This window comes from Azospirillum sp. TSO22-1, from assembly GCF_003116015.1.
Taxonomy (GTDB): Bacteria; Pseudomonadota; Alphaproteobacteria; order Azospirillales; family Azospirillaceae; genus Azospirillum.
In genome coordinates, this window is record NZ_LGQZ01000085.1 from 1 (window position 1) to 81259 (window position 81259).

An 81259-nucleotide genomic window follows, 5' to 3' on the forward strand; every position below is an offset into this window, starting at 1 on the left:
TCCAGCGCAACGAGACCGAGCTGGTCATCATCGTCACCCCCTACATCGTGCGGCCGGTGAACAACCCCGCCCAGCTCGCGGCACCGACCGACGGCGTCTCGCCCCCCCGGTTCTTCGACCGCGTCTTCTTCGGCAAGCTGACGCAGCCCGGCCCCGGCACCCCGGCACCGGCACGGCCCGAGCTCGTCGGGCCGGCCGGCTTCATCATGCGGTGAGGCCCGACGGCACGAAGCGGGGCCGTCACTGCTCCAGGCGCAGCAGGGTGAGCTGGGCGCCGATCTGGTTGAAGATCGAGGCGAGCTGGTCGGGGGCCGGGCTGTCCCAGTAGAAGTTCGGCTGCGAAGCGCAGCCGCGGTACAGGTCGCGGGTGGCCGTGTTGGTCTGGCCGATGGTGATCGTGTACATGGTGATCCCGGCGTCCTTCATCGTCTGGCACAGGCGCGACATGCGGGTGTTCAGCATGGTGGTCGCCTGGCTGAAGGTCGTCGTGCCCAGCCGGCCGTCGCCGATCCGGCCGTAGGCGGTGTAGTCGCCGGTCGGCTGCTTGCCGTAGTCGAACCACTCGTTGTTGCCGTCGGTGACCAGGACGACGGCCTTGCGCATCTCCGCCAACCGGTAGTCGAGCGGCATCCCGGCCGGCGTCGGGTCGCCCCACAGGCCGCGCCAGCGCGGCGACAGCGTGAACCAGCCCGCCTGCAGGCCGAGGTTCGCCATGGTGCCGCCGCGGTTGACCGCGCGCAGCCCGGCGATCTTGTCGAGCACCGTCTGCTTTACGTTGGTCAGCGGCAGCACCGGAAAGCCGCAGCCCAGATTGGGGCCGGTGCGGTCGTTGTCGTTGGTGTAGGCGCCGCTGTCGCTGACCGGCGGCCACGGGTTGTCGCCACCGTCGGCGTACTTGCCGAGCGAGGAGGGGTAGAGGAACGCCTTGAACTTCGCGACGGCGGGCGGCGCGTCGTCCTCGTCGTAGGGGCTCGGCCGCGCCTCGACGCAGCCGCGCCAGGTGGACGGCGAGTACTGCGCGGCACCGGGCGAGTCGGCGGTGAGCCAGCCGGTGCGCGTCGGCCCCAGGTTGACCTCCGCCGTGTAGGGAACGACGGAGACCCAGAGGTTCGTCCGGCTCGCCTTCGTGCCGTAGAGGATCTCCACCAGCGACGAGGCGGCGCCGCGCAGCTTGCCGATGCGGTCGTCGGTGGCCATGGAGCCGGTGGTGTCCAGCACCAGGGCCAGCTCCAGGCCGATGCCCTGGGCGCGGCGGGCGCGGTTCTCGACCGCGATCTGCATGGTGTCGATGCCGAACACCCCCATGAAGGCGGTGGGCAGCGCGGCCGAGCCCTTCACGGTGACCGTCTCGCGGTCGGGGCTGACCTGCACCGTCGGGTCGGGCACGCTGGCGCCCATATAGCCGTTGGGCAGGTTGGCGCGGAAATACATCTTGGCGTCGCCCTGCACGTCGGCGGTGTCGATGACCCGCCCGGCGGCCAGCGCCGCCGCGTCGATGGCCGCGCTGAGGCGGGAGCGCACCATGTAGCCGCGCGCCGCATCCACCGACAGCCCGGCCAGCCCCATCACCGGGACCGCCAGCAGCGCCACGAACACCGGCACGTTGCCGCGCCGTCCGCGCGGCGCCCTGCGGCGGAAGGCCGTGAGAAGATCAGCAGGGGTCAAGGGTGGTCAGCGCTCCCAGGCGCGGCCGGAAGACGGCGCTGGAATAGGCCGTCACGGTGGGGTTGCCGGTGCCCGTCCAGCCGCCGCTGAGCAGGTAGGGCTGGAAGGTGAAGAACACCTCGACGAACAGCGTGTCGTCGCCCGGCCGCAGCGAGAATCCGGTGGGAAGCTGCACGGCAGCCGTCCCGGTGCCGAGCCGGCTGTTGATCGGCGCGATGCCGGCGTAGGCCTGCCACGCGATGCGCGGGCCGCTGCCCTTGTCGGCGACGCTGGTGACGATCAGCCCGCCGGCCGCGGCCGGCACCGTCGTGGCGCCGCCGCCGGCGACGCTGACGGCGCCGTCGGCGGGTTCGGGGAAGAACAGCGGCTTGGCGATTTCCTTGGCGGCGAGGAACAGCACGCCGACCTCGTTGCCCTTCGACACCGCCATGCAGCCGCGCAGGCCGTCGAACTGCGAGCCGATGTTCGCCACGTCGGCGGCGAGCCGCTGCAGCCGGTTGGCCGTGGCCACATAGCCGGCGACGTCGATGATTCCGAACAGCGCCGCCAGCAGCGCCGGGACCGCCGCCGCGAGTTCCAGCGCCGCGACGCCGCGGCGGTCGCGCAGGACACGGAGCGGGGCACGGGCGGCATGGGCAAGGGCGGGCATGGCTGCGCTCATCACTTCGCGAAGGGTTCGTTGCGCACGACGATGCGCGCCTCGTAGGACACGGCGGGGAACAGGCCGCTCAGCGGCGTGTCGGCGTAGCTCAGGCGGTAGACGGCGACCTGCTCGCTGGCACCGGCGCCGGAGCGGCCGCGGTCGGCGTCCCAGACGCCGTTGCCGTTGACGTCGGTGAACGGCTCGCCCTTGTCCCAGCGGCCGTTGCCGTTCAGGTCGGTGAAGGGCTCGGGCTTGCCGACGTCGCCGGGCGAGTCGTAGGCCAGCACGCGGACGTCCACCTTCGTCGCGTCCACGTAGGGCATCACCGACTGCCGCACGACGGCGGCCAGCTGCGCCTCTCGCGTCGTGCCGGCGGGCGGTGCCGCGCCGGTGATGCCGACGCGCGACGCCTCGCGCGCCGCGAAGTCCAGGCTGGCCTGGATCGCCAGCCGCAGCCCGTACTCGAAGAACGCCACCGCCGTGAGGATGAGGACGGGGGCCAGCAGCCCGAACTCCAGCGCCGTGCTGCCGCGCCGGCCGGCGAGCGCCCGGCGGATCATCATCGGAATCATGGCAGCGCCCCCGCCTGCACGCCCGGCATCATGTGCAGCGCATCCAGCACCGCCGGGCCGCCGACCACGATGAACACGCAGGGCAGGATGAACAGGATCATCGGCAGGGTGATGAACACCGGCAGTCTGGCGGCCCGCGCCTCGAACCGCACCATGCGCTCGGCGCGCAGCTCGGCGGAGATGACGCGCAACGCCTGGCTCAGCGGCGTGCCGTAGCGGATCGCCTGGGCCAGCATGCCGGTGAAGCTGCGCACGCCCTCCAGCGGCAGCCGCTCGGCCATGTTGGACAGCGCCTGGGCGCGGTCGGGCAGCACGCGCATCTCGGCCGCCAGCTTGGCGAGCTCCTGGCCCAGCTCCGGGTGGGCGTGGCCGATCTCGCGCGCCACGCGGGCGACCGCCACGTCGAAGCCGAGGCCCGCCTCGCCGCAGATGACCAGCAGGTCGAGCGCGTCGGGCATGCCGCGGTCGATGGCCTCCAGCCGGCGCTTGCGCCGCCGCGCCACCAGCAGGTCCGGGCCGCGCCAGCCGGCCAGCGCCGCCGCGGTGTAGACGCCCAGCGCCGCCACCAGGCCCGGCGGCACCGCCCGGCCGTGCAGCCACAGGTGCGCCAGACCGAGGCCGAGGACCGCCAGCAGCGACTTCAGCCCGACGAAGCCGGCCAGCGCCCGCGGGTGGCCGAGGCCGGCGGCGGCCAGCATCAGCGCCATGCGCGCCGCCTCGTCGCGGCCGACCAGCACGCTGGCGGCCACCGCCTCGCCCAGGCGCGCCAGCACGCCGGACAGGCTGCCGCCGCGCGCCGCCGGCGCCGCGTCGATGCGGCCGCGGGCGCGATCGATGCGGGCGCCGAAGCGGCGGCGGTCGCCGGCCAGGACGAAACCGGCCAGCGACAGCGCGAAGATCAGGCCGGCACCGGCCAGCACCAGCAGCACGGCCTGCGGGCCAAGGGTGGACAGCGCGCTCATGCGAGGATCTTCCGGATCATGGCCTGCATGGTCAGCAGGCCGAGGCCGAGGCTGAACGCCGCCAGACCCAGCAGCATCTTGCCGTCCGGCGTGGTGAACAGCCGCATCACGTAGGCCGGGCTCAGCACGTACAGGCTGCCCATGGCGACGAACGGCAGGGCGGCCAGCACCCAGACGGAGGTGCGCGCCTCCGCCGACAGCGCGTAGCCGCGCTGGCGCAGCGCGCGCCGCTTGCGGATGACGTCGGCGAGCTGGCCCAGCGTCTCCGCCAGATCGCCGCCGGTCTCGCGCTGGAGCACCACGGCCACCACGAAGAAGCGGTATTCCGGCAGGCCGCTGCGTTCGGCCAGCCGCCACAGCGCGGCCTCCAGGTCGACGCCGACCGCCACCTCGTCGGCGACGCGGCGGAACTCCGGCCCGGTGGGGGCGGGCATGGAATCGGCCAGCGCCCGCATGGATTCCGCCACCGGGATGCCCGAGCGGATCGCCCGCACCACCAGCCCGACGGCGTCGGGCAGCTGGTCGAGCAGCCGCGCCACCGTCCGCCGCTGCGCCCACGTGAAGCGCCAGCGCGCCGCCCCCAGCGCCGCCGCCCCGGCGGCCAGCAGGCCGAGCGGCAGCGGCAGCCCGGCGAACACGGCGGTGACCCACAGGGCCGCGGCGGCGGCGGCGACCGCCAGCGCGGCGGCGATCCAGCAAGCGCCTCCACCGGTGTCCACCAGCGGACCGTCGATGCCCAGCGCCCGCTCCAGCAGGCCGCGCAGGCTGCGGCGCTTGGCGGTGCGACGCAGCGTGATGTCCCCGACCGAAGTCTGCGCGGCGTCCGCGGACCCGCGCAGGCCGTGCAGCGCGGCGATCCGCCGGTCGAGCGCCGCGCGCCGCCGCTGCCCCACGATCGTGCCGACGGCGGCGCCCAGCGTGCCGGTCGCGAGCGCGGCGAACAGGAGCTGGAGGAGCAGGCGGCTGTCCATGGCCCCTCACGCCTCCGCCATGTCGAGCGCGGCGAGGTATTCGGCGCCCAGGCCGTACTGCTCGATCTGGTCCATGAATCCCGGGCGGATGCCGGTGGCGCGGTACGCCCCGTGCAGGAGGCCGTCCGGCCCGGCGGCCTTGCCCTCGAAGCGGAAGAGGTCCTGCGTGACGACGGTCTCGCCCTCCAGCCCCAGGATCTCCGACACCTGGGTGACGCGGCGCACGCCGTCGCGCATGCGCTGCACCTGGATGACCACGTCGACGGCGCTGGCGACCTGCTGGCGGATGGCGCGCGTCGGCAGGCCGACGTTGCCCATCAGCACCATGTTCTCGATGCGCGACAGCGCGTCGCGCGTGCTGTTCGCGTGGATCGTCGACATGGATCCGGGGTGGCCGGTGTTCATGGCCTGCAGCATGTCGAACGCCTCCGCCCCGCGCGTCTCGCCGACGATGATGCGGTCGGGACGCAGGCGCAGGCAGGTCTTGATCAGCGCGCGCACGGTGATCTCGCCGCTGCCCTCCAGGTTGGGCGGGCGCGTCTCCAGCCGCACCACGTGCGGCTGCTGCAATTGCAGCTCGGCCGCGTCCTCGACGGTGATGATGCGCTCGCCCGGGTCGATGTGCCGCGACAGCGCGTTGAGCAGCGTCGTCTTGCCCGAGCCGGTGCCGCCCGAGATGATGATGTTCAGCCGGGCGCGGGCGAACACCTCGAAGGCGCGGGCCATGGCCGGCGACAGGCTCCGGAAGCCGGCCAGCGTGTCCAGGTCGATCCAGCGGCGCGAGAATTTGCGGATGGCGATGGTGGTGCCGTCCAGCGCCAGCGGCGGGACCACGATGTTGACGCGGCTGCCGTCGGGCAGGCGGGCATCGACGATGGGGCTCGACTCGTCCACCCGGCGGCCGATGCCGGTGGCGATGCGCTGGGCGACGTTCAGCACGTGCTGGCGGTCGCGGAAGCGCACCGGCGACAGCAGCAGGCGCCCGCGCTGCTCGATGTAGACCCGCTCCGGCCCGTTCACCATGATGTCGGTGATGCTGTCGTCGGCCAGCAGCGGCTCCAGCGGGCCGAGGCCCAGCATGTCGTGCACCAGCTCGGTGGCGAGCTGCGCCTGCTCGTGGCCGTTGAGCTGGATGCGCCGCTCGGTGGCGATCTCGTCCACCAGACGGACGATCAGCGGCTGCAGCGCCTCCCGTTCCATCTGCGCGACCGAGGCCGGGTCGATGCGGGCCATCGCCTCGACGCGCACCTCCTCGATGGCCGGCCGGCGGCCGGGCGCCCATTCGTGCACGGCGACGCGGGCGGGGGCCACGGCGGGGACCGCCACGGGGCGGTGGGGCATCGCGGGCGGCGGCGCCTCGGCCGCCTCGCTCATCCGGCGTCCGAACACCGCGCTCATGCCGCGGCCCCCCGGCGGCCGAGCAGCCGCCGCACCAGCCCCGGCCGGGTGGCGGCGCGGCCGGTGACCGCCTGCGCCAGCCCCGCCACCGAGGCGCGGAAGGCGCGGCAGTCCTGCACCGCGATGCGGCCCAGCGCGGCGGCCTGCGCCAGCGGCTTCGGCTGCCACGCCACCGCGTGGTCGGGGACGCCGCCCAGCGCCTTGCGCAGGTCGGCGGCGGCCAGCTCGCCCGGCGCACCCTTGCGGTTCAGGACGGTCAGCGTCTTGTGGCCGATGCCGTCGAAGGCGGCGCGCAGGCGCACCACGTCGCGGGCTGCCGCCAGGCTGCCGTCGCAGACCAGCAGGCGCAGCCCGGCCCGGTCGATCACCGCGCGCCCCGACGGCGCCAGCGCCCGCGGCACGTCCACCACCACATAGTGGTAGCGGCGCTGCAGCTTCTCGATCAGCCCCAGCAGCGCGTCGGTGCGCGTCTCGACGCGCTCGCTCATCGGCTCCTCGCAGGCCAGCACGTCCAGCCGCTCCGACGCGGCGTGCAGCGCGCGCGACAGGAACACCTCGTCCACCCGCTCCGGGCTCTCCAGCGCCTCGCGCAGGCCGCGGCCGGGCGGCAGGTTGAGCAGGAAGGCCGCCGTGCCGGCGTGCACGTCCAGGTCGACCAGCGCCACCCGGCGCCGCTCGACGTCCGCCAGGTACGAGGCGAGGTTGACCGCCAGCGTCGTGGTGCCGACGCCGCCGCGCGCGCCGAACACCGCGATCAGGTTGCCGCGCCGGCCCGGCGCCGCTGCGGCCGGCGCCGCCTCGCCCATGATCGCCGCGGCGACCAGATCGGCCTTCAGCGGCTTGAACAGGTACTCCGCCACGCCGAGCTGCTTCAGCTGGCGGTACAGGCCGATGTCGTTGGCCTCGCCGATGGCGATAACGCGCACGTTCGGCTCGCACACCGCCGCGAGGTTCTCCAGGGCGGAGACCGGCAGCTCGATGCCGCCGATATCCACCAGCAGCACATCCGGCGAGCGCTCCTTCTGCAGGTCGCGGGTGGCGGTGCGGACGTCGCCGCGGCGCACCTCGACGCTGCCCGCCCAGTCCTCGGCCGCCCGGCGCACCGCCGCGTCGGACGCGGCGTCGCCGAGATAGGCGTACAGGCGCAGCGGGCGGGACATGGACGCCGCCGGATCGGCCTTCGACATCGTCGTCTCCATGGCGTCAGCCCCCCGTATGGCTCCCGGTGTGAATGGTGCGCTGCGACCCGCGGACGATCAGCATGCCGGTGCCGTCGCGCGACGGCTCGGGCTTGGCGGCGCGGCGGGCACCCAGCGCGGGCGACACCTCCTCGGCCCAGGTGGAGGACACGTCGGCCTCGGGCGGCTGAACGGCCTCCGTCGCGCCGAGGCTGCGCAGCACCAGCGACAGCCGGCCGAGGCCGGAGGCGACGGCGATGGCCTCCGCCTGCTTGGCGGTCACCTCCAACGACACGGTGCGCGGCACCGCCGGGGCGCCGGTGTTGCGGTCGACCGCCGCGTCGCCCAGGTGCTGGTCGATGGACAGCACGCGCAGGTCGCGCAGCAGCGTCTCGCCCACCGCGCCGCGGCCGGGGGCGGCGCTGTCCTTGTCGAAGGTCTGGGCGAGGATCAGGTCCACCCGGTCGCCGGGAGAGATCAGGCCGCTCGCCGCGCTGACCGCGTCCACCGCCACGGCGACGGCGCGCTTTCCCGGCGTCAGCACCGCGGCCAGGAAGCCGCGCTCGTTCGGCAGGACCAGCTGGCCGAGCACCAGCGGCTCGCCCGCCACGAAGGGCCGGCGGTTGACGGCGCCGACCGCCTCGGCGGTCGTCCGGCCGCGCTCGATATAGCCTTCCGGCACGCCCTTGAGCGGCCAGTCCTCCCAGCGCACGTCCTCGGGCCGCAGCAGCGTGCCGGTCGGCAGCGCCCGCGCCGCGACCAGGATGGCGGAACGCGCCGGGACCGCCGGCTCGGCCACCGCCACCGGCACCGGCTCGCCGGAGGGGAGGTTGAGCACCACCACGCCCACCGCCCCCAACGACATCACCATGAGCAGAAGGAAGAGCACACGCAGAAGCATGTTCCACCCCGTCAAGAGGGTTGCGCCAGCAGCGTCAAGGCGGCCGTGGCGATGGCGACGCCGTAGGGCAGGCCGGCACCGCGCCGGATGCGCCGCCGCTCCGCCGCCAGCACCACCGCGCAGCGGTGCCGCCAGCGCCCGGTTGCCTTGCCCGGCATGGGGCAGCGTTGCGCAGGGAGACGGCGCAGCACGGCGCGCGCCATCAGGTAGCCGGCCGCCAGCACCCCGCCGGCGAGCGCCGTCAGCAGAAGAAGGTCCGGCGTGCGCCCGGCGCCCAGCAGAACGGCGCTGGCCGCCGCCAGCTTGATGTCGCCGCCGCCCAGCGCGCCGCCGGCGACGACCGCCAGGCCGATGAACACCGCCAGCCCGGCGCCGAGGGCGCCCCACGGCAGCCCCGGCCCCGCCAGGAGGGCGACACCGACGCCCACCGCCAGCAGGGCGACGGGCGCCCGGTCGGGAATGATGCGCGCGGCGACGTCGCAGAACGCCGCGCCGAGATAGACGGGGGTGACGGCCATCAGGATCGCGTCGGCGGGTGTCATGGAGAGCCCTCCCTTGCCGCGGTCCCTCGGCCGTCCCGTCCTAATTGATGCCGGCGGCGGTGCTGGTCAGCTTGCCGCTGATCCCGCTGACGACGCTTTCCAGGCTGGCGCCCATGTTGGCCATCGCGGTGATGATCGCCACCGCCGCCAGGGCCGCCACCAGACCGTATTCCAGCGCCGTCACGCCGCGCCGGTCCGACAGGGCGCGCACCAGGCGCATGAAGCTGCGGGTCTTCATGTCGTCCGCCTCGTCGGGTTCTTTAAAAGAGGGTCGTGGGAAGGGCCGCCGCCCTACTTGATGCTGCCGGCGGTGGTGGTGAGCTTGGTGTTGATGGCCGTGAACGTGCTGGTCAGGCCGCCGCTGAAGCTGTTCATCGCCGTGATGATCGCCACCGCGGCCAGCGCCGCCACGAGGCCGTACTCCAGAGCGGTGACGCCGCGCCGGTCGGACAGGGCGCGGACCACCGAACGGAGACCCGGAACGCGCGCCGCGTGGGCAAAGAGCATCGTCTTCATGTCCATCCGCCTCTTCGTTTGCGATGAAGGAAAATCCCGTCGGGATCGCCCCGGACCCTTCGGCTTAATGTGCCGCCGTGCTCCCGATACGCAAAAGATGAGCAAAATGCCTGGAAGTGGCAAACTGGCGGACGGATATCCCCTAAGGAGGTGGTGGATAGTAACCCTTCACGGACGCCGCCGTTGCACGGCCAACCAACTGGAATTCCCTGGCCTTTGCACTGGAGGGCCGTTCGTCCGGCCCCGTCGGGACGTTCGGAGTCTTTGAGATTACGCCGGAATGAGGGGCGGTCCCGCCCGAAGGATTCTACGACGCGTCCGCCGGCCACAGCACCGTGCAACGCTGTTTCGGGGACCGCAGCGTGGCGCAGACGCGCGCCGCCTCCTCGCGGCTGGGGAAGGCCACCCGCAGGTGCACCAGCGTCTTGCCGTCCGAGGCCCGGGCGCGGGTCACGAGGAGCGGTTCGCGCCCGGCGAGGAGCGCCCCGTGCTTCCGGGTCAGCGAGCCCCACTCCTGGCGGGCGAGCGCCTCGCTGGCGTAGGCGTCGAGGTCGATGCGCACCTTGCCCGCGGCGGGCGCCTGGGCGGTCGAAGATTGGGCGGTCGAAGGTTGGGCAGCCGCGGCGCGCGCGGGAAGCAGCGGCAGCGGCGCGCGCGCCGGCACGGCAGGGGCTGGCGCGGGAAGTGCCGAAGCGTGTTCCGCGACTGGGCGCGGCCACGCCGCGCCGCCGGAGCGCGCCTGCCGGTAGTAGACGAGGTTGCGCTGCACCGCCGGCTCGTCCAGGTCCAGGCGGCCCATGCGCGCCGCGTCCTCGTCCCGGCCGGCGAGACCGTAGGCCATGGCGAGATTCTGCCGCTCCACGGCGCCGGCGCGCACCGACCGGGCCAGCGGTTCGAGGATGCGGATCGCCTCGTCGGTGGCGCCCGAGAGCATCAGCGAGAACGCGAGGTTGTTCAGCGTCATCGTGTCACCGGGGGTCAGCGCCAGCGCGGCGCGGAACTGCTCCTGTGCGCCGGGGTGGTCGCCCGTCATGGCCCTGGTGATGCCCAGGCCGTTGAGCGCGGCGACGTCCTTGGGGTCGGCGGCGAGCACGGCGGCGTAGTGGCGCGCGGCCTCCTGCGGCTGGTCCAGCGCGACCAGCGCCCAGGCGTAACCGCGCAGGGCGGCGGGGTTGTCCGGGTCGCGCGCCAATGCCTGCCGCCAGGAATCCAGCGCCTCGCGCGCGCTGCCCATATCCGTCAGCACAGCGCCGAGACCGAGCAGCGGCTCCACCCGCTTGTCGCTGGCGGCGTGCGCCCTCCGGTACAGGGTGGAGGCGGTGGTGAGGTCGCCCTGCGCACGCGTCGATTCGGCCAGGCGCATCAGCGCGTCGTAGCTGGCCGCGTTGGCGGCGCCGGTCTCCGTCACGTCGCGCAGGGTCTGGCACCCGCCGAGCACCAGCACGGACAGCGCCGCCAACAGAGCGGCTCGGAGAGGGCGGCGATGGGATCGGCCGCCGGGGTGCGTCGCGCGCATGCCGGACCGCTTGGGAAACTGGGCCTGGAGCCAGTCTCCCGGGGTCGGGGTTAAGGAAGCATAAACTCTACTGTGCGGTGAGCTGGTCCCCGCTTCCGGTGCCGATTGGCACGCTATGGCACGGTGCCCAGATCCGTTGCCAACGCGTCCAGCCAGGAGCGGACACGTGCGGCGTTGACCCCGAAATCGGAGTGGCCGTACAGCGAGCGGCTGTAGATGGCGACCGTCGAGCGGTCTGCCGCCACGGCGACCGGGCGGATGGTCACGAGGTCCGGAAAGCGCAGCCAGCGCGTCCGCACCTCCACGTCGATCTGCCCCTCGTCGTCGCGCAGCCGGCGCGCGTCCACCCGGTCGAGCAGATGATCCCAGGCGCGGCGCTGCCCGGCGACGGAGACCGCGAAGACCGGGCTCTCGGCGTCGGCCCGGCGGCACAGGTCGTGCGGGCACACGAGGTAGCGGTTCGGCCGGTTGGATGGCTCCAACGTCTCGAAGGCGACCGCTCCGCGCTCACCCGGCCCGAGCAGGGTGGCCCACACCGCATCGCGGCCGACGGCAAGCGCCAGCCCGCCATAGACGAGCAGCGGAAGCAGGAGCACGACGACGGCAACACGGACGGCCTTCATGACGGGGAGGATAGCCACCGTCCGCGGCACGCGCGAGCCTCCTCCTTCGGGGGCGGGCGGCGGCGTGTGACCTGGCTCCCGTGCGGGACCATGGCGTCGGCTTACGATGCGGCGCGCACGGCGGACAGATCCCCCGGCTTGCGCAGCATCTTGTCGACCTCACCGGCATGCATCTCCTCGGCATGGACCATCTGCCGGGCGTATTCCTCCAGCATCACGGAGCGCCCTTCCACGAGCGCCAGAAGATCCTTGTAGAGAAGCAGCGCGGCCCCTTCCGCTTCCAGCGACTCCCGCAGGATCGTGCCGATGTCGTGCTGATGGCTGTCGAGAAGCCGCCCGATCGCGAGGGACGGATAGGCGCCCAAATGGGTGATCATTTCTCCCGCCTGCTGGGCATGGGTCAGCGCCTCCGCCGCCTGTCCACGCAGCCACGACACAATGGGAATGCGGTTGTATCCGAACACCAGAAACGAATAGTGGGTGTAACGCACGACACCCGCCAATTCGGCCTCCAGGATACGGTTCAGCGTCTCGACGACCTTGTCCTTGTCAATGTCGGACATCGCATTTTCTCCCTCTTGGCTCCGAGAAACGACAATGCGGCTGATTCGTCTTCTTTAGGCCGCTGCAATGGGTGCAGCGCGCACGTCAAGCGGTTCAGCGGAATGCCCTGGGGCCGGGCGCGAGGCCGGTGTGTTCCAGCCGCACCGATGCTCATCGTCATGGAATCTGGGGCGCGAAGGCCAAGGCGACATCCCAGGCTATCCATCTTGGCTCGCATCGTGGGCTCCAGGGCGATGGCCCGCAGGTCAGGCGACCGGCTTCGGTTTGCCGGGCCCGAGCCGCGTCACCGGTTTGTCCGCCCTCTCGCACGCGAAGCCGTCCGCCTGCAGAACCAGGAGCGCCTCATCGAAGTCCTCCCACGGTGTGACGGAGATCTCCGTGACCGACTCCTGGCGCGGCTCGAACTGTTGCTCGTGCAGCGCCCTGGCGGCCTGCGTGCAGTCCTCGGCGGAGCGGAAGCGAATCACCGGCACGGTCAACTCAGACATTGTGTTCCTTTCCAACGGTTCTTTCCGCGGCCGACAGCGCTTCCCGGTATCGGCGCAGCGACCATAGGCCGGCCATACGCGTCCCACCAGCAGGGCGCCGTACAGCACGCGGAGCGTAGGCTGTGCAGAGTTGAAGGGCTTGCCAAGGCGACCACCCTGCACGACGATCGGCAGCCATGATGACGTTCACGCTCTCTGATGCCCTTCGGATCGGCGAGATCCTGTTCCAGGCTTCCCGGACCGAGATCATGCCTCGGTTTGGTGCGTTGGTCGCCGGACAGGCGCGCGAAAAGTCGTCGCGGTTCGACGTCGTCACGGACGCGGACGAGGCGGCCGAGCGCGCCATCTCCACCGCACTCGAGACCGCCTACCCCGGGGCCGTCGTCGTCGGAGAGGAAGCCACCGCCTGCAACCCTACGCTGCTCGATGCCATCGGCACCGCCGACCTGGCGTTCGTGCTCGACCCGCTCGACGGCACCAAGAACTTCGCGTCCGGGCTGCCGCTGTTCGGGGCCATGGTCGCGGCGACGGTGCGGGGGGAGGTGGTGCTCGCCGCTATCCACGATCCGGTGTGCGGCAACACCGCCTTTGCGCTCAGGGGCGAGGGGGCGTGGATCCAGGCCGAGGGAGACGCGCGGGCCGACCTGTCGGTCGCGGCCGCGGTGCCGGTCCGGGACATGCACGCGATCATCGGAACGAACTTCCTGCCGGAGCCCCTGCGCACCACCGTCAACGGCAACCTTTCGCGGTTGGGCATGAGCGCGTGGCTGCGGTGCGCCGCGCACGAGTACCGGATGGCCGCGGCGGGACACTGCGACGTGCTGTTCTACAACAAGCTGATGCCTTGGGATCACGCTGCGGGCTGGCTGCTCCACCGCGAGGCGGGCGGCTACAGCGCCCACTTCGACGGCACCGCCTATCTCCCGTCGCATCGCACCGGCGGCCTCATCTGCGCCCCGGATGAAGCAAGCTGGCGGCTCGTCAGGGAGGCCCTGCTGGAGCCGCGCGAGCCTCCTCAATCATGAGCGAGGGCCGTACGCCCGCCCGGCATGATCACGCCGCCCCCAGCATCTCGTGCGTGCGGGTGCGCGCCAGCACCTTGTCCACCTTGGGCGGCACGTTGACGAGGCGCATGCGGCGGCCGGTGGCGGCGATGCGTTCGCCCAGCACCAGCAGCATGCCCAGGCCGTTCGAGTCAAGGAAGTGCAGCTCCTGCAGGTCCAGCACCACGTCGCCGGTGCCGTGTGCGTTCACCGCCTCGAACAGCGGGCGGAAGGTGCTGTAGCTGTTGTAGGTGAGCATCCCACTCAAAGCGCACAGCACGCGTCCCGATTCGTGCTGGACCCTGGCGCCGAACGTCCGGTCGGTGAGCATGGTTCCCCCTCCCTGTTGCCCCGCTGCAAAACCTAGCAGCGAAATGTTTCCGGCGTTTGTTCAGAGTGTAACCAAACTTGTTCAGACGCCAAACCAAAAAATGCAACACGGACAGAATGCGTCCGTATCACACGGCAAGCCGTGCGCCCCTCCCGCTCAATGCGTTGCATTGAGCGGGAGGGTTTGGCCGAAGGCGTTTGGCAATGATCGCCAAACGCCTTCGGCATCACAGGTCCGAGCGCCGCAGGATGTAGTCCAGCCCGCCCACGCGGAACCAGCGGTAGCCGTAGGCTTCCAGCACCAGACAGGCGCGGCCGTCCTCGCCGACGTCGGCGTGGTCCTCGCTCAACAGGTTGGTCAGACGAGGCGACCCGCCGGTCGGGCCGGGGTCGAGAGCCACCTCGCACGGCTTGTCCTTCAGGTTGTGGACGACCAGCACGGCGTTGTTGCGCCAGTCGTAGCGCAACGCCAGCACGCCGGGGTCGCCGGCGTCGATGACGGCGAAGCGTCCCCAGCCGATCTCCGGGCACTCCTTGCGCATGCGGATGATGCGCTCCATCCAGTTCAGCAGCGACTCGGGGTTGCGGCGTTGGATGGCGGCGTTGATGCGCTCGAACCCGTAGGGGCCGCCGCTGATCACCGGCACCTCGGGCGTCTTCGCCTTGGTGAAGCCGCCGTTCGGCTCGGTGGACCATTGCATGGGGGTGCGGGCGCACTCGCGCTCGGGCAGCGACAAATCGTCGCCCATGCCGATCTCGTCGCCGTAGCGCAGCACCGGCGTGCCCGGCAACGTGAACAGCAGGCTGTAGGCCAGCTCCATCCGCCGCCGGTCGCCGTCCAGCATCGGCGCGAGGCGCCGGCGGATGCCGCGGTCGTAGAGCTGCATGCAGGGGTCGGGGCCGAAGGCGGCGAACACCGTCCGGCGCTGCTTCTCGGTCAGGCGGCCGAGGTCCAGTTCGTCGTGGTTGCGCAGGAACAGGCCCCACTGGGCGGTCGCCGGCCGCGGCTCGGTGGCGTTCAGCGCCTTGGCCAGCGGCCGGGTGTCGGCGCTGGCCAGCGCGTAGAACAGCGTCTGGTTGACCTGGAAGTTGAAGCACATGTGCATGCGGTCGCCGTCGTCGCCGAAGTACTTCAGGTCGTCCTGCGGCAGGATGTTGGCCTCGGCCAGCAGCACGGCGTCGCCCTGGCGCCACTGCACGAACTCGCGGAACGAGCGCAGCATGTCGAAGTGCTCGACGGGCCTGTCCACCTCCGGCCCCTTGCCGGAGATGATGAAGGGCACCGCGTCCATGCGGAACCCGGCCACCCCCAGCTCGATCCAGAAGCCCATGATCTTCAGAATCTCGGCGTGCACCTCGGGATGCGAGGTGTTTAGGTCGGGCTGGAACTCGTAGAAACGGTGGAAATAATAGGCCTTGGCGAGCTTGTCGTGGGTCCAGGTGGTCTTCTGCACGCCGGGGAAGACCATGCCGGTCCCGGCGTTGGCCGGCTTCCTGTCGGACCAGACGTACCAGTCGCGATGGCGGGACTTGGGGTCGCGCCGCGCCTCCTGGAACCACGGGTGCTGGTCGGAGGTGTGGTTGACCACCAGGTCGATGATGACACGGATGCCGCGCGACTTGGCGGCGTGCGTGAATTCGACGAAGTCGCCCAGCGTGCCGTAGCGCGGATCGACGTTGTAGTAGTCGCTGACGTCGTAGCCGTGGTCGCGCCCCGGCGAGGGCTGGAACGGCATCAGCCAGATCGCCGTGATCCCCAGCCCGTGCAGGTAGTCGAGCCGGCGCATCAACCCCTTGAAGTCCCCCACCCCGTCGCCGTCGGCGTCCATGAAGGTGCTGAGGTTCAAGCAGTAGACCACCGCGTTCTTGTACCAGAGGTCGTTGATCATGGCGCCCCATCCCCGGTTCGACCCTGCTGGAACGGGTCCGGCCCGGGGTGGGTCCGCGCCGGAGCGCGGATCAGCCTTTTTGCATATTCCCATAATCCGTCCATGGGCATGCCTGGGCCGCAAATTGTCCAGTTAAGCAATCGACTCGAATCGTTTATGGTGCGCCGCCCCTCGACCGGGGCGGTTTTATGACCCTTCCGTTGCACGAGTGTGATCATGGCCTTTTCGTTGAAGCTCCGCGGCCGTCTGACGGCCATGGCGTCGGTCGCCCTGGTGGGCATGGTCGTCATCGCCGCCGTGGCGCTGACCAGCCTGCACACCGAGCTGATGAACGACCGCCAGATGAAGACGCGCGACCTGGTGGACGCCGCCTCCAGCCTGGCGCTGCGCTACCAGGAACTGGCCCAGAAAGGCGTCCTGCCGGCCGATGAGGCGAAGAAGGCGGCGCTGGAGGCGATCGGCACGCTGCGCTACGAGGGCAACAACTATTTCTGGGTCAACGACCTGAACGGCGTGCTGCTGATGCACCCGGCCGGGCTGAAGGACCGCGTCGGGCAGACCGTCATGGACGTGCGCGACCCCACCGGCTTCTCGATCTTCCAAGGCTTCATCGAGGTGGCGCGGCGCGACGGCGCCGGCTTCTTCCCCTATTCCTGGCCGAAGGCGAAGGGCGAGGCGCCGTCGCCGAAGATCTCCTACGTCAAGCGCATCGCCGGCTGGGACTGGGTGGTCGGCACCGGCATCTACGTGGACGACGTGGACGCGGTGTTCCGCCAGAAGGTGGTCGAGCAGGCGTCGATCTTCGCCGTCGTGCTGGCCGTCGTGCTGCTGGCGGCGTGGTGGGTGAGCCGCTCCATCGCCACCCCGATCGCCGCCATGCGCGGCACCATGCTGGCGCTCTCCGAGGGCCGCACCGACCTGGAGGTGCCGGCCGTGGACCGCGCCGACGAGATCGGCGACATGGCGCGCACCGTCCAGGTGTTCCGTGAGAACGTCATCCGCATCGAGCGCATGCGCACCGAGCACGAGGAGCACGAGCGCCGCGCCATCGAGGAGCGCAAGCGCGCCATGCTCGCCATGGCCGACAGCATGGAGCAGCGCGTCAAGGGCATGGTGCTGACCATCGGCAAGGTGATCGAGCGCCTGCAGGGCTCGGCCAACGCCATGTCGTCGAACGCCCAGCAGACCAGCGCCCAGAGCAGCGCCGTGGCGGCGGCCAGCCATCAGGCCTCGGCCAACGTGCAGACCGTGGCGGCGGCCACCGAGGAGCTGAACGCCGCCAGCCTGGAGATCGGCCGGCAGGTCGAGCGCGCCTCCTCCGTCGCCCAGCTGGCGTCGGAGCAGGCGGCGCGGACCGACGGCGTGGTGCAGGGCCTGTCCGACGCCGCCGGCAAGATCGGGCAGGTGGTCGACCTGATCCGCGACATCGCCGGCCAGACCAACCTGCTGGCGTTGAACGCGACCATCGAGGCCGCCCGCGCCGGCGAGGCCGGCAAGGGCTTCGCCGTGGTGGCGCACGAGGTGAAGGGCCTGTCGACGCAGACCGCCCGCTCCACCGATGAGATCGCGGCGCAGATCGCCGTGGTGCAGGCGGAGACCGATCAGGCCGTCGCCGCCATCCGCGAGATCGCCCGCACGGTCGGCGAGGTGCACGAGACCTCCTCCTCCATCGCCGCGGCGATCCACGAGCAGCACGCCGCCATCGGCGAGATCAGCCGCAACGTGGCGCAGGCGGCGCACGGCACGGACGAGATCAACCTGCACATCACCGACGTCTCGCGCGCCGCCGACGGCACGCTGGGCGCCTCGCAGGCGGTGGCCGACGCGGCGGACGAGCTGGTCCACCAGTCGGAAGCGCTGGAGCACCACGTCGAGGACTTCCTGCGCGAGATCCGCGAGTCCAACCGGCTGGCGGCGTAAGGCCGCAGCCCCCTCCGTTCGGAAGCCTTGGTGGCGCCGGCGGTTGCTGTATGCTGATGGGCGAACCAGCAGGGAGGACAACGTGCGCTATCACGTCATGGCCGGCGGCACGATGGGCGTCATCAGCCTGAAGCGGGACACCCTGGACGGCGCCATCAAGAAGGCCGGCGAACTCCGCCAGAGCCACGAGTACGAGGACGTCCGGATCATCGACACCGAGAGCGGCGCGGTGGTCGAGGAACCCAAGCCGACCGTGCAGTAGGCACGGCGTTCCACGGCCCCCACCCTATCCCTCCCCCGCTGGGCGGGGGAGGGAACTTCGCCATACCGGGAATGCAGGCAAGGGTACCCCCTCTCCCGCCCAGCTTTCGCGCAAGCTTCGCTTGCGCTGACGCGGTAGGCGGATCCTTCGGATCCGCCGAGAGCGGGGGAGGGCCGGGGTGGGGGCAAAAACCTCGCCATGCTTGTGGCCCGGCTCACATCCGCCCAGGCCTGCCCCCGCTAGTCTCCTGTCATCGACAACACGCCGGACGCGAGAGAGCGCCGGCCCCCTCAGACAGGAGACCGACACCATGATCCGCACTTCGCTCCTCGCCGGCTTCGCCTCGCTCGCGCTGTTCGCCGCTCCCGCCATGGCGCAGAACGTGTCGAACATCTCGAACACTGCCGCCGGCGTCGGCAACGTCGCGGTGCAGGGCGTCACCACCATGCAGCGCGGCGGCGGACTGTTGGGCGGCCCGAACGTCGCGAACGTCTCCAACACGGCGGCCGGCATCGGCAACACCGCGTCGCAGGGCGTCTTCGTCGGCCAGCGCTCAGGCGGGCTGTTCCCCGGCGGCTCGATGGCGAACGTCTCCAACACCGCGGCGGGCATCGGCAACCAGGCGTCGCAGGCGGCGACGGTGCTCCAGCGCTCCGGCGGCCGGGCGCCCTTCGGCGGCCCGAACTTCGCCAACGTGTCGAACCTCTCGGCCGGCATCGGCAACTTCGCCGGCCAGGGCGCCCTCGTCCGCCAGCGCTGACCGTTCACCCGCCCCCCCGAACCAAACCCCGGGCCCCGGCCGGAGCGATCCGGCCGGGGTTTCCGCGTCAATCCGGAAAGCCGGCCAGCGCGCGCACCTCGGCCGGCGCGCAGCCGGCCTCGCGGAGCGAGCGCAGCGTCTGCGCCCGGTCGCGCTTGGCGAGGCGCTCGCCGCGGTCGTTGGTCAGCAGACCGTGGTGGTGCCATTCCGGCACGTGCAGCCCGAGCAGCGCCTGCAGCAGCCGGTGCAGGTGGGTGGCGAAGAACAGGTCCTCGCCGCGGGTCACCAGCGTGACGCCCTGCAGGTCGTCGTCCACGGTGACGCTGAGGTGATAGCTGGTCGGCGTGTCCTTGCGGGCCAGCACCACGTCGCCGAGGATCTCCGGAGTCGCCTCCTGCCAGCCGCGGCCGCGGTCGAACCAGCGCGGAGGCCCCACCCGCCGCACCGCCGCCGCGACGTCGAGCCGCCACGCGTACGCCTCCCCCGCCGCCATGCGGGCGGCGCGTTCGGACTCGGCAAGATGGCGGCAGGTGCCGGGGTAGAGCGGACCGTCCGGCCCGTGCGGCGCGTGGCCGGCGCGGGCGATCTCCGCCGCGATGTCCCTGCGGGTGCAGAAGCACGGGTAGACGACGCCCAGCGCCTGCAGGCGCCCGAGCGCCGCGCGGTAATCGTCGAGGTGATTGGATTGCCGGCGCACCGGCGTTTCCCAGGCGAGGCCCAGCCACGCCAGGTCCTCCATCAGGTCCCGCTCGAACTCGGGACGGCAGCGCTGCGGGTCGATGTCCTCGATGCGCAGGAGGAAGCGGCCTTTTGCCGCAGTGGCCGCGCGCCAGCCGAACAGCGCCGAATGCGCGTGGCCCAGGTGCAGGTGCCCGGTCGGGCTGGGGGCGAAGCGGGTGACGGTCGTCATGCCGCTTCTATAGCCGAACCGACGCCCCTCCCACAAACGGCCCCCTCACAAATGGGAGAAAGCGCCTGTTCAGATGTAGGGGTTGTCGCGGATCGGCTCGACCGGGATATCCTCGCCCTCGAGGTACAGGGCGAGCCGGCGGCGCAGTTCGCGATCGAAGGCCTCGATGCGCTGCTGACGCGCCTTCTCTTCGCGTTCCTGGCGCTTCGCGGCAAGGCTGATGATCTGTGCAGTCATGGTGGCCCCCGTGGTCGTTGCCGCGACTGTGCCCGACCATGGTTAACGACCAGTAACCAAGCCGGCGGCTTTCGGCCGTCTTGGCTGTGGGCACCCCATTTGTCACACCCCTCCCCCTTTTTCTGGGGCGCCGCCGGGCACCGAAGGCGTGTCGGAAGCGTTACGGGGGTGTGAAGATTGTGCGGTGCGGTGGCGGTCGGCGACACGAGATGTTGAGATTATCCGCCGTATCGCTTATGTATCTGGTGCGCTCGGGGTCAGAGGCCGTGCGAGACGGTATGAGACGAGGGAGTGGCCATTGGCTCCACCACCCGATCACTGTCCGGCTCTGGTGCTGAACGCGGACTTCCGCCCGCTCAGCTACTTCCCCCTGTCGCTCTGGTCGTGGCAGGAGGCGGTGAAGGCGGTCTTCCTCGACCGCGTCAACGTGATTTCCCAGTATGACCGGATCGTTCACTCCCCGCGCTTCGAGATCCGCCTGCCCAGCGTCATCTCGCTGAAGGAGTACATCCCGGCGACCCGCCGGCCGGCGTTCACCCGCTTCAACGTGTTCCTGCGCGACCGCTTCAGCTGCCAGTACTGCGGCAAGCCGTTCCCGACGCAGGAGCTGACCTTCGACCACGTCATCCCGCGCTCGCGCGGCGGGCGGACGACGTGGGAGAACGTCGTCACATCCTGTTCGGCGTGCAATCTGGTGAAAGGCAACCGGCTGCCGCACCATTGCGGCATGATCCCGCTCAGTCCGCCGTTCCAGCCGACGGCCTACGAGCTGCAAGAGAACGGACGCGCCTTCCCGCCAAACTTCCTGCACGAGAGTTGGCGGGATTTTCTTTACTGGGACACCGAACTGGACCCGGTGTGACGGGGGTCAGACCCGCTCCGCGACCCAGATCGCCGCACGAGTGCAGACCCGGATCGTGCCGGACAGCAGCGGGTACGCGGGCGCCTGCTCCGCACCGTTGGCGAGGCCGATGTCGCGGTGTTCCAGCTCCTCGGCCTGGAACTTGAGGATCTTCTCCTCCAGATCCGACTCGGCGGGGCCGAGGTGGTCGAGCTGGGCGGCGTAGTGGCCGTCGATGACCTCCTCCACCGCCACCGTGCAGGCCATCGCCGCGCGGTCTCCGATCAGCGCCGTCACCGCGCCGAGCAGCCAGCCGCCGACGTGCCACAGCGGCTGCAGCGCCGTCGGGCGGACGCGGCGGGCCACCAGCTGCTCCTCGAAGTAGCGCAGGTGTTCGCGCTCCTGGGCGGCCATGTGACGCAGCGTGCGGCCGTGCGGCCCCTTGCCCATGACGGCGAGCTGGCCCTCGTAGATGCGCTTGGCGCCGTACTCGCCGGCGTGGTCGACGCGGATGATGCGGGCGAGGCGTTCCTGCGGGCGCGGATCGCCGGGCAACGCGCCGCGCGCCGGCTTGCGGGGGGCGGAAGCGGCGGCTGGAAGGGTCATGCGGCGGCTTCCGTGCGGCCGGCGGCGCGGTAGGCCAGGCGCGCCGAAAGGAAGGCGAAGGCGGACAGCGCCAGTGAGACGACCACGTTGTAGCCGGCCATGGTGATGCCGAACAATTCCCACTGGATCTCGTCGCAGCGCACGACGGGCGCCTTCATGACCTGGGCGCGCAGGTCCTCCAGCGTCAGCGCCGCGCCGCCCGTTGCGCCGCAGGCCGAGGTGCCGGCCCACCAATGGTGTTCGACCCCGACGTGGTAGGTGGCGATGCCGGCGTTGGCGAGCAGCGCCAGCCCGCTGGCCACCAGCAGCGCGTCGCCCAGGCCGCGCCAGCGCGGGAAGGCCAGCGTGATGATGCCGAAGCCGAGCACGGCGGCGTAGGGCACGCGCTGGTAGAGGCACAGGATGCACGGCTGGTAGCCGAACCCGTATTGGAAGACGAACGCGGCGCCGAGCACTCCGGCGCTGGCGAGCGCCAGCAGGACGGCCGGCAGGCGGGGATCGATGAGGGTCGGGCGATGCAGCATGGCGCCTTCGATATAGCGCGGCGCGGCGCGTTGCGCCAGTTGCCGCGCGCGTGCTTCCGCGCATCCTTTGCGATTGACCGGGGCGGGCGGGTCTGTATGATCGCCGCACCATTCATCCCGTGCCCCAGTGGCGAAATGGTAGACGCGGCAGACTCAAAATCTGTTGCCGGCAACGGCGTGCTGGTTCGAGTCCGGCCTGGGGCACCATCTCTACCAAGGCTTTTTGCGCCTGAGGGGACGTGCAGCGGCGATGTATGCCGCTGCGTCCCCTCCTATTCCCCTCTGGGAACCCTTGGGTGGCGGAAGACCGGGCCGCCGGCAGGGCGAGGCAAGAGAGCATAGCGGCATCGGCGGCGGCATCTCCGCAGACTCATCGCATGACGGTGCGGCGTCCTGCCCTCTCGAACCGGCTGCACCGCTGTCAGCTCCGAAATCCTCTCTTACCTCTATCTAAGCCCCTGTTGGGGCAAGCATCAGCCGCACCATCCTTACAAGGGGGCAAATCCCGCCGAAACCAACTTTCCCTTACACGTCCTCAGATTCAAACGATACCAGCCGCGTCACACCCTGCGGCTGCTTACATTTTCGTCCCTTTACACGCCTCCGGGTTTCCCCGCCCAGCCCCTTCCCTGACTATGCCACCGTCCGCTCGCCCCGTTATCTGCATTCTACATCGACGATCACAGGAAACCGTCTTCCCTTCCGCTCCCGATCCGGCCACATTCGCGCCACGTGCTGGATCTGCTGGGGAATGGACGTGGTTGAGACGGTTGAGGTTGGGGTGACGGATCTCGATGGTCCGGCGGACGCGGAGGCCGACGCCCTTCTGGACCTGTTCGCGGTCGGCATACACGCTGTCCTCCCTGATCTGGACGGCGGCCTTGCTGGCTTCGCGAGCCGGTTGGCCCGTGCTGGGGTGGTGCGACCTGTCAGTAGGGCGCCGGGTGCCGCACGCACTTCCGTGCGCCTCGACGTGCGCTTCACCGTGCCGGACCTCCCGGACGGCGGCAAGATGGAGCTGAAGGGGCAGCTTTGCCTCACAGTGGGAGACCGCAGCATCATCGTGACCCCCGCCAGCGTCCTCCGGGGGAACGCCCTCCGCTCTCTGCGGGAGCGGCTCACGGATGTCGGACCGAAGGGCCTGGATGGAAACGACAACGTGGTGGGCGCGCGCGAGGGTGACCGGGGACGGCTGCTGCGCCTCCAGCTCCGGGACGTTGAACTGGCGTTCGACGCCTTCTTGGCCGCGTTGCGGTCGGCGGCGCTGATGCCGGGAGACGCCCCCCTGTCGTGCGAGCTCCGGCTGTGGTCATGCGAGATCTGCCGGGATATCACCGAGTCTGACGCACCCAGCTTGGTGGCCTCGCTGCGCAACATGCGCCCCCCAGACGCCGCGGTCTTCCGGTCCCGCTTCTTTGTCACGTCCACGGCGGAGGAGATCGTTGGCAACCTCCCCGCGGTGACCTGGAATGAGGGGCACAGGCGGGGAAAGGTGGAGTCCAAGATCTACGCCAAGAGGGCGGACCTTCTCCGCCTGGAGGTAAAGGCCCTCGACCGAGCCGCCGTCAAGCGCCTCCTAGGCAGGTCCGATGACGCACAGATCGTAACGCCGCTCAGCGGGAGGACAATTGCCGCCCTGCTCGCGCGGGTCGCGGAAGCCGCACAGGATCGTCTAGACGTCATGTGGGAGTTCAGGCAGTACGCAACTACCGTCCAAGAGGACCGCGTGCATTTCCTCGGCAGCCTCGCGCCGTTGCTTCGCGTCATCAACCCGCCCACCGGGCGCGGCGGACGCCCGATCAGCGATGAGACGCGCACACTCGCCTACCGTGCCATCGAGACCCTCATACAGCTTGGCAGCTTTAGCGCCGTCAGCGTGCGGCGGGATAACCCGGTGCGGCAGGCTCTCGATGAGATGGCGGACGACGCCGAAGGCGGCCTTGTTACCCGCGGCGGACGGCATGGCTCCATCTACGTCGTCCGCCCCGAGTACGCAAAGGCGCGCGAAGCTGCTGCCGTGATGTTGGCACCCTCACCAAACGCCACCGGGGTGACCGCGCCAGCGCACCGCGATGAGGGAGCGACGAGTGAGGATATAGAGGAACAGGAAAGGGGACACTCGCTCTGAGCGCCCCCTTGCTTCAATGTCGCTGCGGCGGCACCGCTTCCGGCGCCGCCCCGCCTGCTCACAGGCCCTCAACCTCGCCAGCCGCCTCACCAGCATTCATTTCGTCCGCGGTCAGCACGGCGAACCCGTCCCTGAAGCGGATGCCCTTATAGAACGGCGCACCGTCCACCATGTGGCGCGTCACGCGGTAGCGCGCCTTCAGCAGGTCGGCCACCTTGCGCATGTGTGACGCGCTACTCCAGTCGGTCGTGTCCAGCCCGAGCCGGCGGCCGGCGGCCCGAAGCGCCGCCTGGAGCTCACGTGACGTGATACGCTCGTCCGACGCCGCCTCCACCCACAAGCGCGCCACCTGCGCCGCGGGGTCCGGCCCGTGTTGCATCTGCACCACCTGCTCCTCGTGGTCGTCGGGCAGCGTGAAGGCGCCGTCCCGGTGCATCGCGCGAGCCTCTTCGACGAGGAGGTTAATGATGCCGGGGGCCTCTTCCCAGACGCGCTCCAGGAAATCGGGGTCCACCTCCTCGCGGCCGAGGCTCTCCGCGAACGTGACCACAATGAACCGGCGCTCCAGCGAGTCGTTCGTCTCCGACAGCTTCGGCAGCTCGTTGCAGCCGAACACGTGCGCCGCCTGCGGCGTGAACGTGAACGGCTTCCCATAGATCTGGCGCGCGACGACCGGCTCACGCGATGCGATCTGCTTGAACACCGCGCCTGAGATCGCGCGGCCGGCGGACGACAACTCTGTGACAGTGTTGAGGCGAACGCCGCAGAGCATCGCCCGCTGATACTCCTGCGACCACTGCTCGGGCGGCACGGACGCCCTGGCATGCGCCGGCACGAAGCGCGACATCAACTCGATGAGGGTGGACTTGCCAGAGCGCGGCGGGCCGTACAGGACCATGACCGTGCGCACGCGATCACGCGCGGGCATGCTCCCGAACAGGATGCAGGCCATGAATTGGAGCACCACCCGCACCTTTCGCCCGTCTCCGCCCAGCAACCGTCGCAGGCCCGACAGAAACGTTGGCGCTCGCGCGTCGGGATCATAGCGCACATCGAGCAGGAAGCGGGCTTTGTTCTCTGGCGCGTGGGGGAGCAGTTCGACGTTCCCAAGCACCGCATTCTGACGCAGGAACCCGTTGCCGAGGTTGATGCCGGCGGGCGCGTCAGCAAAGTAGTCCTCGCGCGCGCAAGCGGCACAGATGCGATTGGCCACCTCCTTTCGGTCTCGCTCGCTCTGGACGCAAGGCATGCCGACGAAAGCACCCAGAATATCGGCCTTCAACTCGTCATAAGTGTGTGCCTCATAATACGGAGCCCCAGCGTTACCGTGTACGTAAGAGTAGAAGCGCCCTTCCGTCCAGAGCACAATGTGATAAATCGCACTCAATAGCTTCAGGAAGGCCGCGGTAACGTCATCAGCCGAGTTCAAGCATCCATATTCTGGGTGATAGTTGAGAGCATCATTTTCCACAGCTTTTATCACGTCCACCGGGAGCTCCGTCGCAGACTTGATCGCGTTCCGGAGCATGGCCCGCTCCCCACCGGACAGCTTGGCCTCCACCGCCTTCCTGATCACGACAATCGTGCCAGGGAAATCGCCCTTCCCCAAATTCGACGCGATCTCCAAAAGCCCCGCGTAATCAGACCGCTCCGGCCCTGCACTTCGCTCCACCACATCCGTCGATGTAACGGAGACGTTGCCGGCCCCTTGGCCAGCTTCCTGCAGAACGGCCTGCCCCGTCTCGTTCTCGATGTCGATTGCCGGTGTCAACACACTACCTCCTGACCCAGCCCTACAGGACCACAGGGGAAACACGGTCCCGCTGCGGTCGCTGGCCGGTTTATGCTCCGCGAAGCGGGGTTGCGCTTCGCGGTGGCGTGGATAAGGCTGTTATGTGCCCTGACCACATAGCAGTCTGTGGCTTTTCCGTAGCGCTTTCACATTTGCATCATTCTTTTTCAGCCTTCGCCAAATCAACATGAACCCGACACACTCCGCCATTTCCCATGGATAAGAGGACGCCGGACGCTGCCGTCAGTTGGAATCATCCCCGCCGCCAGAAGTAGGAAAAGGTTGAGCTTCCACTAAAACAAAGGCGCCACTCATAGAGAGCGGCGCCTTGCGTACACGAGAACATGATCTTGATATTTAGCGTGATTCCCGCATGTCATGATAATGGCCGAAAGCAGCATTCCTGACACGCCGAACGGCTTCATCTTCTGATACGTCGAAGATGTAAGCTGCCAAGCTGACCATGTCAGTACCTGCCGCACCACAGTCGGCATCTCCCCACTTGCCGGTCCTCAGATCAATCCTGAGTGAGCCAAAGCGCTGGTGGGGCGCCCGCGGATTGGACACAACGAACACATCGTCCAAAAAACATCCACCGGGCAGCCAGTCCAAAAGAAAATCCTCAGCTTTTGCCAGCGCGCAAACGTTATCGTACAGACGATCGGATTCCGGGTTGCGCTTACGCCCGCGTCCCTGGCCTGGATAAGGGCGCGATCTATCGGTCGAGTCGTAATAGCGCCTTCCGGGAGACGATGCGTTGCGGTTGAATGGAGGGTTGTCGTAGGGCATAGTCAGTGGGCCTCGCGTGGCAAAACACGACGTGATCCGTCGCAAGGCACAAATTGGACTCATGCTTTTTAATTGTCAAGCCGGTATTTCCAATGAAAAGCATTTTGACGCACGCTGGACCTGGGATGGGGTGAGAATGAGGCGGATGGAAGGGTTGGCGCTTTGGAACGGGCGGAAACTTGATCAGGCACGGGTGGCTACCCTGCTAGGGGCGGCATGGGGGGAAGGCTGGCGGCAACGTCTGGAGATCCAGCTTGGCGCTACGCAATCAGACCTCGAAGAATGGCTGACATCCGATAAAATTCCGCCCATTGCAGGCGCTGCGATTGCTCAAGCGGTCAGCAATGCCGTTTTGGCCATGCTTCCGGCATGGCGAGTGGCCGAAGGCACGGCTGGTTATGAAATCTGGAGTTCAGGTCCGGGCCTTCTTGAAAAGCTCGCGGATCAGGTCAACTCGCTCCCGATCGCCAACGCCATGGCCGCTGTACCAGCGTTGATCATGGCGGCACGACACGCCCTTGAACTCCTCTCTAACGATGAAGCGCTGAACGAGGCGACCCCAGCCCGTCATCGGGTTCAAGTTGAATTGGACGTGGCCTTGGCCCTGACTGGAGAGGCGGTGACGACGTCGAGGCGGCCGGCCACGATTCCGCCCGCGAGCGTTTCAGTGCGCACTTCAGCAGTTCAGATCTCGCCGCTGGATGAGCTGATCCAAGAGATCCGCGCGGCGAAGGCACCCGACAAGATGGTCCCCGAGATTGACCCGAACGGCCCGCGCGAGAAAGCCGACGTGGTTGTCGTGATGCAGTCGCCATCGCACGCCGAACTCCAGGCTGGCACCGTCTCCTTCTCATCGGGCGGGCCCGCCGTGCGCATGGTGAAGCGACTGCTGACCGAGGCGGGATTGGATCCAACGCACTGTCTCGTCTGGAACATCGTTCCGTGGTTTCCGTTCAGTGAAGCCGACATTGATGAAGGTCGCCGCTGGCTGAGGCGGCTGCTGGATGCCCTGGAGCATCCACGAGCGGTGGTTTTCATGGGGCGCCACGCCAGACGGGCAATGGACGACTTCCACGACCGCCCCAACCTCATACGCATCAAGACCGCGCTGCCTGTGAACAATCCACGGCTGTACCCTTCCGTCAGGGAGGATCTGGAGCTTGTAGCGCAGACTCTGCGCCAGAAAGACTCAGAGGGCGACACTTACTGAGCCCCATCTTCTGTCGCAGCCGGACGACGCACGAACAGTCGGCGCTTCTTGTCGAACACAGCTGAAGTCGGGGCGGCCATCGGCTGCTGCCGTGCTTGCACCGTATTCTGAAACAATTTGGCTGCGATGAACGCCTCTACATCAACCCGGCGGTAGCGTACCATCCGCGTGCCGAGCTTGACAAACACCGGCCCGGTGCCCTGCCTCCGCCAAGCCTCCAGGGTAGCCGGCGCAACCCCCAGCAAGATCGCCGCCGATTCGGGCGTCAGTAGGCCCTCCATCGTCCCGCCGCTCGTCGTGCTCGCCGCCGTCACGGCAGCATCCGTCATGTCGGTCATCGACGTTCTCCTCTGTATTGGAAAAAGAAAGGGGAGAGGCGCCGGGCTCAGGGCCCGGCCGCCTCGATAAGTTGCCCGACAACGAGCCGCCCCGCAGCCTCCGACGCCCTCGCCAGCGTGTTGCCAGCCAAGTGCGCGTACCGCTGCGTCATCACCGGGGTGGAGTGGTTCAGGAGTTGCTGCACGACGAACAGGCTCTCGCCCGCGTTCACCAGCAGGCTGGCGTAGGTGTGCCGCAGGTCGTGCACACGGACGCCGCTCAGGCCCGCCCTCTGGCAGGCCCGCGCCCAGGTGTGCCGCACGGAACGGCGATGGGTGCCGGGCTTGTCACCGGGGAAGAGGTGCGGGTTGCCCTCCTCGCGCGGCAAGCTCTCCAACAGCGCCAACGCCGGGCCGCTCAGCGGCTTGAACTGCACGCGCCCGGACTTCGGGCGCGGCAGCCGCCACAGCCGTCCGCCCAGGTCCACCTCATCCCAGCGCGCCCGCGCCGCCTCGCCAAAGCGCGCGCCTGTCAGCAGGAGCAGCATCAGCAGTGCGGCGCCGATGCGGTCCCTCTCCTCGCCCAGCATGCGGACCAGCGCCTGGATCTGCTCCGGGGTGAGGTACGTGTGCCTCTGGTTGTTCTCCTTGAGCAGCTTGACGCCGAGCGTCGGCGAACGCTCGACTTCGCCCCACAGCACAGCCTTGGAGAACATGGTCTTCATCAGCGCCAAGTGACGGTTGGCCGTGGCCGGGGTGAGCCCCTCGGCCACGACGCCGTCGTGGATGCGCGTGATGTCGGACGCCGTCACGTCCGCCAGCAGCTTGCGCCCGATCGCCGGCAGGATGCGCTTGTTCAGCAGCTTCTCGTCCTCGCGCCAGGAGCGCTTGCGCGCCCGCTGGTGCTCCATGAAGCGCACGGAGAACTCAGCGACCGTGAGCGCCTGACGGGCAGTGTCGCGCTCGGCGGCCGGGTCCTCACCGGCGGCGACCCGACCGCGCAGTTCCAGGGCCTTCTTACGGGCCTGATCGAGGGTCACATCCTGACCGTGCCGGCCGATCTTGACCATCCGGGTCTGCCCGGCGCGGTTCTTGAACTTGCAGTAGAAGGTGATGAGGCCCGTGCTGCGAACCTCGGCGACGAAGCCGGGCAAACGGGCGTCGTGGAGGACGAGCTTGGCCTTGCCGTCCGGCAGCGGCGGCGGCTCGGCCAGGATCTTGTTGGTGATCTGAAGTCTCAAGCGGACCTCCGCGGGTGTGGATATGGGGCCGCGGAGTGCGCCGCAGCCCCGATGGGTTGTTCGGGCCGCAGCGGGCTTTGAACGGCGAAAGCGGACGTCAGCCGCCCTTGTTGACCACCACGTGGACGTGCACCTCCACGGGCGGGCTCCGCTGGGCGTCGGCGATCGCGACGGGCATCGGCGGGACGGAATGGGACGGTGCGCGACGCCCATCGACGACGGCGCGGACCAACTCGACGGCGATGGGCGCGAGCAGCGGGTTGAGGTTCAGCATGCGCGGCCCTCGCGCACCAGGGGCAGGGCACGGGACTTCAACTTCATGACGTCTCCTGTTCGGTTGATGACGGTGAAGGGTGGTGGTCAGCACCGTTGAGGCGCATCAGCGCGTTCGGCTTCGGCGCGTGCCGCCTCGCAGCGGATTGCTTCGGCGAGATGGACGCGTAGGTGCACGAGGTGCCGGTCCTCCGGCAGCCTCGCCGTCGCGTCGGCGCACGCCTGCTCGCAGATGAGCAGGGCCTGCTCCACGGTGATGCCTTCAGAGCGGCCGGCAGGGTCGCGGCAGAGATCGAAGGCGTTATCGCCTGCCCACGCCCCGGCGAGCCGGTAAGGCCATTCCGGTGTCGGTTCGGCCTCTTCCAGGCCGAATCGGTCGTGACGCGGCATGGCGGCGCGGCGGGCAAGTTCCTCCTCGATGCAGCGGCGCACCGACCCCTCCATGCGGTCGGCGAGCGAGCGTGGGCGCCGCACCGCTTCCTCGGCGGCACGCCGGGCAACCACGTCGAGGAGATCGAGGAGGGTGAACCCCTCGGGCCCGGTGGCCTCGTCGAAGCGGACCAAGAAGGCGGCGCCGTCGCCGTAGATGTCGGCCATCACCGATGACCAGGGCAAGAGAGAGCCGGCCGGCAGGTCGGTGTCGGTGAACAGCAGGAAGCGCCCGTCGCTGGCGCGGCGCTCCGCGACAATGGCGGCATCGTCGATGTCGATCATGTCTCGTGACCTCCATAAAGGCGAAGGGCCGTCCTGCAGCAGCAGGACGGCCCTGGATCACGCACATGAGATCTTCGCGAAGGTGCTCCAGCTTACGGTCAATGCCTTTCACTCCTCTTCCGTTTGCGGTCTTGGACAGGGCAATGCATCCTCAATCCCTAGTTCGGTTCATTCCTGCGCCCCGCAAATTGCGCATTGCCTACGCGGCCTAACACGGCTGCGCGTATCAAACCGCTGCAATACATTTAAACATCAGCCTGATCTTGATGGGCCCGCCGCGTCGGTTAGGCGAAAGCGCCAATCACTCTACCAAATTGCTAGCCAAAGCCTTTACCGATCAGGTGCCCAGTGAGGGTTGTCGCCACATCATAATCCCTGGTTGCCACGGCTTCATCCAGGCTATACCATCCCATCCGCCCCTAGCCCAATCCACTCCAATTTGGCTCACAGTATCAATGACATACGACTTTTCGCGCTTTTCCCCACAGTCATTCGAGCGGTTTGCACAGTCCCTTGCTGCCGCCGAATTTGGTGGTCGCCTACAGATCTTCGGCGCGGGTCGCGACGGCGCCCGCGAAGCAACTTACGAAGGGCGCGTCCTAGTGGAGGATGGACGCGAGTGGAACGGATATGTGGTTGTCCAAGCTAAATATTTAGCAGACTCGACGACGCCAGCAGCGGACGCAACTTGGCTCATTTCACAAATTGACGATGAAATGGCGAAGTACGAAGATGCTAAGCGTGCGCTACGTCGTCCAGAATATTACCTACTGGTTACAAACGCCAAGTTAAGTGCATCCGCTGCTGACGCAACAGGTAAAGGGGCTGGCGGGATCGATAAGGTTGAAGCTCAACTTAAAACCTGGTCCGCCAAACTTGGCATAAAGGGCGCGCATGTTTGGCACGCTGATTCATTGAGGATATTTCTTAACAACCACTCGGAATTGCGGACATATTTTAGCTTCTGGGTTCAGCCCGGAGACGTGCTTTCTGCACACCTGAAGCTCTTAGCTCAGCCCACGTTCGACGAAGTAATGCCGCGCGCAATTCGCAAGCAACTGCGCCGTGGGCGCGATATTAAGACCAAAGATGCAGGCCAAGCTACTGGGAAATCTCTGCACATCGAGGACGTATTTGTAGATCTTCCATTAACAGATGATGTTTGGTTTTCCAATATTGATTTTGAGAACTTGGACATTACCTTTCACGAGGTGAGCACCGCCGATATAGTCGTTGAGGTTTCCTATAATGACCTAGAGGACTTCAGCGATGATGAATACGTTGACGATTCTGATTTCGAGCAAACGCAGACCAGCAATGTAACTGCACTTGTTTTTGAACATTGCGCGGACAGACTTGACCCATGGCAAACCGCAGATGGCAGCGATGATACACTATTTAAGGGCCGCATAGTGCTCCTGGGCGGACCGGGCCAAGGAAAATCAACTATCGGCCAATTCATCGCGCAACTCTGCCGTGCTCGACTCCTTGAGCAAATTGATGGTCCTGCTAACACATCTGAAATTCGGCAGATCGTTTCCAAGGTAATCAAGCGCGCAAGTGAGGAAGGAGTTTCAATTGGAGGTCCGGCGCGTTTCCCTTTCCAGGTTGAACTCCCTAGCTTTGCTGACAAACTCAGTGATTCAGTATCGGCTGGAAAAGAGTTGAGCATAATTGAACATTTATCTTCACAGATGAGCGACGCCGGGGAGGCGCCTGTTTCAGTATCGTTGTTGCGCCAATGGTTGGCTGCAACACCAACAATTATAATTCTTGACGGGTTAGACGAAGTCCCACAGAGCGGAAATCGCACAGCTGTTATAACAGCAATAAATGACCTTGTAGATACAATCCAAGATATACGCGCAGACGCTCTTCTGCTCGTCACCAGCCGGCCACAAGGCTATGATCACGAACTCAGTCCAAGGTTCTGGTCCCATTGGAAAATGAAGGAGCTGGATACTACAAGCGCAATGCGATTTGCAGAACGGTTAGCTCACGTACTAATATCAGACGATATCAGGCAGATGGAGGTGCTAGACAGCTTACGCTCAGCTGCAGCCGATCCGACAACCTCTCCTTTAATGATTAGCCCACTTCAAGTTGGATTGCTGTTTGCGCTCGTGGAAACGCGGAACAATATTCCGAAGGACAAATGGACGCTTTTCGAGAGGCATTACGAGATCCTTCGTGATCGTGAAATCGCAAAGGGCGGATCGAACGGAAGGCTCATTGGTACATATAAGGCCGATATCGACCGCATCCATTTTGACGCAGGATACTTACTCCATGTGCGCGCCGAAGAGCCTGCTAATGCAAATGCTTTCCTGACACCCGAGGAATTTGCAGAACTCGTCAGAAGCCAGCTTGGTCGCAGTGGTCATGAGGACGTTACGGGTGCACTCGAGCGCGAAATTGTTTGGTTGGCAACCACGCGCCTCGTATTTTTGAGGTGCCATGTAGAAAAGCAGATTGGCTTTGACGTGCGCTCTCTGCAAGAATTCATGGCAGCAGCCCGGATAATGTCAAGCCCAGAGGAGCGCATCCGGGCTAGGCTCAAAGAAGTTGCCGGCAGAACGCACTGGCTTCATGTTTTCAAAATAGCATGCAGCAAGATATATTCTTCAGCTAGCTTGCTTGATTTCCACGGGGAGATATTGGGGATCCTCGACGCCCTCGATGCGGGTGACCGTGATGCTGATGATGCGCTGGTGCACAGCGGCGCAATGTTGGCAATGCAGATTCTTGCTGAGGGCATAGCTAGTTCGGCCCCCGCTCAGCGCCGGCTACTGGCGGCCAGAGCGATGCGCTTGCTTGACGTTAACCTCCCAAGTACAGCTCAGCAACTCGCTGATGTTATTGACGCTGGGGTAACTGGAGCCGTAGAGCCCCAACTGCTGTTGGCACTGAGTGGCGGAGGGCATCCCGCAGTAGTGGCGATGAAAGTACTTCTTCACCTTAGTCACTCATCAGACACATTGGTGCGCAAATGGGCAATCTCTATCCTTGACCGTGCTTTGACATTTAGCAATAGCGAATTTCTAACCGCAATTGATGATCCACGACTGCTACCGACCGCCCCGACACTTTCGCGTCACTTTATTGAGGCACAATGGCGCGCGGCGCCGGATGCACTGTGGCGGTGGAGTTCATTGCTTCGCCTTCGAAGCAAAGGAGACTCGCATTCCATTCTTCGTGACGACGAGAATGGCTATGCGATCTGCATCGTATCTACCTCTGATGGACGGCCTACCGATCTCACTCTGCGCTTTCGGTCGCTAAATGCAATGCTACACTTTGATCAACCGCCCGTTGGCGCACACCCTGCTTGGCCTTTCCTCAGAGCTGCAAGAGAATTCACAAACAATCCGAGCCAGGAGACTTTGGCCAATGCAATAGCTATTGCCGCAGATCCGGCAGTAAATGACGCCGTGCGGAACGTACCTCTGCCTTGGCCTATAGCAAATCTTATTCGTGGCGCGCTTCCGGAGGATATAATACGCCGCGCCGTGGAGGTGAGAGTCGGAAAGCATGGGGACGTAGAAGCTTGGCAAGCAGCTGAACGGCGGTGGGTCACACAAGGCATAACTGCGGATGAACTAAACAATCTGAACAAGGATGGAATTGCCGCTGACATCGCCGTCTTTGGAGCGCCACCAACTGGCTCAATAAGAAAGGGGAGAAGCGGCGAAGCGGCGCTACCGGCCCTCCTTGAGCTGCGGCACTTATCTGATGGAAGCACTTCGCTCGATAGGTTCATCCTTGCCTGTATGGTTTGGGGAACTACCGCAGCAAAGCACCGTGATGAGGTGATTTTGTTTCTAGAATCCGCAGTCGCATCGAAACGAATTCCATCAAGTGAAATTCTCTCTCGAATTCTATCTCTTCCACCAAATTTTCTGGACGACACGCGCATATCACATCTAATTCGGTCGCTTGCTTCCAACGCCGATCATACCGTTACAGCTCGCGCCGCTTCTTCGAGGGCGCTGATAACTATTTTCAACCTAGATCCATCCGCTAGATCTCTTTTACCGCTTCTGGCCTTGTCGGTAGGAAAGGCCTTTGGCCCTAACACACAGCAACTTTCAAGGTTGGATGAAAGCGCGTTCAATACAACTCCATCAGATACTCCTTCTATCCGAGCGGCAACAATTGCTCTGGCAATGTGGACTGGCCAGTGGGACACTTCTCGCATCGACGACGCTGTTGAAGCTTTTACCCACTCGGAGGCCCGCTTTTCTGCCGTGTCCTTCGTAGAAGCTCTAGCCCAAAAAGGAGAGCGCGAATTCACGAGCCGGCTTGGCGCAGCCATCGGCCGAAAGTTGCTTTCCGCGCAAGGCGCAAGGTCTCCAGATGTATATCGGCTCATTCGGAAAAACGTTGAAGTGCAGCGTTCCGGATTGAGCAAAGCCGAGGTGGCAGACCATCTGAAACTCCCACGGAGGATAGGCACATAGGCGAGCCTCTGGTGTGATAATTCAGAACGGATGCTACAACTGATGGCAGAGTGAGAGGTTCGGCAACCGAGGTACAGCCGATCCTCTCGTTGAATCTGTGCAACCTCCCCGCCCAGTCCTCCCCGCCTCCAGATGGGACCGACTGGCACGTGCCGGTCACATCGGGGTATCGCCGTCGAGCTGGTCCGCGCCGTCGTCGATGGGCGTCGCGCACCGTCCCATCCTGTCCTGCCAGTGCCCGTCGCGATCGTCAACGCCCAGCGGAGCCCGCCCGTGGAGGTGCACGTCCACGTGGTGGTCAACAGGGGCGGCTGACGCCCGCTTTCACGGTGCCCGCTTCACACAGGTGCTCGAATCCCCCCAACTATTGACCGCTAACGTCACCGGCTTTCAGATAGACGACAAGGGTAACTTGCGACGATGAAGGGTTCCCGCCACTCCTTCCAGAACTGGTCGTAGTATCTGATCTTCTTGATATCCGCGATGGCACCGGACACGGTGACCTGCTGTCCCTGGCTGAGGCGCGATGCCGAAGCAAGATCGATGTAGCAGACGACGCGGGCCTTCTCGCCCCACATCAGGGCGTTGAAGTTGCGTCCACCATCAAGCGGCCCGATGAGCACGCCAGCAAAGCGCTCCCCCCGATCGTTGGCTTCGACGTTGATCTCCGCCACCCTCCCCGGCAGCGCAAAGCCCGCCCCACTCCCATAAAGCGCCAGCGCGCGGGCTTGATTGCTGGCAACCAATTGGCCCAGTTCCTCCAGCGTCGTCGGCTGCGCCACGGCCGCTTGAGGAGCGCCGATGTCGATGGGATCGTTGGTCATCACGAGGCCAGGATCGACCCCGGTCTTCCCGTTCGCCCATTTGACCGTCAACCCCTTCTCCGCCGAGAAGGCAGACGGTGACTTGAGAACGCCATCCACCGTCACCTTGGTCTTCTGCGTGATGAGGACATCGACATCGCGCATGAAGTACATCGGGGCGTCTTCACCGTCATCCAGCACCTTCACGACGCCCTTCGCGTCGGCGCGGTCGAGGCAGTAGATGCCCCCGACGCCGGCCGGACACGCGACGAGCGTGCCGCTCAACGACACCGTCTGCTCTGCCAACGCCGGGCTGCCCCCGATGGCGCCGATCACAGCGATGGCCTGCATGGCGCATCGCGAGACCTTCGTTACAGCCGTTTCGTACATATCGACCTCCTTGAAGCATGACGAAGGCCGTCCCGCGGCAGCGGGACGGCCCTGTTCACGCACATGACATCCTCGCCGGGGCGGCCTGGCTTGCGGCGACATCCCCGGCGCAGGCAGCCTCGCACGATCAGACCTCCACCTCGGCGGACTCGATGAGCTTGATGCAGACGTCGAAGCAGTCATCGACGTGCTGGTTGCCCACGTACTTCATCGCACCGAAGCCGATCGCCGCAGACACCGCGTTGCCGACGATGGGAACGAACTTGGCGGCCTGCTTGACGGCGACCCGCCCGGCGACACCCTTGAGGACCTGAAGGACGAGTTGCTTCGTCACAACCTTTCCGGCCAAGCCCATGCCGGTCTTCTTGATCATGGCGTAGACGACGGCTTTGAGCGACGGCGGCAAGCCGTCGATCTGCTCGGGCGACAGCTCGAACCGGCGGTTGATCTCTGGGATCATCTCCAAGAGGATGGCAACGTCGGCGATGGCGTCGGGGCCGGGCACCGGGATGGCTGAAGCGCCACCGGAAACCAAGGCGCGCTTGGTGACCATCTCCTTGCACTCGTCCCTGACGCGCTCCGCGTCTCTACGGGTCTTCAGCATTCTTCGTCCATGTCGTGGGGCAAGGGGGCGGGCTCATGCCCGTAGAGCGAATCGAGGCGCCGGGCACGCCTCACTTGCCGCAGGGGTTCGTCTGCATCCGGGTGAACCAGGGCCGCACAGCCGCCTCCTGCTCGGGCGTAGCCCGCTGCCCCTTGGTCAGGGCGGTCAACTTCTCCCCATATGGCTTCGCCGCCAAGTTCGCCTGCTCCTCGCGGCGCTGGGCATCGGCCAAGCGGTCTTTGATGGTGGTGATTTGCTCATAAGCGCCTTGGCCCGTCGCGCTTGCTCGTTGCACGTCGTCCATGGCCTTGAACTTGTCGGCCTGGGCTTTCTTGGCCTCGCAGGCGTGGGGCAGTATGCCCTTGATGGCGGCGATCATGTCGTCGCTCGTTTTATCGGCACGGGCGCCAGCCGGCAGGGCGAGCAGCGCCACCACCAGGGCAGCAAATCCTCTCTTGAGCACGATGTTCCTCCTCTCGCGGATGTGGCCGATGGCCGGCCTCCGCCTGCCACGCCCCCTTGGACGCCGGCTGGGCGGTGCCGATGCGCTGGTCGAAGCGAATCCGCGCGCTTGCACTTGACCGGCCGCTCTCAACCCCATATTGCGCCTTTCAGCCTTAACACGCAACTACGGCTCATGGTCGGAGACCGTCTCCCGCACTGACAATGCGGGCCGAGCCATGGACTTGAAGATTCACATAGGGGCGCGGGTGAAGGCGGCGCGGCAGCGCAAGGGCATCACCCAGGAGCAGCTCGCCGAGGCAGTCGATAAGGCGGTCGAGACGATCTCCAACATCGAGCGCGGCGCGATGCTGACCGGCATCGACACCCTCCAGCGCATCGCCGCCGCGCTGGACGCGCCCATGACCTACTTCTTCGAGGGAGCCGGGGACGAACGGCCGATCAGTCGCGCCCGCCTGGAAGCCGAATTGCGGCTTCAGGCGATCGGCCAGCACTTGCCGGCCAAAGACCTGCACCTTGCCATTGCCCTGCTTGAGACGCTGGAGAGCTACCGGGAAGAAACGAAGTAGAGGGGCAGCATCCGGGCGCTTTCGCGCTGGATCCCCGCTATAGCGCTATGTCTTGATCAGCATGCGCATCAGCATGGAACTGGGGTCTCGTACGGATACACACTATGGCCTCCTCCATCTCTCGTCCCCGCTGTCCGGGTTAGGCCGGCTGATGGGGACGGAGATCGCCCTTGAACAAGCATACCTCGGTTGCTACATAAGCCAATGAACAACGAGCTCGGGCAAAAAGCCAAGCAAGTTGCTAAGAGCAGCAATCGTGGCGTGGCTGGTACTGCACCCCGTAAATCCCACCGTAACGGTAACGTTGAACGTGGAGGTTCACATGGAAGCAGCAAACAACATCAGTCACGTCTCCAAGGGGGTTGCTAATGAAGAACGGTCGGAGCAACGCAATGAGCGTTCAGAAACAATCGCCAAGGAACGTGGGGAAGCACGCGGTGCCATGGGACCGGGAAGGTAGTGCCAGCTACGTCGCGAGTAAGTGATAGCAGAACAGCTTGGTGGCCGAGGAACACCGCAAGGAGGGTTCGACTCCCTCCTCCCATACCAATTTGAAACGCCCGGTGTAAGCGCCGGGCGTTTTCATATCAATTAGCCTGCATACTTTTAGTTTTCCGCAGGATCGCCCACAGCCCCCACTAGCAACTCCGCTTCGGAATGGTCACTTTCTACCACGACGCCGTCCAACAACGCCGCATGTTCCTTCCGCAGATAGCGCATCGCGTGCTCATCGTTGGCGGTAAAATTTAACTTTTCCTGGATAAACTGGTATCGTGCCTTGCACTCCTCGATGAGTTGTCTCCAGGTCTTTACGTATATCTTCGCAGTCGGCGTATCCCGCACCAACCCCCGGCCCGTTGAGTCCTTCTTTACCTCATACGCTCCGTAGCTATCGAGCTTGTCCGAGATCACCCAAAAATGCCACACGATGCCGTCGCGCATAGCAAACCGACCATCGCTCTCAATGGAACTGGCATATTTCGTTATTTGCGTGATCTCGTCCGCACCAACGTCTACGCCCGGACGCTTCAATTCGACGACAAGGTGCTCGACCTCATCCGCCCGATGGCGCCGCAGAAGTCTGGAAAGCATCAGATCGACGATGCCGGTGGACTGGTCGATATGCTTGACCGGCACGTCGATGACAATGTCGTCGTCGAGATGCTTCTTGTGCGCCCGCAGAACCGCCGTTAGGTCGCGGTCGTCGGTTGAGACCATGAACTCTTCGCCGAAGATCCAGGGGTTTATAGCCAAGATCCGGTGGAGTTGTCTGCGTTCTTTGATGCGGCCGTGCTTCTCATACTCGTAGACGATCTGATAAAGGCCACGCAGGAATTTGAGGCGATCCGTGACTATTTTTGCGGCGCCGATGATCGAGGAGAGGGTAGTTTCTTCCAACAGCTTCGAAAGATCATCCTGCTCTCGCTTAGGCAACTCAATTACCTTCGAGAGGAGATCTCGGAGATGATTGGGGCCGGTCTCGATGGCGTGCCGCAGCAATTCTAGCTGGAGTGCCTTCGCCACCTTGGGGGCGGCGGTTAGCTCGGTATACGCAGTATGGATCTTGACCGCGACGATCTCGAAGACTTTCCGCTCGGCCTCCTCGATAGTGGTCTTCGGTGCATCCTCGTACGGATAGATCTTTGCCGCCTTCCATTCCTGGATAAGACGAGCCGCCTCTTTCTTGTCCTCGCCCTCGTAATGCTCCTTGATGGTATCTTTGGATACATGGATGATCAGTTCGGCAAGTGGATCAAGATCGGTCAGGGCAAGCCTATTCTCCTGCTCCAATTGGTCTAGGTATGGAGAGGTGAGGTACGCCGAGAAGGAGTGCTTCTTGAGCTGAAATTTGGTGGATACCTGCTGTACGGCGAAGCCGCGGGCGTCGCAGATAAAGAGGCTGCGGCGGTCAACATGCCGCCACTCCAGCACACGAAGTTCACTCTCGGGCGCACGCTCTCCGCTTGGCAGCATGACATCCGGAACTCGAAGCTTAAACTGCTTCTGAATGGCGTTTGTAACTTCAAGCTGCTTCTCAGCGAACACCACCTTCACATCGGGATAGTCCGCCAAGTAGATGGCTAGCAGCTCGGTCAACTCCTGTGCCGATTCGTTTCCCTCAAGGTTCTTGAACTGCTTGTGCGGATCGCGAATTTGCACAATACAACCGGTTGCCGTGTGCTTGGACGGCTGGGCGTCGGAGATGCGCACCTGAGAAGGATCGGTACTGAGGATCTCGACGGTGAATTCGGAGATGCCGTTCCCATCCTCAAAGAAGAGCTTCCACGTCACGGACCGGCCGATCGACAGGGACTTGTAGCGTCCCTGCCCCTGGTTGCCGTGCAGTACCCGCTGGTGCTTTTTCGTCCGAGCCCCTGGCCGCTTCCATGAGCCGCCCAGCTTGCCGAAATACTCCTGTGCCTCAGTTGGCGTCATGCCGAGGCCGTTGTCCTCAACGATGATGCCTTTGAGCCCCATCTGATCGCGGTCGAAGTATACAACAACCTCCTCCGCGTCGGCGTCCAGACTATTCCAGACCAACTCGCCGATCGCGCTCAGCGGCCGGGCGCGCGCGATTCGCATGAACGTGTCAGCCTGCGCGACGACTTTGATATGAGCTGTGGCCACGACCTTCTCCGCCCCCCAAGCGATGCCGATTTAAGCGGGCTGCGAGAGTGTCTGAGCTCTGCGCGGTTGTCAATTTTGCTATGGTTGTCGTTCAACACGATCACCACAGGTTTAATGCACACATCATAAGTTGAGGCGCTTGATTCTCTGGATGAATCCTACACTCCTGCCCTGCCTACCCCTTCGGCCTGATTCGCGCCATTTACGAGATCGCGCCGAACAACGAGCAGCTCACCTCGGCAGTTCGCCGGCCTGTCGAGAGGTGCGCCTCCTCCCCTCCGCATCCTCCCCTGTGCCCGCCGGCATCAACGGGACCGTGCGGGTCACAGCGGTGCAGCGCCGAAGCGCCGCATGATGTGAGCGGGCCTCCGCCGGCATGTTCTGCCTTCGTTCCCAGGACTCAAAATCTGTTGGCCGCAAGGTCGTGCTGGTTCGAGTCCGGCCTGGGGCACCACTCTCCTTCTGCAGCTGCCGCGCTCATTCCGGCGCGGGCCGCTCCTTCCCATCCGCCAGACCCTGGGCGATTTCCGCCAGGATCTCGTAAGAACGCAGCCGCGCCCCATGGTCGTGGATGGCCGCGGCCACCATCAGCTCATCGACTCCGGTCAGCGCCAGGAAATCCTCCAGCCCGCGGCGCACCGTGTCCGGCGCGCCGACGAACGAGCAGGCCAGCATGCCCTGCACGCGCACCTTCTCCAGCGGCGACCAGTACGACTCGATGCCGTCGATGGGCGGCGGCAGTTGGCCGCGCGTGCCACGGAACATGTTGGTGAACGCCTGCTGCGCCGAGGTGAAGAGGCGGCGCGCCTCCGCGTCGGTGTCGGCGGCGATGACGTTGACGCCCGCCATCGCGTAGGGCCGCTGCAATTGCTGCGACGGCGTGAAGGAGGAACGGTAGAGCGGCAGCGCCTGCATCAGGGCGTCGGGCGCGAAGTGCGACGCGAACGCGTAGGGCAGCCCCAGCGCGGCGGCCAGCTGGGCGCCGAACAGGCTGGAGCCGAGGATCCACAGGGGCACGTTCAGGCCCGCCCCCGGCACCGCCTGCACCCGCTGGCCCGGCTGCAAGGGGCCGAGCAGGGCCTGCAGTTCCAGCACGTCCTGCGGGAAGTGCTCGGCGACCTCCGGATCCCGGCGCAACGCCCGCAGCGTCGTCTGGTCGGTGCCCGGCGCCCGCCCCAGGCCCAGGTCGATGCGTCCCGGAAACAGCGATTCCAGGGTGCCGAACTGCTCCGCGATGACCAGCGGCGCGTGGTTCGGCAGCATGATGCCGCCGGCGCCGACTCGGATGCTGCGCGTGCCGGCCGCCACGTGGCCGATGACGACGGACGTGGCGGCGCTGGCGATGCCGACCATGTTGTGGTGCTCGGCCAGCCAGTAGCGGTGATAGCCCCAGCGCTCGGCGTGCTGCGCCAGGTCGAGCGTGTTGCGCAGGGCATCGGCCGGCGTCGCGCCGAGCGGCACCGGGGCGAGGTCGAGGATGGAGATCGGCGGCATGCGGAGTTCTCACCACCTGAGGAGTCGGGGTTGGCGTCCGCCATCACTTAGGCCCGCCCGCCCGCTTCGCCAACCGGGCGGCGGGGAGCGCTGGGTTGCGTCGGTTGCCCCTTGAAGGGCGCGCGCGAACCGGACACCTTCTTCATCCTCGACCACCCGAAGAGGTACCCATGGACACCGCGACCGACGGCCGGCCGACCCAACTGGCGGCGAACACGTGCTTCGGCGGCTGGCACAAGCGGTTCCGCCACCGCTCGGCGGCGCTCGGCTGCGACATGGTGTTCGCCGTCTACCTGCCGCCGCAGGTGGAGGCGGGCAAACGGGTGCCGGTGCTCTATTGGCTGTCGGGCCTCACCTGCACCGACGAGAACTTCATGCAGAAGGCCGGCGCCATGCGCACGGCCGCCGAACTCGGAATCGCCATCGTGGCGCCCGACACCAGCCCGCGCGGCCCCGACGTGCCCGGCGATCCGGACGGCGCATGGGACTTCGGGCTGGGCGCCGGCTTCTACGTCAACGCGACGCAGGAGCCGTGGGCAACGCACTACCGCATGCACGACTACGTGGTGTGGGAACTGCCGGAGCTGGTCGAGACCATGCTGCCCACCACCGGCCGGCGGGCGATCTCCGGCCACTCCATGGGCGGGCACGGCGCGCTGGTCTGCGCGCTGCGCAACCCCGGCCGCTACCGCTCGGTCTCGGCCTTCGCGCCGATCGTCAACCCGGCGGCCGTGCCCTGGGGCGAGAAGGCCTTCGGCCGCTTCTTCGGGCCGGACCGGTCGCGGTGGCTGGAGTGGGACAGCTGCGCCCTGATCGCCCGCGCGCAGGAGCGCCTGCCGCTGCTGGTGGACCAGGGCGACGCCGACAGCTTCCTGGACACGCAGCTGAAGCCCGACGCCCTGCGCCAAGCCGCCGAAGCGGCCGGGCATCCGCTGACGCTGCGGATGCAGCCGGGTTACGACCACAGCTACTTCTTCATCTCCAGCTTCATCGACGACCACCTGCGCCACCACGCGGCGGCGCTCGGCTGACGCCGGCGCCATCGGGCGGATCCGACGTCCACCGCCGGGCCGATCGGGCCGCTATTGCGGGGTAGATCGCGACACGCGCCCTACGGTCGGACGCCCCCCTCTGCTTTGCGGCGCGATGGACTTAGGAACCTCTACTCGGGCAGCCTAGACAGATCGACGCCGCCGTCTGTACCGATGCCGCGCTTTGCCACGGAAGCGACGGGCGCGCTCTCCCGATGAGCGCTGCTGGCGGCGAAAATCCGCATGGTATGACTTGGGGCATCCCATCACGAACGCTGGAGCCGCCTCATGGTGAACGCGAGCCTGCGCGGAGTGTCCCTGCCCGAAGCGGAACGGGCCCTCGCCAGCGTCTGGTGCCGCGTCGAGGAATACGGCGTGGACGCGCCGCGGCTGCGCTTCGGCTTCCGGCGCGACGGCAGCGTCACCATCCGCTTCTCCTTCTCCGATCCGGCGGCCGCCCATCTGGTGCTGAACGGGCTCGGCGCCCGAACGCCGAGAGCCCCGGCGGCGCGGGGCCACCGGGGCTGAGGGGCGGTGCCCGCGGGACGGCGCTTTTCGCCGCCCCGGCGGATACCAGTCGTCAGCGCCGTCGTCAGTGAGTGTAGACGCTGTCCACGTGCAGCGGATCCACGACCAGCGTGTGCGTGGCGTCCACCGCCGCCAACTCGAACGACGCGGCCGAGGCGGTGGCCGTGGTCGTCGCCGCCGCGGTCGGGGCGGACTGCGCGACCAGATGGTCGTAGACGTCGAGCTGGGCTGCGGCGGCAGCGGCGGCCGGCGCCGGGAAGTAGGACTTGTCGGCGTTCACCACCAGCGTGCCGTCCCACCACATGCCCGACTGGCCGGCAACCACGTCCTGCCCGTCCAGCGCGTACTTGTCGTAGGTCACGATCGACGCCGTCGGCGCCACCGCCTTGCCGTTGATGGTGATCTGGTTGACGATCAGGTTGCGGTCCTGGCCGTTGATCGTGGCGTCGTTGTCGAACTGCACCTGCACCTTGTGCGCCTGGTCGGTGGTGACGCTGGAGGCGAAGGTGAAGTCCTTGGCCGTGGCGCCGGCAGTGCCCTCGCCCACCTTCTGGCCGTCGATCAGCAGGTTGAAGTGGGCGTTGACGCCGTCCGCCGCGGTGCCCTGCGCGTTCACCGTGATGGTCGAATCGGTGGCGGCCGGGACGGCAGCGGCCTTGGCGGCCGGGAAGTAGCTGGCCGGCAGGTTGGCCACCAGCGTGCCGTTCCACCACATGCCCTGCTGGCCGGCGACCACGTCCCTGCCGTCCAGCGCCCCCTTGTCGTAGGTGACCATGCTGCTGGTCGGGCCGAACGACTGGCCGTTCACCGTGAACTTGTTGACGTACAGGTCGCGGGAGCCGGAGTCGTTGTCGTACTGCACCTGCACCTTGTGGCCGACGCCCAGCGTGGCGGTGGTGGTGAAGGCGTAGTCCTTGGCGGTGGAGCTGGTCGTGGCCTCGCCGATCTTCACGCCGTCGACCAGCACGTTGAAGTGCGCGTTCGCGCCCTTGGTCGTGGAGCCGTTCGCGTTGATCACGATGCTGGAGGTGGTGGGCGTCGGCGTGGGGGTCGGGGTCGGCGTGGGGGTCGGGGTGGGAGTCGGCGTGGGAGTCGGCGTGGTGGTGGTCGCGTGGTACTCGTAGGCGCCGATGTCCACCGCACCCTCGCGGGCGGTGCCGCTCAGGTCGTAGGTCGGCGCGCTGGTCGAGGTGCCCGCGTTGATCGCCGGCGAGCCGGCCGCCAGATGGTAGTCGCCGCCGCCGGTGGCGACGTAGTTCACGAACTTCGGATCGGCGCTGATCGTGCCGGTGGCCGTGCCGTTCTTCAGGATCCAGTTGGTGCCGTTGCCGTACACCAGATTGTTGGAATAGGTGTTGTGCGTGCCGACCTCGCCGTAGGTCTCCAGACCCTTGGTGTTGGCGTACAGGATGTTGTTGGACACCTGCGTGTAGTCGTTCGGCCCGCTGGTCTTGTAGTGGTCGCCGGCGCCGATCATGATGCCCGCGCCGTTCGCCTCGAAGATCGTGTTGTTGACGATCTTCAGGTTGGTCGCGTCGTGCCAGGTGGTCACGCCGTCGCCGACGATCTGGTAGACGAGGTTGCCCTTCACCTCGCCGCTGGTCGCCATGTAGACGCCGTGGATCAGGCTGCTGCTCTGGTTGGCCATCCCGATGTTGTAGACGGTGTTGTTGAGCATCTTGATGTTCGAGCCACCGTAGTAGCCGTCGCCCATGATGCCGGCGCCGCCCTGGCCGGTGTTGGCGGCGCTCCAGGCGGTGGAGTCGCGCACGATGTCGTGCACCTTCATGTTCTGCACCACCGAGTTGGAGCCGGTGGTGTAGACGCCGAACAGCCAGCGGGTGCCGGCGGTCTGGCCGGAGCCGTCGATCTCGAAGCCGTCGATGGTGACGTTGGAGCCGCGGTTGTCCCAGGCCTCGATGCGGCCGTTGCTGGAACCGGGGACGATCTTGGCGCCCCACTTCACGTCGGAGACGTAGGTCACGCCGCTCGTCGTCGTCTGGAAGCCGCCCTGGTAGGTGCCGGGCGCGACGTGCACGGTGGAGCCGGACGAGGCGGCCTGCGAGGCCTTCAGAATGGTGCGGAAGGGCGAAGCCTGGGTGCCGGCGTTGCTGTCGGAACCGGTCGTCGAGACGTAGAAATCAGCCATAGCTCAAGTGTTCCTTTGCTGAAAGGGGCTCGCGGCGGACGCAAGGCCCCGATCGGGAGCGCAAGGGCATCCCGATGAGAGCGCCCTCTCGGGCGCATCCGGTTGTGGGTATGGAGGGCGGGTGCCCCGGTCCCGGCTGCTTCGCTCCGGGATCCCCGGCCGGCGCGTCAGGGCTGCGTCAGGGCAGCCGGCCGACGGGCGGCGGGGACAGTATGATCAGGCGAGTCCAGATCCGGTGCGCATGGCCGGCATCTCCATGGTGTTGGTCCCACGGGAACCGCGGATCGTTGCTGCGGCTCCGTTCGTGGTACGACCATAGTCCGAGGGCATGGGGCGAAAGTCGGACAAATTAGAGAGACATTTTAGGTAACTTGTCGCAATCTCGCCGCGCGTTGCGGCGGCGCCACACTCACCTGGCCCGAAGGCCTATGACGACGGGCAGGAGGCGGGGGTCAGGAGGCGGGGGTCAGGAGGCGGGAACGCGCGTGCGCGTGTTCGGCGGTACGCGCACGCTCTAGCTCGATGCGGGTGCGTGCGGCGACACGCATCAGGCGGTCGGTGGCGTCGATCAGCTGGTCGTAGCTGTCCGGCGAGCTTTCCGTAAGAAAGGAATCGAACACCGCGAGAAAAGACGCGATCTCGCTGCTGACCCGCCGGCGCAGATCCGGGTCGATGCCGGCCGCGGCGGGCGGTTCGGCGCGGGCCGGCGTCTCGGTGGGGCGGCCTTCCGGCCGCGGCGCGCGGCCCGGCGGCGGAGCGGCGGGCACCGGCCGATCGTCGTCGGCTGCGGCGGCCGGGCGGTTCACGATGTAGCGGATGGCTGGGCCGGTGCAGCCATAGTCACGGGCGATGCTCGCCAGCGACTCCCCACCCGCGTAGCGGGCGCGGATCGCCGGCCATTCCTGGTGGGGGATCTTCCCCTTTTCCCGTAGATTTGCCATGTTCGCGAGCCCAGGGCGGATGCAGCCTTCGCCGGGGCGGCGGCCACCCCGGATCCGTCCGCGCCCTTTTCCTCAGATAACATGGAACCTCTTATTATTCCACGCTTTCTTGCCCCGCTCCGGCTCAGCCGGCGGCGACGGCCTCGTGGAGACCTTCGTAGGTCAGCTGCTGCACGGCGCCGGGGCCGAGGTTGAACAGCGCGTCGAGGACGCTCAGGCCGGACACGAATCCGCCCTGGTGCTGCGGGTAAGGGCGCGGCTTGTACGCGCGCACGCACAGGTCAAGCCCGGCCGCCGCGAACTTCTCCGGGTGCTGGTAGTTCTGCCCACCGGCGCCGGAGACGTAGGTGTCGCCGCCCACCGCCTTGACCAGCTCGATCAGCCGGTCGTCGCTGGACTGCGACACGCCGAAGGCGCTGGACAGCTCGAACCGGCAGGACAGGCCGAGATAGCCGGCGATCAGCGTCACCGCATTCATGTTGAACGGTGCGAGCCCCTCGGTCGGAAAACCGTAGATCGCCTCCACCAGTTCCATCACGGGGGCGAAGAACGGCGCCTTGCGGTAGGTGTGGAACAGCGTCGCCTGATGCTTGCGGCGCCAGTCCTCGTCGGCGAAGCGGACGTCCTTGATGAGCTGCCGCTCCTCCCGCCGGATCGGCGCCGACAGCCAGGCGCCGTCGGGCGGGGCGTGGACCCGGCTGCGGTGGACGTAACTGCGCCCCTGCGGCAGTTGCACGTCGTCGAGGAAGATGAAGACGTCCGCGCTGGCCAGCTTCGCGAAATAGCCGAGCCACGGGATGTAGTTCGGCTGGTGCGCAGCAACTTTCATGGCTGGACGATGCTCCCCTGTGGATCCCCTGCGGATCGTCGTAATCAGATGCGGAACCGCCGCTCCTCCCCCCCGAGCAGGGCGGCGAACACCTTGGGAAAGTTCCGGGTCATGTAGCGGCGCAGCTGGTCGGTGCGCCGGTCGCTGAGGCGTTGCCAGAACTCGGCGACGGACTCCACCTCGCACCACCATTCAGGATGCAGGAGGAGTTGCAGGTGCGGCCGGCCCTCGTCCAGCCACCCCATCAGGGTGTCGTGGAAGGCGAGGCTGCGGCGCGAGTCCGACAGGTAGGAACCGGCGTCGAAGATGCGGTCGTCGTAGGCGTTGACGAAGGCGCCGTACCGGCGCCCCAGCACCTCAGGCGAGGGCCGGTGGAAGCTGACGGCGCGATCCATCGGCACGATGCGGCGGGTCACCCAGTCGAAGGTGTCGGCGATCGCCCGCTCGTCGGCGCCGATCAGCAGCTCGTCGATGTGCAGGCCGACGCAGTGCCCCATGGCGCGCAGGCGGGCGACGATGTCCAGCGTTTCCGGGACGAAGAAGGAATAGGTCTCGGCGTTGAGCTGGAAGAAGAAGTTCCCGCGCACGCCGTGCTCGTGCTCGATCTCGCCCAGGCGCAGCGCCATCGGCGTGGAGATGTCGACGTCGTGCCGAAGGTAGAACACCCGCCCGCCGGCCATCCCGAACGGCTCATCGATGCGGGCGAAGCCATAGCCGCGCTCCAGCGCCCGGGTCAGGATGACGCGGAAGGTCGGTTCGCCGAACCGCGGCCGCACGCCGGCATCCGCCAGCCCGCCCATCAGTGCCGCGGCGGGCGAAAACGCGTGGCTCTCGTTCATGTCCTTCATCGCACCCCCGTCTTATCGAAAAATGCGGGCCACACGAACGGCGCCAGCGCGTTCGACTGAACCTATTATCCACGGCAGGCTCGGACAAGAAGAGAAAAAGATGGATATCAAAATGCACGCCCCCACACCATAAGAAAGGCGGGATCAAGCGAAGGCGAGGGAGGCGGCGGGCCCGCAGCCCGGCTCCTCGCCTGGGCAGGGCCCAAAGACATCGGCTATATCATTGAAAATTATTAGTTATTCTTGGGGAGACGGTCCTGTTGCAGCGTCGACGGGGGCGGAGGAAGGACGCATTACCAAAGCAGAGTACCACGTCCACCACCTTCCTTCGCGGCGGGAATGTTGAGAAGATCGCCCCAAATTAAGAAAACATAACACCAGCCGCAGCTGGCCGGCGAGGATCGCCCCTAACGCCGGACCGGCGCGATAGCGCGCGGCTGGTGCCACTGTGGTCTGACGCCAAAGGAGGCCATGACGTGTCGTTCAGCGTGTCCCTCACTCGGCACGCGCCGGGGGCCAAGCCCGGCGCGACGGGTGTGTCGTGCTACCTCAACGAAATCCCCTCCTTCGCCGGCGCCGAGCTGTCGCGGCTGTACGGCCACATCCATTCTTCGCCGGCGTTCTTCGAGACGTCGCGGCCGACGGACAACGTCAGCACCTATGTCGCCCACGCCGACGGCGAGATCTCCGCCGTTCTCGTCTTCCGCCTTGCGGACGGCGTGGCGGACGTGCTGAACGAGTTCATCGTCATCGACGCGCAGGAGGTGTGCCGGTTCGCCGACTGCATCTTCGCCACGTTTCCCGCGACGCGGGCGATCCGCTTCCAGGCCGTGCAGACCGACGCGTCGGCGCTGCCCTACCCGGTCCAGCTCCACAATTCCAAGGAGAACTGGATCATCACGCTGCCGGCCAGCGCCGCCGCGTACACGGCGGGCCTGGGCAAGGCGACGCGCGGGAAGATCAAGCGCTGCACCAGGAAGGTCGCCCGCGACCTGCCCACCTACGGCTACGAGTTCCGCGAGCGCGAGGCCATCCGCGAGGAGGATGTCCGCGAGCTGATCCGGCTCAACCAGGCGCGCATCGCCTCGAAGGGAAAGCTGTTCGGCATCGACGAGGCGGAGACCCGGCGCATCCTGCGCATGGCCCGGCGCTGCGGCGTGATGAACCTGACACGCGTGGACGGCCGGCTGTGCGCCGGCATGATCACCTACCACATCGGCGAGGACTTCCTGACCGAGGTGATCGCGCACGACCCGGCCTACAACGACTACAGCCTCGGCCAGCTCTGCTACCACACCACCGTCTGCGAGAGCATCGCGCGCGGCGCCAGGCGCTTCCACCTGGGCGGCGGGCGCGAAGAGTACAAGGCGCGGATGCTCGGCGTGCGGCAGGACGTGGACCGGCTGGTCATCCACCGCTCGGCCACGCACATGGCGCTGAACGCGCCGCTGGTGGTCCGCACCGCCGCCGCCGGCCGGGCGCGCCGGGCGAAGGTGTGGATGCTGACCAACCCGGACAGCCGGATCACGCGCGCCGTCCTCACCACTCTCACCATCCTCGCCGGCCTCCGGCGTCCGCAGGGGCGCTGAGATCCGCTCACGCGCCGGCACCGCCACGAACCGGAGCCAAGAACCGGGGCCACGAACCAGGGGAACCTGCATGAACCACCACATCGGGACTTCACCGGACGGCCTGCCGCTGGCGTGCGTCATGGGCAGCATGGACCTCCTGCGGCCGCTCGCCCTGGCCGGCTACCCCTGCGCGGCGCTCGGCCGTACGGACAGCCCGACGCTCGCGTCCCGGTACGCCCGGACCACGCTCTCCTGGGATGCCGCCACCGAGCCCGAGGCGCTGGTCGACAAGCTGGTGGCCTTCGGCCTGCGGCAGGACCAGCCGCCGGTGCTGTTCTATGAGGAGGATTCAAAGCTCCTCATGATCTCCCGCTACCGCAGCCATCTGGCGCGGGCGTTCCGCTTCGTGGTCGCGGACGCCGGGCTGGTCGAGGACCTGGTGGACAAGTCGCGCTTCCGCCTGCTGGCCGAGCGCCTGAACCTGCCGGTGCCGAAGACCCGCCTGCTGCGCCCCGCGGCCATGGACGAGGCGCCGGACCTCGACCTGAGCTTTCCCATCATCATCAAGCCAACCCGCCGCACCCGGGCGTGGCTGGCGTTGGGCGAGGCCGGCAAGGCGCACCAGGTCGACAGCCCGGCCGGGCTGCGCGCGCTGTGGCCCCACCTCGCCTCCGGCGGGCAGGACCTGCTGGCGCAGGAGATGATCCCCGGCCCGGAATCCTGCATCGAGAGCTACCACGTGTTCGTTGACCGCTGGGGGGACATCGCCGGCGAGTTCACCGGCCGCAAGATCCGCACCTATCCCGAGGCCTACGGCCACACCACGGCGCTGACCATCACCGACGAGGCGGACGTGACGGCGCTCGGCCGCGACCTGACGCGCCGGCTCGACCTGCGCGGCGTCGCCAAGTTCGACTTCAAGCGCGCGCCGGACGGTTCGCTGCACCTGCTGGAGGTCAACCCGCGCTTCAACCTCTGGCATCTGGCCGGCGCGCTGGCCGGGGTCAACCTGCCGGCGCTGGTCTACGCCGACCTGCTCGGCTTGCCGCGCCCGGTGACGCGGCGCGCGCGGGCCGGCGTGGAGTGGTGCCACATGGTGAACGACTTCGCCGCGATCCGCGCCTCCGGCACGCCGCTGGCGGCCTGGGCGCTGTGGGCGCTGCGCTGCGACGGCAAGTCGGCGATGGCCTGGGACGACCCGATGCCGGTGCTGCGCGGCGCCTGGCGGCTGTTCGCCGCACGGCGGACGGCGGCGCGCGGCACGACGGCGACCCCCGCGCGGGGGTGACGCAACAAGGCCCCTCCCCCCTCGTGGGGAAGGGGCTTCTCAACACAGCGAAACGGCTGTGACGGCAGATGCGCCAAGCCCCTCCACGCCACCGGCGTGGGGGTTTTGGCGTTTGCCGGGCGCATAACGAAAAATGGGAATCAACGACATGAAATTTGCCCTGAAGGCACTTGCCCATTACGCTGAGAGCGTACGGGCGAACGGGTTGCGCGGCACGCTGGAGAACGCCGCGGCCCTGATGGATGATCTGCGTTTCGACCGCATCCACGGCACCGAGACGGCGCAGGACGTATCGCTCGATGCGCTGGCGGTCCGCGGCCGCAACAAGCACCTGGGCATCGGGTACACGCCGACGCGGGTGCGCGCGTTCCACAAGCTGATGGCGCACCTCAAGCCGCCCTTGGGCGGCGTGTTCGTCGATTTCGGCTGCGGCAAGGGCCGCATCCTGTGCGCCGCCGCGGCCTACCCGTTCCGCCGCATCGTCGGCATCGAATTCGCGCCGGAACTCGCCGCCATCTGCCGGACCAACGTCACCGTCTACAGCCGGTCCGCCAATCCATCGGCCGACATCGTCATCATCGAAGGCGACGCCGCCGAGTACCGCTTCACCGGCGACGAGGAGGTGATCTTCCTGTTCAACCCGTTCCGCCCGGCGGTGATGGCGGTGGTGCTGGGCAACCTGCACCGCTCGTTGCGCGTGCGCCACCGCGTCGTCCAGCTGATCGTCTCCAACCCCGCCGGGCTGGCGCCGGTGCTGGCAAAGGACGCGCTCCTTCGGAAGACCGACGAATACGCCTACGGCAGCTCACGGTTCTTCATCTATTCGAACGCCCCATCATGAAAAGAAAAGGCCCTCTCCCGCAGGAGAAGGGCCTTTGCCAGGGATGGAGCCCTATTCCCGCAGGACGGCCAACACCTGATCGCAGGCGTACTCGGCCTCCTCGTCGGTGATCTCGCCGCAGATCGGCAGGCTGAGAATGCGCGCGGCCGCCCGTTCCGCATTCGGCAGCGCCTCGCCGCCCAGGTAACGGAAGGCCGGCTGCCGGTGCAGCGGGCACGGGTAATGCACGCCGGTCTCGACACCCAGCGCCGCCAGCGCCGCGGCGGTCTTCTGCTGGTCGTCCACCTCGATGACGTAGAGGTGGTAGACGGACTCCGCCCCCTCCGGCGCCTCGATCACCTTGACGCCGGCCGGCTTCAGCCGGCTGTCGTAGTAGGCGGCGACGCGCCGGCGACGCTCGGTCCAGCCGCGCAGATGCGGCAGCTTCACCGACAGCAGCGCCGCCTGCAACCCATCCAGGCGCTGGTTGTAGCCGACGATGTCGTGCTCGTACTTCGACAGGCGGCCGTGGTCGGCGAGCTTGCGGATGCGCTCGGCGAGCCGTGCGTCGCCGGTCGCCACCGCCCCGGCGTCGCCGAGCGCGCCCAGGTTCTTGCCGGGGAAGAAGCTGAAGCTGCCGGCATGGCCGATGCTGCCCACCATGCGCCCCTTGCAGGTGGCGAGGTGCGCCTGCGCGCAGTCCTCGATCACCACGAGATCATGGGCCCCGGCGAGGTCGAGGATCGCGTCCATATCCGCCGGCGTGCCGTAGATGTGCACGGGGATGATCGCCCGCGTGCGCGGCGTGATGCGCCGTTCGGCGTCCCTGGGGTCGAGGGTGTAGGTGTCCGGGTCGATGTCGCAGAACACCGGCGTGGCGCCGACATGGCACACCGCCTCGCCGGTGGCGATGAAGGTGTGGGAGGGGACGATCACCTCGTCGCCCGGCCCGACGCCCGCCGCCTCCAGCGCCAGCGCCACCGCGGCGGTGCCGTTGGCGCAGCCGACGATGTGCGGTGCCCCGATGGCCTCCGCGAACGCCGTCTCGAACGCCGTCACGTGCGGCCCCTTGATGAAGCCGCGCGAGTCCAGCACCGCCTCGAACGCGGCCACGAGGTCGGGGCGCAGCCGCTCGATCTGGCGGGCGAGGTTGACGAAGGGGATCTTCTGGAGCGTGGTCAGGCTCACGGGTGCACTCCAAGCTGGGGCATCAGGCCGAGGGGGGAGACCTGGGGCCGGAAGCGCATCCGGACCTCCTGGTTGGTGGCGATGGATTCGTAGATGGCCGACAGCAGGTAGAGCGACTTGTAGCCCTCCAGCCCGTCCACCAGCGCGCGGCCGCCGTTGTCCAGGCTGTCCACCACGTTGTTCAGGTAATGCTTGTGGCCGAAGCCGTAGACGTCCGGCGGCGTCTCGCGGCACTCGCGCAGGATGGCCTCGTCCTCGGGGCCCTGGTCGACGAACTGCCAGGTCTTCATCTCGTTGACGGCGAAACCGCCGATCTCGACCGTGCCGCGCTCGCCGAGGATGGAGATGGAGCCCTCCAGGTCCTTCGGCCGGGTCGCCGTGGTCGCCTCGACGACGCCGAGCGCCCCGCTGGCGAACTTGATCAGCGCGACGCCGGTGTCCTCCGCCTCGATGTCGACCAGCGCGGTGCGCGCCTTGGCGAACACCGTCTCCGGCTCGCCCAGCAGCCATTCCAGCAGATCCACGTGGTGGCTCGCCTGGTTGGCGAAGACGCCGCCGTCGAGCGCCCAGGTGCCGCGCCACTTCGCCTGGTCGTAGTAGGACTGCGGCCGGCACCAGCGCACCCGCACCGTGCCCATGACGATCTTGCCGAAGCGGCCCTGCTCCAGCGCCTGGCGCAGGCGGACGACGGGCAAGTTGAAGCGGTTCTGCTTGACGACGAACAGCTTGACGTTGGCGGCGTCGCAGGCGCGGATCATCGCCTCGGCGTCGGCCAGCGTCAGCGCCATCGGCTTCTCGACCACGATGTGCTTGCCGTACTTGGCGAGGTCGATGGTGTGGCGGGCGTGGTTGCCGCTCTCGGTGAGCACGCTGACCACGTCGATCCTGTCGCCCATCGCCCGCATCATCTCATGGTGGTCGGCGAAGGCCGGGACGCCGTATTCCTTGGCGAAGAGCTGGCGGCGGGATTCGTCGATCTCCGCCACGGCGGCCAGGGTCGCCCCGTTGATCTGCCCTTGCGACAGCAGATCGGCGTGCCGCTTGGCGATGCGCCCGCAGCCGACCAAAGCAAATGCCGTCATCCGCATTCCCTCCCAGTGCGTGATAGCGGCCGATGCTATTATGTTTTTTATCGTCAGAAACAAAAGAAGCCGGAGTAAGAGACCACGCAGAAGGGGTGCCCCGGCCCGACGGAGGGAGAGGTACGAATGGCCGTATAGATGCGATCCTGGTCGGGGTAGCCCCTCGTGGCGCCTTCCGCCGTCCGATTTCGGCGTGGCATCCTGCCCGCCGCTCTCTGGCTCTGGGCAGGACGACGAAAAGGATGCCGCAGGTGAACACGCTGGCGAACGGGACGGCGCGGCTGTTCGGCGCCGTCCGGCGCAACGGGTCGTTCATCGGCCGCGTCACCGGCGACGTGATGCGGATCTCCGGCGCGGTGGGCCTGGGGCAGGCGCTGGCCTTCCTGGCGGCGCCTTTGCTCACCCGCCTGTACGGGCCGGAGGCGTTCGGCCACTTCGCCATCCTCGGCGCGCTGGTCAACCTCCTGCTGCCCTGGGCGCTGCTGCGCTTCAACTGGGCGCTGCCGCTGCCGCAGGAGGACGCGGAGGCCCGCGACCTGCTGGCGCTGTGCCTGCTGATCGTCCTCGGCGCGGCGCCGCTGTTCGCGGTGATCGGCGTGTTGGCGCAGCCGTGGCTGGCCGGCTGGCTGTCGATGTCGGTGCTGGACGTCGTGCTGGTGGCGGTCGCGCTGGCGGTCACCGCGCTGCACGAGATCGCCATGAGCTGGCTGGTCCGCCACAAGGATTTCGCGGTGGTCGCGCAGGCGCGCTTCGTCACGCTGGTCGGCGTGGTCGGCTGCCAGATCCTGCTGGCGGTGCGGCATACGGACGCCACCAGCCTGCTGCTCGGCTACATCGGCGGCTACTCCCTGGGCATGCTGCGCGGCGCGTGGCACGCGCGGGCCGACGTCGCGGCGTCCTTGCGCGCCCTGGCTCCCGCCCGGCTGCGCGCCGTGGCCGGGGAGTACCGCCGCTTCCCGCTGGTCGCCACGCCGTCCAGCATGGTCAGCGCGGTCAGCGCCCAGGCGCCCAATCTCGTCATGCCGTCGCTGTACGGGCTGGCGGTGAACGGGCAGCTGTCGCTGGCGGGGCGCGTGCTGTGGCAGCCCACCGCCTTCGTCGGGCAGGCGGTCAACCAGGTCTTCTGGGGCAACGCCGCCCGCCTGCAGCACGAGGACCCGCGGCGGCTGTGGCTGCTGTTCCTGATCCTCAACGCCGGGCTGCTCGCCGCCATGGCGCCGGCGCTGGTGCTGGTGTGGTGGGGGCCGGAGCTGTTCGGCTGGATCTTCGGCGCGGCCTGGGCGACGGCCGGTGAGTACGCCGGAGTGCTGGTGCTGGGCAGTTTCGTCGGCCTCGCCGCGCACGGCACCGAGAGCCTGCACATCTACGGCCGCAACCACTGGATGGCGGCGTGGGAGGTGATGCGGCTGGCCTTCATCGCCGGGGCGCTGGTGCTGTCCTGGTGGCTGGAACTGTCGCCGCTCGCCTGCATCGGCGCGCTGACGGTGGGCGGCGTGCTGGCCAACCTGTCGCTGCTCGCCCTCAACGCCCTGGCCATCCTGCGGCTGCGCGCGAGGCACGGGCAGGACGAGTTGAAGGAACCAACCCGATGCGCGCCGGCTTCCTGACCGTCGACATCACGCCGGCCCGCCCCGCCCCGCTGGCCGGCTTCGCGGCGCGGACGCGCGCCTTCACCGGGATCGACGCGCCGCTGGAGGCGAATCTCGCCGGCTTCGTCGACGGCGGCGGCCAGCGCGTGGTGCTGGCCAGCCTCGACACGCTGTTCGTCGGCGCCGCCACGCACGCCGCCATCGCCGCGGCGGCGGGACTGGCGCCGGAGCGGCTGGTGCTGGTCGCCACCCACACCCACAACGCGCCCTCCCTGGCGCCGGAGGTGCCGCAGCTCGGCGCGCTCGACCCGGCCTACCGCGACATGGTGGTGCGGTGCGTCGCCGACGCCATCCGCCGGCTGCCGGCCGAGCCGGTCTCCGCCGGCGCCGCGGAGCGCTTGGCACCCTACAACGTCAACCGCCGCAAACCGGCCTGGGTGCTCGATTACCCGGCGCTCCGCCACGAGCGGCGCCTGCGCTTCGGGCGGGAGATCGCGCTGGCCCCGTATCGCAAGGGAATCGTCGACCGGACGCTGCGCTGCATCGTGCTGCGCGACGACGCTGGGGCGGTGCGCGCCGTCGTCTGGTCCTTCGCCTGCCACGCCAACCGCTACCCGCGCATGGACCGGGTGTCGCCGGACTTCCCCGGCCTCGTGCGCGGCCATCTGCGCGCGCGGTTCGGCGCCGGTTGCGCGGTGCTCTACCTGCCGGGCTTCGCCGGGTCGGCCATCGCCGACATTCCGGTCCCGGTCCCGCGCACGGTGAACGAGGTCCTGCGCATCGCCCTGCCCTTCAACCCCTACATCCCCTGGTTCACGCCGGACGGCTTCCGCGCCTGGGGCGACAGGCTTGCCGCCACCGCCGTCGCCTGCGCCGAGGCGGCGCGACCGGCGGAGGCGGACCTGGAACACCGCCACCTCCGCTCCGCACCGATCTTCCACGGCACGCCGGAGATCGCGTTGGACATGGTGAGCCTGGACTTCGGCCCGGCCTGCGGAATCGTCGCCATGACCGGCGAGGTGATCGGCGAGTGGGGGCCGATCCTGGCGCCGCGCCTGCCGCCGGGGCGGATCGCCACCGGCTACCTCGCCGGCCCGTGCCTGTACGTGCCGACCGACGCGGCGGTGCGGGCGGGCGGCTACGAGGCCGACCGCTTCCGCACCCTGTTCGACCTGGACGGAACGTTCATCCCCGACCTCGACCGCACCGTCGGCCGGGCCGTCGCCGAGCTGCTGGCGGACCGGCCCGGTGCCGCCGACCTACAGCCCGCCCGACAGGAGCGGCTTGCCTGACGACACCGCCGCCGCCGCGGACGCGCGGGCGGCGCGGTTGCGGATGACGGTGCCGTACACCGCGCGCTCGCGGAAGCCGAACAGGCGCAGCAGCGCCGAATCCACCGCGTGGATGGCGTCGTTGACCGCCTCCAGCGCCTCCACGTCGCGGCGCAGCGCGAAGCGGGCGGCGCCGACGTTCAGGAAGCCGAAGCCATGCGTCTCGTGCTCGTAGCCGGCCAGCACCTCGCCCAGGTCCTCGCGCCGGAAATAGGTCCAGCGGTTGCGGCCGGCGCCCAGCAGGCTGTTCAGCTTGGCGACGGGGCCGACATGGCCATTGTCGAAGGTCAGCACCACGCCATCCTCGCTCAGGTGCCCGACGAGGCCGCGGACGATGGAGCGCATCTTCGCCACGTCGCCGGCGCGACAGATGCCGCCCAGCACCGACTTCAGCACGATGATGTCGTACGTGCCGGTGAAGTCGTGGATGTCCACCTCGCGCAGCGTGATGCCGGTGATGCCGTACTTCTCCGACACGGTCCGCAGCCGGCCGGTCTCGATGGCGTGGTGCGCCTGCCCGTAGTAGGAGCAGGTCACCTCCGCCCCCAGCACGGCGAACACCGGGGCGAGGCAGGAATACTTGCCGGCGCCGATCTCCAGGACCCGCTTGCCGCTCAGGTCGCCCGGCAGCGCCGACAGCGCAAAGGAGACGGCGTCGGCCCAGGTCCGCCGGTTCCAGCCGCAGCAGTCTTCGATGAGCGGACGGATGTCGTTCATGGTCCCTCCGGACGTGAATGGGGGAGGCTCAAGGCACGGCGGCGGACGTCTTGGCTGTGGTCGAGCGCTCGTAGGCGCCGATGTCGATACCCCGGTTCTGCGGCCGCGCCACGCCCTCCAGATCGGTGGCGGGCGCCGCGGCCAACGTGCCGGCGTCGATGGCCGGCGAGCCGGGCGCGAGCCGGTAGTCGCCGCCGCCGAGCCGGTCGTAGCGCACGAACTGCGGGTCGGCGGCCACCGTCGCCTCCGCCCGACCGACGCGCAGCCGCCAGTCGGTCCGGTTGCCGTAGACGAGGTTGTGCGTGTAGGCGTTCCGCGGGCCGACCGCCCCGCCCTCCTCGATGCCCTTGGCGTTGTCGTAGACGAGGTTGTTGGAGATGCGCGATCCGTCGTGCGGCCCCGTGCGCTTGTAGAAGTCGCCGGCGCCGACCAGGATCCCGGCGCCGCGCGCCTGGAACACCGTGTTGTTGAGGATCCTCACCTCGGTGGCGTCGTGCCACGTGCTGACGCCGTCGCCGACCACCTGGTAGATCAGGTTGTTCAGCACCGCCCCGCGCGTCGCCAGGTAGACGCCGTGCACCAGGTTGCTTCTCACCTCGGCCGGGCCGATGTTGTAGACGGTGTTGCCGGCTATGGTGATGTCCAGGCCGCCGTAGTAGCTGTCGCCCATGATCCCGGCGCCGCCCTGGTTGCCCGTGTTGGCGGCGCGCATGGCCGCGGCGTCGCGGGCGATGTCGTGCACCTTCGTGTTGCGCACCACCGAGCGTGAGCCGGTGGTGTAGACGCCGTACAGCCAGGGCGTGCCGCCCCGGTACGCACCGCCGTCGATCTCGAACCCGTCGATCACCACGTCGGCGCCGCGGTTGTCCCAGGCCTCCTGCTTGCGGCTGTCGGCCGGCGGCACGATGCGCGCCGCGCCGGGAACCTCCGAGAGGTAGACGATCGGCGCCTCCACGGTGCCGCTGGCGGCGGTCTGGAAGCCGCCCTCGTAGGTCCCGGGCGCCACGTGCACGACGGTGCCCGGCTTGGCCAACTGAGCGGCGCGGGCGATGCTGCGCACAGGCCGCTCGGCGGTGCCGGGATTGGCGTCCGCCCCGGCGGCGGAGACGTAGAGGTGGAAGGCCAGCTCGGCGATCATCGGACGTACACCGGTTTCAGCGCCTGCGGCTTGCTCCGCCCGATGCAGAGCGCCAGGGCGATCAGCGTGAAGTACATGCGGTTGTCGCCGAGATAGCCTTCGACGCTCGCGTGCGAGACGATCTCGGTGAGGAACTTCAGCGCGATCATCATCTCGATCCACGAGGAGTCCGGGTTCCGGATGGCGCGCAGGCAGGCGAACAGCGCGATGATCTGCAGCGCCACGAAGGGCACCGTCCCGACCAGCCCCATCTCCATCAGGGTCTCAAGCAGCAGGTTGTGCGGGTAGTCGAGGGTGGGGAGCTGGACGCGGAACTCGCCGAGGCCCCAGCCGAACAACGGCAGCTCCAGCCAGCGCCGGAACGCCAGGTCGCGCCCCTCGGCGCGGATGTCCAGCGAATAGGTCGCCTCGTTGGAGATCTGCCCGGACAGGCGCTCCAGTGTGTAGAGCTGCTCCGACGCCTCGCTGAAACCTTTGACCGCCACCAGAGCGGCATAGCCGGCCCAGGCCATGACGGCGAGCACCACCAGCAGCAGGACGAGCCGCTGGAAGCCGCCGCCGTCCCGCCGCCGGCCGATCACCAGCATCGCGCCGGCCAGCGGCACGGCGAGCGCCGAGAACACCAGCGAGCCGCGCGCGCCGATCAGCATCAGCAGGAACAGCCCCGCCACCGCCACCGCCAGCGCCGGCACCAGCCATTTCCGCGGCCCGAAGACCACCATCGCCAGCGCGCCGAAGAACATCCAGCCGGCGTGCGCGCCGTATTCCAGGTAGTTGTTGCCGCGGATGCGGCCGGTGTTCTCCAGCTCCCACATGCTGATGCCGACGACCCAGCGGTGGAAGGCGTAGTAGGCCATCAGCGCGACGCTGAAGCCGATCAGCAGCCGCACCAGCCGGTCGCGCCGCTCCGGGTCCTGCACCAGGATCCTGGCTATGAAGTAGGCGCTGGTGCTGGCCAGCACGAAGCGCCACGCCTTGTCGATGTTCTTCGGCTCCAGGCTGGACCAGAACACGCTGACGATGCCCAGCGCCACGAAGCCCATCACCAACAGGTCGGCGGCGTCCAGCGGCAGCAGCCGCATCTCGCGCGCGCCCACCTTGTGGATGATCAGGCCCAGCGTCAGCGCGAAGAACAGCATCGTCGGATCGACGGGCAGGAACTCGAACTCCGGCAGCGCCTTGTAGCGTCCGGCGGTCAGGTACAGCATGAAGCACATCTCGATCGACAGCAGGTCGTCGAGGAAAGCGGGCAGCGGGCCGGCACGGCGCTGGAGGCCATAGGTCCGATCGAGCTGCGCGTGCATCGTCATATCCGCTCCCGCCTCGTCGCCGGTTGGGCACAGCGGGCGATGTTATCTTATCGACGACGGTCGGTAAACGCACCATAAGAGCGAAGAAGGGGTGGCCGCGCGGCGCCGCCGCCGTGCCTCCAAAGAGGGAAAATCCGGCCCGACTGCGCGTGCACCTGCTCTTTTTGCGCGGTTCCTCGCAGATTTTTGCAGCTGTACGTTAAGATAACACAACAGCACCCGGAGCACTCCGAATCTGTTCACGCTCCGGCTCCGCCATGATGGGGGAAACGATCTCATGCCTGACAGCCATTCGCCGCCGGATCGCGTCAAGGTCGTCCACCTGACCTCGACGCACCTGGCCGACGACGCCCGCATCTTCGCCAAGGAGTGTTCGGGCCTCGCGCGGGCCGGCTACGACGTGTCGCTGGTGATCCCCGACAACCGCTGCCTCACCGACGATGGCCGCCCGGTGCGCCGGCAGGAGGTGGACATCGTGGCGCTGAAGCGCCGCCCGGGCCTCGTCGGGCGGCTGCTCCGGACGACGTCGGCGGTGGTCGCCGCCGGGCTGCGGCTGAAGGGCGACGTCTACCACTTCCACGACCCGGAGCTGATCCCCGCCGGGCTGCTGCTGCGCCTGCTCGGCAAGCGGGTGATCTACGACGTGCACGAGGACCTGCCGCGCGACATCCTGACCCGCACCTGGATCCCCAAGCCGTTGCGCCCGCCGATCGCCGCGGTGGCGGAGGCGGTGGAGTGGCTGGCCGGGCGCACCATGTCCGGCGTGGTGGCGGCAACGCCGACCATCACCAAGCGCTTCCCCAAGCACAAGACGGCGCTGGTGCAGAACTTCGCGCTGTTCACCGAGTTCAAGGGCGACGGCGACCCGCCCTTCGCCGAGCGGCGCGGCGTCGCCTTCGCCGGCACCATCTGCGCCGACCGCTGCGCGGTGGAGATGGTGGACGCCATGGCCCGGGTCGCCGACCCGCGGGCGAAGATGCTGCTGGCCGGCGGCGTCGAGACGGCGGCGCTGAAGCGCGCCATGGAGGCCTCGCCCGGCTGGCCGCGGGTCGAGTTCCGCGGCCGGGTGGACCGCGCCGGAGTGCAGAAGCTGCTCGGCGAGTCACGGGTCGGGCTGGCGCTGTACTACCCGACGCAGAACTACATCGACACCCAGCCGGTCAAGCTCTACGAGTACATGGCGGCCGGGATCCCGGTGATCACCGCCGACTTCCCCTACCACCGTGGCCTCATCGAGACGCACCGCTGCGGCCTGTGCGTGAACTGCACCGACCCCGACGCCATCGCCCAGGCCATCCAGTGGATGTTCGACCATCCGGAGGAGGCCGAGGCCATGGGCCGCCGCGGCCGCGAGGCGGTGAAGGCGCACTTCAACTGGGCCAACGAAGAGGCCCGGCTGATGCAGCTTTACGACCGCGTGGGGCCGGCGTACGGGATGTTGCAGCCCGGCATGATGCGCAGCGAGATGGACGGGCGGCCGTAGCACCCGCGGTCTTTTTCAGAAAAGCCCCTCTCCGTCGTGGAGAGGGGCTTTTTTCGTGCCCGTCACCTGCACTTTCCCGGCTCGTCATGCCCGGGCTTGTCCCGGGCATCCACGCACTCGAACGTCCACAAAGCTTCAGGTCGTGGATGGCCGGGACAAGCCCGGCCATGACGTCGATGACACAAATTTGGTGGAAGCCCACGAAAAAGGGAGCGGCGCCCGGCACCGCTCCCCCAATTCCGTCCGGCCGTGCCGCCGTCAGTGCGTGTAGTACTTCCGGAACCCCGAGGAGAAGATCTCGGAGTCCGAGTAGCCGTAGACGCTGTACTTCCTGCCGTCCACCTGCGACAGCACGATGCCGTCCACCGGCACGCTGTCGTCGGACAGGCGTTGCAGGGCGCTGACCAGCGTCGACACCTGGGTGGACTTCCAGCGCACCATCATCAGCGTGCGGTCGGCCAGCCGCGCCAGGATGTGCGCGTCGCACACCGCCAGCACCGGCGGCGAGTCGAGGATCACCGTGTCGTAGGTGATCGCCAGGTGGCCGATCAGCTCCTGCATGCGCAACGACGACAGCACGTCGGCCGAGGCGCCGCGGCAATGCCCGGCGGCGATGACGTCGCAGCCCGAGACCTCGTCGCGCTGCACCACCTCGTCCAGCCCCAGTCCCTCCTGGATGAACTCGGCCAGCCCGCGGTTGCGGCGCAGGCCGAGCACCTTGTGCATGGTCGGCGCCCGCAGGTCGGCGTCGATCAGCATCACCCGCCGGCCGGACAGCGCCAGCATGCGGGCCAGCGAGGAGGCCGCGGTGCTCTTGCCCTCGCCCGACACCGAGGAGGTGACCAGCAGCACCTTCACCGGCGCCGGCCCGGCCGCCCCGGCTCTCAAGGCGATGGTGCGCAGGTGCTCCAGATAGGCCGAATCGCTGCCCTCCACCACCGACTGGGCGGGCGAGCGGCGGCGGCGGCGCGTCACCGGCAGCGTGCCCAGCACGCGCAGCGGCGTGATGGAGCGCAGCTGCGAGGTGCTCTGGATGGTGTGGTCGGCGCGCTCCAGCATCACCGCCAGCACGCCACCGCCGCCGGCCGCCAGCACCACCGCGGTCGCCATGATGGCGAGCACCGGCGGGTGGCTGGGGAAGCGCGGCACCACCGCCTGCGAGATCACCTGGGTGTCGGCGCCCTGGTTGCGCAGGTAGTCGATCTGCGCGTTGGCGTTGTTGAGCCGCTGGGTGAGCTGCGGCATCAGCGTGCGCTTGGCCTCGACCTCGCGCTCCAGCACCGCGATGTCCACCTCGGACTCGCTGGCGCGGGCCATCTGCGCCTTCAGCTGGTCCATCTGCTGGCGCAGGCCCGCCTCGTTGGCCTTGGCGATGGCGACGGCATTGTGGCGGGCGTTCTGGATCTTGCCGACCTCCTCGGCGATCTTGCCGCGGATGTCGCGCAGCTCGGAGCGCGCGGCGATCAGCTGCGGGTGCTGGTCGTTGTAGCGCAGCTGCAGCTGGGCGACGCGGCTGGACGCCCCGGCCGCCGCCTCCTGCAGCCGCTGGATCAGCGGCGAGCCCAGCACCTGCGCCGCCGAGCCGGCGTCGCCGCCGCGCACCGACTGCGCCTGGGCGAACTCCGCCTCGGCGCGCACGCGCTCGCCGGCGGCGGCGGTGAGCTGGCGGCCCAGGTCGGCCATGCGGTCGTTGAGCGCCTTCATGCTGGCGTCGGAATGGATGCCCAGCGCCAGACGCCGCTCATCGACCTTGCGCTCGGCGTCCTGGATCTCCTTGTTGAGGTCGGCGACCTCCTGCGTCAGGTTGCGGGCCAGCACTTCGGCGCCCGTCAGCTCCTGGTCGCGCTTGCGGATGATGAACTGCTCGGCCACCGTGTTGGCGATTAGCGCCGCGCGCTGCTTGTCCTCGGACAGGAAGCGGATGCCGATCACGCGCGAGGCGTCGCTGGACGACGTCTCCAGCCGGCGCAGGAAACGGTTGATGATCTCGTCGCGCAGGCGCTCGTCGCTCAGCTCCCCGTCACGCCAGCTGGTGTCGGTCTTGCGCATCGAGTCCGGCAGGTACTCCAGCACCGGCCCGAGCCAGCCCAAGACCGTGGTGCGGATCTCGTCGGCGATCGCCTGGGTGCGCGACGGCGGGCGCAGGGTCGGGTTGAACTCCGGCAGCTTGTCGAGCTGGAGGCGGTCGACCACCACCTCGGCCACCCCGCGCGAGCGGACGATGGCGATGTAGTTCTTGCGCGCCGTCTCCTCCGACGGAAGCATGGTGCCCTGCTGGGTCGTCGCCCCGACCAGCGTCAGTTCGCGCGGGTTGAACATGATGCCGGCCTCCGCCTCGTACAGCGGGGTCATCAGCCGGGTAACCGCCAGCGCCGCCGCCGTGGCGCCGACGACCAGCACGGCGATCAGCACTTTGCGGCGCTTCAGGGCCGCGACGGCGTCCGTCTCGCCGGTGGGGGCGCTTCCTTCCTTGACGTGCGGCACCGTCTCCCGAACGCCGGCGTGCACGATCTCATATTGATCCATACCCATTCCCTTTCACCATTCATGAAAGGCGCAGCACTGGCCGGCAGGCCATGCGGCCGCGCACGCCGCGCATCGGCTTCGTCTTTTTTTTATGCACCCCGGCCGCCACGCGCAGCCCGAGCGCCGCTTCCGGATGCCGATTCCCGGAAAGCCCTCCACCTGCCAGCGCCATGAGCATAAGACCGTCGAAAACGCGGTGTAAACGTAAAAAGAGGCTATACACGGACGCGTCCGCTGCGCAAATCGGGGCAGAAAGCCTGCGCATCAAGCCGCTCATTACCTCATTATTTCAGCAAATCCGGGCGCGGAAGGTCGCTGAATACCGTGCCGCGCGCCTTATGCTTACACCCAGGGAACGGGTTTACACTCACGCAAAGCATAACATAACATGCCCGCCGACGCTTCGCGGGGGATGCCGGCGCGCCCGCGTCCTGTTGGAACATTGTCCCGGCACGGTGCGAATAAGGCGCAAGGCGAGGCACTAGAGGAGGAAAGGAATGAAAGGCGTTATCCAGTGCGGGGGCAAGGGGATGCGGCTCCGGCCCTACACGACGGTGCTGCCGAAACCCTTGATGCCCGTGGGATCGAAGCCGGTGCTCGAACTCCTGCTGAAATGGCTGCGGCGCAACGGCGTGCAGGACGTCTACATCACCACCGGCTACCTCGGCCACCTGATCCGCGCCGTGTGCGGCGACGGCCGCCAGTGGGGCGTCAACATCCATTACACGGAGGAAAACGAGCCGCTGGGCACCGTCGGCGCGCTGCGCCTGCTGCGCGAACAGCTGGACGAGACCTTCCTGGTCATCAACGGCGACGTGCTGACCGACCTCAATCTCGGCGCCTTCGCCGATTTCCACCACCGTCAGGGCGGCAAGCTGACCATCGCCACCACGCGCCGCACCATCGAGACCGACTTCGGCATCATCGAGGAGCACAACAACCGGGTCACCCGCTTCCAGGAGAAGCCGACGCTCACCCATCTGGTCAGCATGGGCGTGTACTGCATGGAGCCGGAGATCCTGCCCTACATCCCCGACGGCGTGCCGTTCGGCTTCGACCACCTGATGGCCTGCATGATGGCGGCGCGCGAGCCGGTCAGCATCTTCCAGCACGGCGGCCTGTGGCTCGACATCGGGCGGGTCGACGACTTCCAGAAAGTCCAGGAAATGGCCTGGGACGAGCAGTGGCCCACCTTCGAGACGAGGGCCGTCGCCTGACGCCGTCCGGGGGCGGTGGGGCGTCGGCCCACCGCCCCCGATCCACATGAGTCCCTTGGGGGGAGACGTCATGCTTCTGGTAGCCGAGCCCTCGTTGGGCGAGGAGGAAAAGGCCGCCCTGGCCGCCGTCATCGACGCCGGCTGGATCACCATGGGCGACCGGGTGCGCGCGTTCGAGAAGGCCTTCGCCGAGACCCAGGGCGTTCCGGACTCGGTCGCCGTCAGCTCCGCCACCGCCGGCCTGCACCTGGCGCTGGCCGCGCTGGGCATCGGACCGGGCGACGAGGTGCTGGTGCCGTCCGCCACCTTCGTGGCGACCGCCAACGTGGTCCTGCACGTCGGCGCCACGCCGGTGTTCGTCGATGTCGAGGACCCGGCCCTGCCGCTGATGTCCCTGGACGACGCCGCGGCCAAGGTGACGGGGCGCACCCGCGCGGTGATGCTGGTGGACTACGCCGGCTACCTGCCCGACGCCGGGCGCTGGCGCGCCTTCGCGCACGCGCACGGCCTGCGCCTGATCGAGGATGCCGCGCACGCGGCGGGCGTGCGGGGCGCCGGCACCATCGGGGATGCCGGCGTCTTCAGCTTCTACGGCAACAAGAACATGACCACCGCCGAGGGCGGCGCCGTCGTCGCCCGTGACCCGGCGGTGCTGGACCGCGTGCACAACCTGCGCGGCCACGGCATGACCACCAGCGTGCAGCAGCGCCTGAGCGGCCACGCCAGCGGCTATGACGTGATTGCGCCGGGCTTCAACTACCGCATGGACGAACTGCGCGCCGCCATCGGGCTGGTGCAGCTGGCCAAGCTGCCGGCATGGAACGAAAAGCGGAAGGACCTCACCGGCCTTTACCGCACCCGGCTGGCGGACGCGTGCCCGGACATCGCCGTGCCGTTCGCCGAACCGCGGGCGTCCGCCCACCACATCATGCCGGTGCTGCTGCCCGACGGGGTGGACCGTCCGCGTGTTGCGGACTCGCTGCGCGCCGACGGGGTGCAGACCAGCGTGCACTACGCGCCGCTGCATCACTTCACCTACTACCGCGAGCGCTTCCCCGGCGTCAGCCTGCCGCGCACCGAGGCGTTCGCCCGGCGCGAGCTGACGCTGCCGCTGCACCCGAAGATGGACGCGGCGGACGTCGATACGGTGGTGCGGGCGCTGGCCCGCGCCCTGTCCAGCCAGCGCGAGGGGATCGCCGCATGACCAGCGAGTCCGACGTCCGCGACCGGGCACCGGCCCGCATCGGCGCCGTCGGCCGGGCCGACGCCACGCTGCGGCGGATCTTCGACGTGGTGGTGGCGCTGGCCGGGATCGTCTGCTTCCTGCCGATCCTGATCCCGGTGGTGCTAGCCATCCGGCTGGATTCGCCCGGGCCGATCCTCTACGCGCAGAATCGGCTGGGCCAGCACGGGCGGATCTTCCGCCTGTACAAGTTCCGCAAGTTCCACGACGGCGCCACCGGCAAGGCGGTGACGGTGAAGAACGACCGCCGCATGACCCGCGTCGGCCGCTTCCTCGAGCGCACCAAGATCGACGAGGTGCCGCAGCTGTGGAACGTGCTGAAGGGCGAGATGTCGGTCATCGGCCCGCGGCCGGAGACGCTGGACTTCGCCGACGGGTTCGACGGCGTCTACCGCGGCGTGCTCGACCACCGGCCGGGCATCTTCGGCCCGAACCAGGTGTACTTCCGCAACGAGGGGGCCCTGTTCCCCGAGAACGTCGATCCGCACGTGTTCTACCGCGCGGTCCTCTTTCCCGCGAAGGCGCGCATCGACCTGGATTACTTCCCGCGCCGCAACCTGCCGCACGACGTGGTGTGGCTGGTGCGCGGCGTGTTCGCCGTCTTCGGCATCGGCCTGCCCTCGGAGGAGACGCTGCGCCGCTTCCGGAATCTGGAGAACCGCGCTGTGCTTCCGGACTAGCCCGACGCACGGCCTCCCCGCTCCTTCTTTTCCATAAGAAGACGCGCCGCAAAAGACAATACTGACGGCTCCGGACGCGGGGGACGCCGTCGGGGATCCACAGCGAAACCGACCACGCCACGGGCACACGCGGATCGCCGCCGCGCGCGTCCGCGCAGGGGGAAACGATGGACCAACTCGACAACACGACGACCGAAGCTCTCGAGGACATGCTGCGCCGCCGCCGGCTGACCGAGCACGCGCCCATGCTGCAACTCGCGTCCAAGCCGGACCTCGCGCGCACACCCGCCCAATCGTCCGATCTGGAGCACCTGCTCGCCCGCTACCGCGAGCGCACGGCGACGGTGGCGGTGGTCGGCCTCGGCTACGTCGGGCTGCCGCTGTCGCTGGCGGCCTGCGAGGCGGGCTTCAAGGTCATCGGCTACGACATCGACGCGCGCACGGTGGAGCACCTGAACGGCAGCCGCAGTCCGCTGCAGCACATCGCCGACGAGCGCATCGGGAAGATCGTCGCCGCCGAGCGCTTCGCCGCCACCACCGACGCCGCCCGCTTCAAGGAGGCCGACGCCATCCTGATCTGCGTGCCGACGCCGCTCGGGTCCCACCACGAGCCCGACCTGTCCTTCGTCGAGGCGACGGCGCACACCATCGCCAGGCACCTGCGCCGCGGCCACCTGGTGGTGCTGGAGTCCACCACCTACCCTGGCACCACCACCGAAGTGATGAAGCCGATCCTGGAGGCCTCCGGCCTGAAATCCGGCGAGGACTTCTTCCTTGCCTACTCGCCGGAGCGCGAGGACCCCGGCAACGCCCAGTTCGAGACGGCGCGCATCCCCAAGGTGGTCTCGGGCGACGGCGAGGCCGCGCTGGCGCTGTGCAATGCGCTGTACGAGCAGTTCGTCAAGACGGTGCCGGTCTCCTCGCCCGAGACGGCGGAGGCGGTGAAGCTGACCGAGAACATCTTCCGCTCGGTCAACATCGCCCTCGTGAACGAGCTGAAGATCGTCTACGACCGCATGGGCATCGACATCTGGGAGGTGATCGAGGCCGCGAAGTCGAAGCCGTTCGGCTACATGCCCTTCTACCCCGGCCCGGGCCTGGGCGGGCACTGCATCCCGATCGATCCCTTCTACCTGACCTGGAAGGCGCGCGAGCTGGGCATCGCCACCCGCTTCATCGAGCTGGCCGGCGAGGTCAACAACAGCATGCCGCACTACGTGGTGAGCCGGACCCGCGACGAGTTGGACCGCCGCTTCCACAAGGGGCTGTCGAACTCCCGCATCCTGGTGGTCGGCATCGCCTACAAGAAGAACGTCTCGGACATGCGCGAGAGCCCGGCGCTGACGATCATGGAGCTGTTCGACAAGGCCGGCGCCAAGGTCGACTACTACGACCCCTACTTCGCGACCATCCCGCCGACCCGGCAGCATGCGGACCTCGCCGGCAAGGCGTGCGTGCCGTTCGAGGATTACGCGCTGGCGCGCTACGACGCGGCGGTGATCGTCACCGACCACGACGACGTGGATTACGCCAAGCTCCTGCGCTTTTCCAAGCTGGTCGTCGATACGCGCAACGCGGTCGGCGCGCTGGGGCTCCCCGAAACCCCCGACACGGTGGCCAAGGCATGAGCAACGAACGGAACGACGCGGCCGTCCCGCGCGTCGCGGTGGTGGGGTGCGGCTACTGGGGCATCAACCTGGTGCGCAACTTCCACCTGACCGAGGCGCTGGCGGCGATCTGCGAAGCCAACCCGGCACGTGCGGCCGAGTTGTCGGCGCAGTTCGGCGTGCCGAACCGGACGCTGGACGAGGTGCTGGCCGATCCCGAGATCGACGCGCTGGTGCTCGCCACCCCGGCGGAGACGCACGCCGCGCTGGCGCTGCGCGCCATCGCCGCTGGCAAGCACGTCTTCGTGGAAAAGCCGCTGGCGCTGGCCGAGGAGGACGCCGCCAAGGTGCGCAAGGCCGCCGAGGCCGCCAAGCGCGTGGTCATGGTCGGCCATCTGCTGCAGTACCACCCGGCCTTCCTGCGCCTGAAGCAGCTGGTCGCCGAGGGGCGGCTGGGCCGGCTGCGCTACATCTACTCGAACCGGCTGAACCTCGGCAAATTCCGCCGCACCGAGAACGTGTTCTGGAGCTTCGCGCCGCACGACATCTCGATGATCCTGGCGCTGGCCGGCGAGGCGCCGGAAAGCGTGCACGCGGTCGGCCACAGCTACCTCTACAACGGCATCGCCGACGTCACCACCACGCAGATGAAGTTCGCCAACGGCATCAACGGCCACATCCACGTCTCCTGGCTGCACCCGAACAAGGAGCAGAAGCTGGTCGTGGTCGGCGAGGCCGGCATGGCCGTCTTCGACGACGGACAGGCGTGGACGCACAAGCTGGTGCTCTATCCGCACCGCGTCGCCTGGCGCGACGGCGCCGCCGAGCCCGCCAAGGCCGACGCCATCCCCGTCGAGGTGCTGCCGGCCGAACCGCTGCGCCTGGAGTGCCTGCACTTCCTGGAGTGCGTCCGCGACGCCAGGCGCCCGCGCACCGACGTCAACGAGGGCATCGGCGTGCTGTCCGTGCTGGAGGCCGCCCAGCGCTCCATGAAAACCGGCGAGTGGGTGGAGTTGAAGCGTCGGGAGGCCACGACCGAGGAGTCCGTGAAGCCGCCCTTCTTCGTGCACGAGACCGCCCGCGTGGACGAGGGCGCGGTGATCGGCGAGGGCACGCGGATCTGGCACTTCACCCACGTGCTGAAGAACACCGCGGTCGGGCGCGGCTGCAACATCGGCCAGAACGTCATGATCGGCCCCGACGTGACGGTCGGCGACCGCTGCAAGATCCAGAACAACGTCAGCGTCTATCCCGGCGTGATCCTGGAGGACGGCGTGTTCTGCGGCCCCAGCTGCGTCTTCACCAACGTCAACAACCCGCGCGCCGAGATCGAGCGCAAGGACGAGTTCCGCGTCACCCACGTCGGCCGCGGCGCCTCCATCGGCGCCAACGCCACCGTCGTCTGCGGCCACACGCTGGGCGCCTACTGCTTCATCGGCGCCGGGGCGGTGGTGACCAGGGACGTGCCGCCGCACGCGCTGATGGTCGGCAACCCGGCCCGCCGGATCGGCTGGGTCAGCCACGCCGGCGAGAAGCTGGGCGACGACCTGACCTGCCCGCGCACCGGCCAGCGCTACCGCATCGACGACAACGGCCAGCTGGCCGAGATCGTCGCGGACGCCGAAACCAAGATCGCCTGAGAAAAGGGAAAAACCGGCATGACCGATCCGATCCCCATGCGCCGCGCAGTCGAGTTCATCGACCTCGGCCGGCAGCAGCGGCGCATCCGCGACCGGCTCGACGCGGCGGTCGCCCGCGTCCTCGACCACGGCGCCTACATCATGGGCCCGGAGGTGGGCGAGCTGGAGCGCAAGCTCTCCGCCTTCTGCGGGGCGAAGCACACGCTGTCCTGCGCCAACGGCACCGACGCGCTGGTGCTGGCGCTGATGGCCAAGGGGCTGAAGCCCGGTGAGGCGGTGATCGTCCCCTCCTTCACCTTCTGCGCCACGGCGGAGGCGGTCGCCATGCTCGGCGGCGTGCCGGTGTTCGCCGACGTGCTGGAGGACACTTATAATATGGACGCCGACAGCCTGAAGGCGGCGGTCCTGACGGCGCGCGAGCAAGGGCTGCCGCTCGCCGGCGTCATCACCGTGGATATCTTCGGCCAGCCCTGCGACTACGACGCCATCGAACCGATCGTCCGCGAGAACGGCCTGTGGCTGGTCTGCGACGCGGCGCAGGCGTTCGGCGCCGTCCACCGCGGCCGCCCGGTCGGCACCATCGGCGACCTCACCACCACCAGCTTCTTCCCGGCCAAGCCGCTGGGCTGCTACGGCGACGGCGGCGCGGTGTTCACCGACGACGACGAGACCATGGCGGTCCTGAAGTCGCTGCGCGTGCACGGCCAGGGTTCGGACAAGTACGACAACGTCCGCATCGGCATGAACGGCCGCCTCGACACCGTGCAGGCCGCCATCCTGATCGAGAAGCTCGCCATCTTCGCCGAGGAGCTGGAGGCGCGCGCCCAGGTCGCCGACCGCTACGACGCGCTGCTGCCGCCCGCCCTCGCCCGCCCGGCGCTGCTGCCGGGCTGCACCTCGGCCTGGGCGCAGTACACGCTGCGCAGCGGGGCGCGCGACGCGCTGATGAAGCGGCTGAAGGAGAACGGCGTCCCCTCGGCGATCTACTACGCCAAGCCGCTGCACCGCCAGCGCGCCTACCAGCACTACCCGGTGGCCGGCGGCGCGCTGCCGGTGACCGACCGGCTGATGGAGACGGTGTTCAGCCTGCCGATGCACCCGTATCTCACCGACGAGGACCAGCGCTGCATCGCCGACGCGTTCGGGGCGGAGGTGGTGGCAACCCAGGCGGCGGCGGAATGAACATCCTGCTCATCAACCACTACGCGGGGTCGGACCGGCTGGGCATGGAGTACCGGCCGTTCTACCTCGCCCGCGAGTGGGTGGCCGCCGGCCATCGGGTGACCATCGTGGGGGCGAGCCACTCGCACCTGCGCGCCCGCCAGCCCGAGCCCACCCACGACCTCGCCACCGACGTCGAGGAGGGGGTGCGCTACCGCTGGCTGCGCACCCGCCCCTATTCCGGCAACGGCCTGGGGCGGGTCGCCAACATGGCGGCCTTCGTCGCCAAGCTCTGGGCCTACGCCCCGCGGCTGGCGCGGGAGGAGCGGCCGGACGTGGTGATCTGCTCCTCCACCTACCCGCTCGACATCTACCCCGGCGCGCGCATCGCCCGCCGGGCCGGCGCGCGGCTGGTGTTCGAGGTGCACGACCTGTGGCCGCTGACGCCGATGCTGCTCGGCGGCTATTCGCCCGGGCATCCGTTCATCCGGGCGATGCAGGCGGCCGAGGACTACGCCTGCCGGCATGTCGACACGCTGGTCTCGATCCTGCCGCACACCCGCGACTATCTGGTCGGACGCGGCCTGGATCCGGCGAAGTTCGTGCACATCCCGAACGGGATCCCGGCCGCCGCCTTCCGGAACGCCCCGGCCGGCGAGCTGCCGCCGGACCTCGCCTCCCGCATCGCCGCGGAGCGGGCGCGCGGGCATTTCCTGGTCGGCTACGCCGGCGGCATCAACCCGTCCGACCCGCTGGAGACGATCCTCGACGCGGCGATCCGGCTGAAGGACAAGCCGGTTTCCTTCATCTTCGTCGGCGGCGGATCGGCGGAGCGCGAATTCAAGGCGCGGATCGCGGCGGCGGCGCTGCCGAACGTCCACCACATGGGCGTTATTCCCAAGGTGCTCGTCCAGACGTTCCTGGCGGAGATGGACGCGCTGACCATGTCGTGGAAGCGCAGCCCGCTCTACGCCTACGGCGTCTCGCCCAACAAGGTGTTCGACTACATGCTGGCCGGCCGGCCGATCGTGCAGGCGTGCGAGGCCGGCAACGATCTGGTCGGCGAGGGCCGGTGCGGCTTCACCGTGCCGCCCGAGGATACGCAAGCCTTCGCCGACGCCCTGCTGCGGCTGTCCGGGATGGCGCCGGAGGAGCGCGCCCGCCTCGGCGGGAACGGTCGGCGCTTCGTGCTGGAACACCACGACTACCGCGTCCTGGCAGCCCGCTTCGCCGCCGTGACGGCTCCGCCGGTCCTTGCGGACCCCGCGCACACCCTCGCCAGGCGCACGGCGGTGGCCGACGCGCACGGCTGAAAGAGTCTAGGGGGGATTGACATGAATTACATCGCTTCGCCGGCGGACACGCTCGACCTCGCGGTCGACCGGGGCCGGCCGATGGTCTGCGTCCAGGGGCTGGGCTTCGTCGGCTCCGCCATGGCCATCGCCATCGCCAACGCGCGCGGGCCGGACGGCCAGCCGCTCTATACGGTGGTCGGTGTCGACCTGCCCAACGAGGCCGGCCGGCACCGCGTCTCCAGCATCGCCCGCGGCGCGATGCCGTTTCCCGGCGGCGACCCGGCGCTCGACGCGGCGCTGGTCCGCGCCCACGAAGCCGGCAACCTGACCGCCACCGACAACCCGGAGGTGTTCGCCATCGCCGACGTGGTGCTGGTGGACATCAACCTGGACATCGACTGGTCCGCCCCGCAGCCGGAGGTGCGCTTCGGCCCGCTGGAGCGCGCCATGGACGATCTGGGATCCCGCCTGCCTCCCGGCGCGCTGGTGATCGTCGAGACCACGGTGCCGCCCGGCACCTGCGAGCGGGTGATCGGGCCGCGCCTCGCCGCCGCGCTGGAGGCGCGCGGCCTGCCCGCGGACGCCATCCACCTCGCCCATTCCTACGAGCGGGTGATGCCCGGCGCGCAGTACTACGAGTCCATCGTCAACTACTGGCGCGTCTATTCCGGCCGCACGCCGGAGGCGGCCGACGCCTGCGAGCGCTTCCTGTCCACCGTGCTTAACGTCAGGGACTACCCGCTGACGCGGCTGGCCAGCACCACGGCGTCGGAGACGGCCAAGGTGCTGGAGAACAGCTACCGCGCCGTCACCATCGCCTTCATGGAGGAATGGGGCCGCTTCGCCGAGGCGGTGGGCATCGACATGTTCGAGATCGTCGGCGCCATCCGCAAGCGCCCGACCCACGCCAACATGCGCCAGCCCGGCTTCGGCGTCGGCGGCTACTGCCTGACCAAGGACCCGCTGTTCGGCGCGGTGGCGGCGCGCACGCTGTTCGGCCGCGAGGACCTGGGCTTCCCGTTCTCCAGCGAGGCGGTGCGCACCAACGCGGCGATGCCGCTGGTGGCGCTCGACACGCTGCGCCGGCGCTTCGGCGGCTCGCTGCGGGACAAGCGCGTCCTGCTGCTCGGCGTCTCCTACCGCGAGGACGTCGGCGACACCCGCTACTCGCCGGCCCAGACCTTCGTCGAGGCGGCGGAGCGCGAGGAGGCCAAGGTGGTCGCGCACGACCCGCTGGTCGCCTACTGGGCCGAGCTGGCCCGCCCGGTGTGCCGCGAATTGCCGGACCCGACGGGCTTCGACGCCGTCGTCTTCACCCAGGCCTCGCCGCCCTACCGCCGCCTCGACCTCGCGGCATGGCTGAAGGACGCGAGGCCCGAGGTGATCGACGCCAACAACGTTCTGACCGACGACCAGCGCCGCCAGCTCCGCGACCTGGGCTGCGGCTTCACCAGCATCGGACGGGGGTGACATGCTCAAGGCACTCGTGACCGGCGGCGCCGGCTTCATCGGCTACCACCTCGCCCGCGCGCTCGCCGGGCGCGGCTACGCGGTGGACATCCTCGACAACCACGCCCGCGGCGTGCGCGACGACGCGCTGCAGGAGCTGCTCGCCCAGCCCGGCGTGCGGATGATCGAGGCCGACCTGCGCGACCCCGCCACGGCGGACGCGCTGGACACCGACTACGACCGCATCTTCCACTTGGCCGCCATCATCGGCGTGCAGCACGTCCGCTCCCGCCCCTACGAGGTGCTGACGGCGAACGCCGCGATGCTCGACACGGTGATCCGGCTGGGCCGGCGGCAGCGGGCGCTGGGGCGCATCCTGTTCGCCTCGACCAGCGAGATCTACGCCGGCACCCTCCAGGCCTTCGGGATTCCGGTGCCGACGCCGGAGGACACGCCGCTGACCTGCGGCGACCTGACCGAGCCGCGCACCTCCTACATGCTGTCCAAGCTGTACGGCGAGGCGATGGTGCGCTTCTCCGGCGTGCCCTTCACCATCGTGCGCTTCCACAACGTCTACGGCCCGCGCATGGGGATGTCGCACGTGGTGCCGCAGCTGCTGGAGAAGGCGCAGCGGCTGACCGGCGACGCGCCGCTGGAGGTGGCGAGCGTCGAACACAGCCGCTCCTTCTGCTACGTGGACGACGCGGTGGAGTACCTGGTGCGCATGGTCATGCTGCCGGCCTGCGCCAACCAGACCTTCAACGTCGGCACCCAGGCGCCGGAGGTGCGCATCGGCGACGTGGCGCAGGTGATCCTCGACGTGGTCGGCCGCGCCAACCCGGTCCGGGCGCTGCCGGAGCATCCGGGCTCGCCGACGCGGCGCGCGCCGGACATGGGCAAGGCCGTCGAGGCGACCGGCTTCCGCTCCCGCGTCGATCTGCGCACCGGCGTGCAGAAGACCTACGACTGGTACCGCGAGCACGTGTTCGAACGCGCCGAGGTGTGCGCGGTGTGATGACGACGAAAGGGGTGGATGGGTACCCCGACCCGTCCACCCCTTTGCACATTCCTTATGCACCGAAGATTCGTTCCCCGAACCGTCCCGGTCTGCCAGTATTTCCCCAGCCGCGGGACAATGCCGGAAACCCAAGACCCTCATTGGCGGGAGGTGCGGCGGACCGGCCTCGGCAACAGACAAGGGCCGCTCTTTCGAGCGGCCCTTGCTTTTGTGCGTGACCCTTGCTGTCGTCAGTGCACCGCCGACGCCAGATCGTCGTGCAGCGTGTGCATCTCGAAGCCGGCCACCGCGTCGTACACCGGCAGCGCCTCGGCGTGGGCCACGGCGACCGTCTCGGCGGCGGCCGGCGCGGCGGCCTGCTGGACCAGCGTCAGGTGCTCGGGCACCAGTTCCATGGCGGCCGACGCGCTGGCGCCGGACTTCAGCTGCCAGTCGGTGCCGTTGGCGGTCAGCGTGTTGCCGCTGTAGACGTTGTGCGAGCCGACGTTGCCCGCCTCCTCCACACCCTTGCCGGCGTGGGTGATGACGTTGCCGGTCACCTTCGAGTAATCGTTCGGGGCGCTGCTGTTGTAGGTGTCGCCCGAGCCGATCATCACGCCGGCGCCGTGCACCCAGCCGATCTTGTTGCCGGTGATGCTCAGGTTGCTGGCGTCGTGCCACGAGGTGACGCCGTCGCCGATCACCCAGAACACCTCGTTGCCGGACACCTCACCGTTGGTGGCCATGTAGATGCCGTGCACCAGGCTGCTCGCCTCGCTGTCCGGGCCGATGCGGTAGACGTCGTTGTCGATGACCTTGATGTTGGTGCCGCCGTAGTAGCCGTCGCCCATGATGCCCGCACCGCCCTGGCCACCGCTCTTGGCCGCGTCCAGCGCGCTGTCGGTGTGGACGATGTCGTGCACCTTCATGTTCTGCACCACCGAGTTCGAACCGGTGGTGTACACCCCGAACAGCCACGGCGTGCCGCCCTTGTAGGCGCTGCCGTCGATCTCGAAGCCGTCGATGGTGACGTTGGTGCCGCGGTTGTCCCACGCCTCGGTGCTGTCGTTGCCGGCGCCCGGGACGATCTTCGCCGCCCCCTTCACGTCGGAGACGTAGGTCACGCCGCTCGTCGTCGTCTGGAAGCCGCCCTCGTAGGTGCCGGCGGCGACGTGGACGGTGCTGCCCGACGAGGCCGCATCCGCGGCGCGCTCGATGGTCCGGAACGGCGAAGCCTGGGTGCCCGCGTTGTTGTCCGAACCGTTGGTCGAGACGTAAAGGTCGGTCATGGCTCTACTCTTCCTACTGTTTTTTCACTGGGGGAGGGGGTGTCCCCCTCCGGGGCGCGAAGGCCCGTCGAAACCGTTTTGAAGGCGCCGCGGGGAGCAGCGCGTCGATGAGCAATTCATGCCTTGTTAAGGTTAACAACACGTAAAACTCGATCGGGTTTTGCACGAAACCCGCGCCGTACCCCATCTGGACAGGGTACCCCGCCGTGGATGTCGCACCGCGGCAGGGCCTTCCGGTACAGCTGTGGGCCTCCGTCGCCACCCTTCCCGAGACCCATGCCCGAACACACGCCCCTGCCCGCCCCGCTGCGCCGTCTCGCCGCAGCGCTGCTGATCGCCGCCGCCGCCTTCGCCTTCTGGGCCGCCCTGCAGCCGGGCCTGGAACCGCCCGGCCACGGCATCGACAAGCTGGTGCACGCCGGGGTGTTCGCCGTGCTGGGCGGTCTGGCGCTCGCCGCCGCCCCCGACCGCCGGTCGCTGCTGCTGGCGCTGGCCGGGCTGGCGGCGCTGGGCGGGATGATCGAGGTGGTGCAGGGAATGGTCGGCCGCGACGCCAGCCTGAGCGACCTGACGGGCGATGTCCTGGGCATCGCGGCGGGCGCCTGGGCGGCGCGTGCGGTCATCGAAATGGGGCGCGAGCGCTTCTTCCCAGGCTGACGCGTCCTCCTTAATTCGGGGGAGATTCCTGGCACGCGACCGTGTACGGTGTCGCCGGATGCCCCCGGGGGCATGCGGTGAAACGCGTCAGCCACTCAAAAAAACCTAAGCACCGCAGGGAAATCGACTTAGGAGGAAAAGGACATATGGTGACCGAACGCATTCAGGTCGGCGGGTTGCAGATCGCGGCTGAACTTCACCGGTTCATGGAGAACGAGGCGCTGCCGGGCACCGGCGTGTCGCCGCAGCAGTTTTGGTCGGCGCTCGACGCCATCCTGCACGATCTGGCGCCGCGCAACCGCGCGCTGCTCGCCAAGCGCGACGAGTTGCAGGCGAAGATCGACGCCTACTACCGCGGGCGCCGCGGCCAGCCGGCCGACTTCGCCGGCTACAAGGCCTTTCTGAAGGAGATCGGCTACCTGCTGCCCGAGGGCGCGGACTTCCAGGTCACGACGACCAACGTCGATCCGGAGATCTCCACCACCGCCGGCCCGCAGCTGGTGGTGCCGGTGATGAACGCGCGCTATGCGCTCAACGCCGCCAACGCGCGCTGGGGCAGCCTGTACGACGCGCTGTACGGCACCGACGCGATCCCCGACGCCGACGGCGCCGGGCGCGGCGTCGGCTACAACCCGAAGCGCGGCGAGAAGGTCATCGCCTTCGCCCGCACCGTCCTGGACGGCGCCGCCCCGCTGGCCGCCGGCTCGCACCGCGACGCCACCGGCTACACGGTCGAGGGCGGCGCGCTGAAGGTGGCGCTGGCCGACGGCTCTGCCACCGGCCTGAAGGATCCGGCCAAGTTCGTCGGCTACACCGGCGAGGCCGCGGCGCCCGCCGCCATCCTGCTCGCCAACAACGGCCTGCACCTGGAGATCCGCATCGACCGCGCCCACGCCATCGGCAAGACCGATCCGGCCGGCGTGGCCGACCTGGTCGTCGAGTCGGCGCTGACCACCATCATGGACTGCGAGGACTCGGTCGCCGCGGTGGACGCCGAGGACAAGGCCGTCGCCTACCGCAACTGGCTGGGCCTGATGAAGGGCGACCTGACCGCCACCTTCCCCAAGGGCAGCGGCACGGTCGAGCGCAGGCTTAACCCCGACCGCACCTACACGACCCCGGCCGGCGGCACCCTGACGCTGCACGGCCGCAGCCTGATGCTGGTGCGCAACGTCGGCCACCTGATGACCAACAGCGCCGTGCTGCTGAAGGACGGCAGCGAGGCGCCGGAGGGCATCCTCGACGCCATCTGCACCGCCGCCATCGCGCTGCACGACCTGAAGGGCCTGGGCACGCACCGCAACAGCCGCGCCGGCTCGATGTACATCGTCAAGCCGAAGATGCACGGCCCCGAGGAGGTCGCCTTCGCGTCCGAGCTGTTCGGCCGCGTCGAGGACGCGCTGGGCATGGCCCGCAACACCCTCAAGATGGGCATCATGGACGAGGAGCGCCGCACCACGGTGAACCTCAAGGAGTGCATCCGCGCCGCGGCGGAGCGGGTGGTGTTCATCAACACCGGCTTCCTCGACCGCACCGGCGACGAGATCCACACCGCCATGGAGGCGGGTCCGGTCATCCGCAAGGGCGATATCAAGAACGCCGCGTGGATCAAGGCCTACGAGGACTGGAACGTCGACACCGGCCTGCTGTGCGGCCTGAAGGGCCGGGCGCAGATCGGCAAGGGCATGTGGGCGATGCCGGACCTGATGGCCGACATGCTGAAGATCAAGATCATGCACCCGCAGGCCGGCGCCAACACCGCCTGGGTGCCCTCGCCCACCGCGGCGACGCTGCACGCGCTGCACTATCATCAGGTCAACGTCGCCGAGCGTCAGGCCGAGCTGGCCAGCCGCACCCGCGCCGACCTGGACGCCATCCTGACCATCCCGCTGGCCGACCGCCCGAACTGGTCGGAGGCCGAGATCCAGCAGGAGCTGGACAACAACGCCCAGGGCATCCTGGGCTACGTGGTCCGCTGGATCGACCAGGGTGTCGGGTGCTCGAAGGTGCCGGACATCAACAACGTCGGCCTGATGGAGGACCGCGCGACGCTGCGCATCTCCAGCCAACACATCGCCAACTGGCTGCACCACGGCATCGCCACCGAGGCGCAGGTGACGGAGACGATGAAGCGCATGGCCGCGGTGGTCGATCAGCAGAACGCCGGCGACCCGCTGTACCGCCCGATGGCACCCGGCTTCGACACGAGCGTCGCGTTCCAGGCGGCCTGCGATCTGGTGTTCAAGGGCCGCGAGCAGCCCAACGGCTACACCGAGCCCGTCCTGCACCGCCGCCGCATCGAGGCGAAGGCCCGCGGCTGACCATTGCCTCCCTCCCCTGCGCAGCGGGGGAGGGGTTGGGGGTGGGGGCAAGCGCTACATGACGAGAGGGGGCCGGGCCCAAACCCGCCCCCTTTTCCTTTGTGCGCGCCCCCAACAGATTCGGCTTGCGCTTTTCCACTAATATTCTAGTATAAAAGTGCCCTCGCGGTTTTTGGTGCAGTCCCGCGGGGCGCATGGTTGCGCTGACTGACGTTTTTCCCGAATACCTGGGCCGCCGGTTCCCCCGACCGGCGGCCCGATTTGTCGGTGGTGGCGGCGGCGGCGCGGTTCCATGCGGCTCGAAGGACGAGCCACCCGACGCACCCAAAAAATAGCGATAGGGGACGGACATGCTCCACGAAGACCGGCTCTTTGCGAGCGACCCGACGCAGCGCGCCATCGCGCGCCGGCTGTACGCCCGGGTCGGACACCTGCCGATCATCAGCCCGCACGGCCACACCGACCCGGCGTGGTTCGCGAAGAACAACGCCTTTCCCGACCCGGCGGCGCTGTTCGTGGTGCCCGACCACTACATCTATCGCATGCTCTACAGCCAGGGCGTCCGGCTGGAGGAGCTCGGCATCCCGCGCAAGGACGGCGCCGCGGTGGAGACCGACTCCCGCACGATCTGGCGCCGCTTCGCCGCGCACTGGCATCTGTTCCGCGGCACGCCGACCCGGCTGTGGCTGGAGCACGCGCTGGAGACCGTCTTCGGCGTCACCGAGCGCCTGAGCCCGGCCACCGCCGACCGCATCTACGATCAGGTGGACGAGCGCCTGCGCCGCCCCGAGTACCGCCCGCGCGCCCTGTTCGAGCGCTTCAACATCGAGGTCATCGCCACCACCGAGTCGCCGCTCGACCCGCTGGAGCACCACCGGGCGATCCGCGAAAGCGGCTGGAAGGGCCGCGTCGTCACCGCCTTCCGCCCCGACCCGGTCGTCGATCCGGAGTTCGAGGGCTTCCGGGCCAACGTCGAACGGCTGGGCGCCCTCACCGGCGAGGACGCCGCGACCTGGAGCGGCTACCTCGCCGCACTGGCCAACCGCCGCCGGTACTTCAAGGAGGTCGGCGGCGCCACCTCGACAGACCATGGCCACCCCACCGCCACGACGGCCGACCTCTCCCGCGCGCAAGCCGAATCCCTGTTCGCCAAGGCGCTGCGCGGCACCATCACCCCGGCCGAGGCCGAGCTGTTCCGCGGCCAGATGCTGACCGAGATGGCGCGCATGAGCCTGGAGGACGGGCTGGTCATGCAGATCCACCCCGGCAGCTTCCGCAACCACAACCCGCAACTCTTCGCCGCGTACGGCCGCGACAAGGGCGCCGACATCCCGACCGGCACCGAGTACGTGCGCGCCCTGAAACCGCTGCTCGACCGCGTCGGCAACGAGCGCGACCTGACCATCATCCTGTTCACCCTGGACGAGACCAGCTACAGCCGCGAACTGGCGCCGCTGGCCGGGCATTACCCGGCGCTGCGCCTCGGCCCCTCCTGGTGGTTCCACGACAGCCCGGAAGGCATGCGCCGCTTCCGCGAGATGGTCACCGAGACCGCCGGCTTCTACAACACCGTCGGCTTCAACGACGACACCCGCGCCT

The 81259-nt window shown here is 68.0% G+C and carries 73 protein-coding genes, 1 tRNA gene and 1 pseudogene; 31 read left to right on the forward strand and 44 right to left on the reverse strand.

The window, feature by feature from the left end:
- A pseudogene (locus TSO221_RS22390) lies at positions 1 to 215 on the forward strand (type II and III secretion system protein family protein); the annotation flags it as partial.
- A gap of 25 nt (positions 216 to 240) precedes the next feature.
- On the opposite strand, the gene TSO221_RS22395 reads toward TSO221_RS22390, so the two are convergent.
- The 15 genes from TSO221_RS22395 to TSO221_RS22465 form a co-directional block, all read right to left on the reverse strand.
- The gene (locus TSO221_RS22395; RefSeq protein WP_146208874.1) at positions 241 to 1665 is read right to left on the reverse strand and encodes a pilus assembly protein TadG-related protein; all 1425 of its coding nucleotides are present in this window, start codon (positions 1663 to 1665) and stop codon (positions 241 to 243) included.
- Positions 1652 to 2314 carry a TadE/TadG family type IV pilus assembly protein gene (locus TSO221_RS22400; RefSeq protein ID WP_109120745.1) on the reverse strand — a complete coding sequence of 221 codons (663 nt, stop codon included), beginning with the start codon at positions 2312 to 2314 and terminating at the stop codon, positions 1652 to 1654. Before TSO221_RS22400 ends, TSO221_RS22395 begins: the two co-directional genes overlap by 14 nt.
- 11 nt (positions 2315 to 2325) lie before the next feature.
- Positions 2326 to 2880 (reverse strand): TadE/TadG family type IV pilus assembly protein, encoded by a 555-nt coding sequence (locus TSO221_RS22405; protein WP_109120746.1) that lies wholly within the window; start codon positions 2878 to 2880, stop codon positions 2326 to 2328.
- A complete protein-coding gene (locus TSO221_RS36515) occupies positions 2877 to 3842 on the reverse strand; it encodes a type II secretion system F family protein (protein WP_109120747.1) in 966 nt (321 codons plus the stop codon). The genes TSO221_RS22405 and TSO221_RS36515 overlap by 4 nt, the downstream gene beginning before the upstream one ends.
- Positions 3839 to 4813, reverse strand: coding sequence for a type II secretion system F family protein (locus TSO221_RS22415; RefSeq protein WP_109120748.1), 975 nt, complete (start codon positions 4811 to 4813; stop codon positions 3839 to 3841). Before TSO221_RS22415 ends, TSO221_RS36515 begins: the two co-directional genes overlap by 4 nt.
- Positions 4814 to 4819: 6 nt before the next feature.
- Positions 4820 to 6211: a CpaF family protein gene (locus TSO221_RS22420; protein WP_109120749.1), complete on the reverse strand. Its 1392-nt coding sequence runs from the start codon at positions 6209 to 6211 to the stop codon at positions 4820 to 4822.
- On the reverse strand, positions 6208 to 7410 hold the full coding sequence (locus TSO221_RS22425) for an AAA family ATPase (protein ID WP_109120750.1): 1203 nt from the start codon (positions 7408 to 7410) through the stop codon (positions 6208 to 6210). Before TSO221_RS22425 ends, TSO221_RS22420 begins: the two co-directional genes overlap by 4 nt.
- 4 nt (positions 7411 to 7414) lie before the next feature.
- Complete coding sequence (cpaB, locus tag TSO221_RS22430) at positions 7415 to 8290, reverse strand: Flp pilus assembly protein CpaB (protein ID WP_109120751.1); 876 nt, start codon at positions 8288 to 8290, stop codon at positions 7415 to 7417.
- A gap of 11 nt (positions 8291 to 8301) precedes the next feature.
- Entirely contained in the window at positions 8302 to 8832 is a 531-nt protein-coding gene (locus TSO221_RS22435) for a prepilin peptidase (RefSeq protein ID WP_109120752.1), read from the reverse strand.
- Positions 8833 to 8872: 40 nt separating this feature from the next.
- Positions 8873 to 9070 carry a Flp family type IVb pilin gene (locus TSO221_RS22440; RefSeq protein ID WP_109120753.1) on the reverse strand — a complete coding sequence of 66 codons (198 nt, stop codon included), beginning with the start codon at positions 9068 to 9070 and terminating at the stop codon, positions 8873 to 8875.
- 53 nt (positions 9071 to 9123) lie between these two features.
- Positions 9124 to 9348, reverse strand: a complete 225-nt coding sequence (locus TSO221_RS22445) for a Flp family type IVb pilin (RefSeq protein ID WP_247878191.1) — start codon at positions 9346 to 9348, stop codon at positions 9124 to 9126.
- A gap of 307 nt (positions 9349 to 9655) precedes the next feature.
- Positions 9656 to 10807 carry a tetratricopeptide repeat protein gene (locus tag TSO221_RS22450; protein WP_158284174.1) on the reverse strand — a complete coding sequence of 384 codons (1152 nt, stop codon included), beginning with the start codon at positions 10805 to 10807 and terminating at the stop codon, positions 9656 to 9658.
- Positions 10808 to 10977: 170 nt separating this feature from the next.
- Positions 10978 to 11517, reverse strand: coding sequence for a DUF1499 domain-containing protein (locus TSO221_RS22455; protein ID WP_146208875.1), 540 nt, complete (start codon positions 11515 to 11517; stop codon positions 10978 to 10980).
- A 71-nt stretch (positions 11518 to 11588) separates the two neighbouring features.
- Complete coding sequence (locus TSO221_RS22460) at positions 11589 to 12050, reverse strand: ferritin-like domain-containing protein (RefSeq protein WP_109120756.1); 462 nt, start codon at positions 12048 to 12050, stop codon at positions 11589 to 11591.
- 246 nt (positions 12051 to 12296) lie between these two features.
- The gene (locus TSO221_RS22465) at positions 12297 to 12539 is read right to left on the reverse strand and encodes a hypothetical protein (protein WP_109120757.1); all 243 of its coding nucleotides are present in this window, start codon (positions 12537 to 12539) and stop codon (positions 12297 to 12299) included.
- A 176-nt stretch (positions 12540 to 12715) separates the two neighbouring features.
- Here TSO221_RS22465 and TSO221_RS22470 point away from each other — a divergent pair, with 176 nt between their 5' ends.
- Positions 12716 to 13564 carry an inositol monophosphatase gene (locus TSO221_RS22470; protein WP_348770287.1) on the forward strand — a complete coding sequence of 283 codons (849 nt, stop codon included), beginning with the start codon at positions 12716 to 12718 and terminating at the stop codon, positions 13562 to 13564.
- 28 nt (positions 13565 to 13592) lie between these two features.
- Here the strand turns inward: TSO221_RS22470 and TSO221_RS22475 are convergent, their stop codons facing one another.
- Positions 13593 to 13913, reverse strand: a complete 321-nt coding sequence (locus TSO221_RS22475; protein WP_109120758.1) for an STAS domain-containing protein — start codon at positions 13911 to 13913, stop codon at positions 13593 to 13595.
- 226 nt (positions 13914 to 14139) lie between these two features.
- Complete coding sequence (locus tag TSO221_RS22480) at positions 14140 to 15801, reverse strand: alpha-amylase family protein (RefSeq protein ID WP_109120759.1); 1662 nt, start codon at positions 15799 to 15801, stop codon at positions 14140 to 14142.
- 216 nt (positions 15802 to 16017) lie between these two features.
- Here TSO221_RS22480 and TSO221_RS22485 point away from each other — a divergent pair, with 216 nt between their 5' ends.
- The 3 genes from TSO221_RS22485 (at position 16018) to TSO221_RS22495 (ending at position 18743) form a co-directional block, all read left to right on the forward strand.
- Entirely contained in the window at positions 16018 to 17721 is a 1704-nt protein-coding gene (locus TSO221_RS22485) for a cache domain-containing protein (RefSeq protein ID WP_109120760.1), read from the forward strand.
- An 82-nt stretch (positions 17722 to 17803) separates the two neighbouring features.
- On the forward strand, positions 17804 to 17983 hold the full coding sequence (locus TSO221_RS22490) for a hypothetical protein (protein WP_109120761.1): 180 nt from the start codon (positions 17804 to 17806) through the stop codon (positions 17981 to 17983).
- A 310-nt stretch (positions 17984 to 18293) separates the two neighbouring features.
- Complete coding sequence (locus tag TSO221_RS22495; protein ID WP_109120762.1) at positions 18294 to 18743, forward strand: hypothetical protein; 450 nt, start codon at positions 18294 to 18296, stop codon at positions 18741 to 18743.
- A gap of 67 nt (positions 18744 to 18810) precedes the next feature.
- Here the strand turns inward: TSO221_RS22495 and gluQRS are convergent, their stop codons facing one another.
- Positions 18811 to 19653 (reverse strand): tRNA glutamyl-Q(34) synthetase GluQRS, encoded by an 843-nt coding sequence (gene gluQRS / locus TSO221_RS22500; protein WP_109120763.1) that lies wholly within the window; start codon positions 19651 to 19653, stop codon positions 18811 to 18813.
- Positions 19654 to 19722: 69 nt separating this feature from the next.
- Positions 19723 to 19890: a hypothetical protein gene (locus TSO221_RS36045; protein ID WP_199229579.1), complete on the reverse strand. Its 168-nt coding sequence runs from the start codon at positions 19888 to 19890 to the stop codon at positions 19723 to 19725.
- Positions 19891 to 20188: 298 nt separating this feature from the next.
- On the opposite strand from TSO221_RS36045, the gene TSO221_RS22505 reads away from it, so the two are divergent.
- On the forward strand, positions 20189 to 20752 hold the full coding sequence (locus TSO221_RS22505; RefSeq protein WP_109120764.1) for an HNH endonuclease: 564 nt from the start codon (positions 20189 to 20191) through the stop codon (positions 20750 to 20752).
- A gap of 6 nt (positions 20753 to 20758) precedes the next feature.
- On the opposite strand, the gene TSO221_RS22510 is transcribed toward TSO221_RS22505, so the two are convergent.
- Both TSO221_RS22510 and TSO221_RS22515 read right to left on the reverse strand, forming a co-directional pair.
- Positions 20759 to 21337, reverse strand: a complete 579-nt coding sequence (locus TSO221_RS22510) for a demethoxyubiquinone hydroxylase family protein (RefSeq protein WP_109120765.1) — start codon at positions 21335 to 21337, stop codon at positions 20759 to 20761.
- The gene (locus tag TSO221_RS22515) at positions 21334 to 21861 is read right to left on the reverse strand and encodes a disulfide bond formation protein B (RefSeq protein ID WP_109120766.1); all 528 of its coding nucleotides are present in this window, start codon (positions 21859 to 21861) and stop codon (positions 21334 to 21336) included. The genes TSO221_RS22510 and TSO221_RS22515 overlap by 4 nt, the downstream gene beginning before the upstream one ends.
- Before the next feature lie 121 nt (positions 21862 to 21982).
- On the opposite strand from TSO221_RS22515, the gene TSO221_RS22520 reads away from it, so the two are divergent.
- Both TSO221_RS22520 and TSO221_RS22525 read left to right on the forward strand, forming a co-directional pair.
- Positions 21983 to 22068, forward strand: a tRNA-Leu gene (locus tag TSO221_RS22520).
- Positions 22069 to 22612: 544 nt separating this feature from the next.
- Entirely contained in the window at positions 22613 to 23989 is a 1377-nt protein-coding gene (locus TSO221_RS22525; protein WP_109120767.1) for a hypothetical protein, read from the forward strand.
- Between the two features lie 58 nt (positions 23990 to 24047).
- Here the strand turns inward: TSO221_RS22525 and TSO221_RS22530 are convergent, their stop codons facing one another.
- Together TSO221_RS22530 and TSO221_RS35095 are read right to left on the reverse strand one after the other, a co-directional pair.
- The gene (locus tag TSO221_RS22530) at positions 24048 to 25760 is read right to left on the reverse strand and encodes a phage/plasmid primase, P4 family (protein ID WP_146208876.1); all 1713 of its coding nucleotides are present in this window, start codon (positions 25758 to 25760) and stop codon (positions 24048 to 24050) included.
- A gap of 378 nt (positions 25761 to 26138) precedes the next feature.
- A complete protein-coding gene (locus tag TSO221_RS35095; protein ID WP_146208877.1) occupies positions 26139 to 26570 on the reverse strand; it encodes a hypothetical protein in 432 nt (143 codons plus the stop codon).
- Between the two features lie 16 nt (positions 26571 to 26586).
- On the opposite strand from TSO221_RS35095, the gene TSO221_RS22535 reads away from it, so the two are divergent.
- Entirely contained in the window at positions 26587 to 27780 is a 1194-nt protein-coding gene (locus TSO221_RS22535) for a uracil-DNA glycosylase family protein (RefSeq protein ID WP_158284175.1), read from the forward strand.
- Here TSO221_RS22535 and TSO221_RS22540 read toward each other — a convergent pair.
- The 4 genes from TSO221_RS22540 to TSO221_RS22550 form a co-directional block, all read right to left on the reverse strand.
- Positions 27774 to 28118: a helix-turn-helix domain-containing protein gene (locus tag TSO221_RS22540; RefSeq protein ID WP_247878192.1), complete on the reverse strand. Its 345-nt coding sequence runs from the start codon at positions 28116 to 28118 to the stop codon at positions 27774 to 27776. The genes TSO221_RS22535 and TSO221_RS22540 overlap by 7 nt on opposite strands.
- Before the next feature lie 47 nt (positions 28119 to 28165).
- A complete protein-coding gene (locus TSO221_RS22545) occupies positions 28166 to 29338 on the reverse strand; it encodes a site-specific integrase (protein WP_158284176.1) in 1173 nt (390 codons plus the stop codon).
- Positions 29339 to 29435: 97 nt separating this feature from the next.
- On the reverse strand, positions 29436 to 29612 hold the full coding sequence (locus tag TSO221_RS35590) for a hypothetical protein (protein ID WP_158284177.1): 177 nt from the start codon (positions 29610 to 29612) through the stop codon (positions 29436 to 29438).
- An 86-nt stretch (positions 29613 to 29698) separates the two neighbouring features.
- Positions 29699 to 30325, reverse strand: coding sequence for a hypothetical protein (locus TSO221_RS22550; RefSeq protein ID WP_109120771.1), 627 nt, complete (start codon positions 30323 to 30325; stop codon positions 29699 to 29701).
- Between the two features lie 602 nt (positions 30326 to 30927).
- Here TSO221_RS22550 and TSO221_RS35100 point away from each other — a divergent pair.
- Complete coding sequence (locus tag TSO221_RS35100; protein ID WP_146208879.1) at positions 30928 to 34785, forward strand: hypothetical protein; 3858 nt, start codon at positions 30928 to 30930, stop codon at positions 34783 to 34785.
- Positions 34786 to 35165: 380 nt separating this feature from the next.
- On the opposite strand, the gene TSO221_RS22555 is transcribed toward TSO221_RS35100, so the two are convergent.
- From TSO221_RS22555 to TSO221_RS22565, 3 genes are all read right to left on the reverse strand, one after another.
- Complete coding sequence (locus TSO221_RS22555; protein WP_109120772.1) at positions 35166 to 35978, reverse strand: hypothetical protein; 813 nt, start codon at positions 35976 to 35978, stop codon at positions 35166 to 35168.
- A 127-nt stretch (positions 35979 to 36105) separates the two neighbouring features.
- Entirely contained in the window at positions 36106 to 36582 is a 477-nt protein-coding gene (locus TSO221_RS22560) for a hypothetical protein (RefSeq protein WP_109120773.1), read from the reverse strand.
- Between the two features lie 70 nt (positions 36583 to 36652).
- A complete protein-coding gene (locus TSO221_RS22565) occupies positions 36653 to 37045 on the reverse strand; it encodes a hypothetical protein (RefSeq protein WP_109120774.1) in 393 nt (130 codons plus the stop codon).
- A gap of 217 nt (positions 37046 to 37262) precedes the next feature.
- On the opposite strand from TSO221_RS22565, the gene TSO221_RS22570 reads away from it, so the two are divergent.
- Entirely contained in the window at positions 37263 to 37613 is a 351-nt protein-coding gene (locus TSO221_RS22570; protein WP_109120775.1) for a helix-turn-helix transcriptional regulator, read from the forward strand.
- Positions 37614 to 38219: 606 nt separating this feature from the next.
- Here TSO221_RS22570 and TSO221_RS22575 read toward each other — a convergent pair.
- Entirely contained in the window at positions 38220 to 40241 is a 2022-nt protein-coding gene (locus TSO221_RS22575; RefSeq protein WP_109120776.1) for an ATP-binding protein, read from the reverse strand.
- A gap of 477 nt (positions 40242 to 40718) precedes the next feature.
- Entirely contained in the window at positions 40719 to 41735 is a 1017-nt protein-coding gene (locus TSO221_RS22580; RefSeq protein ID WP_109120777.1) for an LLM class flavin-dependent oxidoreductase, read from the reverse strand.
- Between the two features lie 170 nt (positions 41736 to 41905).
- Here TSO221_RS22580 and fghA point away from each other — a divergent pair, with 170 nt between their 5' ends.
- A complete protein-coding gene (gene fghA / locus TSO221_RS22585; protein WP_109120778.1) occupies positions 41906 to 42766 on the forward strand; it encodes an S-formylglutathione hydrolase in 861 nt (286 codons plus the stop codon).
- A gap of 288 nt (positions 42767 to 43054) precedes the next feature.
- Entirely contained in the window at positions 43055 to 43294 is a 240-nt protein-coding gene (locus TSO221_RS22590) for a hypothetical protein (RefSeq protein ID WP_109120779.1), read from the forward strand.
- 64 nt (positions 43295 to 43358) lie between these two features.
- Here the strand turns inward: TSO221_RS22590 and TSO221_RS22595 are convergent, their stop codons facing one another.
- The 4 genes from TSO221_RS22595 to TSO221_RS35595 form a co-directional block, all read right to left on the reverse strand.
- Positions 43359 to 45443, reverse strand: coding sequence for a carbohydrate-binding domain-containing protein (locus TSO221_RS22595; RefSeq protein WP_109120780.1), 2085 nt, complete (start codon positions 45441 to 45443; stop codon positions 43359 to 43361).
- Between the two features lie 452 nt (positions 45444 to 45895).
- Complete coding sequence (locus TSO221_RS22600; protein WP_109120781.1) at positions 45896 to 46384, reverse strand: hypothetical protein; 489 nt, start codon at positions 46382 to 46384, stop codon at positions 45896 to 45898.
- A gap of 124 nt (positions 46385 to 46508) precedes the next feature.
- Entirely contained in the window at positions 46509 to 47213 is a 705-nt protein-coding gene (locus TSO221_RS22605; RefSeq protein ID WP_158284178.1) for a WbqC family protein, read from the reverse strand.
- A gap of 44 nt (positions 47214 to 47257) precedes the next feature.
- A complete protein-coding gene (locus TSO221_RS35595) occupies positions 47258 to 48061 on the reverse strand; it encodes a hypothetical protein (RefSeq protein WP_158284179.1) in 804 nt (267 codons plus the stop codon).
- A 476-nt stretch (positions 48062 to 48537) separates the two neighbouring features.
- On the opposite strand from TSO221_RS35595, the gene TSO221_RS22610 reads away from it, so the two are divergent.
- The 3 genes from TSO221_RS22610 (at position 48538) to TSO221_RS22620 (ending at position 51761) form a co-directional block, all read left to right on the forward strand.
- On the forward strand, positions 48538 to 49650 hold the full coding sequence (locus tag TSO221_RS22610) for a GNAT family N-acetyltransferase (RefSeq protein ID WP_158284180.1): 1113 nt from the start codon (positions 48538 to 48540) through the stop codon (positions 49648 to 49650).
- Between the two features lie 70 nt (positions 49651 to 49720).
- Positions 49721 to 50920: an ATP-grasp domain-containing protein gene (locus TSO221_RS22615; RefSeq protein ID WP_109120784.1), complete on the forward strand. Its 1200-nt coding sequence runs from the start codon at positions 49721 to 49723 to the stop codon at positions 50918 to 50920.
- 148 nt (positions 50921 to 51068) lie between these two features.
- On the forward strand, positions 51069 to 51761 hold the full coding sequence (locus TSO221_RS22620) for a class I SAM-dependent methyltransferase (protein ID WP_158284181.1): 693 nt from the start codon (positions 51069 to 51071) through the stop codon (positions 51759 to 51761).
- Between the two features lie 51 nt (positions 51762 to 51812).
- On the opposite strand, the gene TSO221_RS22625 is transcribed toward TSO221_RS22620, so the two are convergent.
- The gene (locus TSO221_RS22625) at positions 51813 to 52928 is read right to left on the reverse strand and encodes a DegT/DnrJ/EryC1/StrS family aminotransferase (RefSeq protein WP_199229580.1); all 1116 of its coding nucleotides are present in this window, start codon (positions 52926 to 52928) and stop codon (positions 51813 to 51815) included.
- Complete coding sequence (locus TSO221_RS22630) at positions 52925 to 54010, reverse strand: Gfo/Idh/MocA family oxidoreductase (protein ID WP_109120786.1); 1086 nt, start codon at positions 54008 to 54010, stop codon at positions 52925 to 52927. The genes TSO221_RS22625 and TSO221_RS22630 overlap by 4 nt, the downstream gene beginning before the upstream one ends.
- Positions 54011 to 54252: 242 nt before the next feature.
- Between TSO221_RS22630 and TSO221_RS22635 the strand changes: the two genes are divergently transcribed.
- Entirely contained in the window at positions 54253 to 55617 is a 1365-nt protein-coding gene (locus TSO221_RS22635) for an oligosaccharide flippase family protein (RefSeq protein ID WP_158284182.1), read from the forward strand.
- On the forward strand, positions 55599 to 56891 hold the full coding sequence (locus tag TSO221_RS22640; RefSeq protein WP_109120788.1) for a hypothetical protein: 1293 nt from the start codon (positions 55599 to 55601) through the stop codon (positions 56889 to 56891). The genes TSO221_RS22635 and TSO221_RS22640 overlap by 19 nt, the downstream gene beginning before the upstream one ends.
- Here TSO221_RS22640 and TSO221_RS22645 read toward each other — a convergent pair.
- The 3 genes from TSO221_RS22645 to TSO221_RS22655 are packed head-to-tail and all read right to left on the reverse strand — an operon-like array spanning position 56859 to position 60095.
- Entirely contained in the window at positions 56859 to 57647 is a 789-nt protein-coding gene (locus TSO221_RS22645; RefSeq protein ID WP_109120789.1) for a hypothetical protein, read from the reverse strand. The two genes, TSO221_RS22640 and TSO221_RS22645, sit on opposite strands and share 33 nt — an antisense overlap.
- Positions 57648 to 57675: 28 nt before the next feature.
- The gene (locus tag TSO221_RS22650) at positions 57676 to 58785 is read right to left on the reverse strand and encodes a right-handed parallel beta-helix repeat-containing protein (protein ID WP_109120790.1); all 1110 of its coding nucleotides are present in this window, start codon (positions 58783 to 58785) and stop codon (positions 57676 to 57678) included.
- Positions 58782 to 60095 (reverse strand): O-antigen ligase family protein, encoded by a 1314-nt coding sequence (locus TSO221_RS22655; protein WP_109120791.1) that lies wholly within the window; start codon positions 60093 to 60095, stop codon positions 58782 to 58784. Before TSO221_RS22655 ends, TSO221_RS22650 begins: the two co-directional genes overlap by 4 nt.
- A 277-nt stretch (positions 60096 to 60372) precedes the next feature.
- Between TSO221_RS22655 and TSO221_RS22660 the strand changes: the two genes are divergently transcribed.
- A complete protein-coding gene (locus TSO221_RS22660; RefSeq protein WP_109120792.1) occupies positions 60373 to 61578 on the forward strand; it encodes a glycosyltransferase family 4 protein in 1206 nt (401 codons plus the stop codon).
- A gap of 258 nt (positions 61579 to 61836) precedes the next feature.
- On the opposite strand, the gene TSO221_RS22665 is transcribed toward TSO221_RS22660, so the two are convergent.
- Positions 61837 to 64104: a polysaccharide biosynthesis tyrosine autokinase gene (locus tag TSO221_RS22665; RefSeq protein WP_158284183.1), complete on the reverse strand. Its 2268-nt coding sequence runs from the start codon at positions 64102 to 64104 to the stop codon at positions 61837 to 61839.
- A 19-nt stretch (positions 64105 to 64123) separates the two neighbouring features.
- Complete coding sequence (locus TSO221_RS35105) at positions 64124 to 64381, reverse strand: hypothetical protein (protein WP_146208880.1); 258 nt, start codon at positions 64379 to 64381, stop codon at positions 64124 to 64126.
- A gap of 220 nt (positions 64382 to 64601) precedes the next feature.
- On the opposite strand from TSO221_RS35105, the gene TSO221_RS22670 reads away from it, so the two are divergent.
- The 9 genes from TSO221_RS22670 to TSO221_RS22710 all read left to right on the forward strand — a co-directional run bounded on the left by TSO221_RS22670 (position 64602) and on the right by TSO221_RS22710 (position 75411).
- Positions 64602 to 65321 (forward strand): nucleotidyltransferase family protein, encoded by a 720-nt coding sequence (locus tag TSO221_RS22670; RefSeq protein WP_109120794.1) that lies wholly within the window; start codon positions 64602 to 64604, stop codon positions 65319 to 65321.
- Positions 65322 to 65391: 70 nt separating this feature from the next.
- Entirely contained in the window at positions 65392 to 66525 is a 1134-nt protein-coding gene (locus TSO221_RS22675) for a DegT/DnrJ/EryC1/StrS aminotransferase family protein (RefSeq protein ID WP_109120795.1), read from the forward strand.
- The gene (locus tag TSO221_RS22680; RefSeq protein WP_109120796.1) at positions 66522 to 67244 is read left to right on the forward strand and encodes a sugar transferase; all 723 of its coding nucleotides are present in this window, start codon (positions 66522 to 66524) and stop codon (positions 67242 to 67244) included. The genes TSO221_RS22675 and TSO221_RS22680 overlap by 4 nt, the downstream gene beginning before the upstream one ends.
- Positions 67245 to 67411: 167 nt before the next feature.
- Positions 67412 to 68872, forward strand: coding sequence for a nucleotide sugar dehydrogenase (locus TSO221_RS22685; RefSeq protein WP_247878193.1), 1461 nt, complete (start codon positions 67412 to 67414; stop codon positions 68870 to 68872).
- Positions 68869 to 70491 (forward strand): Gfo/Idh/MocA family oxidoreductase, encoded by a 1623-nt coding sequence (locus TSO221_RS36855; RefSeq protein ID WP_109120797.1) that lies wholly within the window; start codon positions 68869 to 68871, stop codon positions 70489 to 70491. Before TSO221_RS22685 ends, TSO221_RS36855 begins: the two co-directional genes overlap by 4 nt.
- Before the next feature lie 18 nt (positions 70492 to 70509).
- Entirely contained in the window at positions 70510 to 71673 is a 1164-nt protein-coding gene (locus tag TSO221_RS22695; RefSeq protein WP_109120798.1) for a DegT/DnrJ/EryC1/StrS family aminotransferase, read from the forward strand.
- Positions 71670 to 72965: a glycosyltransferase family 4 protein gene (locus tag TSO221_RS22700; RefSeq protein WP_109120799.1), complete on the forward strand. Its 1296-nt coding sequence runs from the start codon at positions 71670 to 71672 to the stop codon at positions 72963 to 72965. The genes TSO221_RS22695 and TSO221_RS22700 overlap by 4 nt, the downstream gene beginning before the upstream one ends.
- Before the next feature lie 21 nt (positions 72966 to 72986).
- On the forward strand, positions 72987 to 74417 hold the full coding sequence (locus TSO221_RS22705) for a nucleotide sugar dehydrogenase (RefSeq protein ID WP_109120800.1): 1431 nt from the start codon (positions 72987 to 72989) through the stop codon (positions 74415 to 74417).
- A 1-nt stretch (position 74418) separates the two neighbouring features.
- On the forward strand, positions 74419 to 75411 hold the full coding sequence (locus tag TSO221_RS22710) for an NAD-dependent epimerase/dehydratase family protein (protein WP_109120801.1): 993 nt from the start codon (positions 74419 to 74421) through the stop codon (positions 75409 to 75411).
- A gap of 233 nt (positions 75412 to 75644) precedes the next feature.
- On the opposite strand, the gene TSO221_RS22715 is transcribed toward TSO221_RS22710, so the two are convergent.
- Positions 75645 to 76682, reverse strand: coding sequence for a DUF1565 domain-containing protein (locus TSO221_RS22715; RefSeq protein ID WP_109120802.1), 1038 nt, complete (start codon positions 76680 to 76682; stop codon positions 75645 to 75647).
- A gap of 276 nt (positions 76683 to 76958) precedes the next feature.
- On the opposite strand from TSO221_RS22715, the gene TSO221_RS22720 reads away from it, so the two are divergent.
- The 3 genes from TSO221_RS22720 to uxaC form a co-directional block, all read left to right on the forward strand.
- Complete coding sequence (locus TSO221_RS22720; RefSeq protein WP_109120803.1) at positions 76959 to 77339, forward strand: hypothetical protein; 381 nt, start codon at positions 76959 to 76961, stop codon at positions 77337 to 77339.
- 149 nt (positions 77340 to 77488) lie between these two features.
- Positions 77489 to 79660 (forward strand): malate synthase G, encoded by a 2172-nt coding sequence (locus TSO221_RS22725; RefSeq protein WP_109120810.1) that lies wholly within the window; start codon positions 77489 to 77491, stop codon positions 79658 to 79660.
- Positions 79661 to 80010: 350 nt separating this feature from the next.
- A partial coding sequence (uxaC, locus tag TSO221_RS22730; RefSeq protein ID WP_109120804.1) for a glucuronate isomerase occupies positions 80011 to 81259 on the forward strand: 1249 nt, incomplete at its 3' end.

Bases quoted from the DNA above. Each gene is read 5' to 3' on its own strand.
- TSO221_RS22400 (WP_109120745.1), bottom strand. From the start codon at position 2,314: ATGCCCGCCCTTGCCCATGCCGCCCGTGCCCCGCTCCGTGTCCTGCGC.
- TSO221_RS22405 (WP_109120746.1), bottom strand. From the start codon at position 2,880: ATGATTCCGATGATGATCCGCCGGGCGCTCGCCGGCCGGCGCGGCAGC.
- TSO221_RS36515 (WP_109120747.1), bottom strand. From the start codon at position 3,842: ATGAGCGCGCTGTCCACCCTTGGCCCGCAGGCCGTGCTGCTGGTGCTG.
- TSO221_RS22415 (WP_109120748.1), bottom strand. From the start codon at position 4,813: ATGGACAGCCGCCTGCTCCTCCAGCTCCTGTTCGCCGCGCTCGCGACC.
- TSO221_RS22420 (WP_109120749.1), bottom strand. From the start codon at position 6,211: ATGAGCGCGGTGTTCGGACGCCGGATGAGCGAGGCGGCCGAGGCGCCG.
- TSO221_RS22425 (WP_109120750.1), bottom strand. From the start codon at position 7,410: ATGGAGACGACGATGTCGAAGGCCGATCCGGCGGCGTCCATGTCCCGC.
- cpaB (WP_109120751.1), bottom strand. From the start codon at position 8,290: ATGCTTCTGCGTGTGCTCTTCCTTCTGCTCATGGTGATGTCGTTGGGG.
- TSO221_RS22435 (WP_109120752.1), bottom strand. From the start codon at position 8,832: ATGACACCCGCCGACGCGATCCTGATGGCCGTCACCCCCGTCTATCTC.
- TSO221_RS22440 (WP_109120753.1), bottom strand. From the start codon at position 9,070: ATGAAGACCCGCAGCTTCATGCGCCTGGTGCGCGCCCTGTCGGACCGG.
- TSO221_RS22445 (WP_247878191.1), bottom strand. From the start codon at position 9,348: ATGAAGACGATGCTCTTTGCCCACGCGGCGCGCGTTCCGGGTCTCCGT.
- TSO221_RS22460 (WP_109120756.1), bottom strand. From the start codon at position 12,050: ATGTCCGACATTGACAAGGACAAGGTCGTCGAGACGCTGAACCGTATC.
- TSO221_RS22465 (WP_109120757.1), bottom strand. From the start codon at position 12,539: ATGTCTGAGTTGACCGTGCCGGTGATTCGCTTCCGCTCCGCCGAGGAC.
- TSO221_RS22470 (WP_348770287.1), top strand. From the start codon at position 12,716: ATGATGACGTTCACGCTCTCTGATGCCCTTCGGATCGGCGAGATCCTG.
- TSO221_RS22475 (WP_109120758.1), bottom strand. From the start codon at position 13,913: ATGCTCACCGACCGGACGTTCGGCGCCAGGGTCCAGCACGAATCGGGA.
- TSO221_RS22480 (WP_109120759.1), bottom strand. From the start codon at position 15,801: ATGATCAACGACCTCTGGTACAAGAACGCGGTGGTCTACTGCTTGAAC.
- TSO221_RS22485 (WP_109120760.1), top strand. From the start codon at position 16,018: ATGGCCTTTTCGTTGAAGCTCCGCGGCCGTCTGACGGCCATGGCGTCG.
- TSO221_RS22495 (WP_109120762.1), top strand. From the start codon at position 18,294: ATGATCCGCACTTCGCTCCTCGCCGGCTTCGCCTCGCTCGCGCTGTTC.
- gluQRS (WP_109120763.1), bottom strand. From the start codon at position 19,653: ATGACGACCGTCACCCGCTTCGCCCCCAGCCCGACCGGGCACCTGCAC.
- TSO221_RS36045 (WP_199229579.1), bottom strand. From the start codon at position 19,890: ATGACTGCACAGATCATCAGCCTTGCCGCGAAGCGCCAGGAACGCGAA.
- TSO221_RS22510 (WP_109120765.1), bottom strand. From the start codon at position 21,337: ATGACCCTTCCAGCCGCCGCTTCCGCCCCCCGCAAGCCGGCGCGCGGC.
- TSO221_RS22515 (WP_109120766.1), bottom strand. From the start codon at position 21,861: ATGCTGCATCGCCCGACCCTCATCGATCCCCGCCTGCCGGCCGTCCTG.
- TSO221_RS22525 (WP_109120767.1), top strand. From the start codon at position 22,613: ATGGACGTGGTTGAGACGGTTGAGGTTGGGGTGACGGATCTCGATGGT.
- TSO221_RS35095 (WP_146208877.1), bottom strand. From the start codon at position 26,570: ATGCCCTACGACAACCCTCCATTCAACCGCAACGCATCGTCTCCCGGA.
- TSO221_RS22540 (WP_247878192.1), bottom strand. From the start codon at position 28,118: ATGACCGACATGACGGATGCTGCCGTGACGGCGGCGAGCACGACGAGC.
- TSO221_RS35590 (WP_158284177.1), bottom strand. From the start codon at position 29,612: ATGCTGAACCTCAACCCGCTGCTCGCGCCCATCGCCGTCGAGTTGGTC.
- TSO221_RS22550 (WP_109120771.1), bottom strand. From the start codon at position 30,325: ATGATCGACATCGACGATGCCGCCATTGTCGCGGAGCGCCGCGCCAGC.
- TSO221_RS22555 (WP_109120772.1), bottom strand. From the start codon at position 35,978: ATGTACGAAACGGCTGTAACGAAGGTCTCGCGATGCGCCATGCAGGCC.
- TSO221_RS22560 (WP_109120773.1), bottom strand. From the start codon at position 36,582: ATGCTGAAGACCCGTAGAGACGCGGAGCGCGTCAGGGACGAGTGCAAG.
- TSO221_RS22570 (WP_109120775.1), top strand. From the start codon at position 37,263: ATGGACTTGAAGATTCACATAGGGGCGCGGGTGAAGGCGGCGCGGCAG.
- TSO221_RS22580 (WP_109120777.1), bottom strand. From the start codon at position 41,735: ATGCCGCCGATCTCCATCCTCGACCTCGCCCCGGTGCCGCTCGGCGCG.
- fghA (WP_109120778.1), top strand. From the start codon at position 41,906: ATGGACACCGCGACCGACGGCCGGCCGACCCAACTGGCGGCGAACACG.
- TSO221_RS22590 (WP_109120779.1), top strand. From the start codon at position 43,055: ATGGTGAACGCGAGCCTGCGCGGAGTGTCCCTGCCCGAAGCGGAACGG.
- TSO221_RS22595 (WP_109120780.1), bottom strand. From the start codon at position 45,443: ATGGCTGATTTCTACGTCTCGACGACCGGTTCCGACAGCAACGCCGGC.
- TSO221_RS22600 (WP_109120781.1), bottom strand. From the start codon at position 46,384: ATGGCAAATCTACGGGAAAAGGGGAAGATCCCCCACCAGGAATGGCCG.
- TSO221_RS22605 (WP_158284178.1), bottom strand. From the start codon at position 47,213: ATGAAAGTTGCTGCGCACCAGCCGAACTACATCCCGTGGCTCGGCTAT.
- TSO221_RS35595 (WP_158284179.1), bottom strand. From the start codon at position 48,061: ATGAAGGACATGAACGAGAGCCACGCGTTTTCGCCCGCCGCGGCACTG.
- TSO221_RS22615 (WP_109120784.1), top strand. From the start codon at position 49,721: ATGAACCACCACATCGGGACTTCACCGGACGGCCTGCCGCTGGCGTGC.
- TSO221_RS22620 (WP_158284181.1), top strand. From the start codon at position 51,069: ATGAAATTTGCCCTGAAGGCACTTGCCCATTACGCTGAGAGCGTACGG.
- TSO221_RS22630 (WP_109120786.1), bottom strand. From the start codon at position 54,010: ATGACGGCATTTGCTTTGGTCGGCTGCGGGCGCATCGCCAAGCGGCAC.
- TSO221_RS22635 (WP_158284182.1), top strand. From the start codon at position 54,253: ATGCCGCAGGTGAACACGCTGGCGAACGGGACGGCGCGGCTGTTCGGC.
- TSO221_RS22640 (WP_109120788.1), top strand. From the start codon at position 55,599: ATGCGCGCCGGCTTCCTGACCGTCGACATCACGCCGGCCCGCCCCGCC.
- TSO221_RS22645 (WP_109120789.1), bottom strand. From the start codon at position 57,647: ATGAACGACATCCGTCCGCTCATCGAAGACTGCTGCGGCTGGAACCGG.
- TSO221_RS22650 (WP_109120790.1), bottom strand. From the start codon at position 58,785: ATGATCGCCGAGCTGGCCTTCCACCTCTACGTCTCCGCCGCCGGGGCG.
- TSO221_RS22655 (WP_109120791.1), bottom strand. From the start codon at position 60,095: ATGACGATGCACGCGCAGCTCGATCGGACCTATGGCCTCCAGCGCCGT.
- TSO221_RS22660 (WP_109120792.1), top strand. From the start codon at position 60,373: ATGCCTGACAGCCATTCGCCGCCGGATCGCGTCAAGGTCGTCCACCTG.
- TSO221_RS22665 (WP_158284183.1), bottom strand. From the start codon at position 64,104: ATGGATCAATATGAGATCGTGCACGCCGGCGTTCGGGAGACGGTGCCG.
- TSO221_RS35105 (WP_146208880.1), bottom strand. From the start codon at position 64,381: ATGAGCGGCTTGATGCGCAGGCTTTCTGCCCCGATTTGCGCAGCGGAC.
- TSO221_RS22670 (WP_109120794.1), top strand. From the start codon at position 64,602: ATGAAAGGCGTTATCCAGTGCGGGGGCAAGGGGATGCGGCTCCGGCCC.
- TSO221_RS22675 (WP_109120795.1), top strand. From the start codon at position 65,392: ATGCTTCTGGTAGCCGAGCCCTCGTTGGGCGAGGAGGAAAAGGCCGCC.
- TSO221_RS22680 (WP_109120796.1), top strand. From the start codon at position 66,522: ATGACCAGCGAGTCCGACGTCCGCGACCGGGCACCGGCCCGCATCGGC.
- TSO221_RS22685 (WP_247878193.1), top strand. From the start codon at position 67,412: ATGGACCAACTCGACAACACGACGACCGAAGCTCTCGAGGACATGCTG.
- TSO221_RS36855 (WP_109120797.1), top strand. From the start codon at position 68,869: ATGAGCAACGAACGGAACGACGCGGCCGTCCCGCGCGTCGCGGTGGTG.
- TSO221_RS22695 (WP_109120798.1), top strand. From the start codon at position 70,510: ATGACCGATCCGATCCCCATGCGCCGCGCAGTCGAGTTCATCGACCTC.
- TSO221_RS22700 (WP_109120799.1), top strand. From the start codon at position 71,670: ATGAACATCCTGCTCATCAACCACTACGCGGGGTCGGACCGGCTGGGC.
- TSO221_RS22705 (WP_109120800.1), top strand. From the start codon at position 72,987: ATGAATTACATCGCTTCGCCGGCGGACACGCTCGACCTCGCGGTCGAC.
- TSO221_RS22710 (WP_109120801.1), top strand. From the start codon at position 74,419: ATGCTCAAGGCACTCGTGACCGGCGGCGCCGGCTTCATCGGCTACCAC.
- TSO221_RS22715 (WP_109120802.1), bottom strand. From the start codon at position 76,682: ATGACCGACCTTTACGTCTCGACCAACGGTTCGGACAACAACGCGGGC.
- TSO221_RS22720 (WP_109120803.1), top strand. From the start codon at position 76,959: ATGCCCGAACACACGCCCCTGCCCGCCCCGCTGCGCCGTCTCGCCGCA.